Source organism: Enterobacter sp. E1, assembly GCF_016809815.1.
GTDB lineage: Bacteria > Pseudomonadota > Gammaproteobacteria > Enterobacterales > Enterobacteriaceae > Enterobacter > Enterobacter adelaidei.
In genome coordinates, this window is record NZ_JAFBJM010000001.1 from 802739 (window position 1) to 918081 (window position 115343).

103 protein-coding genes, 7 tRNA genes and 1 pseudogene are annotated in these 115343 nt (G+C 53.3%); 70 read left to right on the forward strand and 41 right to left on the reverse strand.

Annotated elements, in window-relative coordinates:
- Nucleotides 1–2 precede the first annotated feature (2 nt).
- The 3 genes from cydA to mngA form a co-directional block, all read right to left on the reverse strand.
- Nucleotides 3–1571, reverse strand: coding sequence for a cytochrome ubiquinol oxidase subunit I (gene cydA / locus JGF26_RS04000; RefSeq protein ID WP_028019427.1), 1569 nt, complete (start codon nt 1569–1571; stop codon nt 3–5).
- A 675-nt stretch (nt 1572–2246) separates the two neighbouring features.
- Complete coding sequence (gene mngB / locus JGF26_RS04005) at nt 2247–4880, reverse strand: mannosylglycerate hydrolase (RefSeq protein WP_134707323.1); 2634 nt, start codon at nt 4878–4880, stop codon at nt 2247–2249.
- Nucleotides 4881–4902: 22 nt separating this feature from the next.
- Nucleotides 4903–6819: a PTS 2-O-a-mannosyl-D-glycerate transporter subunit IIABC gene (gene mngA / locus JGF26_RS04010; RefSeq protein WP_028019429.1), complete on the reverse strand. Its 1917-nt coding sequence runs from the start codon at nt 6817–6819 to the stop codon at nt 4903–4905.
- 170 nt (nt 6820–6989) lie between these two features.
- Here mngA and JGF26_RS04015 point away from each other — a divergent pair, with 170 nt between their 5' ends.
- Nucleotides 6990–7706, forward strand: coding sequence for a GntR family transcriptional regulator (locus tag JGF26_RS04015; RefSeq protein ID WP_028019430.1), 717 nt, complete (start codon nt 6990–6992; stop codon nt 7704–7706).
- A 58-nt stretch (nt 7707–7764) separates the two neighbouring features.
- On the opposite strand, the gene JGF26_RS04020 is transcribed toward JGF26_RS04015, so the two are convergent.
- Nucleotides 7765–8520 (reverse strand): oligogalacturonate-specific porin KdgM family protein, encoded by a 756-nt coding sequence (locus JGF26_RS04020; protein WP_032667020.1) that lies wholly within the window; start codon nt 8518–8520, stop codon nt 7765–7767.
- Nucleotides 8521–8936: 416 nt separating this feature from the next.
- Between JGF26_RS04020 and JGF26_RS04025 the strand changes: the two genes are divergently transcribed.
- From JGF26_RS04025 to JGF26_RS04040, 4 genes are read left to right on the forward strand one after another with little or no spacing between them, the layout of a single operon-like run.
- Complete coding sequence (locus tag JGF26_RS04025) at nt 8937–10193, forward strand: MFS transporter (RefSeq protein ID WP_203250356.1); 1257 nt, start codon at nt 8937–8939, stop codon at nt 10191–10193.
- A 30-nt stretch (nt 10194–10223) separates the two neighbouring features.
- Nucleotides 10224–11456: an alginate lyase family protein gene (locus JGF26_RS04030; protein ID WP_108090581.1), complete on the forward strand. Its 1233-nt coding sequence runs from the start codon at nt 10224–10226 to the stop codon at nt 11454–11456.
- Nucleotides 11457–11484: 28 nt separating this feature from the next.
- Nucleotides 11485–13419 carry a heparinase II/III family protein gene (locus tag JGF26_RS04035; protein WP_134707322.1) on the forward strand — a complete coding sequence of 645 codons (1935 nt, stop codon included), beginning with the start codon at nt 11485–11487 and terminating at the stop codon, nt 13417–13419.
- A 47-nt stretch (nt 13420–13466) separates the two neighbouring features.
- On the forward strand, nt 13467–13790 hold the full coding sequence (locus tag JGF26_RS04040; RefSeq protein WP_028019434.1) for a cupin domain-containing protein: 324 nt from the start codon (nt 13467–13469) through the stop codon (nt 13788–13790).
- An 84-nt stretch (nt 13791–13874) separates the two neighbouring features.
- Here JGF26_RS04040 and sucD read toward each other — a convergent pair whose 3' ends face one another.
- The 8 genes from sucD to sdhC form a co-directional block, all read right to left on the reverse strand.
- Nucleotides 13875–14744: a succinate--CoA ligase subunit alpha gene (sucD, locus tag JGF26_RS04045; protein ID WP_008501094.1), complete on the reverse strand. Its 870-nt coding sequence runs from the start codon at nt 14742–14744 to the stop codon at nt 13875–13877.
- Nucleotides 14744–15910 carry an ADP-forming succinate--CoA ligase subunit beta gene (gene sucC, locus JGF26_RS04050; protein ID WP_006809579.1) on the reverse strand — a complete coding sequence of 389 codons (1167 nt, stop codon included), beginning with the start codon at nt 15908–15910 and terminating at the stop codon, nt 14744–14746. The genes sucD and sucC overlap by 1 nt, the downstream gene beginning before the upstream one ends.
- Before the next feature lie 82 nt (nt 15911–15992).
- A complete protein-coding gene (odhB, locus tag JGF26_RS04055) occupies nt 15993–17213 on the reverse strand; it encodes a 2-oxoglutarate dehydrogenase complex dihydrolipoyllysine-residue succinyltransferase (RefSeq protein WP_028019435.1) in 1221 nt (406 codons plus the stop codon).
- Between the two features lie 14 nt (nt 17214–17227).
- A complete protein-coding gene (gene sucA / locus JGF26_RS04060; protein WP_028019436.1) occupies nt 17228–20035 on the reverse strand; it encodes a 2-oxoglutarate dehydrogenase E1 component in 2808 nt (935 codons plus the stop codon).
- 233 nt (nt 20036–20268) lie between these two features.
- Complete coding sequence (gene sdhB / locus JGF26_RS04065) at nt 20269–20985, reverse strand: succinate dehydrogenase iron-sulfur subunit SdhB (RefSeq protein ID WP_008501090.1); 717 nt, start codon at nt 20983–20985, stop codon at nt 20269–20271.
- Between the two features lie 15 nt (nt 20986–21000).
- Nucleotides 21001–22767 (reverse strand): succinate dehydrogenase flavoprotein subunit, encoded by a 1767-nt coding sequence (gene sdhA, locus JGF26_RS04070; RefSeq protein WP_128347818.1) that lies wholly within the window; start codon nt 22765–22767, stop codon nt 21001–21003.
- Complete coding sequence (sdhD, locus tag JGF26_RS04075) at nt 22767–23114, reverse strand: succinate dehydrogenase membrane anchor subunit (protein ID WP_008501088.1); 348 nt, start codon at nt 23112–23114, stop codon at nt 22767–22769. The genes sdhA and sdhD overlap by 1 nt, the downstream gene beginning before the upstream one ends.
- Nucleotides 23108–23512 (reverse strand): succinate dehydrogenase cytochrome b556 subunit, encoded by a 405-nt coding sequence (sdhC, locus tag JGF26_RS04080; RefSeq protein ID WP_020684965.1) that lies wholly within the window; start codon nt 23510–23512, stop codon nt 23108–23110. The genes sdhD and sdhC overlap by 7 nt, the downstream gene beginning before the upstream one ends.
- 639 nt (nt 23513–24151) lie before the next feature.
- On the opposite strand from sdhC, the gene JGF26_RS04085 reads away from it, so the two are divergent.
- Nucleotides 24152–25435: a citrate synthase gene (locus JGF26_RS04085; RefSeq protein ID WP_028019438.1), complete on the forward strand. Its 1284-nt coding sequence runs from the start codon at nt 24152–24154 to the stop codon at nt 25433–25435.
- A 98-nt stretch (nt 25436–25533) separates the two neighbouring features.
- Here the strand turns inward: JGF26_RS04085 and nei are convergent, their stop codons facing one another.
- From nei to JGF26_RS04120, 7 genes are all read right to left on the reverse strand, one after another.
- Nucleotides 25534–26325: an endonuclease VIII gene (gene nei, locus JGF26_RS04090; RefSeq protein ID WP_134707321.1), complete on the reverse strand. Its 792-nt coding sequence runs from the start codon at nt 26323–26325 to the stop codon at nt 25534–25536.
- 18 nt (nt 26326–26343) lie between these two features.
- Nucleotides 26344–27084, reverse strand: a complete 741-nt coding sequence (gene pxpA, locus JGF26_RS04095) for a 5-oxoprolinase subunit PxpA (RefSeq protein ID WP_134707320.1) — start codon at nt 27082–27084, stop codon at nt 26344–26346.
- Nucleotides 27071–28003: a 5-oxoprolinase subunit PxpC gene (pxpC, locus tag JGF26_RS04100; protein WP_134707319.1), complete on the reverse strand. Its 933-nt coding sequence runs from the start codon at nt 28001–28003 to the stop codon at nt 27071–27073. Before pxpC ends, pxpA begins: the two co-directional genes overlap by 14 nt.
- Complete coding sequence (gene pxpB, locus JGF26_RS04105) at nt 27997–28653, reverse strand: 5-oxoprolinase subunit PxpB (protein ID WP_134707318.1); 657 nt, start codon at nt 28651–28653, stop codon at nt 27997–27999. Before pxpB ends, pxpC begins: the two co-directional genes overlap by 7 nt.
- A gap of 14 nt (nt 28654–28667) precedes the next feature.
- Complete coding sequence (locus tag JGF26_RS04110; protein ID WP_028019443.1) at nt 28668–29411, reverse strand: type 2 GTP cyclohydrolase I; 744 nt, start codon at nt 29409–29411, stop codon at nt 28668–28670.
- Between the two features lie 10 nt (nt 29412–29421).
- Nucleotides 29422–30834 carry a deoxyribodipyrimidine photo-lyase gene (gene phrB / locus JGF26_RS04115; RefSeq protein WP_134707317.1) on the reverse strand — a complete coding sequence of 471 codons (1413 nt, stop codon included), beginning with the start codon at nt 30832–30834 and terminating at the stop codon, nt 29422–29424.
- A gap of 604 nt (nt 30835–31438) precedes the next feature.
- Entirely contained in the window at nt 31439–31645 is a 207-nt protein-coding gene (locus JGF26_RS04120) for a YbfA family protein (protein ID WP_028019445.1), read from the reverse strand.
- Between the two features lie 309 nt (nt 31646–31954).
- Here JGF26_RS04120 and kdpF point away from each other — a divergent pair, with 309 nt between their 5' ends.
- From kdpF to potE, 9 genes are all read left to right on the forward strand, one after another.
- A complete protein-coding gene (gene kdpF / locus JGF26_RS04125) occupies nt 31955–32044 on the forward strand; it encodes a K(+)-transporting ATPase subunit F (RefSeq protein WP_014069365.1) in 90 nt (29 codons plus the stop codon).
- Nucleotides 32044–33723 (forward strand): potassium-transporting ATPase subunit KdpA, encoded by a 1680-nt coding sequence (gene kdpA / locus JGF26_RS04130; RefSeq protein ID WP_134707316.1) that lies wholly within the window; start codon nt 32044–32046, stop codon nt 33721–33723. The genes kdpF and kdpA overlap by 1 nt, the downstream gene beginning before the upstream one ends.
- Before the next feature lie 18 nt (nt 33724–33741).
- Nucleotides 33742–35790, forward strand: coding sequence for a potassium-transporting ATPase subunit KdpB (gene kdpB / locus JGF26_RS04135; RefSeq protein WP_028019447.1), 2049 nt, complete (start codon nt 33742–33744; stop codon nt 35788–35790).
- 12 nt (nt 35791–35802) lie between these two features.
- Nucleotides 35803–36378: a potassium-transporting ATPase subunit KdpC gene (kdpC, locus tag JGF26_RS04140; RefSeq protein WP_028019448.1), complete on the forward strand. Its 576-nt coding sequence runs from the start codon at nt 35803–35805 to the stop codon at nt 36376–36378.
- The gene (gene kdpD, locus JGF26_RS04145; RefSeq protein WP_049005344.1) at nt 36379–39066 is read left to right on the forward strand and encodes a two-component system sensor histidine kinase KdpD; all 2688 of its coding nucleotides are present in this window, start codon (nt 36379–36381) and stop codon (nt 39064–39066) included.
- Complete coding sequence (kdpE, locus tag JGF26_RS04150; RefSeq protein ID WP_134707315.1) at nt 39063–39740, forward strand: two-component system response regulator KdpE; 678 nt, start codon at nt 39063–39065, stop codon at nt 39738–39740. Before kdpD ends, kdpE begins: the two co-directional genes overlap by 4 nt.
- Nucleotides 39741–40019: 279 nt before the next feature.
- Nucleotides 40020–40124, forward strand: a complete 105-nt coding sequence (speFL, locus tag JGF26_RS04155) for a leader peptide SpeFL (RefSeq protein WP_003858645.1) — start codon at nt 40020–40022, stop codon at nt 40122–40124.
- A gap of 254 nt (nt 40125–40378) precedes the next feature.
- On the forward strand, nt 40379–42577 hold the full coding sequence (speF, locus tag JGF26_RS04160; RefSeq protein ID WP_114980067.1) for an ornithine decarboxylase SpeF: 2199 nt from the start codon (nt 40379–40381) through the stop codon (nt 42575–42577).
- Nucleotides 42574–43887, forward strand: coding sequence for a putrescine-ornithine antiporter (gene potE / locus JGF26_RS04165; protein ID WP_014831099.1), 1314 nt, complete (start codon nt 42574–42576; stop codon nt 43885–43887). The genes speF and potE overlap by 4 nt, the downstream gene beginning before the upstream one ends.
- 33 nt (nt 43888–43920) lie before the next feature.
- Here potE and pgm read toward each other — a convergent pair whose 3' ends face one another.
- Complete coding sequence (gene pgm, locus JGF26_RS04170) at nt 43921–45561, reverse strand: phosphoglucomutase (alpha-D-glucose-1,6-bisphosphate-dependent) (protein ID WP_028019452.1); 1641 nt, start codon at nt 45559–45561, stop codon at nt 43921–43923.
- A gap of 24 nt (nt 45562–45585) precedes the next feature.
- Nucleotides 45586–46134 (reverse strand): replication initiation negative regulator SeqA, encoded by a 549-nt coding sequence (gene seqA / locus JGF26_RS04175; RefSeq protein WP_028019453.1) that lies wholly within the window; start codon nt 46132–46134, stop codon nt 45586–45588.
- 183 nt (nt 46135–46317) lie between these two features.
- Between seqA and ybfF the strand changes: the two genes are divergently transcribed.
- From ybfF to fur, 4 genes are all read left to right on the forward strand, one after another.
- Nucleotides 46318–47091, forward strand: a complete 774-nt coding sequence (ybfF, locus tag JGF26_RS04180; RefSeq protein ID WP_049005347.1) for an esterase — start codon at nt 46318–46320, stop codon at nt 47089–47091.
- Nucleotides 47092–47219: 128 nt separating this feature from the next.
- Nucleotides 47220–47507 carry a LexA regulated protein gene (ybfE, locus tag JGF26_RS04185; RefSeq protein WP_028019455.1) on the forward strand — a complete coding sequence of 96 codons (288 nt, stop codon included), beginning with the start codon at nt 47220–47222 and terminating at the stop codon, nt 47505–47507.
- A gap of 155 nt (nt 47508–47662) precedes the next feature.
- On the forward strand, nt 47663–48193 hold the full coding sequence (fldA, locus tag JGF26_RS04190; protein WP_134707314.1) for a flavodoxin FldA: 531 nt from the start codon (nt 47663–47665) through the stop codon (nt 48191–48193).
- 288 nt (nt 48194–48481) lie between these two features.
- Nucleotides 48482–48928 (forward strand): ferric iron uptake transcriptional regulator, encoded by a 447-nt coding sequence (fur, locus tag JGF26_RS04195; protein WP_014169146.1) that lies wholly within the window; start codon nt 48482–48484, stop codon nt 48926–48928.
- Nucleotides 48929–49035: 107 nt separating this feature from the next.
- Here the strand turns inward: fur and chiQ are convergent, their stop codons facing one another.
- Together chiQ and chiP are read right to left on the reverse strand one after the other, a co-directional pair.
- Nucleotides 49036–49365: a ChiQ/YbfN family lipoprotein gene (gene chiQ, locus JGF26_RS04200; RefSeq protein ID WP_134707633.1), complete on the reverse strand. Its 330-nt coding sequence runs from the start codon at nt 49363–49365 to the stop codon at nt 49036–49038.
- A 15-nt stretch (nt 49366–49380) separates the two neighbouring features.
- Nucleotides 49381–50778: a chitoporin gene (gene chiP / locus JGF26_RS04205; RefSeq protein WP_028019457.1), complete on the reverse strand. Its 1398-nt coding sequence runs from the start codon at nt 50776–50778 to the stop codon at nt 49381–49383.
- An 87-nt stretch (nt 50779–50865) separates the two neighbouring features.
- On the opposite strand from chiP, the pseudogene JGF26_RS22315 reads away from it, so the two are divergent.
- A pseudogene (locus JGF26_RS22315) lies at nt 50866–50955 on the forward strand (methionine synthase); the annotation flags it as partial.
- Nucleotides 50956–51226: 271 nt separating this feature from the next.
- On the opposite strand, the gene glnS reads toward JGF26_RS22315, so the two are convergent.
- On the reverse strand, nt 51227–52894 hold the full coding sequence (glnS, locus tag JGF26_RS04210) for a glutamine--tRNA ligase (RefSeq protein ID WP_028019458.1): 1668 nt from the start codon (nt 52892–52894) through the stop codon (nt 51227–51229).
- A 169-nt stretch (nt 52895–53063) separates the two neighbouring features.
- On the reverse strand, nt 53064–55085 hold the full coding sequence (nagE, locus tag JGF26_RS04215) for an N-acetylglucosamine-specific PTS transporter subunit IIBC (protein ID WP_028021393.1): 2022 nt from the start codon (nt 55083–55085) through the stop codon (nt 53064–53066).
- Between the two features lie 326 nt (nt 55086–55411).
- On the opposite strand from nagE, the gene nagB reads away from it, so the two are divergent.
- From nagB to JGF26_RS04275, 12 genes are all read left to right on the forward strand, one after another.
- Nucleotides 55412–56212 (forward strand): glucosamine-6-phosphate deaminase, encoded by an 801-nt coding sequence (nagB, locus tag JGF26_RS04220; protein WP_023310765.1) that lies wholly within the window; start codon nt 55412–55414, stop codon nt 56210–56212.
- Nucleotides 56213–56267: 55 nt separating this feature from the next.
- Entirely contained in the window at nt 56268–57416 is a 1149-nt protein-coding gene (gene nagA, locus JGF26_RS04225) for an N-acetylglucosamine-6-phosphate deacetylase (protein ID WP_134707313.1), read from the forward strand.
- Between the two features lie 8 nt (nt 57417–57424).
- A complete protein-coding gene (locus JGF26_RS04230; protein ID WP_021242995.1) occupies nt 57425–58645 on the forward strand; it encodes an N-acetylglucosamine repressor in 1221 nt (406 codons plus the stop codon).
- A gap of 45 nt (nt 58646–58690) precedes the next feature.
- Nucleotides 58691–59443: a ribonucleotide monophosphatase NagD gene (gene nagD / locus JGF26_RS04235; protein WP_023310763.1), complete on the forward strand. Its 753-nt coding sequence runs from the start codon at nt 58691–58693 to the stop codon at nt 59441–59443.
- Nucleotides 59444–59692: 249 nt separating this feature from the next.
- On the forward strand, nt 59693–61357 hold the full coding sequence (gene asnB / locus JGF26_RS04240) for an asparagine synthase B (RefSeq protein ID WP_134707312.1): 1665 nt from the start codon (nt 59693–59695) through the stop codon (nt 61355–61357).
- Nucleotides 61358–61584: 227 nt separating this feature from the next.
- Nucleotides 61585–61661, forward strand: a tRNA-Met gene (locus tag JGF26_RS04245).
- 8 nt (nt 61662–61669) lie between these two features.
- A tRNA-Leu gene (locus JGF26_RS04250) sits at nt 61670–61754 on the forward strand.
- A gap of 23 nt (nt 61755–61777) precedes the next feature.
- A tRNA-Gln gene (locus tag JGF26_RS04255) sits at nt 61778–61852 on the forward strand.
- Between the two features lie 32 nt (nt 61853–61884).
- A tRNA-Gln gene (locus tag JGF26_RS04260) sits at nt 61885–61959 on the forward strand.
- A 17-nt stretch (nt 61960–61976) separates the two neighbouring features.
- Nucleotides 61977–62053, forward strand: a tRNA-Met gene (locus tag JGF26_RS04265).
- Between the two features lie 40 nt (nt 62054–62093).
- Nucleotides 62094–62168, forward strand: a tRNA-Gln gene (locus JGF26_RS04270).
- Nucleotides 62169–62203: 35 nt separating this feature from the next.
- Nucleotides 62204–62278: transfer RNA gene (locus JGF26_RS04275), tRNA-Gln, on the forward strand.
- Nucleotides 62279–62381: 103 nt separating this feature from the next.
- Here the strand turns inward: JGF26_RS04275 and ubiF are convergent.
- Nucleotides 62382–63557 carry a 3-demethoxyubiquinol 3-hydroxylase gene (ubiF, locus tag JGF26_RS04280; protein WP_028019462.1) on the reverse strand — a complete coding sequence of 392 codons (1176 nt, stop codon included), beginning with the start codon at nt 63555–63557 and terminating at the stop codon, nt 62382–62384.
- Nucleotides 63558–63692: 135 nt separating this feature from the next.
- On the opposite strand from ubiF, the gene miaB reads away from it, so the two are divergent.
- From miaB to rihA, 10 genes are all read left to right on the forward strand, one after another.
- Nucleotides 63693–65117, forward strand: a complete 1425-nt coding sequence (gene miaB / locus JGF26_RS04285; protein ID WP_049007961.1) for a tRNA (N6-isopentenyl adenosine(37)-C2)-methylthiotransferase MiaB — start codon at nt 63693–63695, stop codon at nt 65115–65117.
- 154 nt (nt 65118–65271) lie between these two features.
- A complete protein-coding gene (locus JGF26_RS04290; RefSeq protein WP_028019464.1) occupies nt 65272–66318 on the forward strand; it encodes a PhoH family protein in 1047 nt (348 codons plus the stop codon).
- Nucleotides 66315–66782, forward strand: coding sequence for an rRNA maturation RNase YbeY (ybeY, locus tag JGF26_RS04295; protein ID WP_134707311.1), 468 nt, complete (start codon nt 66315–66317; stop codon nt 66780–66782). The genes JGF26_RS04290 and ybeY overlap by 4 nt, the downstream gene beginning before the upstream one ends.
- Before the next feature lie 89 nt (nt 66783–66871).
- A complete protein-coding gene (gene corC, locus JGF26_RS04300; RefSeq protein WP_028019465.1) occupies nt 66872–67750 on the forward strand; it encodes a CNNM family magnesium/cobalt transport protein CorC in 879 nt (292 codons plus the stop codon).
- Nucleotides 67751–67755: 5 nt separating this feature from the next.
- The gene (lnt, locus tag JGF26_RS04305; RefSeq protein ID WP_049007959.1) at nt 67756–69294 is read left to right on the forward strand and encodes an apolipoprotein N-acyltransferase; all 1539 of its coding nucleotides are present in this window, start codon (nt 67756–67758) and stop codon (nt 69292–69294) included.
- A 384-nt stretch (nt 69295–69678) separates the two neighbouring features.
- Nucleotides 69679–70584, forward strand: coding sequence for an amino acid ABC transporter substrate-binding protein (locus JGF26_RS04310; RefSeq protein WP_014069338.1), 906 nt, complete (start codon nt 69679–69681; stop codon nt 70582–70584).
- A gap of 155 nt (nt 70585–70739) precedes the next feature.
- The gene (gltJ, locus tag JGF26_RS04315; protein ID WP_028019467.1) at nt 70740–71480 is read left to right on the forward strand and encodes a glutamate/aspartate ABC transporter permease GltJ; all 741 of its coding nucleotides are present in this window, start codon (nt 70740–70742) and stop codon (nt 71478–71480) included.
- A complete protein-coding gene (gene gltK, locus JGF26_RS04320) occupies nt 71480–72154 on the forward strand; it encodes a glutamate/aspartate ABC transporter permease GltK (protein ID WP_134707310.1) in 675 nt (224 codons plus the stop codon). The genes gltJ and gltK overlap by 1 nt, the downstream gene beginning before the upstream one ends.
- Nucleotides 72154–72879 (forward strand): amino acid ABC transporter ATP-binding protein, encoded by a 726-nt coding sequence (locus tag JGF26_RS04325; RefSeq protein ID WP_014883001.1) that lies wholly within the window; start codon nt 72154–72156, stop codon nt 72877–72879. Before gltK ends, JGF26_RS04325 begins: the two co-directional genes overlap by 1 nt.
- A gap of 120 nt (nt 72880–72999) precedes the next feature.
- Nucleotides 73000–73941, forward strand: coding sequence for a pyrimidine-specific ribonucleoside hydrolase RihA (rihA, locus tag JGF26_RS04330; protein ID WP_108090593.1), 942 nt, complete (start codon nt 73000–73002; stop codon nt 73939–73941).
- Nucleotides 73942–74020: 79 nt separating this feature from the next.
- On the opposite strand, the gene JGF26_RS04335 is transcribed toward rihA, so the two are convergent.
- Nucleotides 74021–74503 (reverse strand): zinc ribbon-containing protein, encoded by a 483-nt coding sequence (locus JGF26_RS04335; RefSeq protein WP_028019469.1) that lies wholly within the window; start codon nt 74501–74503, stop codon nt 74021–74023.
- Nucleotides 74504–74717: 214 nt separating this feature from the next.
- On the opposite strand from JGF26_RS04335, the gene leuS reads away from it, so the two are divergent.
- From leuS to lipA, 14 genes are all read left to right on the forward strand, one after another.
- Nucleotides 74718–77300 carry a leucine--tRNA ligase gene (gene leuS / locus JGF26_RS04340; protein ID WP_134707309.1) on the forward strand — a complete coding sequence of 861 codons (2583 nt, stop codon included), beginning with the start codon at nt 74718–74720 and terminating at the stop codon, nt 77298–77300.
- Nucleotides 77301–77314: 14 nt separating this feature from the next.
- Nucleotides 77315–77884: an LPS assembly lipoprotein LptE gene (gene lptE / locus JGF26_RS04345; protein ID WP_028019471.1), complete on the forward strand. Its 570-nt coding sequence runs from the start codon at nt 77315–77317 to the stop codon at nt 77882–77884.
- Entirely contained in the window at nt 77884–78915 is a 1032-nt protein-coding gene (gene holA / locus JGF26_RS04350) for a DNA polymerase III subunit delta (RefSeq protein WP_128347895.1), read from the forward strand. Before lptE ends, holA begins: the two co-directional genes overlap by 1 nt.
- Nucleotides 78908–79573 carry a nicotinate-nucleotide adenylyltransferase gene (nadD, locus tag JGF26_RS04355; protein ID WP_028019473.1) on the forward strand — a complete coding sequence of 222 codons (666 nt, stop codon included), beginning with the start codon at nt 78908–78910 and terminating at the stop codon, nt 79571–79573. Before holA ends, nadD begins: the two co-directional genes overlap by 8 nt.
- A gap of 269 nt (nt 79574–79842) precedes the next feature.
- Nucleotides 79843–80160, forward strand: a complete 318-nt coding sequence (gene rsfS, locus JGF26_RS04360) for a ribosome silencing factor (RefSeq protein WP_003858696.1) — start codon at nt 79843–79845, stop codon at nt 80158–80160.
- 3 nt (nt 80161–80163) lie between these two features.
- A complete protein-coding gene (gene rlmH, locus JGF26_RS04365) occupies nt 80164–80631 on the forward strand; it encodes a 23S rRNA (pseudouridine(1915)-N(3))-methyltransferase RlmH (protein WP_003858701.1) in 468 nt (155 codons plus the stop codon).
- Nucleotides 80632–80660: 29 nt separating this feature from the next.
- Complete coding sequence (mrdA, locus tag JGF26_RS04370; protein ID WP_049007948.1) at nt 80661–82562, forward strand: peptidoglycan DD-transpeptidase MrdA; 1902 nt, start codon at nt 80661–80663, stop codon at nt 82560–82562.
- A gap of 2 nt (nt 82563–82564) precedes the next feature.
- Nucleotides 82565–83677, forward strand: coding sequence for a peptidoglycan glycosyltransferase MrdB (gene mrdB, locus JGF26_RS04375; protein ID WP_028019475.1), 1113 nt, complete (start codon nt 82565–82567; stop codon nt 83675–83677).
- Between the two features lie 16 nt (nt 83678–83693).
- A complete protein-coding gene (gene rlpA, locus JGF26_RS04380) occupies nt 83694–84806 on the forward strand; it encodes an endolytic peptidoglycan transglycosylase RlpA (protein ID WP_134707308.1) in 1113 nt (370 codons plus the stop codon).
- Nucleotides 84807–84945: 139 nt separating this feature from the next.
- Entirely contained in the window at nt 84946–86157 is a 1212-nt protein-coding gene (gene dacA, locus JGF26_RS04385; protein ID WP_028019477.1) for a D-alanyl-D-alanine carboxypeptidase DacA, read from the forward strand.
- A 105-nt stretch (nt 86158–86262) separates the two neighbouring features.
- On the forward strand, nt 86263–86526 hold the full coding sequence (gene ybeD / locus JGF26_RS04390) for a DUF493 family protein YbeD (protein ID WP_003858718.1): 264 nt from the start codon (nt 86263–86265) through the stop codon (nt 86524–86526).
- Between the two features lie 94 nt (nt 86527–86620).
- Nucleotides 86621–87262 (forward strand): lipoyl(octanoyl) transferase LipB, encoded by a 642-nt coding sequence (gene lipB / locus JGF26_RS04395; RefSeq protein ID WP_028019478.1) that lies wholly within the window; start codon nt 86621–86623, stop codon nt 87260–87262.
- A 291-nt stretch (nt 87263–87553) separates the two neighbouring features.
- Nucleotides 87554–88507 (forward strand): YbeF family transcriptional regulator, encoded by a 954-nt coding sequence (locus tag JGF26_RS04400; RefSeq protein ID WP_032667026.1) that lies wholly within the window; start codon nt 87554–87556, stop codon nt 88505–88507.
- Nucleotides 88508–88714: 207 nt separating this feature from the next.
- Complete coding sequence (lipA, locus tag JGF26_RS04405) at nt 88715–89680, forward strand: lipoyl synthase (protein ID WP_028019480.1); 966 nt, start codon at nt 88715–88717, stop codon at nt 89678–89680.
- A gap of 81 nt (nt 89681–89761) precedes the next feature.
- Here lipA and tatE read toward each other — a convergent pair whose 3' ends face one another.
- Together tatE and JGF26_RS04415 are read right to left on the reverse strand one after the other, a co-directional pair.
- Nucleotides 89762–89965 carry a twin-arginine translocase subunit TatE gene (gene tatE / locus JGF26_RS04410; protein WP_023310742.1) on the reverse strand — a complete coding sequence of 68 codons (204 nt, stop codon included), beginning with the start codon at nt 89963–89965 and terminating at the stop codon, nt 89762–89764.
- Between the two features lie 125 nt (nt 89966–90090).
- Nucleotides 90091–90879, reverse strand: a complete 789-nt coding sequence (locus tag JGF26_RS04415) for a deaminated glutathione amidase (RefSeq protein ID WP_134707307.1) — start codon at nt 90877–90879, stop codon at nt 90091–90093.
- A 67-nt stretch (nt 90880–90946) separates the two neighbouring features.
- Here JGF26_RS04415 and crcB point away from each other — a divergent pair, with 67 nt between their 5' ends.
- Complete coding sequence (gene crcB / locus JGF26_RS04420) at nt 90947–91330, forward strand: fluoride efflux transporter CrcB (protein WP_134707306.1); 384 nt, start codon at nt 90947–90949, stop codon at nt 91328–91330.
- Nucleotides 91331–91549: 219 nt separating this feature from the next.
- On the opposite strand, the gene cspE is transcribed toward crcB, so the two are convergent.
- Together cspE and pagP are read right to left on the reverse strand one after the other, a co-directional pair.
- Complete coding sequence (gene cspE / locus JGF26_RS04425; protein ID WP_002439184.1) at nt 91550–91759, reverse strand: transcription antiterminator/RNA stability regulator CspE; 210 nt, start codon at nt 91757–91759, stop codon at nt 91550–91552.
- Between the two features lie 190 nt (nt 91760–91949).
- Entirely contained in the window at nt 91950–92567 is a 618-nt protein-coding gene (gene pagP / locus JGF26_RS04430; protein ID WP_167587143.1) for a lipid IV(A) palmitoyltransferase PagP, read from the reverse strand.
- A 391-nt stretch (nt 92568–92958) separates the two neighbouring features.
- Between pagP and dcuC the strand changes: the two genes are divergently transcribed.
- Nucleotides 92959–94326, forward strand: a complete 1368-nt coding sequence (gene dcuC / locus JGF26_RS04435; protein WP_028019484.1) for an anaerobic C4-dicarboxylate transporter DcuC — start codon at nt 92959–92961, stop codon at nt 94324–94326.
- A 94-nt stretch (nt 94327–94420) separates the two neighbouring features.
- The gene (rna, locus tag JGF26_RS04440) at nt 94421–95230 is read left to right on the forward strand and encodes a ribonuclease I (RefSeq protein WP_032667027.1); all 810 of its coding nucleotides are present in this window, start codon (nt 94421–94423) and stop codon (nt 95228–95230) included.
- Here rna and JGF26_RS04445 read toward each other — a convergent pair.
- The gene (locus tag JGF26_RS04445) at nt 95224–95841 is read right to left on the reverse strand and encodes a flavin reductase family protein (RefSeq protein WP_134707304.1); all 618 of its coding nucleotides are present in this window, start codon (nt 95839–95841) and stop codon (nt 95224–95226) included. The genes rna and JGF26_RS04445 overlap by 7 nt on opposite strands.
- A 246-nt stretch (nt 95842–96087) precedes the next feature.
- Between JGF26_RS04445 and rnk the strand changes: the two genes are divergently transcribed.
- From rnk to uspG, 3 genes are all read left to right on the forward strand, one after another.
- Nucleotides 96088–96498 (forward strand): nucleoside diphosphate kinase regulator, encoded by a 411-nt coding sequence (rnk, locus tag JGF26_RS04450; RefSeq protein ID WP_028019487.1) that lies wholly within the window; start codon nt 96088–96090, stop codon nt 96496–96498.
- A gap of 138 nt (nt 96499–96636) precedes the next feature.
- Nucleotides 96637–96726 (forward strand): small membrane protein YldA, encoded by a 90-nt coding sequence (gene yldA, locus JGF26_RS22510; protein ID WP_272910382.1) that lies wholly within the window; start codon nt 96637–96639, stop codon nt 96724–96726.
- A 127-nt stretch (nt 96727–96853) separates the two neighbouring features.
- A complete protein-coding gene (gene uspG, locus JGF26_RS04455; RefSeq protein ID WP_028019488.1) occupies nt 96854–97282 on the forward strand; it encodes a universal stress protein UspG in 429 nt (142 codons plus the stop codon).
- 60 nt (nt 97283–97342) lie between these two features.
- On the opposite strand, the gene ahpF is transcribed toward uspG, so the two are convergent.
- Nucleotides 97343–98908, reverse strand: a complete 1566-nt coding sequence (ahpF, locus tag JGF26_RS04460; protein ID WP_134707303.1) for an alkyl hydroperoxide reductase subunit F — start codon at nt 98906–98908, stop codon at nt 97343–97345.
- A gap of 120 nt (nt 98909–99028) precedes the next feature.
- Nucleotides 99029–99592 (reverse strand): alkyl hydroperoxide reductase subunit C, encoded by a 564-nt coding sequence (gene ahpC, locus JGF26_RS04465; RefSeq protein WP_008501015.1) that lies wholly within the window; start codon nt 99590–99592, stop codon nt 99029–99031.
- A 623-nt stretch (nt 99593–100215) separates the two neighbouring features.
- Here ahpC and JGF26_RS04470 point away from each other — a divergent pair.
- The 3 genes from JGF26_RS04470 to JGF26_RS04480 all read left to right on the forward strand — a co-directional run bounded on the left by JGF26_RS04470 (nt 100216) and on the right by JGF26_RS04480 (nt 103124).
- Nucleotides 100216–101115 carry a LysR family transcriptional regulator gene (locus JGF26_RS04470; RefSeq protein ID WP_134707302.1) on the forward strand — a complete coding sequence of 300 codons (900 nt, stop codon included), beginning with the start codon at nt 100216–100218 and terminating at the stop codon, nt 101113–101115.
- A gap of 174 nt (nt 101116–101289) precedes the next feature.
- Entirely contained in the window at nt 101290–102513 is a 1224-nt protein-coding gene (locus tag JGF26_RS04475; RefSeq protein ID WP_134707301.1) for a phosphoadenosine phosphosulfate reductase, read from the forward strand.
- Nucleotides 102498–103124: a ParB/RepB/Spo0J family partition protein gene (locus JGF26_RS04480; RefSeq protein WP_028019492.1), complete on the forward strand. Its 627-nt coding sequence runs from the start codon at nt 102498–102500 to the stop codon at nt 103122–103124. The genes JGF26_RS04475 and JGF26_RS04480 overlap by 16 nt, the downstream gene beginning before the upstream one ends.
- On the opposite strand, the gene JGF26_RS04485 is transcribed toward JGF26_RS04480, so the two are convergent.
- Nucleotides 103125–104285 carry a pyridoxal phosphate-dependent aminotransferase gene (locus JGF26_RS04485; protein WP_128347795.1) on the reverse strand — a complete coding sequence of 387 codons (1161 nt, stop codon included), beginning with the start codon at nt 104283–104285 and terminating at the stop codon, nt 103125–103127.
- Between the two features lie 123 nt (nt 104286–104408).
- Between JGF26_RS04485 and JGF26_RS04490 the strand changes: the two genes are divergently transcribed.
- Genes JGF26_RS04490 through JGF26_RS04500 form a run of 3 tightly spaced genes read left to right on the forward strand, consistent with a single transcriptional unit; the run spans nt 104409 to nt 106248 of the window.
- Nucleotides 104409–105023, forward strand: coding sequence for a methylthioribulose 1-phosphate dehydratase (locus tag JGF26_RS04490; protein ID WP_128347794.1), 615 nt, complete (start codon nt 104409–104411; stop codon nt 105021–105023).
- A complete protein-coding gene (gene mtnC, locus JGF26_RS04495) occupies nt 105020–105709 on the forward strand; it encodes an acireductone synthase (protein ID WP_028019495.1) in 690 nt (229 codons plus the stop codon). The genes JGF26_RS04490 and mtnC overlap by 4 nt, the downstream gene beginning before the upstream one ends.
- Nucleotides 105706–106248, forward strand: a complete 543-nt coding sequence (locus JGF26_RS04500) for an acireductone dioxygenase (protein ID WP_129323580.1) — start codon at nt 105706–105708, stop codon at nt 106246–106248. Before mtnC ends, JGF26_RS04500 begins: the two co-directional genes overlap by 4 nt.
- A 59-nt stretch (nt 106249–106307) precedes the next feature.
- Here the strand turns inward: JGF26_RS04500 and JGF26_RS04505 are convergent, their stop codons facing one another.
- Nucleotides 106308–106778, reverse strand: a complete 471-nt coding sequence (locus JGF26_RS04505; protein WP_134707300.1) for an SRPBCC family protein — start codon at nt 106776–106778, stop codon at nt 106308–106310.
- A gap of 42 nt (nt 106779–106820) precedes the next feature.
- Nucleotides 106821–107837, reverse strand: a complete 1017-nt coding sequence (gene mtnA / locus JGF26_RS04510) for an S-methyl-5-thioribose-1-phosphate isomerase (protein ID WP_128347791.1) — start codon at nt 107835–107837, stop codon at nt 106821–106823.
- A gap of 103 nt (nt 107838–107940) precedes the next feature.
- Between mtnA and mtnK the strand changes: the two genes are divergently transcribed.
- On the forward strand, nt 107941–109140 hold the full coding sequence (gene mtnK, locus JGF26_RS04515) for an S-methyl-5-thioribose kinase (RefSeq protein ID WP_134707299.1): 1200 nt from the start codon (nt 107941–107943) through the stop codon (nt 109138–109140).
- Nucleotides 109141–109225: 85 nt separating this feature from the next.
- Here mtnK and JGF26_RS04520 read toward each other — a convergent pair whose 3' ends face one another.
- From JGF26_RS04520 to JGF26_RS04535, 4 genes are read right to left on the reverse strand one after another with little or no spacing between them, the layout of a single operon-like run.
- A complete protein-coding gene (locus JGF26_RS04520) occupies nt 109226–110467 on the reverse strand; it encodes an LVIVD repeat-containing protein (RefSeq protein WP_134707298.1) in 1242 nt (413 codons plus the stop codon).
- Nucleotides 110464–111528, reverse strand: coding sequence for a sugar ABC transporter substrate-binding protein (locus JGF26_RS04525; protein ID WP_049008038.1), 1065 nt, complete (start codon nt 111526–111528; stop codon nt 110464–110466). Before JGF26_RS04525 ends, JGF26_RS04520 begins: the two co-directional genes overlap by 4 nt.
- Before the next feature lie 30 nt (nt 111529–111558).
- Complete coding sequence (locus tag JGF26_RS04530; protein WP_028019502.1) at nt 111559–112554, reverse strand: ABC transporter permease; 996 nt, start codon at nt 112552–112554, stop codon at nt 111559–111561.
- Nucleotides 112551–114053 carry a sugar ABC transporter ATP-binding protein gene (locus JGF26_RS04535; protein WP_108090616.1) on the reverse strand — a complete coding sequence of 501 codons (1503 nt, stop codon included), beginning with the start codon at nt 114051–114053 and terminating at the stop codon, nt 112551–112553. The genes JGF26_RS04530 and JGF26_RS04535 overlap by 4 nt, the downstream gene beginning before the upstream one ends.
- A gap of 162 nt (nt 114054–114215) precedes the next feature.
- Here JGF26_RS04535 and JGF26_RS04540 point away from each other — a divergent pair, with 162 nt between their 5' ends.
- The gene (locus JGF26_RS04540) at nt 114216–115304 is read left to right on the forward strand and encodes an oxidoreductase (RefSeq protein ID WP_134707297.1); all 1089 of its coding nucleotides are present in this window, start codon (nt 114216–114218) and stop codon (nt 115302–115304) included.
- Nucleotides 115305–115343: the final 39 nt, after the last annotated feature.

Genomic DNA, 115343 nt, shown 5'->3' on the forward strand with positions numbered 1-115343 from the left:
TCTTAGCGTGCCGGCTGAGTAGTCGCAGTGGACTGCTCGTAGTGATAGCGACCGGTTTTCAGGCTGCTTGGGCCAAGGCGCGCGAACTTGAACATCAGGAACAGTTCAGCCACCAGGAACAGGGTGTACAGACCACAAATCAGCAGCATTGAGAAGATCAGGTCGCCTGCTGTCAGGGAGGAGTTCGCTACCGCCGTTGGCAGCACCTCACCAATCGCCCATGGCTGACGACCATATTCTGCAACAAACCAACCGGACTCAATTGCGATCCACGGCAGTGGAATACCGTACAGCGCGGTACGCAGCAGCCATTTCTTCTCGCCGATGCGGTTGCGGATAACAGACCAGAAGGACGCCGCAATGATCAGCAGCATGATGATGCCGCAGCCCACCATGATACGGAATGCGAAGTACAGCGGTGCAACACGCGGAATGGAGTCTTTGGTTGCCATCTGGATCTGTGCTTCCGTCGCATCAGACACGTTCGGGGTATAGCGCTTCAGCAGCAAACCGTAACCCAGATCTTTCTTCACGTCGTTGAACTGGTCACGGACGGCCTGATCGGTCGAGCCAGCACGCAGCTGTTCCAGCAGCGCGTAAGCTTTCATACCGTTACGGATACGGCCTTCATGCTGCACCATCAGCTCTTTCAGCCCCGTCACCTGTTTGTCAACAGAACGGGTAGCGATGATACCCAGCGCGTAAGGAATTTGAATGGCGAAGTGGTTTTGCTGCGCATCCTGATCCGGGATACCGAACAGGGTAAAGGCAGCAGGGGCCGGTTGCGTTTCCCATTCAGCTTCGATAGCAGCCAGCTTGGTTTTCTGCACGTCACCCATTTCGTAACCGGATTCATCACCCAGGACGATAACAGAGAGGATTGCAGCCATACCGAAACTTGCAGCGATGGCGAAAGAGCGCTTAGCAAATGCAAAGTCACGACCACGCAGCATGTAGTAAGAACTGATACCCAGGATAAACATCGCGCCGCACACATAGCCAGATGCCACGGTGTGAACGAATTTAACCTGCGCAACCGGGTTCAGGACCAGCTCGGCAAAGCTGACCATCTCCATACGCATAGTTTCGAAGTTGAAATCAGACGCGATTGGGTTTTGCATCCAGCCGTTCGCCACCAGGATCCACAGCGCGGACAGGTTCGAACCTAATGCCACCAGCCAGGTCACTGCCATGTGCTGGACTTTACCCAGACGGTCCCAACCGAAGAAGAACAGACCTACAAAGGTGGATTCGAGGAAGAAGGCCATCAAACCTTCAATGGCCAGCGGCGCACCGAAGATATCCCCTACATAGTGGGAATAGTAAGACCAGTTAGTCCCGAACTGGAACTCCATGGTCAGACCGGTTGCCACGCCCAGTGCGAAGTTGATACCAAACAACTTGCCCCAGAACTTGGTCATATCTTTATAAATCTGTTTGCCGGAGAGAACGTATACCGTTTCCATGATGGCCAGCAGGAACGCCATACCAAGCGTCAGTGGCACAAACAGGAAGTGGTACATCGCGGTCAAGGCAAACTGTAAGCGCGACAGTTCGACTATATCTAACATCATGACTCCTTGCTCATCGCATGAAGACTCCGAGAGTGAACCCCGTCAGAGAGAGATCCACACGCATGCCCCAATACAAATTATTCGCATCCCTGTCGTCGTTATTACCCTGAGGAAGGATAAAAACGATGACGTCAGGTTACAAATACGTTAATAAAAAACTCAAATTGATCCCGCAAATATAATACGCTGCAAAACCCTTACAATAAACAGGTTTTTATTGAATCACATTTACGTTTTTCGACGGTGATCAATTTATAGCAAAATTACCACTTTTCGGCCATTTTGATCGGGGACAATTTAGCGCTTTTCAGTACCTTTTTCCAAGGATTAAACTTTGATTTAAATCAAAAACAAACCTCAATGTTAACCATGTTTAATCATGGTAAGAATGGTGAAATTCTTGTTAATGACATGTGCATTCAAAAGTGTAATTGGTTATCGAAGACGGGAAAAAATATGAACAGAAGTGATTTTAATTAACGCAGCGGAACAATGCCATTTCACGAAGAGGCAAACACTAAAGGATAGTCTTCCCTAATTATTTTTCCATTTTTCTTCTGCAATACCGCAAAATTACATTTAATTCACTTTTATTACCCCATAAGTTAACACCGCGTCGTAACTATTTAGTGTAAAAGGCCACATTACCTGTGGCCTTTTCAGGCATCACCGCTATCGGTCGATAAGGAAGCTAAAAGTGCGCGACTCCCCAGGTCTAAACGCCCCCACAATGCCCTGCTCCTTTTCCCTGCCCGTTATCCGTTCATTCATATCTGTCTCGCAGCACCGTTTCACCGTCGGGTTCACGGATAACGTCGTGTCACATGCGCTGAACGCCGAAGGGTTGAACAGGCGAAGAATAAGCTCGTCCCGATCTTCCGCCTTCTTGAGGGCACTGAGCACGCATCCCGTGGGCGAAAGAGCTAACAGACTGTAACTTTCCGGCGTGGTAAACGACGAACAATTCAGTTTCATCGCATCCCAGGGAATTTTGTTGTAGCACTGCACGGGCGTTAACCACGATTTGGCCTGCTGCGCGACACCCGCGTTTTCCGGCGTTCCACTGAAACTGAACAGGCTAAAACGACAGGTTAACTGGCCGCGCACCTGAGAGTCAGGAACGGGCAGTTTGATACCCGACGGCCTGCCTGGCCGCAACAACAGATCCTCCTTGCCGAGTAATCCCACGCCGCGCAGTAGGGTCAAGGCAAAGGCTTTTTTGTTCTCACCCACCACCTCAAATTCGCGCAGACCCTCAGTGAACAGCGCAAGTCCGTTTCGCCTTTCCCGAAGAACGGCGTAGTTCAGTAGATTCCAGACGGGCACCGGCGCTTCTTTCCAGCCCTCTTCCTGCCAGTTTTCCATCGCCGGGTCCTGTACCGGGCGGGTGATCGAACCAAACTGCGTATCAGACAGCACCTCTTGCGTGGTAAATGGCGTAGGGATGAGCACCCGTACACGGTGATCATCTGCCTGATTATCCAGACGCACGTCAACATCAATGCGCCTGCTGTTGTGCGTGAAAGTGACTTCAAACGCTACGTCAAGAGACCCCTTTCGCTGACGCGCCGAACGCTCGGCCAGATTTGCCGGAACGGCGAGCCGATGATGGATTATCGCCCTGCTCCGCCAACCCTCATGCACCACCTCAACTTCGTGCTCGCCCTGTGCTGAAGTGAGTCTCCACTCTTCCCGAGAAGGCGAGTAGTCGTATTCATCGCCATCATCAGAGCTCTCTTCGATTTCCAGTACGCGGTCATAAATAAGCCCGGTTTCTTTGTCGCGCAGGCGCAGCGTACCGTCGTCATTTAAGTCAATCTGCCAGAAGGCGTTTTCAAGTAGGGACTCGGTGTTTTCCAGCGGAGAGAGCACCTTCCCTGCTACGTTAGGTTCGATAAGCAGCGTTCGGTACCCCATCGACGGCAGGATTTGATTCAACTGGATATCAAACTCCATAAACGGTTCGTAATTACCATAATGGACAATCTGCCGGTCAATAAGACCTGGGTCGAGTTCACGTGAACTACTGATGAAATATGGGATCTCGTTGCCTTTCTCATCAAGCAGACGGAACTGGCTCGCGCGCAGACGTATCGTGGTGTTCATCACCTCTTCACGCGGCCAGGGCATCAGGTTGAACATGACCAGCTTATCGGTATCACTTTGCGGCATGTTGTCGACAATCTTGCGCATATAGAAACGCGACAGATTATCGGCCATGTCTTCGGCCAGTTCGAACCGGGAGACAATCTCTCGATGCACCTTGTCGCTGCAGCAGCAGCCGATGCTATCGTGAGCGTGGTTTTTGAGGATCTCTTTCCACATTTTTTCCAGTAAACCGTGGTGATAGTCGAAGCCCAGCGCCCAGGCGAGCGTCGCCAACGGCTCAAGGATGTTGACGATTTTGTTCTCAATGCGCGCATGGGCGATTTTGATGTCCATGCGTGTCGAGCCGATTGTCCGGTGCACGCGCATGTATTTCCCGTCAATAAACTCCCCTTTCAGCGTCGCCAACTCCCCACGGCGTGCCTCAATATGTTCAAAGACGTCCTCAAACCGACTCATTCCAAATTGACGCTGCGGATAGATTTCACGAAGCTTATCCATCACCGCAAAAATATTCTGCTGTAATGGCATCTGGTCGTGACCGTTAGGCAGCAAAATCTCTTTGGTGACGGAGGCGTTTTCCAGCACGTCAAAATAGCTGTCGAGCCGTTTTCGCAGCCCGGCTTCGTCCTCCGGTAAGTACTTACCAATCGCGTAGCCCAACGGCAGCACCTGTGTCGTCACTTCACTGCCGTCTGTACTCTGCCATAAAAACTCGGTTTTATCGGTTCCGTGACGTTCAGAACACCCACGCCAGAACAGGGCACGGGTGATGCCAAACCCGTTGTAGATATGCGGAAGTTGCCCGGACATACCAAACGAGTCCGGCAGATAACCGATTTTCATCGGCTCGCCGAACGCCATACAGTCGCGAATGCCGTACATCAGGTTACGGACAATCGACTCACCGCTGACAATCGTGGTATCGGTCTGGGTATACCATGGACCGATAATCAGCTTTCCACGCTCGACTAGCGTCTTCACCCGTGGCCGGTTTTCAGGCACCACGGCGAAGTAATCCTCCAGTACCGCCGTCTGTCCATCAAGGACATAATATTTATATTCGTCATCCTGCTCGAGGCGGGTCAGGATCTCTTCCATATTATTGACCAGAAGAATACGCGACTCCTCGGTGGTGAAGTACCACTCACGGTCCCAGTGCATATGCGGCGTAATATGAACGCGAGATACAACTTTCATCTTCGTTTCCTGTTAGTGAGTTTTAAGGCGTAACGTCTTCTGTCATGTATTTGCCCTTTCTGACGGCCTGACGTCGCCAGAACAGCAAAACGAGCGTAGAGAGGGTGGTACCTGCCAATGCCGCAGCGAACCAGCCTGCCGCAGCGACCACACCACCCAGCCCTGCGTCATGAAGTAAAAAGAGGGAGAAAATACCCGCCCCTGGCGTAGACAACCCGATCCCCATCGCACCCACTATTGCGCCCGTTGCCATCGATCCAAGCACAAACGAACCAATAACCCGGACAGGATCTTCAATCGCCATTGGGATCGCCCCTTCTGTGATACCCGCCAGCCCGAGAAGCCACGTTGATTTACCGGTTTCGATTTCAAACTGTTTGAAGAGGTGCGGGGCCAGCATCGTTGACGCCGTGACGGTAAAGGCCGATACCATTTTTACAGAGGCAAAAATAGCGTAAGGGCCATATACACCGTTGGCCATTGCCCCCAGACAGAATGCGTACGCTGCTTTATTGACAGGCCCGCCCAGATCGAACGAACACATAAAACCGAGGAGCGTACCGAGCAATAGCGCATTGGCACCGGATAGACCGTTAAGCCAGGCCGTCAGAGAGTTGTTCAGCCATGCCACCGGCTCGCCAATCACAAACAGCATCAGGCTGCCCGCGCCCAGCACACCGAGAACCGGGTAGAGGTAATAGGTTAAGAAACCGTTGTAGCGATTATTGAGACGAATATGGTTCTTCACCCAACGCATCAGATAACCCGCAATCAAACCACCTGCGATCGCCCCCAAAAAACCTGAACCGATCATGTTGGCAGCAAGACCGGCAGCGAAGCCTGGAGCCAGCGCGGGTTTATCCGCAAGCGAGTACGCGGTGTAGGCTGCCAGCACAGGCACCATCAAAATGCCGAGCATGCCGCCGCCAAGTTTGCGGTACATCCACAGCCACGAATTTTCCTGATCGAACAGATGCTGCAGTCCAAAGATCTGCGCCAGTAACACTGCGACGGCCAGCACAGTGCCCCCGGCGACAATAAGCGGCACTGCAAAGGAGATCCCGCTGAGAAGCGCCTGCTTGAGTTCCGTTTTAACGCTCTTTCTCGCCTCGGTTTCTGTTTGCACAGGGCGCGCCACCGGTGAGGGCTGTAATGCGAGCGCGCGCTCAATCAACGCCTCAGCATGTCGCAGCGGTTCCGCGACAGGCACTGATAGCGAGGGAATCCCCTGAAAACGCTCACTTTCCTTGATAGCCACCTCTGTCGCAAAAATACAGGCGCGAGCCTCCTGCAGTTGCTCAGGGGTAAGGCGTCCTTCAATGCCGTTCGCCCCCTGTTTTTCAACCACCACGTTCACGCCGAGTTTGCGCCCGGCTTTTTCAAGGTACTCAGCAGCCATGTAGGTATGCGCAATCCCGGCCGGACACGCCGTCACACAGACAACAGTGGACGCATCTTCTGACGCGATAACGTCTTCATCCTGTGGCGCATCATTTAACGCGGCAAGCAGCGCTTCTGCCGTGGTTGCCTCCATCACCCGCGCCCGGAGGGCATCATCCGCCAGGCGAGACGTCAGCTCCGTTAACACCTGAATATGCGTTGAGCCCGCCTCAGCCGGGGGAATGGCGAGCAGGACAATCAGCTCGACGTTTTCCGGGCCATCAACGCCTTCCCAGGCCAGCGGCTCCCGTAATGTTGCCACCGCAAAAGCGGCGTCTTTCACTGCGCCAGATTTGCCATGCGGTACCGCCAGGCCTTCTCCCAGCGCGGTAGGGCCAAGTGATTCCCGGTGAAAGACGTCGGTCAAAAATGTCTCGCCGTCCGCAATTTTGCCCAGTGCCACCAGCCGCTGAGTGAGCTGGCGTATTGCCTCATCACGGCTGGTATACCGCGCCAGCACGCAGACTGCGCTGGGGTGGGTCAGGGTCGTCAGGTCCATAAAGATCCTCACACTCAATGGTTATTGTTCGGGATCGAGTGTGGCAGACAAAACAATACATTTATGTGATCACTTTCACCTAAAAACATTATTTGTATTTAATTTGTATTGTTTACAAATTTTAGTCTGAGGGCATAATTCCGTTAAAAGGTATTAGGAAGGCAGATGATATGGGCAACAAACCGATGTACCGACAGATAGCCGATGCGCTTCGCGAGCAAATCAACGCCGGTGAGTTAAAACCTGGTGATGCGTTACCAACGGAATCCAGTCTGCAGGACGCCTTTAGCGTGAGTCGGGTAACGGTGAGACAGGCGCTAAAGCTGCTCACCGAAGAGCACATTATCGAGAGCATTCAGGGCAGCGGCTCCTACGTCAAAGAGGAGCGCGTTAATTACGACATTTATCAACTCACCGGCTTTTACGAAAAACTGGCGGATCGCAATGTTGATACCCATAGCGATGTCAAAACATTCGAAGTGATCAAAGCAGATGAGAAACTCGCGGAAAAGCTGAACATTCGCCCTGATGACAACGTCTGGCATATCAAACGCGTGCGTTTTATTAAGCAAAAACCTGTGAATCTGGAAGAGACGTGGATGCCGCTGGCAATGTTCGACGACCTCACCTGGGCCGTGATGGAAAACTCCAAATATCATTACATCGAACAGATTAAAAAGATGGTTATCGACCGCAGTGAGCAGGAGGTCATTCCCGTGATGCCCTCTGCCGAGGTCGTGAATGCACTGGGGATCGATGCGGCAAAACCTGTCCTCGAAAAAATCTCCCGCGGCTATCTCAGTGATGGACGCGTATTTGAATACAGCCGTAATACCTTCAAAAGTGATGACTACAAATTTACGCTAGTAGCGAAACGTAGACACTAAACGTACATGAATGACAAAAACCCGGTGCTAAACCGGGTTTTCAGGGTAATAATCGCGTTTAAAGCGTAAACGTCATACCAATGCGATAGCGCGACTCAGAGACATTATCCTCACCTTCGTAGTAGCCCTGCTGATCTAAATAGTCGTATTCAACATAGGGACTAAACCATTCGTTCCACTTATACCGCAGTGTAAATGCATTCTCAGTTGCCCAAGTTTTATTATTTTTATAGGTGTAATCCTCATTGGCATGCTTATATGCTGTGCCCTGATATAAGAAACTCCATTCGCGATTAAATTTATAACCCACAAAGATGTCGAGACGATTAACGCTGTCGCGATGTGACTCTCCCTCATCGTTAACAGTCTCATAAGTATTATAATCGTATCGGTAACGCAAACCGAGACTCCAGTCAGCTCCGGGTAGATAGTTGACCCTGATATAGGGACGAATCTGAGTGCCTTTACTGCTCCAGTGGTAAATCCCCCCGGGTTGTAGATTCCACTTATCGGCAAACCGCCAGGTATAATTAGTCTCTATCTCGTTATAGTCAGTTGTGCTGTCACCAAAAGAGTGAGCACTGTCGGACTTATCGGAACCATTTGTACCCTTTCCGTTATTTTTATTGTTTTTATTATCCATCTCCGCGCTTGCCCACCAGCCGTTAGCCCAGCTCTCACTGATCTTATACCGCGACTCATAGGAGTGGCTCCCGGTTTTATAGCCGCCCCGGAGATCAAACGTTAGCGCATGGCTCGCCAGCGGCAACCCAGCAGCGAAGAGAATCAGAAAACGTAATGGATTTTTTTGCATAACAGACCTTCATCCTTTTAAGAAAAGAAAACTCATTGCCATAAACAAATAAAATCAACAGCCATCAACCCGCAATTTTCGAGAATCATATTTATCTACAAATTAAAATCACGAACATTGTTTCACAAACAAGATCGTGATCATAAAAATTATCAAAACACAGTTTTAATAACTTAAAGTGTAAAATAAAGACCTCCCATGAATTATTCACCAAATAAATCTAAGTTTTATCGACTTATAAAACAGTTAACAAAAACAAACAGAATCCTCTTCCAACCACCCAAACCAAACAAAATGAAATATTGTTTCAAATCTGAGATCAAGATCATGAACACCTCCATCACCAGTCCATAAAATGAAATGAAACATTGTTTTATTTTAACTAAAGCTAATTATCAACGGACAAGGTGAATGTTGTGAAGATCAAAAAACTGCGCTGGTACATTATCTCACTCGTCATGTTAGGTACGATTATCAACTACTTAGCCAGGAGCACGCTCGGCGTCGCAGCACCAGAAATGATGAAAACGCTGAATCTCTCCAGCGAGCAGTACTCATGGATTGTGTCGGTCTTTCCATTCACCTATGCCATCGGCGGGATCGCCTGCGGTTTTGTGATCGATAAATTCGGCTTGCGAGTCAGTTTTGCTGTACTGGCCGCGCTGTGGTCTTTGTGCAACATGCTGACGGCATTATTTAGCACATGGTTCCCCATTGCCGCATTGCGCGGGGGCCTGGGCCTGACCGAAGCCGCCTTCAACCCTGCGGGTATGAAAGTCACCGCCGAGTGGTTTCCGGCAAAGGAGCGCGGCTTAGCCTGCGGCGTTTACAGCCTCGGTACCTCCGTCGGTGCCATGCTGGCCCCGCCACTGGTTGTCTGGGCGATTGTTAACTACAACTGGGAAATGTCTTTTGTTGTCACCGGCGCCATCGGCGTTGTTTGGGCCATTCTGTGGGCGGTGCTTTATCGCTCCCCGGAGTCGCATCCTGCGCTGCTGAAGGAAGAGCACGAAGAGGTCATGGCCGATCAAATAGAAGTGGTTAAAGAGAAAGCCTCCCTGATGTCCATGATCAAGGATAAAAGCTTGTGGGCCATCTCCTTACCGCGTTTTATGGCCGATCCGGCATGGGGGACGCTGCACTACTGGATGCCGCTCTACCTGGTGACGGTGCGCCACATGAACATGAAAGAAATCGCCATGTTTGCCTGGCTCCCCTTCCTGACCGCTGACCTGGGTTGTCTGGCTGCGGGTTACATTTCGAAGTTTCTGAATAACCGCGGCGTGCATATTGTTAACGCCAAACGCATCACTTTTACGTTTGCCGCCCTGCTGATGCTGTCGATGGCTGGCGTTGGTTTCGTCAGTAATGTCTATGTGGCCATTGCGCTGTTCTGTATTGCCGGGTTCGCCCATCAGTGTCTGTCCGTTACGGTGATCAGCATGTCATCCGACCTGTTCCCAAGACAAAAAGTCGCCACCGCGACCGGTTTCGCCGCCTTCACCGGCAGCATGGGGAACTTCCTGTTCAGTATTTTCCTTGGCGCGATGGTCGCTGTTGTGGGTTACGACATCTTCTTTATCGGTCTGGGCGTTTTCGATTTGATTGGCGCCCTGTTCCTGTGGATGCTGATTAAGCTCCCTTCTGCAAAAGTCACACCGGTAATCGCCTGAATGACGGGTATAAATGTAAGGAATATACCGATGAATTATCGCAACATTGCGTTTATCAGCGCGCTGTTCTCAACCTCCGCGTTAGCAGCGAGTGGGAATACACTGCCTCAGGGCTCGAATGACGACTGCCTGACGTACGATTGCAGGCAGATGCTTGAGATAAAAGAAAGTATTCAGCGCGGAGATCAAACCTACGCTCCCGCCTGGAAAAATCTGCTGCAGAAAGCAGACCAGGCGCTGGAACATAAACCCTGGAGTGTGACCGATAAAAAATTGTTACCGGCGTCCGGGAATAAGCATGACTATTACAGTTTTGGTCCCTACTGGTGGCCAAACCCGGATACCAAAGACCATCTTCCCTGGATTCGTAAAGACGGCCAGATAAACCCGTCATCCAAGACAGACGATACGGACAGCAAACGCCTGGTGCAGTTCTCTGACGACGTCCGAGCGCTCTCACTGGCCGCATTTTATAGCGCAGACGCCCGCTATGCGCAAAAAGCAGAAATCATGCTGGACACCTGGTTTCTGAACAAGCAAACCCGAATGAATCCTGATCTCAGTTACGCCCAGGCAATTCCGGGCATAGTAAATGGCCGGGGGATTGGCATTATTGATACGCGCGTATTGATCGACGTCGCTGACAGCATCATCCTGCTGCAACATGCGGGCTTCCTCTCGGATAAAGAGGTTCAGGGTTACAAAAGCTGGTATTCGGACTATGCCACATGGCTGTTATCCAGCGCTAACGGCCAGGAAGAGGGAAACTGGTATAACAATCACGGCGCCTGGTATGACGCGCAGGTTACCGCCTTTTCGTTGTTCTCCGGTGACGTCAAACAGGCTCGTCGGCAAATCGATATTTTCAAAAATCGCCACCTTGCTGCTCAGGTGAACGTCAAAGGCGAACTACCGGCCGAGCTTGAACGAACTCGCTCCTTCCATTACACCAATTTTGCTCTGGCAGCCTACGCCAGAATGGGGCGCTACGGTGAAATAACCGGTGATGATGTCTGGAATTATGCACTGGATGGGCGAACCATGAAAAAAGCCTTTTCCTTCGTCAGCCAGCAAACCGGCAAAGACGCCAGCGACTGGCCGTATCAGGAAATAAAATACAACCCTGAAGAGGCTACTGGTCCGTTACTCGCCGCAGCGAGAGTCTGGAAAGACAATGACTTCAGCAAAAATGCCGCGCTATTGACGCAGGCAAATGACACCGATATCAACATCCTGACCCCGGGCTCTGTATTGGTGAAGTAAGCGCCACGTCAACGCATACAGGTAGATAATGAAACAGTTTACAGAAGCACAGATTGCCGCTGCAAAAGCCCGGGTAACGCCGGAGATCCTTCGCCGCCTGGAGGAAAACAACCGCGACGTCCTTAACCACGACACGCTGGTTCCGCAAACGGGCTGCGCCACGTGGAACCACTATTTTTACTGCCCGGAACACAGCGTGCGGCTGTTCTGGGACCGGAAATCGCCCAATAAGCACCGTTGCCCGGTTGATGGAGCCGTCTTTACCGGTGAACCTTACTATGGTGCCTGGTGGCGCTGGCTTAACGGGCTCAATGCTAAAGCGTGCTATGAGCTGGGCATCCTCTGGCTGCTAACGGACGATAATAAATACCTCAATAAAATTACCGATATCCTGATGCAGTACGCAAAATACTACCCTGACTACGAAGAACACGGCGGTATTCCTTATAACGGTCCCGGTAAAGCCAACGCGCAGACGCTGTGTGAAGCCAACTGTCATGCCGATTTTGCCCGTGGATTCGATATCGTCAGCGCCGCGCTGACGACAGAACAGTATGAGTATATTTCCCGACGCCTGCTGCGCAGCGGAGCCGATTTTCTGATGCAGCACCGTAGCAATCAAATCCACAACCACGAGGTGAAGATCAGCGCGACCATCGGCATTATCGGCGCGATTCTCGACGACGATCGCTATCTGACGTTTGCCGTTAACAGCCCTTACGGCCTGCGGTATCAGCTGGAACATGCCCTGCTGCCCGGCGGCTTATGGTTCGAAGGTTCGCTGCATTACCACTATTACGCGCTTGAGGCGTTCATGGGCTTTGAGAAATTCGCCCAACATGGTCCGTTCAGCCTGCTGGATAAGCCCTGGTATACGAACATGCTGTCGCTGCCATTGACGCTGCTGATGCCGAATATGACCCTGCCTAAAGTAAACGACTGCGTGAACGGCCAGGAGAGACTCGGCCACGCCGATATCTATGAATTTGCGTTCAACTATTATGGCAACCCGCAATATGGCGAGCTGTTAGCCTGGCTATACACCGCTGGACCGCGCGACAACATTGATGCCCTTTTCTATGGGCAACCGCTGCCGGCGCAGGCGTTAAGCGCCCCGGAGGGTAATGAGCATAATCCTGACGCCGGATTTACGATAATCCGCAACGCGCCAGGCCGCGCCGTATGCATTAAACATGGCCCCTATGGCGGCGAGCACGATCACTACGACAGACTCAACCTTATCGTCTTCAATAACTACAGCGCGCTGTTCCCCGATCTGGGCACAACCGGCTATGGCGCACCGCTGCACTATGGCTACTACAAAAATACGTTTTCGCACAATACGCTGTGCGTCAACGGACTCAACCAGCCCCCTGCACTACCCAGGGTTCTCGATTACCAGCAGCAGGAGGGAGAATCGCGGCTGATCGCCGAAGTGGACTGGTGCAGCGCCGCTGTGTTACCCGACAGCAAAACTCGCGTGGAGTGGGATGATGAGTCCTACCGGGATATCGTTTTTCGCCGTAGCATCGTCGTGACGGAAAACCTGCTGATTGATAAATGGGACGTCGATAATCCTCACTACCAGTGCGTCGATGCGGTTTACCACATCAACGCCTCAGCAACACCGACGGCGCCACAGAATGGCGTCCGGATCTGCTACCCCTACGTTAAGCAGGCAACTGAACAGCCGCTGAAGGGTAAAATGGAGGTTCACTACCAGGCCGACGCCCCGGTATCTGTCACCTGCTTTTCGACCAACAATACGGCGTTAATCAAAGCTCAGGGACCGAATAACCCTTCGACATCAACGATCGACTACCTGCTATTACGCAGCCGAGATAAGCGCATTTCCTTCGTGTTTGTCACAGATTTCACGGGCACCGGGAAAGTCGATATCGTGAAGAGCGACGATACAATAACCGTGATTGACATGACGTTAAACCGCACATACCGCCTCTGACAGCGCGGTCAGAAGTCACTCATTCACTATACAACTGAGGTAATACGATGTTTGTTTTTCACAATCAGACCCAGCTGGAAGAGGCTGGGAATGGCGTAACCCGCCGGATCCTCGCCCATGCCGGTAATATGATGGCGGTTGAAGTACATTTCGCGCAGGGTGCCATCGGCCCCATGCACAGCCATCCCCACGAGCAGTTGACGTATGTTCTCTCCGGTGAGTTTGAATTTACCATTGGCGACGAAACGCATACCGTCAGAGCAGGCGATACGCTGTACAAACAACCCAATGTTATGCACGGCTGCGTCTGTCACAAGGCGGGAACCCTGCTGGATACCTTTACGCCGATACGTGAGGATTTTCTGCAATAAAAAAAGGCCGCTTTACAGCGGCCAACCATGTCGAAACGGACATTTTTTTATTTCAACGCTCTCCTTGCAGAGAGCAGAGAGGATTTACTTAATGATGGATTTCAGTGCTTCGCCGATATCCGCCAGGCTGCGAACGGTTTTCACGCCTGCGGCTTCCAGCGCTGCGAATTTCTCATCAGCCGTACCTTTACCACCCGCGATAATCGCACCTGCGTGACCCATACGCTTGCCTTTCGGCGCAGTCACACCCGCGATGTAACCGACAACTGGCTTGGTCACGTGTTCTTTGATGTAAGCAGCCGCTTCTTCTTCAGCGCTACCACCGATCTCACCGATCATCACGATCGCTTCGGTCTGTGGATCTTCCTGGAACAGCTTCAGGATGTCGATGAAGTTAGAGCCCGGGATCGGGTCACCGCCGATGCCCACACAGGTGGACTGGCCGAAGCCGTAATCGGTGGTCTGTTTGACCGCTTCATAGGTCAGCGTACCGGAGCGGGAAACGATACCCACTTTGCCCGGCTTGTGAATGTGGCCCGGCATGATACCGATTTTGCATTCGCCTGGAGTGATAACGCCTGGGCAGTTCGGGCCGATCATACGCACGCCAGCTTCATCCAGCTTCACCTTCACGGTCAGCATATCCAGCGTCGGGATGCCTTCAGTGATGGTGATGATCAGTTTAATACCTGCATCGATCGCTTCCAGAATGGAGTCTTTGCAGAACGGTGCCGGAACGTAGATCACGGTCGCGGTTGCGCCAGTGGCTTCTACGGCTTCACGCACGGTGTTAAACACCGGCAGACCCAGGTGCGTAGTACCGCCTTTACCTGGCGTTACGCCGCCAACCATTTGCGTACCGTAGGCAATCGCCTGTTCGGAGTGGAAAGTCCCCTGGCTACCGGTGAAGCCCTGGCAGATAACCTTGGTATCTTTATTAATTAAAACGGACATTATTTCCCCTCCACTGCGGCAACAACCTGCTGAGCTGCATCCGTCAGACTTTTCGCTGCAATAATATTCAGGCCGCTGTCAGCCAGTTTTTTCGCGCCGAGTTCAGCGTTGTTACCTTCCAGACGCACAACTACCGGAACGTTAACACCCACTTCTTCCACTGCACCGATGATACCGTCGGCGATCAGGTCACAACGCACGATACCGCCGAAGATGTTAACCAGAACGGCCTTCACGTTGTCGTCAGACAGGATGATTTTGAACGCTTCGGTTACGCGCTCTTTGGTTGCGCCACCGCCTACGTCGAGGAAGTTTGCTGGCTCACCGCCGTGCAGCTTAACGATGTCCATGGTGCCCATAGCCAGGCCCGCACCGTTAACCATGCAGCCGATGTTGCCATCCAGCGCCACGTAGTTCAGTTCCCACTGTGCAGCCTGCGCTTCACGCGGGTCTTCCTGAGACTGGTCACGCATTTCGCGCAGATCCGGCTGGCGGAACAGTGCGTTGCCGTCAGCGCCCAGTTTACCGTCGAGACAGATCAGATCGCCCTGAGTGGTGATCACCAGCGGGTTGATCTCGATCAGCGCCAGGTCGCGCTCCAGGAAGATGGTCGCCAGACCCATGAAGATCTTGGTGAACTGTTGAACCAGTTTACCTTCCAGACCCAGTTTGAACGCCAGCTCACGACCCTGGTAAGGCATTGGACCTGCCAGCGGATCGATAGCCACTTTGTGGATCAGATGAGGGGTTTCTTCTGCCACTTTTTCGATTTCCACGCCGCCTTCGGTAGACGCCATGAACACCACGCGACGGGAACTACGGTCAACAACCGCACCCAGGTACAGTTCTTTCGCGATATCGGTCGCGGCTTCTACCAGGATCTGGTTAACCGGCTGGCCGTTCGCATCTGTCTGGTAGGTCACCAGACGCTTGCCGAGCCAATGTTCAGCAAACGCGCGAATCTCTTCTTTGCTCTTAACAACCTTCACACCGCCCGCTTTACCACGGCCACCAGCGTGAACCTGACACTTAACTACCCAAGGGCCGGAACCGATTTTAGATGCGGCTTCTTCTGCTTCACGCGGGGTAGTACAGGCATAACCCACCGGAGCCGGTAAGCCATACCGGGCAAACAGCTGTTTGGCCTGATATTCATGTAAGTTCATGTGTTCTATCCATCCTTCAGGTAATCGTTAGGTCGTGCTTTTATAGGCCCGGCAGCTATATGCCGCCGGGCAAGACTGCAAACTAGACGTCGAGCAGCAGACGCGTTGGATCTTCCAGCAGCTCTTTAATCGCCACCAGGAAGCCCACGGACTCGCGGCCATCGATCAGACGGTGATCGTAAGACAGTGCCAGGTACATCATCGGCAGGATCTCAACTTTACCGTCTACCGCCATAGGACGATCTTTAATGGCATGCATACCCAGGATCGCGCTCTGCGGCGGGTTAATGATTGGGGTAGACATCAGCGAACCGAATACGCCGCCGTTGGTAATGGTGAAGTTACCGCCGGTCAGGTCATCTACGGTCAGCTTGCCGTCGCGGCCTTTCACAGCCAGCTCTTTAATATTTTTCTCGATATCAGCCATACCCAGGGTATCCACGTCACGCAGTACTGGGGTCACCAGGCCACGCGGAGTAGATACCGCCATGCTGACGTCGAAGTAGTTGTGGTAAACCACGTCATCACCGTCGATGGACGCGTTCACTTCCGGGTAGCGTTTCAGCGCTTCAACCACCGCTTTCACGTAGAAGGACATAAAGCCCAGACGGATACCGTGACGTTTTTCAAACGCGTCACCGTACTGCTTACGCAGGTCCATGATTGGCTTCATGTTCACTTCGTTGAAGGTGGTCAGCATCGCGGTGGAGTTTTTCGCTTCCAGCAGACGCTCAGCCACACGCTTACGCAGGCGAGTCATTGGCACACGTTTTTCGCTGCGGGCACCCAGAGCAGGCTGTGCTGCTGGTGCCGCCGCAGGGGCTTTCGCTTCTGCTTTCGCAGGCGCTTTCGCCAGGTGCTTCTCGATATCTTCACGGGTCAGACGACCACCCACACCGGTGCCTTTAATAGCAGCCGCATCCAGGTTGTGCTCAGCCAGCAGGCGACGGATCGCCGGGCTGAGCGCATCGTTGGTCTGCTCTTCCAGAGAAGCCTGCTGGCGTTGAGCCGGCGTAGAGGCTTTCTCTTCAGATTTCGCACTGGACTCTTTGCCCGCGCTGTTGCCTTCGCGCAGGCGACCCAGGATCTGACGAGAGGTTACGGTTGTGCCTTCATCTTCCAGCACAGCATCCAGAACACCATCCGCCGAAGCCGGTACTTCCAGTACCACTTTGTCAGTTTCGATTTCTACCAGCACTTCATCGCGCTTAACGGCATCGCCTGGTTTTTTGTGCCAGGTAGCGACGGTCGCATCTGCTACAGATTCAGGCAGGTCGGGAACAAGAATATCTACGCTACTCATTATGTATCCTTTAATTAATCGACGTTCAGCGCGTCATTGACCAGATCTTGTTGCTGCTTCTGGTGAACGGACATATACCCTACCGCCGGTGAGGCGGAGGCCGGGCGACCTGCATAACGCAGGGCTGACCCAAATGGAATCACTTCACGGAAATGATGCTGGCTGCAGTACCATGCGCCCTGGTTGAGCGGCTCTTCCTGGCACCAGACAAAATCATGTACGTGAGCGTAAGGTTTCAGCGCTTCCTGCACCGCCTGGTGCGGGAACGGATAAAGCTGTTCGATACGCACGATGGCGACATCTTTCTGATCGTTCTTACGGCGCTGTTCCAGCAGGTCGTAATAAACCTTACCAGAACACATCACCACACGCTTCACAGCCTGCGGATCCAGTTCATCAATCTCACCGATGGCTGGCAGGAAGGTGCCATTCGCCAGTTCATCCAGGCTGGACACGGCCAGCGGATGACGCAGCAGGGATTTCGGCGACATCACCACCAGCGGACGGCGCATACCGCGCAGCGCCTGACGACGCAGCATGTGGTACACCTGAGCCGGGGTGGACGGCACGCAGACCTGCATATTCTGCTCAGCGCAGAGCTGCAGATAACGTTCCAGACGCGCGGAGGAGTGCTCCGGACCCTGGCCTTCATAGCCGTGCGGCAGCAGCATCACCAGGCCACACATACGGCCCCATTTCTGCTCGCCGGAGGAGATGAACTGGTCGATCACAACCTGCGCACCGTTGGCGAAGTCACCGAACTGCGCTTCCCAGATAGTCAGGGTGCGAGGTTCTGCGGTGGCGTAACCGTATTCGAATGCCAGCACCGCTTCTTCAGACAGCACGGAGTCCCAGACCTTGAACTGGCCCTGACCGTTGTGCACGTGCTGCAGCGGAGTGTAGGTTGAACCGTTGGACTGGTTGTGAACAACCGCGTGACGGTGGAAGAAGGTGCCACGGCCCGCATCTTCACCGGACAGACGAACAGGAATACCCTCGTCAACCAGCGTTGCGTAAGCCAGGGTTTCCGCGCCGCCCCAGTCAAACAGCTTCTCGCCTGCCGCCATGGACTGACGGTCAGCGTAGATTTTCTGCACGCGAGACTGCATCTCAATGGCGTCAGGCACAGTGCTGATGCGTTTAGCCAGCTCCTGCAGGCGCTTCATTTCGACCTTGTTCGGGTAGCTCTCATCCCACTCGTGGTTGAGGTACGGCGACCAGGTAAAGGAGTGCATGTTCATTGGGCGCAGCTCTTTCACCACGCATTCACCCGCATCCAGCGCGTCGCGGTAGAGGTTGACCATTTCGGTCGCATCTTCCAGCGTCGCCACTTTGTCGCTCTCCAGCTTGTCAGCATAGATTTTGCGCGGGGTCGGGTGTTTTTTGATTTTCTGGTACATCAGCGGCTGGGTTGCACTTGGCTCATCCGCTTCGTTGTGGCCGTGACGACGGTAGCAGAAGAGGTCAATGAACACATCGCGCTTGAAGGTGTTACGGAAGTCCAGCGCCAGACGGGTAACAAAAGCAACGGCTTCCGGGTCATCCGCGTTAACGTGGAAGATCGGTGCCTGTACCATTTTACCGATGTCGGTGCAGTACGGGGTAGAACGTGCATCCAGCGGGTTAGAGGTGGTGAAGCCCACCTGGTTGTTAATCACGATGCGAACGGTACCGCCCACTTCGTAACCACGCGCTTTCGACATGTTCAGGGTTTCCTGAACCACGCCCTGCCCTGTTACCGCCGCATCACCGTGGATGGTGATTGGCAGTACTTTATTGCTGCTCGGCTCGTCCAGACGATCCAGACGCGCACGCACGGAACCGATAACCACCGGGCTAACGATTTCAAGGTGTGACGGGTTAAACGCCAGCGCCAGGTGAACCAGACCGCCCTCGGTTTCGATATCAGACGAGAAGCCCATGTGGTACTTCACGTCGCCGGTGCCGAGGTGTTCTTTATGTTTGCCCGCAAATTCGTCGAACAGGTCCTGCGGTTTTTTACCCAGCACGTTGACCAGTACGTTCAGACGACCACGGTGCGCCATACCCAGCACCACTTCACGGGTACCGCTCTTGCCGGCGTGACGAATCAGCTCTTTCAGCATCGGCACCAGCGCATCACCGCCTTCCAGCGAGAAGCGTTTTGCGCCCGGGAATTTCGCGCCCAGATAGCGCTCAAGACCCTCGGCAGCGGTCAGTTCGTTCAGGAAGCGTTTTTTCTCGTCAGCCGAGAAGGTCGCATGGCCCGCTACGGATTCGATGCGCTGCTGGATCCAGCGTTTCTCTTCGGTAGAGGTAATGTGCATGTATTCCGCGCCGATGGAGCCGCAGTAGGTTTGCTTGAGCGCGTCAATCAGATCGCCCAGCTTCATCGTGTCTTTGCCGATGGCAAAGGAACCTACGTTAAAGCTTTCCTGGAAATCGGCCTCGGTCAGATCGTGATACGCCGGATCGAGATCCGCCACACGGTCTTGCTGCCACAGTCCCAGCGGATCGAGATTCGCATGCTGGTGACCACGGAAGCGATAAGCGTTGATAAGCTGCAGGACTTTAACCTGCTTCGCATTGGTGTCAGGGTCGGAAATCGCAGAAGAGTAACGTGAGGCATCCTTCGCCAGACGACGGAAATAATCACGTGTTTTGGAATGGAATTGATCCGGTTTGACTCCCGTGCCAGGCAACTGCTGGAACATGGAACGCCAGTTTGCGTCCACTGAGTCAGGATCGGTTAAGAAGTCTTCATAGAGCTGTTCTATCCAGCTCTGGTTGGCACCAGAGAGGTAAGAAGAGTCCAGCCAGGCTTTCATTGCGCCGTTCTGCATCGTGATCCCTTAAGCATTTTTATGCTTACTTTCGCCGTAGAAACTACCACGCACACCACGTGTACGTGCCGGGGTTCACCTGCGAGCTCTTTTCATTTGGCCCGCGAAGGAACCTTTAGAAACTGTCTGGACTTCAGGGTAGTACAGGGCAGTTTTTAAAGGTTTCTGCAATCTGTTCCCTCTCCCTGCGGGAGAGGGTCAGGGTGAGGGGAACAGCGCTCCCCTCTCACTACTTACGCACTGCGCTGCAACAACATCGACTTAATATGGCCGATGGCGCGCGTCGGGTTCAGCCCCTTCGGACACACACTGACGCAGTTCATGATGCTATGGCAGCGGAATACGCTGAAAGCGTCACTCAGTCCTTCCAGACGGCTATCGGTTTCGGTGTCGCGGCTATCGATCAGGAAGCGATAGGCAGCCAGCAGACCCGCCGGGCCGATAAACTTGTCCGGGTTCCACCAGAACGATGGGCAGGACGTCGAACAACATGCACAGAGAATACACTCGTACAGCCCATCGAGTTTTTCACGCTGCTCAGGAGACTGTAAGTGCTCGCGAGCGGGCGGATTTTGCCCATTATTCAACAAGTAAGGCTTAATCTTCTCATATTGTGCATAGAATTGCCCCATGTCCACCACCAAATCACGCACGACCGGCAGGCCAGGCAGAGGACGGATAACAATTTTCTGACCTGGACGCTGCAACGCGGAAATTGGCGTGATGCAGGCCAGGCCATTTTTGCCGTTCATGTTCACGCCGTCAGAGCCACACACCCCTTCACGGCAGGAACGACGAAACGACAGCGTCGGATCTTTTTCTTTCAGCTGGATTAAGGCATCCAGCAGCATCATGTCACGACCTTCTTCCGCTTCCAGGGTGTAATCCTGCATACGCGGAGCATCATCAACATCCGGGTTATAACGATAAACTGAGAATTCGAGTTTCATTATCCTGTCTCCGCATTAGTAAGTACGAATCTTCGGCGGGAACGCCGGACGCAGTTTCGGTTCCATGTTCACCTGACGGCGCGTCATGGTTTCCGATTCTGGCAGATACAGGGAATGGCACAGCCAGTTTTCATCGTCACGCTCCGGGAAGTCGAAGCGGCTATGCGCGCCACGGCTTTCGGTACGGAAGTTTGCCGACATCGCGGTGGCAAATGCAGTTTCCATCAGGTTATCCAGCTCCAGGCACTCAACGCGCTGGGTGTTGAACTCGCTGGAAGTGTCGTCCAGACGGGCATTTTTCAGACGCTCGCGGATCGCTTTCAGCTGCTCAAGACCTTTGGCCATCGCGTCACCTTCACGGAATACCGAGAAGTTGTGCTGCATACATTCCTGAAGCGCTTTACGGATTTCCACCGGATCTTCGCCGTTACGGTTGCCGTTCCAGCGGTTGAGGCGCTCAAGAGAGGCACCAATTTCGTCGTCGGTCGCGTCACGCAGGTCGCCCTGCTCGGCAATGGATTCCTGCAGATGCAGACCCACCGCACGACCAAACACCACCAGGTCCAGCAGGGAGTTGCCGCCCAGACGGTTGGCACCGTGTACGGATACGCAGGCGATTTCACCTACTGCGAACAGGCCAGGGATGACCACGTCTTCGCCCTGCTCGTTCACGGTCAGCGCCTGACCGGTCACTTTGGTCGGAATACCGCCCATCATATAGTGGCAGGTTGGGATTACCGGAATTGGCTCTTTTACAGGGTCAACGTGAGCGAAGGTACGGGACAGTTCCAGGATGCCTGGCAGACGGGACTCCAGTACTTCTTTACCCAGATGGTCGAGTTTCAGCTTGGCGTGCGGACCCCATGGGCCGTCGCAGCCGCGGCCTTCACGGATTTCGATCATGATGGAGCGCGCCACCACGTCACGACCCGCCAGGTCTTTCGCATTCGGGGCGTAACGCTCCATGAAGCGCTCGCCGTGTTTATTCAGCAGATAACCACCTTCACCGCGGCAGCCTTCTGTTACCAGAACGCCCGCACCAGCGATACCGGTTGGGTGGAACTGCCACATCTCCATATCCTGCACCGGCACGCCCGCGCGGATAGCCATACCGACGCCGTCACCGGTGTTGATGTGGGCGTTAGTGGTGGACTGATAGATACGGCCTGCACCGCCGGTTGCCAGCACGGTTGCACGTGCTTTGAAGTAGACCACTTCACCGGTTTCGATGCACAGCGCGGTACAACCCACAATTGCGCCATCGGCGTTTTTCACCAGATCCAGCGCGTACCACTCGGAGAAGATGGTGGTATGGTTTTTCAGGTTCTGCTGGTACAGGGTGTGCAGCAGCGCGTGGCCGGTACGGTCAGCCGCCGCCGCAGTACGTGCCGCCTGCTCGCCGCCGAAGTTTTTCGACTGGCCGCCAAACGGACGCTGATAGATGGTGCCATTTTCCAGACGGGAGAACGGCAGACCCATATGGTCCAGCTCCAGAATCGCTTCCGGGCCAGTCTTACACATATATTCGATGGCATCCTGGTCGCCGATGTAGTCGGAACCTTTTACCGTGTCGTACATGTGCCATTCCCAGTTATCTTCATGGGAGTTACCCAGCGCAACGGTGATACCGCCCTGCGCAGACACAGTGTGGGAACGGGTTGGGAATACTTTTGAGAGCAGCGCACAGGTCTGGCCGCTCTGGGAAATTTGCAGTGCGGCACGCATACCTGCGCCACCCGCACCAATCACGACAGCATCAAATTCTCTGACTGGCAGTTTCATTACACACCCCACACCACAACGAATCCATAAATAACGTAAACCACCAGAGCAACGACGATAGCCAGCTGCAGAGGAAGGCGAATAGCCAGTGGTTTAACGTAATCGGTCAACACCTGCCACATGCCGATCCAGGCATGAATAAGGATGGAGAACAGCGCCAGCAGGGTGAACACTTTGGTGAAGGCAGATCCGAAGAACCCACTCCAGATTTCCCACGTCAGCGTGCCGCTGGTCGCGAAGAAACCGATCATATAGATAATGTAAAGGGTGAGAACGATAGCGGTAGCACGGACCAGAATGAAGTCATGTACGCCGTTGCGTCCTAATGCGGAGGCGTTGCTTACCATACGAGAACTCCTGCGAGAAGTGAAAGCACGACTGTAATCACAAATGAAATGTTAGCGGAGCGTTTCCCGGCTTCGAAGGTTTCTTCCAGGTAGCCAAAGTCCATCAGCATATGGCGAACACCCACCACAACGTGGTACGCCAGCGCGGTCAGAATGCCCCACATGATAAATTTCACGAAGAAGCTGTTCATGATGGCAGAGGCCTGGAGGAATCCTTCAGGAGAAGAGAGGCTGGTGCCCAGTAACCACAGCAGAATACCGACCGCCACAAACGTAATCACACCAGAAACGCGGTGCAAAATGGACGCTATTGCTGTTACAGGGAACCGGATCGTTTTGAGGTCCAGATTGACAGGTCTTTGTTTTTTCACATTTCTTATCATGAATAACGCCCACATGCTGTTCTTATTGTTTCCTTCCTCCGGACTGCGATGCGGGTCAAGCAGCGTTCCTTTTCTATAACTGCGCGTCATGCAAAACATTGCTTCCAGATGCTTAAACGACACGTTACAACGCTGGGTGGCTCGGGATTGCAGGGTGTTCCGGAGACCTGGCGGCAGTATAGGCCGTTCACAAAATCATTACAATTAACCTACATACAGTTTGTCGGGTTTTCTCTGGAACAGTGATCAGGGTCACGATAACAACATCTTTTTAAATTTTAATCATCTGATTTGACAAATGTTAAACAATATTGTTACAAACGTCAGCAGAAAAGGCATATAATGCGCAAAAGTTATGAGGTCTCTCTTTCACCTGACAAATAGTTATGTAACAGTGTGATGGTATTGACCGAAGTTATCAGGACAGTTATTAGTGATATACAGGTTTGAATAATTCGGACTGCAAAAACGCTGATTTGCTGTTGTTTCACTGATATTTCATTCGTTTACCTGCAAGGCGCCATAGCTCTGTACCCTGGTTTGTCCTCGTGAGCTGAGCGGTAAGCCAAATAACAATCTGGTAACGGTGATTAACAGCTGAAAGCAAATCCGGTAAAGCGCAGTCTTAAGCATAAGGCGCTAAGGAGACCGTAAATGGCTGATACGAAGGCAACGCTCACCCTAAATGGTGACACTGCTATTGAACTGGATGTGCTAAAAGGCACGCTCGGTCAGGATGTTATTGATATCCGTACGCTGGGTTCTAAAGGAGTTTTCACCTTTGACCCTGGATTCACCTCTACCGCATCTTGCGAATCCAAAATCACCTACATTGACGGTGATGAAGGTATCCTGCTCCATCGCGGCTTCCCCATCGATCAATTAGCCACTGAATCCAACTACCTGGAAGTGTGCTACATCCTGCTGAACGGCGAAAAACCGACGCAGGCACAATACGATGAATTCAAAACCACCGTGACCCGTCACACCATGATCCATGAGCAGATTACTCGTCTGTTCCATGCTTTCCGTCGTGACTCTCACCCGATGGCGGTGATGTGCGGGATTACCGGTGCGCTGGCGGCGTTCTACCACGATTCTCTGGACGTGAATAACCCACGCCACCGTGATATCGCGGCGTTCCGTCTGCTGTCCAAAATGCCAACCATGGCAGCGATGTGCTACAAATACTCCATCGGTCAGCCGTTTGTGTATCCACGTAACGACCTCTCCTATGCCGGCAACTTCCTGCGCATGATGTTCTCCACGCCGTGCGAAGAGTACGAAGTGAACCCGGTTCTGGAACGCGCAATGGACCGTATTCTGATCCTGCACGCTGACCACGAACAGAACGCCTCTACCTCCACCGTACGTACCGCAGGCTCTTCAGGCGCGAACCCGTTCGCCTGTATCGCTGCGGGCATTGCCTCCCTGTGGGGACCGGCGCACGGCGGCGCGAACGAAGCAGCACTGAAGATGCTGGAAGAAATCAGCTCTGTTGAACACATTCCTGAGTTCGTGCGTCGCGCGAAAGACAAGAATGATTCCTTCCGCCTGATGGGCTTTGGTCACCGTGTTTACAAAAACTACGACCCACGCGCCACCGTGATGCGTGAGACCTGCCACGAAGTGCTGAAAGAGCTGGGCACCAAAGATGATCTGCTGGAAGTGGCGATGGAGCTGGAACACATCGCGCTGAACGACCCGTACTTCATCGAGAAGAAACTCTACCCGAACGTCGATTTCTACTCTGGCATTATTTTGAAAGCGATGGGCATTCCGTCTTCCATGTTCACCGTAATCTTCGCTATGGCACGTACCGTAGGCTGGATTGCGCACTGGAACGAAATGCACAGCGAAGGCATGAAAATCGCCCGTCCTCGTCAGCTGTATACCGGCTACGAGCAGCGTGATTTTAAGTCTGATCTGAAGCGCTAAAAGACGCTGGGTGTGGCCTGATGCCCTCACCTCGGCCCTCTCCCTGTGGAGAGGGTGAAAACCTTAAAAACGGTAACCCCTGGGTTACCGTTTTACTTTTATTTCTGGCAGTGCGGGCACCAGTAAAAAGGTCTTGAAGAAAGCATCATCCTGTCGATAATCCCGCCGCACCGCTCGCACTTTTTCCCCGCCCGGTGAAACACCTTGAACCGGAACAACGCCCCGTGATGCTTATTGTCATCCACCACGCCGCGCGTGTTGTACGACAGCCGCGGGATGTCCAGCAGCGCGTGGGACAGCGCCTCCAGCCGTTCATCGCTCAGCTGAGAGGCTTTATGCTGCGGCGCCAGCCCGACTTCCCAGAGGATTTCCACCCGCAGGTAGTTGCCAAGCCCGGCCAGAAACGCCTGGTCAAGGAACAGGCCAGAAAACTGCCGGTTACGGAATTTGGGCGATAACAGTCGGGCCTTCACATCGCTCGCCGTCAGACGCATATCCAGTACGTCCGGTCCCACTCGCTGTAGAAACGGGTGTGCGAGCAGTTGCTCCGGCGTTAACATTTCGATATCAGAGGCGCTATAGAGCAGGATCGCCTTATCGGCAGTTTGCAACCTGACGCGCAGCACGCGGGTAGTCTGCGGCTGTTCACCCGCCTCCACCACTCGCCAGACGCCGTAAAGCTGGTTATGGCTATATAACGTCAGGTTATGGGAAAAATGCGTGAGCAACGCTTTGCCGCGCGTTTCAATATGGGTTACCGTCTGCCCCACCAGCTGTGATTCAAACGGTTTCAGTTGAGGAAAAGCAAACCAGACCTCCGTCAGGGGTTTGCCCTTTATCGCCGCCTCGAGGCTATCCGCCGCGCGGCGGATCTCCGGGCCTTCTGGCATTTTTCTGTCCTTTCATGATTAGTCTGCGCTGACAAGGATGCCCTCCTCAGAGAACGCTACCCGCAAGCGGCGCGCGAACTGGAGCGCATGCTCGCCATCACCATGTAAACATACCGTATCAGCCTGAACGTGCGCCGATGTGCCATCCACGGCGGTGACCCGCCCGGCGCGCACCATCTCCAGCGTCTGGGCCAATGCTTTACCTTCGTCCGTTATCAGCGCACCGGCTTGCGTACGCGGTACAAGACTGCCGTCGGGTTGATAACCCCGGTCGGCAAAGACCTCCTGCCGCGTGGTTAACCCCAGACACTTGCCGGCGCGAATAAGCTCGCTACCCGCCAGTCCCACCAGAATAAGCTGTGAATTGCAGTCTCTTACCGCACGGGCAATTGCATCTGCCAGCGCCGGATCTTGTGCCGCCTGGTTATAGAGCATGCCGTGCGGCTTCACGTGGCGCAGCGCGCCCTTCTCGGCGCGAACCATCGCCTCCAGCGCGCCAATCTGGTAGAGCACCTGAGCGTAGACCGTCTCAGGTGGCAGGCTCATCGCGGTGCGACCAAAGTTCTCCCGGTCAGGGAAGCTCGGGTGAGCGCCAATCGCCACGCCATTTTTGATGGCTCGACGCACGCTTGCGAGCATGGTTTGCGCATCGCCCGCATGAAAGCCGCAGGCGATATTGACCGAAGAGACCAGTGTCATCAGCTCCGCGTCGGCACTCCCGCCCTCGCCCAGATCGGCGTTTAAATCAATCTTTGCCATCAAGCCCCCACGCCAGTTGTTCCAGATAACGCTGCTGATCCTGACGCGCTTTTAGCGCTTCCTCCAGCGAACATTGCACAAAATGAATCGGCTGCCCGAGAGGGATTTGTGCCAGATGGTAGCGATCGGCTTCAATAATGCAGGCAATTCGCGGGTATCCCCCCGTCGTCTGCGCATCGTTCATCAGTACTATGGGTTGACCGTTACCCGGTACCTGAATGACACCGGGCAATAAACCGTGGGAAAGCAATTCCCGGTCGGTGGTACGGGTCAGTGGTTGCCCCTGAAGACGATAGCCCATGCGGTTACTTTGCGGACTTATTTTCCACGGTGAACGCCAGAAAGACTCCTGAGAAACCTCATCAAACTCCTGATATTCCGGTCCGGGCAACGCGCGGATTTGATTTCCCCACAACAGCTGTTTTACGCCCAGCGTCGTAGAGAAATGGCGGGCTGAAGGTTTAATCGCAAGACGATCTCCGTCGCGCAACAAACGTCCTTCGTGACCACCGATACCCGCTTTTTGATCGGTACTGGAAGACCCCATGACCTCCGGTACATCAATGCCGCCCGCGACCGCAAGATAGCTCCGGACGCCGTGCAGAGGTCGTTTAAGCGTCAAACGCTGCCCGGCTTTCGCCCGCAGTCTCCAGCCCGTCCAGACGGCTTTGCCATCCAGCGTGGCGTCACACCCCGCTCCGGTTAAGGCAAACCATGTCTCCTGAGCAAACTCAATGACACATTGACCGAGCGTAATTTCAAGCGCAGCCGTATTGCCGGGGTTGCCCACCAGCACGTTAGCAATCTCCAGTGCAGGCCTGTCCAGCGCACCACAATAGCTGACGCCAGACTGGCGCAAACCAAAGCGGCCTGCATCCTGAACGGAGGTGTAAAGCCCGGCGCGAATAAGCGTTAACATACCCCCTCCTTCTGCGGGATAAAGCGAAGGGTATCGCCTGGACGCAAGAGAACCGGCGATTCCTGCCCGGGTTCAAATAACGGCGTGGACGTGTGTCCAATAAGCTGCCAGCCACCCGGTGATGCCAGTGGATAAATGCCGGTCTGCTCACCGCCAATCGCCACAGTACCTGCTGGCACACTCAGGCGAGGCTCGGCGCGACGCGGCGTATACAGCCTTGAAGAGAGTCCTCCCAGATACGGAAAGCCCGGTTGAAATCCTAAAAACCAGACAACGTAATCAACGGAGGCGTGCAGCTCAACGACCTGCTTTTCCGTTAAGCCGCAGTGTTCAGCCACCACAGAGAGATCGGGCCCCTTCGCACCACCATAAACGACCGGGATCTCAATCGTTCTGGAGTCAGGCTCCAGCGCCTCACTCTCTTCCCACCAGCGCTGCAAACGTTCGATGGCATCAAGGGCCAGCGTGTGCGGATTACGCAGTACCACGGTGATGTTATTCATACCTGGAATGGTTTCCACCACTTCAGGGATCTCGGCCAGACGCTGCGTCAGCCGCCAGATACGCTTTTGTGTGGCTAGCGTGATCGGGGGTTCAAGCTCCAGTACGACTGCGGTTTCCCCCAGAAGATAACAACGCGCTCGCTGCACTTAATCACCTCTCATCAGGCCGGGTTGGGGATATCAATAAAGGTCACATCCAGCTCGGTATTTTCCGTCAGCCATTCACTGAGGGCACGAATGCCACCGCGCTCAGTGGCATGGTGGCCTGCCGCGTAAAAGTGCAGACCCTGCTCACGAGCAGAGTGAACCGTCTGCTCTGAGACTTCGCCGGTGATGAACGCATCGACGCCGAAGCGGGCAGCGCTGTCGATAAAGCCCTGTCCGCCACCGGTACACCAGGCAACACGTTTAACCAGGTCCGGTCCGGTATCACCGCACCACAATGGGCGACGCCCCAGACGCGCTTCAATCCAGGAGGCCAGCTCCAGACCCGGAACCGGCATCGCCAGTTCGCCCCACGGCACCAGAGGTTCAATCTCACCCATCACGGTAATTCCCAGAAGCTGTGCGAGCTGGACGTTGTTTCCCAGTTCCGGGTGCGCATCCAGTGGCAGGTGATAGCCGTACAGGTTGATGTCATTTGCCAGCAGCGTTTTCAGGCGATTGCGCTTCATTCCGCGAATAATCGGCGATTCGTTTTTCCAGAAATAACCGTGATGGACAATCACCGCGTCTGCGTCCTGACGGACAGCCTCGTCCAGCAGCGCCTGGCTTGCCGTCACACCAGTGATAATTTTCTGTACCGTTTCACGTCCTTCAACCTGAAGCCCATTCGGGCCATAATCGCTGAAGGAGGCACTGTTCAGTTTTTCGTTAATCAGGCTTTCCAGTTCGCTATTTTTCATCATGACTCTCTTAAGCTTTACGGGCGGCTTCGTACGCCGCCAGCGTGGCGACGCGCGCCTGTTTATGGTCAACAATCGGACGAGGATAATCCAGCGTGACGCGCTGTTTATCCGCCCAGACCCACGGTTCGTGAATCGCTTTGGCGGGAACATCCTTCAGTTCAGGTACCCAGGCGCGAATAAACGCACCTTCAGCGTCAAATTTTTGCCCCTGGGTGGTTGGATTAAAAATCCGGAAATAGGGAGCCGCATCGGTGCCGGTAGAGGCCGCCCACTGCCAGCCACCGTTGTTCGCCGCCAGATCGCCATCGATCAACTGAGAGATAAAATAGCGCTCCCCGATACGCCAGTCGATAAGCAGATCTTTCACCAGGAAGCTGGCGGCGATCATCCGCAGACGGTTGTGCATCCACCCGGTTTCATTCAGTTGGCGCATCGCGGCATCAACAATTGGGTAGCCCGTTTCTCCCTTCTGCCAGGCCTGTAAAAGCGTCTCGCTATGCTGCCATTTTACGTTATCGGTCCAGGGAATGAATGGCCGATGCTTACATAAATCAGGGTGATACGTCATCAAATGGCGATAGAATTCGCGCCAGATAAGTTCGTTAAGCCAGACTGAGCCCGCTCCTCCGTCCAGCGCCTGAGGTTGTTCGGCCAGAAGGCGGTGCAAACACTGGCGCGGAGAAAGGACACCCAGCGCTAAACAGGCCGATAAACGGCTGGTTCCTTCAATAGCGGGAAAATCCCTGCGCGTGTCATATTCGCCCGCGCCCTGTTTGCAAAACTGGCGCAGTTTCGCGATAGCAGATTTCTCGTTTTCGGGGAACAGAAGTGCATTGAATGCCTGCTGGGGATAGTTAAATGTCAGCTCAGGCAGATCCGCTATCACGTCGCCCCGGACTGCAGGAGCGACCACGCACTCCGGCAGTGCCTCTTTAAGACGTTTAATAAAGGCATTTTTAAAGGGCGTAAACACTTTATACATTTCATGACCACCGGTCATGACGCTGCCCGGTGCCAGCATCACGCTGTCATCAAATCCCTGGCACTGAACATCCTTCAGGATTGACTCCAGCTGGCGATCTCGCTGACGTTCGTTCAGTTCGTACTGATAGTTATAAAAAAGATGTGTGACTTCGTTCTGCTGACAGATCTCCTGTACCGTCTGAAGCTGCGCGGCAAAGTCACTCACCTCTCTATAAATCAGGGGAATGCCTTTTTCGGCCAGCGAGTGCTGCAGATCGTTCAGCCAGGCACGGAGCAAGGCCGCCTGGCGGGGAGCCATATCATGCTGCCGCCACTGCTCGGGCGTGGCAATAAACAGAGCCAGTACGTTAGCGTCTTTGGCGCGACAGGCCGCCGCGAGTGCGATGTTGTCATGTACGCGCAGGTCCGCGCGAAACCAAACCAGATGGGTGGGCATAAAACTCCAGGCAAATATCCATTATGTCCGTAAGGCCATGCCACCAAAGAGAAAATGGTGCAGGCTTTTATGTACTTTGCCATGAAGTGTAGACGCGATGAAATAAAAAAGGCCGCCCGGGGCGGCCTTAACGCTACTTGTCCTGCGCTATCGTGGTTAAAGCAACAAACGCATCCGGTTCATCACTTTTTACAACGAGTACGCTGGCGACAATGAACGCGATGCATATACAGTGTTTCATTATGCGGTCCCTGCAGCTAACCGCTCCACCGTTCACCACCGGTGATAAGTCGGTGGACACAAGCTCTGTGTGGAGCCTGACTCACGGTTGTGGAAATACCTCTCCCGTGACCGGTGCCCATTTGCGAGATGGCGGAAAGGGACGCTGCATAGTAATCTCCACACGAACGAAGCGTAATCCAATAAAATGGTTTTTAAGAATATATTTATGATCTAAGCATTTGAATATTAGACTTGCAGAAGTATGCTTGGAAACCTCTGTGTGAGAGCTTGAAAACCACCCAACGGACCGCGAATCCCGAGGGACAAAAAAACCGCCACATTGCTGTTGGCGGTTTTTTTATTGCTGTGTGTAATCTTTGTATCAGTAGAAATCGCAGGTCGCTTTCTCTGCCTGGTCCATCCACACCGGCTTCTCGCTGGTTTTCGCCCAGACGCGGTGCAGATAGCTGTAAAAACGTGCACGATCTTTCCAGAACAGCATCACCGGCAGCGCCAGCACACCAGCCACTACGGCGAAAGTGCGACGCATGAAAACGATATGAGCCGGAAACTCTTTATAAAGATCCATATTTTTCTCCCCTATAGTTGGCCGGAAACGTCATCCGGAAAATTCAAAATCTGTGACCTGGCTAAAATAATATCGCTTTGTTTGTAATTTTACTACTCATCCGACCACTTATTTTTGTCCGTTTAGTGAAAATTTACACTCGCGCCGTAATTAAGTTACAAAAAAGTTAACAGTTTACTTATCAATAGTTAAATTGTGGGCTTTGTCATTTTTATACTTTTTTTACACCCGCCCTCCCCATTTTTGCGAAATCTTTGCGCCAGAAATCCTACCGTTAACACAACAACAAAAGTCACCCGGAGGTGGATTGTGAGTGCAGGTCTTATTGCCGGCATCGTGCTGGTGTTCCTGTTATTGGGTTATCTGGTCTATGCCCTGATTAATGCGGAGGCATTCTGATGGCTGCTCAGGCGTTTTTGCTTATTGCCAGCTTCTTAGTGGTATTGTTCGTTCTGGCAAGGCCACTGGGAACAGGACTGGCACGGCTGATCAACAACGTACCTTTGCCGGGCACGGGAAGCGTTGAAAAAGGGATCTGGCGTGTACTGGGAGTACGTGATCAGGAAATGAACTGGCGTCAATATCTGACAGCCATTCTGCTGCTGAATATCGTTGGCCTTATTACGCTTTTTGCCATGCTGATGTTGCAGGGTATTCTGCCGCTCAATCCGCAGCAGTTACCGGGTCTGTCCTGGCACCTTGCGTTGAACACGGCAGTCAGCTTTGTCACCAACACCAACTGGCAATCCTATGCCGGTGAAACCACGCTCAGCTACTTCAGCCAGATGGTCGGTTTAACCGTGCAGAACTTCCTCTCGGCCGCCACTGGTATAGCCGTTATCTTCGCGCTGACGCGCGCTTTTGCACGTCAAAAAATCAGTACGCTGGGAAATGCCTGGGTGGATCTGACGCGCATCACGCTGTGGATCCTGCTGCCCATTGCGCTGCTGATCGCGCTGTTCTTTATTCAGCAAGGCACCCTGCAAAACCTGCTGCCTTATGCATCTTATACCTCACTGGAAGGTGCAAAACAGCTCCTGCCGATGGGTCCGGTGGCATCACAGGAAGCCATCAAGATGCTCGGAACGAACGGCGGCGGCTTCTTTAACGCCAACTCGTCTCATCCGTTTGAAAACCCAACCGCCTTGACCAATTACGTGCAGATGCTGGCGATCTTCCTGATCCCTGCCGCACTCTGCTTTGCCTTTGGCGACGTGGTCAACGATCGCCGTCAGGGACGCACACTGCTGTGGACTATGTCGCTGATCTTCGTGGTCTGCGTTGCGCTGGTCATGTGGGCAGAATGGCAGGGTAATCCGCATTTCCTCTCACTGGGTGCTGATAGCGCGATCAACATGGAAGGTAAAGAGAGCCGCTTTGGCATTCTCGCCAGTAGCTTGTATGCCGTCGTCACCACGGCGGCATCCTGCGGGGCGGTAAATGCTATGCATGACTCCTTTACGGCACTGGGTGGCATGATCCCAATGTGGCTGATGCAGATTGGCGAAGTGGTGTTTGGTGGCGTGGGCTCAGGTCTTTACGGCATGCTGCTGTTTGTGCTGCTGGCGGTGTTTATTGCTGGTCTGATGATTGGCCGCACCCCGGAATACCTCGGTAAAAAAATCGACGTTCGCGAGATGAAATTAACCGCGCTGGCTATTCTGGTCACCCCTGCCCTCGTGCTGCTCGGCACCGCGCTGGCGCTGATGACCGAAGCCGGACGCAGCGGCATCTTTAACCCGGGTATCCATGGCTTCAGTGAAGTGCTGTATGCCGTCTCGTCTGCGGCTAACAACAACGGTAGCGCCTTTGCCGGCTTAAGCGCCAACTCGCCTTTCTGGAACTGCCTGCTGGCGTTCTGCATGTTCTTTGGTCGCTTTGGCGTCATTGTGCCGGTCATGGCCATTGCCGGATCGCTGGTGAGTAAAAAAATTCAACCGACCACCACTGGCACATTACCGACCCACGGCGCGCTGTTTATCGGCCTGTTGACAGGCACCGTGTTGCTGGTCGGCGCCCTGACCTTTATCCCCGCCCTCGCGTTAGGCCCGGTCGCGGAATTCCTCTCTTTACGCTGATTTTGCGGAGAAATTGTCATGAGTCGTAAACAACTGGCCCTGCTCGAACCGTCATTAGTTCGCCAGGCGCTTATGGATGCGGTGAAAAAGTTGAGTCCGCGCGTCCAGTGGCACAACCCGGTGATGTTTATTGTCTGGGCGGGCAGTGTTCTGACCACCGCCCTGGCGATTGCCATGGGAACGGGCCACATGCCGGGAAATACGATGTTTACCGGCGCCATCAGCCTGTGGCTGTGGTTTACCGTGCTGTTTGCCAACTTTGCAGAAGCACTGGCAGAAGGCCGGAGTAAAGCCCAGGCCAACAGCCTGAAAGGGGTAAAAAAGACTGCCTTCGCGCGCAAGTTGCGTGAACCGAAATACGGTGCGCAGATGGATCACGTTCCGGCGGATGAACTGCGTAAGGGCGATGTGGTACTGGTGGAAGCCGGCGACATTATTCCTTGTGATGGTGAAGTGATTGAAGGCGGCGCATCGGTGGATGAAAGCGCCATCACCGGTGAATCCGCGCCGGTTATCCGTGAGTCCGGCGGCGATTTCGCCTCCGTGACGGGCGGGACGCGCATTCTCTCCGACTGGCTGGTGATCCAGTGTAGCGTTAACCCGGGGGAAACGTTCCTCGACCGGATGATCGCCATGGTGGAAGGCGCGCAGCGTCGCAAAACACCTAACGAAATCGCACTGACCATTCTGCTCGTGGCTTTGACGATCGTCTTCCTGCTGGCAACCGCGACGCTGTGGCCATTCTCCGCCTACGGTGGCACTGCGGTGACCATTACCGTTCTGGTGGCGTTGCTGGTCTGCTTGATCCCAACCACGATTGGCGGCCTGTTGTCGGCTATCGGCGTGGCCGGGATGAGCCGTATGCTCGGTGCCAACGTCATCGCTACCAGTGGACGTGCCGTTGAAGCCGCCGGCGACGTGGATGTGTTGCTGCTGGATAAAACCGGGACCATCACCCTCGGCAACCGCCAGGCGTCAGATTTCTTACCCGCTCCAGGCGTGGATGAAAAAACGCTGGCAGATGCCGCGCAACTCTCTTCTCTTGCCGATGAAACGCCGGAAGGCCGCAGTATTGTGATTCTTGCTAAGCAGCGCTTTAACCTGCGCCAGCGCGACGTTCAGAGCCTGCATGCCACTTTCGTGCCCTTTACGGCGCAAACCCGCATGAGTGGGATTAACATTCAGGATCGCATGATCCGTAAAGGTTCCGTTGATGCGATTCGTCGCCACATTGAAGCCAACAACGGTCATTTCCCACCGGAAGTAGACAACCTGGTTGAGAGCGTTGCCCGTCAGGGTGCCACACCGCTGGTGGTGGCTGAGGGGGCTCATGTTCTGGGGGTGATTGCCCTGAAGGACATCGTCAAAGGCGGCATCAAAGAACGTTTTGCCCAGTTGCGTAAAATGGGGATCAAAACGGTGATGATCACCGGGGACAACCGTCTTACTGCCGCGGCGATTGCCGCCGAAGCGGGCGTCGATGATTTTCTTTCCGAAGCCACACCGGAAGCCAAACTGGCGTTGATCCGCCAGTATCAGGCGGAAGGTCGTCTGGTGGCGATGACCGGGGACGGTACCAACGATGCCCCTGCCCTGGCGCAGGCCGACGTGGCAGTGGCGATGAACTCCGGTACCCAGGCAGCCAAAGAGGCGGGCAACATGGTTGATCTCGACTCTAACCCGACCAAGCTGATTGAAGTGGTGCACATCGGCAAACAGATGCTAATGACGCGCGGTTCGCTAACCACGTTCAGTATCGCCAATGACGTGGCAAAGTATTTCGCCATTATTCCGGCCGCGTTTGCCGCGACCTATCCACAACTGAATGCACTTAATGTGATGCACCTGCACTCTCCGGCCTCGGCCATTCTGAGCGCAGTGATCTTTAACGCCCTGATTATTGTCTTCCTGATCCCGCTGGCGCTGAAAGGCGTGAGCTATAAACCACTCACTGCGGCCGCCATGCTGCGCCGCAACCTGTGGATTTACGGCCTGGGTGGACTTGTGGTGCCCTTCATCGGCATCAAGGTTATCGACTTGCTGTTGACGCTGTTCGGCCTGGTTTAAAAGGTGAATCAAATGACGATGTTACGCCCCGCTATACTTCTGTTTATTCTGCTGTCTCTGATTACTGGCGGGCTGTATCCGCTGGTGACCACCGCGCTGGGCCAGTGGTGGTTTAAGGATCAGGCCAATGGCTCGCTGATTATGCAAAACGGTGAAAACCGCGGTTCGCGCCTGATTGGACAGAACTTTACGGATGCCCGTTACTTCCAGGGACGCCCTTCCGCCACTGCTGAAAGCCCGTATAATCCAATGGCTTCCGGCGGCAGCAACCTGGCAGGCAGCAATCCGGAGCTGGACAAAGCCGTCGCTGAACGCGTGGCAGCCCTGCGCAGCGCCAATCCTCAGGCCAGCCGCGAGGTTCCCGTGGAACTGGTGACGGCCTCTGCCAGCGGGCTGGACTACAGCCTGACGCCAGCAGCAGTGGCATGGCAGATCCCGCGCGTCGCCGCCGCCCGTCAGTTGACCGTCGAGCAGGTCAGCCAGGTGGTTGCAGAGCACACGCAAAAGCCGTTGGTCAGCTTCATCGGCATGCCTGTGGTAAATATTGTTGAGCTGAATCTGGCGCTGGACGCGCTAAGGAAAAACTAAATGACCGACGAGCCCATGCGCCCGGATCCGGACAGGCTGCTAGAACAGACGGCTGAAGCCCATCGTGGCAAATTGAAAATCTTCTTCGGCGCCTGCGCGGGCGTCGGGAAAACCTTCGCCATGCTGACAGAAGCCCAGCGGCTTCGGGCGCAGGGGCTCGATATACTGATCGGCGTGGTAGAAACCCACGGACGTAAAGAGACGGCATCACTGCTGAAGGGGCTGGCCACGCAGCCGCCCCGACGCATCAGCCATCGTGGTCGGTTAGTCACCGAATTCGATCTCGATGCCGCCCTCGCCCGTCGTCCCGCGCTTATCCTGATGGACGAACTGGCGCACAGCAATGCGCCAGGCTCACGCCATCCAAAACGCTGGCAGGACGTTGAAGAGTTACTTGAAGCCGGTATTGACGTATTCACGACGGTTAACGTTCAGCATCTCGAAAGCCTGAACGACGTGGTGAGCGGCGTGACCGGCATTCAGGTGCGCGAGACGGTGCCTGACCCCTTCTTCGATTCCGCGGACGAGGTGGTGCTGGTCGACCTTCCGCCTGATGATTTGCGCCAGCGCCTGCACGAAGGCAAAGTCTATATCGCTGGCCAGGCCGAGCGCGCCATCGAACATTTCTTTCGCAAAGGCAACCTGATTGCCCTGCGCGAACTGGCTTTACGCCGAACCGCTGACCGTGTTGACGATCAGATGCGTGCCTGGCGTGATCTGCAAGGCCAGGAACGCGTCTGGCATACGCGGGATGCCATCCTCCTGTGTATTGGTCACGGCAGCGGCAATGAAAAACTTGTCCGCACCGCCGCTCGCCTTGCGGCCAAATTTGGCAGCGTCTGGCATGCGGTGTATGTCGAAACGCCGCAGCTACACGCGCTACCAGAAAACCAACGCCGGGCAATTCTGAGTTCGCTGCGTCTGGCTCAGGAGCTGGGCGCGGAAACGGCGACCCTTTCCGATCCTCAGGAAGATAAAGCTATTCTGCGCTACGCGCGCGAACATAACCTGGGGAAGATTGTGATTGGTCGTCGCCAGCACCGTCGCTGGTTTAGCCGCGAATCTTTTGCCGACAAACTGGCTCGCCGCGCGCCTGATTTGGATCTGGTGATCGTTGCACTGGATGACAAACCCACCCCCTTACCGACTCGCGCGCCAGACAGCCGCACCTTTAGCGATAAATGGCGCATTCAGCTTCGCGGTTGCTTTGTCGCCGTCGTGCTTTGCGCCCTGATTACCGTGATTGCCAGCCAGTGGCTGATTGCGTTTGATGCCGCCAACCTGGTGATGGTCTACCTCCTTGGCGTGGTGGTTGTGGCACTCTTTTACGGACGCTGGCCGTCGGTACTGGCGACGGTTATCAACGTTATCAGCTTCGATCTGTTCTTTATTGCCCCCCGCGGAACGCTTGCCGTTTCGGACGTACAGTACATACTCACCTTCGCCGTGATGCTCACCGTCGGGCTGGTGATCGGTAATCTGACGGCGGGCGTGCGCTATCAGGCGCGTATTGCCCGTTATCGCGAACAACGCACGCGTCATCTCTATGAGATGTCGAAATCGCTGGCGGTGGGTCGCACGCCGCTGGATATCGTGCAGACCAGCGAGCAGTTTATCCGCTCGACGTTTCATGCCAGCAACCTGATTTTACTCCCGGACGAACACGGCAAGCTGCGCCCACTGACGTCGGCCACAGGCATGACGCCCTGGGACGAAGCCATCGCGCGCTGGAGCTTTGACAAGGGGTTACCGGCGGGCGCGGGGACAGACACCCTGCCCGGCGTGCCTTATCAAATTTTGCCGCTGCGCAGTGCAGATAAAAACCAGGGGCTGGTTATCGTTGAGCCGTCAAATCTGCGTCAACTGATGATCCCTGAGCAGCAACGACTGCTGGAAACCTTTACGCTGCTGGTTGCCAGCGCACTGGAACGGCTGGCGCTGACTGCCAGCGAAGAACAGGCTCGTCTGGCAAGCGAGCGTGAGAGTATTCGTAACTCATTGCTTGCGGCGCTCTCTCACGATCTGCGGACCCCACTCACCGTCCTGTTTGGTCAGTCAGAAATCCTGACCCTGGATTTGGCGGCAGAAGGTTCTAAACATGCTCTTCAGGCCAGCGAGATCCGCCAGCATGTACTGAATACCACGCGTCTGGTGAATAATCTGCTTGATATGGCGCGTATTCAGTCAGGCGGATTTAACCTCAAAAAAGAGTGGCTCACGCTCGAAGAGGTAGTTGGCAGCGCGCTGAAAATGCTGGAGCCAGGCCTTGGCGGGCGTCATATTGCATTGAACATGCCCGAACCGCTTACCTTAATTCACGTTGATGGTCCGCTGTTTGAACGGGTGCTGATCAACCTGCTGGAAAATGCCGGTAAGTATGCAGGATCCAGCGCCCAGATTGGGGTCGATGCAACGGTGGAAGATCAGACGCTTCGCCTTGAAGTCTGGGATACCGGGCCAGGTATTCCTGCCGGACAAGAGCTGGCCATTTTCGAAAAATTCGCGCGTGGCAATAAGGAGTCGGCCATTCCGGGGGTTGGGCTGGGTCTGGCCATTTGCCAGGCGATTATTGATGTCCATGGCGGGACCATTTCCGCAGAGAACCGTCCGGATGGAGGCGCGCGTTTTTGTGTTACACTTCCTCTGGAAACCCCGCCGGAACTTAATGAATTACCAGAGGATTTGTGATCAAAGTTCTGATTGTTGAAGATGAGATCGCCATTAGTCGATTTCTGCGCGCTGCGCTGGAAGGAGATGGCCTGCGCGTTCATGATGCGGGTACGCTCCAACGGGGTTTAATTGAAGCCGCCACCCGCAAGCCGGACCTGGTGATCCTCGACCTTGGTCTGCCGGATGGTGACGGTATTGATTTTATCCGTGAAGTCCGCCAGTGGAGCCAGATGCCGATTCTCGTGCTTTCAGCACGTACTGAAGAGACGGATAAAATCGCGGCGCTGGACGCCGGAGCGGATGACTATCTGATTAAACCTTTCGGCATTGGCGAGCTACAGGCTCGCCTTCGCGTGGCGCTGCGTCGTCACAGCGCCACCACGCCCGCCGATCCCACATACACGTTTGGTGATATCCAGGTTGACCTTGCCGCCCGGCGCATTGTGCGTGGTGAGGAGGAGATCCATCTCACCCCAATAGAATTTCGACTGCTTGCCGTGTTGCTCAATAACCACGGGAAGGTGCTCACCCAACGCCAGCTACTGAGCCAGGTGTGGGGGCCAAATGCCGTGGAGCATAGTCACTATTTACGCATATATATGGGACACCTTCGTCAGAAACTCGAAGTCGACCCCGCTCGCCCTCGTCATTTATTAACTGAAACCGGTATCGGTTATCGGTTTATGCTTTGAATAACTATTCATTTTATTTATAAATAAAACTAAGCTCACTTATTAAATATTCGAAAAATAACCCGATGGTTATTTTTCCGTCTTATTTTTGCCCATTCAAAACATTAATAACACAACCCATTAACGCATAACCAACAAATCAGCATTTTGATCTGCGATATTCATCAAAAACGAATATTTATTTCTGATTTGATCGGTTAATGGTGATCTTCTTCACAGTTCATAGCCCTTTCCTGGATAAAATGACCATGCTTTCAATTACTGAAAGGAAAATGAAACATGGAAAACAACAATCGTTTAATGCCCCATATAAGGCGGACAACACATATCATGATGTTTGCCCACCGAAACTGCTTTGACTTTCATCTCTTTAATGCCCGGTAGTCCTTCGACTTCTGGCGCACCCGCTTACAGGTCATCCTGAAACTCATTTATTTACAGGCAATTGCCTGTGAACCCGTGCGCTTATTCATCTTAATTCAGACGCATCTGCAACCGGGCAGACTGAATTTCAATCATCAAAAAGCAACTCACTGATTTTAATCAGCGGTCACCCTTTGCTTTTTTTCCGGGAAATTATCGATTTCTTTTTTACAAGGAATCGAGGGACTTCTATTACCTAAAATAAAGAGATAAAGATGAAAAATTTAAAAATCGCAGCCAGCCGTGCATGCCCTGATTGCTTTACCACTCAGCGTGAACTCGTGGATGTCAGAGCCTCTGATTATATTGATGTTGCCGCTATTGTTCTGGCGGTCAGCGATATTTCCAGCGGCATTCTGGAAGAAATAGAAGCCACCGGGTTTGGCATTCCTGTTTTTGTCGCAACGCACAAAGAAGAGATCATCCCGGCAGACTATTTATCGCGCATTCACGGCGTTTTCGAACACTCAGACACCAGCAACGACTATTATGGACGTCAACTGGAAGCGGCGGCCCAGAAGTATGAAACCCAGTTGCGACCGCCGTTTTTCCGCGCCCTGGTCGACTACGTGAAACAGGGTAACAGCGCCTTTGACTGCCCGGGGCATCAGGGCGGCCAGTTCTTCCGCCGCCATCCTGCCGGTAATCAGTTTGTCGATTTCTTTGGTGAAACGCTCTTCCGTTCCGACCTGTGCAACGCCGACGTGGCGATGGGCGATCTGCTGATCCATGAAGGTGCGCCGTGCATTGCGCAGCAACATGCGGCGAAAGTCTTTAATGCCGATAAGACCTACTTCGTGCTGAATGGAACGTCATCATCCAACAAAGTAGTGCTTAACGCCCTGCTCACTCCTGGCGACCTGGTCCTGTTTGACCGTAACAACCATAAATCGAACCATCACGGTGCCCTCCTCCAGGCAGGTGCAACACCGGTCTATCTGGAAACAGCCCGTAACCCGTACGGCTTTATCGGGGGTATTGACGCCCACTGCTTTGAAGAGAGTTATCTGCGCGAACTGGTATCAGAAGTCGCACCAGGCAGAGCGCGTGATGCACGTCCGTTCCGCCTGGCGGTAATCCAGCTAGGTACTTACGATGGCACCATTTATAACGCTCGTCAGGTGGTAGATAAGATTGGCCCTCTGTGTGACTACATCCTGTTTGACTCGGCCTGGGTAGGTTACGAGCAGTTTATTCCGATGATGGCCGACTGCTCTCCACTGCTGCTGGAACTGAACGAAAACGACCCGGGCATTCTGGTGACCCAGTCCGTGCATAAACAACAGGCTGGCTTCTCGCAAACCTCGCAGATCCACAAGAAAGACAGCCACATTAAAGGCCAACAGCGCTATGTGCCCCACAAGCGTCTGAATAATGCCTTTATGATGCACGCCTCCACCAGCCCGTTCTATCCGCTGTTTGCCGCACTGGATATCAACGCCCGCATGCATGAAGGCCAGAGTGGCCGCAACATGTGGATGGACTGCGTGGTCACCGGTATCGAAGCGCGCAAGCTGATCCTGCAGAATTGCCAGTATCTGCGTCCATTCGTGCCAGATATGGTGGATGGTCGTCCGTGGGAAAGCTGGGAGACGGCGGAAATCGCTACCGATCTGCGCTTCTTCCATTTTGTTCCCGGTGAGAACTGGCATGCTTTTGAGGGCTACGCCGAACATCAATATTTTATCGACCCGTGCAAACTGCTGCTGACCACGCCAGGCATTAACGCGCGTACCGGCGAGTATGAGGATTTCGGGGTACCAGCCACAATCCTTGCCAACTTCCTGCGTGAAAACGGCATTGTGCCGGAGAAATGCGACCTCAACTCGATCCTGTTCCTGCTCACCCCAGCAGAGGATATGGGCAAGCTGCAACAACTGGTGGCACAGCTGGTGCGCTTCGAAAAACTGCTCGAGAGCGATGTTCCGCTGAAAGACGTCCTGCCTTCTCTTTACAAACAACATCCTGAGCGTTACGCAGATTACACCCTGCGCCAGATCTGCCAGGAGATGCATGACCTGTATGCCCGTCACAACGTGAAACAGCTGCAAAAAGAGATGTTCCGCAAATCCCACTTCCCACGCGTGATGATGAATCCACAAGATGCGAACTACGCCTATCTGCGCGGTGAAGTTGAACTGGTGTCCCTGCGCGACGCGGAAGGTCGCATCGCTGCCGAAGGCGCACTCCCTTATCCACCAGGAGTGTTGTGTGTTGTCCCAGGGGAAGTCTGGGGCGGTTCCGTACTGCGCTACTTTGCCGCACTGGAAGAAGGCATCAACCTTCTGCCTGGCTTCGCACCGGAACTGCAGGGCGTGTATGTCGAGGAGTGTGAAGGGCGCAAAGAGGTTCGCTGCAACGTCATCAAACAACCCACCGCTCAGCCTGCACTGCTGAAAGGAGAGAAATTATGAGTAAATCCAACAAAATGGGCGTGGTGCAGCTGACCATCCTCACCATGGTTAACATGATGGGGTCAGGGATCATCATGCTGCCGACCAAGCTTGCAGAAGTGGGAACCATTTCGATTATCTCCTGGCTGGTGACCGCCGTAGGGTCAATGGCCCTGGCATGGGCCTTTGCCAAATGCGGGATGTTCAGCCGCAAGTCAGGCGGGATGGGGGGGTATGCAGAATACGCCTTTGGTAAGTCAGGCAACTTTATGGCCAACTATACCTATGGTGTGTCATTGCTGATCGCCAACGTGGCGATTGCCATTTCCGCCGTGGGTTACGGTACGGAGCTGTTTGGTGCCACGCTGAGCCCGGTACAAATTGGGCTGGCGACCATCGGTGTGCTGTGGATCTGCACCGTGGCTAACTTTGGCGGCGCGCGTATCACCGGACAGCTCAGCAGCATCACCGTCTGGGGCGTGATTATCCCGGTTGTTGGCCTGTGCATCATCGGCTGGTTCTGGTTCAGCCCGACCTTGTACGCGAACTCCTGGAACCCTCACCATGTACCGTTCTTTACCGCAGTGGGTTCTTCCATTGCCATGACGCTTTGGGCCTTCCTCGGTCTGGAATCTGCCTGCGCGAATGCGGAAGTGGTTGAGAACCCTGAGAAGAACGTGCCGATTGCAGTCCTCGGCGGAACGCTGGGCGCGGCGGTGATCTATATCGTCTCGACTAACGTGATTGCCGGGATTGTGCCAAACATGGATCTGGCTAACTCTACGGCGCCGTTTGGTCTGGCCTTTGCGCAGATGTTCACGCCAGAAGTCGGGAAAGTGATCATGGGCCTGATGGTGATGTCCTGCTGCGGTTCACTCCTCGGCTGGCAGTTCACCATCGCTCAGGTCTTTAAATCCTCGGCTGACGAAGGGTACTTCCCGAAAATCTTCTCCCGCGTCACCAAAGCGGATGCACCGGTGCAGGGCATGCTGGCGATTGTCATCTTCCAGAGTGGATTATCGCTGATGACCATTAGCCCGTCGCTGAACAGCCAGTTCAACGTGCTGGTTAACCTGGCGGTCGTGACGAACATCATTCCGTATATTCTGTCGATGGCGGCGCTGGTGATTATTCAGAAGGTGGCGAAGGTGGATCCACGCAAAGCGCGGGCGGCCAATATCGTGGCGCTGATTGGGGCAATCTACAGCTTCTATGCGCTCTACTCATCCGGCCAGGAAGCGATGCTTTACGGCGCAATGGTCACCTTTATGGGCTGGACGCTGTACGGTCTGGTGTCACCACGGTTCGAGTTAAAGAATAAGCACAGCTAAAAAAAGGGAGCCATTCGGCTCCCTTTTTCATTCTTACGCGTTTTTCAACACTTCACTGACAATCTCTACCGCTTCTTTCTCAATCTGCTGACGATGTTCAGCGCCGAGGAAGCTTTCGCAATAGATCTTGTACGCATCTTCGGTACCGGATGGACGCGCGGCGAACCAGCCGTTTTCAGTCATCACTTTCAGGCCACCAATAGAGGCTCCATTACCCGGTGCAGCCGTCAGGCGTGCAGTTATCGGGTCGCCAGCCAGCGTGCTCGCACTGACCATCTCCGGAGAGAGTTTGGACAGGGCGGCTTTCTGAGCTGAAGTCGCCGATGCCTGAATACGGTTATAGCTTGGTGCACCAAAGCGTGCAGCCAGCTCATTGTAGTGTTCCTGCGGGTTTTTACCGGTGACAGCGGTAATTTCCGCCGCCAGCAGGCACATAATGATGCCGTCTTTATCGGTTGACCATGGCGTACCGTCGAAACGCAGGAAAGATGCCCCGGCGCTCTCTTCACCGCCAAAACCGAAGCTGCCGTCGTGCAGACCGTCAACGAACCATTTGAAGCCCACCGGCACTTCCACCAGCTTGCGGCCCAGCGCGTCGACCACACGGTCGATCATCGCCGATGAGACCAGCGTTTTGCCCACAGCAACCTCTTTGCCCCACTGCGGACGGTGCTGGAACAGGTAGTTAATCGCTACCGCCAGGTAATGGTTCGGGTTCATCAGCCCTGCCGGGGTGACGATACCATGACGGTCGTAATCCGGGTCGTTGGCAAATGCCAGATCGAATTTGTCGCGCAGCGCCAGCAGGCCCGCCATCGCACATTCAGAGGAGCAGTCCATACGGATTGCGCCGTCTTTATCCAGGTGCATGAAGCGGAAGGTCTGATCGACGTGATCGTTCACGATGGTCAGATCCAGCTTGTAATGCTCAGCAATGCGTTTCCAGTATTCAATACCGGAGCCACCGAGCGGATCCACACCCAGCTTCAGACCGGCTTTCTGAATCGCCGCCATGTCGACGATATCCGCCAGCCCTTCAATAAACGGCTGCACCAGATCCAGCTCTTTCACATGACCAGATGCCATCGCAGCATCCAGAGAAATACGCTTCACACCTTTCAGGCCATCGGCTAACAGGGCGTTAGCACGATCTTCCACCACTTTGGTGACGTTAGTATCAGCCGGGCCGCCATTAGGTGGGTTGTATTTGATACCACCATCTTCCGGCGGGTTGTGGGATGGCGTGATAACGATCCCGTCAGCCAGCGCGCCCCCTTTCTTGTTGTGCACAAGAATGGCGTTAGACACCGCAGGCGTTGGCGTGAATCCGTTATTCTCCTGAATAATCACATCAACGCCGTTTGCGGCCAGCACTTCCAGGACAGAAATGAATGCCGGCTCAGACAAAGCATGGGTATCTTTTCCCACATAGCATGGACCGGTAACGCCATTTTTGGCGCGCTCTTCCGCAATGGCCTGAGCAATGGCCAGAATGTGCGGTTCGTTAAAGCTATGGCGCGCCGCGCTACCGCGGTGACCAGATGTACCAAACTTCACGGCGTGTTCTGCATTGCCCACAACCGGCTTCAGAACGTAATACTGCGCGGTCAGCTGAGCGACATTAATCAAATCGCTTTGTTGTGCAGGTTGGCCTGCACGGCTGTGATTTGCCATTACCGGGTCCTTCTGATGCAAGGGTTAAATTGTACCGCAAACCTTTTCAATCAATTCCGCCGGGAACTGCATAGACTGCATGATGTGTTCAATCATGCTGCACTTGCGGCCCGTATTGGTATTGGTGATCACCCAGTACGGAGTGCCAGGGACATGTTTGGGTTTGGTTTGATTGCCATTTTGCAGCAGCGTTTGCTCGTCACCCGCGAAATAGACGCGAGTACGACCGTGCAGCGACTCGGTCGCTTCAGCAAACGCTTTGTTATCCAGTGAGTAGAGTGTAGACAGCACCAGCATAAAGCGGTTAACCGCCTTTTTTTGCTCCGCATATTCATCGGACAGCAGCAGCTCGCGCATCGCCCGCACTTTATCTTTTGCCGGTGTCACGGCAGGTTTTGCTTGTGCAACAACGCTCGGCTGAGACACGACATCTTTGGTAACTGGGGTGACAGGCTGTGAAGCGGCGGAAATTTTAAGCATGCGCCGTAAAATGTCGGACGCACTCTCCCCGATATGCCGCGTCTGGCTGGCAATATACTGATAGAGTTCGTCATCAACTTCGATTGTTTTCATCTTAATCCAGTGCGATATCTTATCTGAATACAAGTCATTGGGATTATAAGGTCAAATCCCAACAGCGGATAGCGTCAAACCAGGTTGGCGGCAAAAGTCAGATTAAACTGGAACCTTGCAGCCGGGCGGCAGAATGGTCAACATGATACCCTAACCTGACATACGTAAAAAAAGAACTTTGCCATGAAATTGAATACCCGAGCGCAAACTGCACAATCGCCGAACAATAATTCTCCCATCGTACTGGTTCACGGACTTTTTGGCAGCCTGGATAACCTGGGCGTGCTGGCGCGCGATCTGGTTAGCGATCACGACATTTTGCAAGTCGACATGCGCAATCACGGTCTTTCAGGGCGCTCAGAAGAGATGACCTACGCGGCAATGGCGCAGGATCTGCTGGATACGCTGGATGCCAACAACCTGCAAAAGGTCACCCTCATCGGGCATTCAATGGGCGGCAAAGCGGTGATGGCCCTGACGGCGCTCGCACCTGAGAGAATTCAGGGTCTGGTGGTAATCGATGTTGCTCCGGTGGATTACGACGTTCGACGCCATGACGAAATTTTCGCGGCGATCAACGCGGTAACAGAGGCTGGTGCCACAACGCGTCAACAAGCGGCTGCCGTCATGCGTGAGCATCTTGATGAAGAAGGTGTCGTGCAGTTCCTGCTGAAGTCATTTGTTGACGGACAATGGCGTTTTAACGTGCCGGTGCTCTGGGAGCAGTACAACAATATCGTAGGCTGGGAAACGGTACCTGCCTGGCCACACCCTACCCTCTTTATTCGTGGCGGTAACTCGCCTTACGTCACCGACGCGTACCGCGACGCATTGCTGGCGCAATTCCCGCAGGCTCGCGCCCATGTTATCGCCGGGGCCGGACACTGGGTTCACGCGGAAAAACCTGACGCCGTATTGCGCGCCATTCGCCGCTATCTTGCTGATACTGCAAATTGATTAAAAAGAGAGCGACTGGAAGGCTGCAGGCTTCCAGTCGTTGGCGTGCCGTTTTTGGTGATGTATGATGGCGCGCTTATCGCCCGGGCATTAGCAGGGCGGCGTGTTTCCCCCGAAGTCTCAGAATCATGGCCAAAGAACAAACGGACCGTACGACACTAGATCTGTTCGCGAATGAGCGTCGCCCGGGACGACCGAAAACGAATCCGCTTTCGCGCGATGAACAGCTGCGTATCAATAAACGCAATCAGCTTAAACGCGATAAAAATCGTGGGCTTAAGCGTGTCGAACTGAAGCTCAACGCCGACGCCGTCGATGCGCTTAACGAGCTGGCTGACGCGCGAAATATCAGCCGCAGCGAACTCATTGAAGAGATGTTGCTCGTCCAGCTTGAGACGTTACGCAGCCAGGCATAAGTCTGAAAATCCCCTTTATCGCCCTTTTCATGTAGCACAGAGTGCAGTCCTGCGCGATAGCTGTTTCCGCAGGGTTGCCAGTTCTGCTATTATTGCCCTTATCCGTGGCCTAATTGCGCCACCATACTATTAAGTTTCAAGAGGTTATTTTACTCATGGCAATCATCGGCATTTTCTTCGGCAGTGATACCGGCAATACCGAAAATATCGCAAAAAACATTCAAAAACAGCTCGGTAAAGACGTTGCTGATGTGCATGACATCGCCAAGAGCAGCAAAGAAGATCTCGAAGGCTATGACATTCTGCTGCTGGGTATTCCAACCTGGTACTACGGTGAAGCCCAGTGTGACTGGGATGACTTCTTCCCGACGCTGGAAGAAGTTGATTTCAACGGCAAGCTGGTTGCCCTTTTTGGCTGTGGCGATCAGGAAGACTACGCAGAATATTTCTGTGATGCGCTGGGTACCATCCGCGACATCATTGAGCCAAATGGCGCGGTTATCGTAGGCCACTGGCCAACGGCGGGTTACCACTTCGAAGCCTCTAAAGGCCTGGCTGATGACGATCATTTCGTGGGTCTGGCCATCGACGAAGACCGCCAGCCTGAACTGACCGCAGAGCGTGTTGAGAAGTGGGTTAAGCAGATCCGTGAAGAACTGCACCTGGATGATATTCTGAAAGCCTGATTTTTATCGTGGCGCAACTGCGGTTGCGCCACGCCCCAGGTCAAACCGATTAAATTAATTGCTACAATCTTTTAACTTTTTCGCCCAGACCTGTACAATGTCTCCCTGAAAAATGTGGTTTCCATTGAGCAAGTTTGTTGGTGATACCCCATTTTTATAAGCATATTTTGCCTGAGACTTGCTGTTTTCATTTAGACATGGCAGTTCTATAATGAGACGCATTATCCAAGGTGCATTTTCTGTCACTTCCTACAGAAGTGAATCGTTTAGCAACAGGACAGATTCCGCATGACTGACAACAATACCGCATTAAAGAAGGCTGGCCTGAAAGTTACGCTTCCTCGGTTAAAAATCCTTGAAGTGCTTCAGGGTCCAGACAATCACCATGTCAGTGCGGAAGACCTTTATAAACGTCTTATTGACATGGGCGAAGAAATTGGGCTCGCTACCGTCTATCGCGTGCTGAACCAGTTTGATGACGCGGGCATTGTTACCCGTCATAATTTCGAAGGCGGTAAATCTGTATTCGAACTGACCCAGCAACAGCACCACGATCACCTGATCTGCCTCGACTGTGGCAAGGTCATTGAATTTAGCGATGACTCCATCGAAGCGCGCCAGCGTGAAATCGCGGCTCGTCATGGCATCCGCCTGACCAACCACAGCCTGTACCTGTATGGTCACTGTGCTGAAGGTGATTGCCGCGAAGACGATCACGCGCACGACGCTAAATAACTCAAGCTTTCATACTCTGAGCCAGCCGCGAGGTTGGCTTTTTTTTGCCTGTTATTTGACGCAAAAAAGCCCGGAAGCGCTGTGCTACCGGGCATGATGACAGAGAATTATTTGCTGTTGTTACTGCGAATCTCTTTCCAGATCTGGTCGCAACGCTTCACCACTTCCTGATCGTTTCCGGTTTTACGTGCCTGAATACAGGCCTGGTAATCCATCACGCGAACGTTTTCCTGTGTGGCGAACTGCTCATGTGCCTTCTCTTTCTTCAGCACATTCAGCACGCTCTGACAGGCTTCGATCTTCTCCGGTGAACCTTCCGCTGTGTTAATGCAGGCGCTATACGCCTCTTTAAGACGCGAGTCCTCTTTCGGTGCCTGCTCCTGCGCACACCCCGCCAGCCCCGCAGCCAGCAACGCGACGATTACGATGTTTTTCATCATGTTCTGTCTCCATTAGAAGATAGTGAATGGAGCGATAACCATGAATTTCACGTCACGCTCATCCTGGAAGATGTTGCCGTAACCGCCTGCGTAGCTCGGAATGTCTGAGTGGTTGTCATACTGGGTAAAGTGCAGTTTGAACATCGTGCCTTTCGCACGGCCGTCCTGCAGGGTGTAGATAGCATCCAGGCTGTAAGAAGACTCTTTCAGGCGATAGTTTGGATCGTAGTAAGCGTCCGGTGTAGCCATATCTGCAGGTTTTGCATCCCAGGCATAAGCGTAAGATGCACCCACCGCCCAGCCTGGCAGGTTCCAGTTTTTCAGATCATACATCGCGCCGAAGAACACCGCTTTTTCGCCGTCGGCGTTGAAGTCAGAGCGGTTATCCCACCAGATATCAAGACGACCGTTAGACGATGCATAGGTTGGGGTCATACGCTGCAGGAAGTACCCCTGCTGCCCTTCCGCTTTCACCCATGTGCCTTCCAGACGCAAATCAACCTGTCCGACTTTGTAGCCGAAGGTGAGAGCCTGCAACCACGCGGTGCCGTCATAGATATCATTGACGCCACCATTACTGACTTTGTCGCGCGTACCGTAGAACTGGTAACTGGTGCTCAGCGGGCTACCCGCGATATCAAATTTATAGCTGGCCTTGGCAAAGTACTGATCGATGTAACCTTGAGCCTGGCCAAATGCCGCCTCAAGTACCAGGTCGTTTTTAAAGTCGTATTTAGCACCCAGTGAATGGAGATAATCTACTTTGGTTTTCTTATCGTTCTGGTAGAACTTGTCCATTTCAATGTGCCATGGTGCTTTGTACTCGTTGGTCCACATATAGGAGAAGCTCAACGCACCTGCATCACCGTAATCAAAGTTGGCACCCGCTTCCGCACCCTGGTAAGTACCCGGCATAAAGCTCCAGTGTGGTGCTAACAATGTCTGACCGGTTGGCTGAATATAACCACCGCGCGCCCATACCGGGCCGTATTTGAATTTCGCTGCTGCCTTATACAGGCTGATACCGCTTTTATCTCCGGACCAGTCTTCTTTATAGGCTTTATTACTGGAGGAGAATGCGATTTCGTTCGGGTGGGCGCTGTCGCCGTTTTCCGCCATTTCAATTGCCGTGAATGCAGCAATATCCAGACCGAACATATCGGCAGCATAACCAGACTGGAAATCCAGATTGGCGTTCCAGGTGGAGTGAGAAAGGTTGGTTTTGTATTTGTCTTCAGTGACGTCTTTACGGTCACGTTCACGCTGCCAGTAGTAAATCCCCCCCGTGAGGGTTGAATCATCAATAAAACCTGCTGCCTTCGCCTCTGGTGCAATCACCAGGCCCGACATTGCTGTCACACCGGCAATAGCCAGCGCCAGCGCACTACGTTTGCCACTGAACGTACGCATAGATTATTCCTCTTTGACGAATTAAAACGCCTTAAACGGCGAAAAATATAAAAGACCTAATGGTCAGGGGTAGTTAGAAATACCCTCGAATTAACTACCGCCTTTAGGTTATTTTTCGCGACGCGAATTATCAATGCTTTTCAGCGAGCAAAAGTCAGGATTATGACGAAGTGCACATAATTGGTAGTGATTTGTAACATCTGCGCCAATGCGAGGATTTACAGGGAATAACGCGTATTTTGAGGGAGTGCCGACCGTTTATTCTGCGTATTTTTTGTCCTTAAGGCTATTCGTAAATATTGAAACTTTTTTTGAGTAAAATAAGTAGCACCTCATTGACCTCAATTTCACGAACATCTTATTTGCGCTGTGCCTTAATAGTCTGATCGTTAAATAAAAAAACGCCGCTTATCGCGGCGTTTGTCTCTCATTGACCAGAATGGCAATATTATTCGCCGATCTTAGCCCAGGTGTCACGCAGACCAACGGTACGGTTAAACACCGGTTTTTCCGCCGTGCTGTAACGGCTATCCAGGCAGAAGTAACCTTCGCGTTCGAACTGGAACGCTTTACCCGCTTCGGCCGCTTTTAAAGACGGCTCGGCATAACCCTGTTTAATTACCAGAGATTCCGGGTTGATCGTCGCCAGGAAGTCTTCGGCAGCACCAGGGTTAGGGACACTGAACAGACGATCGTACAGGCGAATTTCAACAGGCAGCGCGTGTGCAGCGCTTACCCAATGGATAACGCCTTTCACTTTACGGCCATCAGCCGGATCTTTGCTCAGGGTTTCAGCATCATAAGAACAGAAGATGGTGGTGATATTGCCTTCAGCATCTTTCTCTACGCGCTCAGCCTTGATGACGTAAGCATTACGCAGGCGCACCTCTTTACCCAATACCAGACGCTTGTACTGCTTGTTCGCTTCTTCGCGGAAGTCAGCACGATCGATCCAGATTTCAGCGCTGAACGGTACGTCGCGGCTACCCATTTCCGGTTTATTCGGATGGTTAGGCATGGACACCAGCTCGCTTTCACCCTGCGGGTAGTTTTCGATAACCAGTTTCACTGGATCGATGACTGCCATTGCGCGCGGCGCGTTTTCGTTGAGATCTTCACGAATGCAGGATTCCAGAGACGCCATTTCAATGGTGTTATCCTGCTTAGTCACACCGATGCGTTTGCAGAACTCACGAATAGAAGCGGCGGTGTAACCACGACGACGCAGACCAGAGATGGTCGGCATACGCGGATCGTCCCAGCCTTCAACGTGCTTGTCGGTAACCAGCAGGTTCAGCTTACGCTTGGACATCACGGTGTATTCCAGATTCAGACGAGAGAACTCGTACTGACGTGGATGCACAGGGATAGTGATGTTATCCAGTACCCAGTCGTACAGACGACGGTTGTCCTGGAACTCCAGCGTACACAGAGAGTGAGTAATGCCTTCCAGCGCATCGCTGATGCAGTGGGTGAAGTCGTACATCGGGTAGATGCACCACTTGTTACCCGTCTGGTGGTGTTCCGCAAACTTAATGCGGTACAGCACCGGGTCACGCATCACGATGAACGGAGATGCCATGTCAATTTTGGCACGCAGACAGGCTTTGCCTTCTTCGAAACCACCTGCACGCATTTTTTCAAACAGCGCCAGGTTCTCTTCCACGCTGCGATCGCGGTACGGGCTGTTTTTGCCCGGCGCGGTCAGCGAGCCGCGGTATTCACGGATCTCATCGGCAGACAGCTCGTCGACGTACGCCAGACCTTTGTTAATCAGCTCTACCGCATAGGCATACAGCTGATCAAAATAGTCAGAGGAGTAGCAGATGTCGCCAGACCAGTTAAAGCCCAGCCATTGCACGTCGTTCTTGATGGACTCAACGTATTCGATGTCTTCTTTTACTGGGTTGGTGTCATCGAAACGCAGGTTGCACTGCCCCTGGTAGTCCTGGGCAATGCCAAAGTTCAGGCAGATAGATTTCGCGTGACCAATATGCAGGTAACCATTCGGCTCCGGCGGGAAACGCGTATGAATTGTGGTGTGCTTACCACTGGCCAGATCTTCATCGATGATCTGACGAATAAAGTTACTCGGGCGGGCTTCTGCCTCACTCATCGTGGATTCCTCAAAGCGTAAACAACGTATAACGGCATATGATCTTATAAGCCGGACGTAGTGACAACCCTTAAAACGGCTCTGAAGAAAATAATGGGGGCTTTTGCTGCAAAAAAAAGCGGCGAGGGATATCCCCCGCCGCTTAAGGCATGACTCTACTCAGGAGCGATTACTTGCCTTTAATCTCATACAGTGGCGTTTGACCCGCAACCACTTGACCTTTCGCCTGAATGACCAGGCCACTAAAGTCATCAATGTTGCTGCAAACGACCGGACTAATCATTGAGCGCGCGTTGGCGTTCAGGAAGTCCAGATCCATTTCCAGGATTGGCTGCCCTGCGACCACTTCAGCACCCTCTTCCACCAGGCGAGTAAAGCCCTGGCCGTTCAGCGCAACGGTATCAATACCCATGTGGACAACGATCTCAGCACCATTCTCGGTTTCGAGGCAGAACGCATGGTTGGTATTGAAGATTTTTACGATGGTACCGGCTGCTGGTGACACCACGGTTTTTTCCGTTGGTTTTACCGCGACACCGTCACCGACCGCTTTGCTGGCGAAGGCTTCGTCAGGCACCTGCTCAATGGCAACGACTTCACCCGTCACTGGGGAAACCAGTGCGGCAATCGTTTTAGCATTTGGTACTGCCTGCGGTTTTGCGGCAGCTGGCGCAGCGGCTGGAGCTGCAGACGTTTCCGCTGCGGCTACCGGACCTGTCGTTTTCATGGCATTGGCAATTTTTTCCGCCACGAACCCAACGATAATCTGCACGCTGGTTTTGTTCAGACGGATAACACCGGATGCACCCAGGCGTTTAGCCAGCGCTTCGTTCACCAGAGAAGAGTCTTTTACGTTCAGACGCAGACGGGTGATACATGCGTCGATACCGGTCAGGTTGTCAGAACCGCCGACAGCGGCGATGTACTGACGCGCCAGACCTGCAACATCCTGGTCTTTGTCCGCGCTCACATTCACGTCCTGACCATCCGCTTCGCTACCGGCAACAGCCAGTTCACGACCTGGGGTCATCAGGTTGAATTTGGTGATAGTGAAACGGAACACCACGTAGTAGATAGCAAAGAACACCAGACCCTGTGGGATCAGCATCCACCAGTGGGTTGCCAGCGGGTTACGGGAAGACAGCACCATATCCACCAGACCCGCACTGAAGCCGAAACCGGCAATCCACTGCATACTTGCGGCGATGAACACAGAGATACCGGTCAGCACAGCGTGGATCACATACAGCACAGGGGCCACGAACATGAAGGAGAATTCCAGCGGTTCAGTGATACCGGTGAAGAAGGCTGCAAATGCACCCGCCATCATGATACCCAGGACTTTCGCTTTGTTCTCTGGACGTGCGCAGTGGTAGATAGCCAGCGCTGCACCTGGCAGGCCGAACATCATGATTGGGAAAAAGCCCGCCTGGTAACGACCGGTGATACCGACAACCGCTTTACCTGCTTCGATGGACTGTGCGCCACCCAGGAAGTTAGGAATATCGTTAATACCGGCAACATCGAACCAGAATACGGAGTTCAGCGCGTGGTGCAGACCGACCGGGATCAGCAGACGGTTGAAGAACGCGTATACGCCCGCACCGACGGAACCCAGCTTCTGAATGTGCTCACCAAAGTTCACCAGACCGTCAAAGATAACCGGCCAGATGTACATCATGATGAATGCAACAACGATCATCAGGAAGGAAGTCAGAATAGGCACCAGACGACGACCGCTGAAGAAGGACAGCGCTTTTGGCAGCTCTACGCCGCTGAAGCGGTTGTACAGTTCAGCAGAGATGATACCGACGAGGATACCAACGAACTGGTTTTCAATTTTCCCGAATGCGGCAGGAACTTGATCCGCTGGGATTTTTTGAATCATAGACACCGCTGCTGGGGAGCAGAGGGTAGTTAATACCAGGAAACCGACAAAGCCGGTCAGCGCCGCTGCGCCGTCTTTATCTTTGGACATACCATAAGCCACACCAATCGCGAACAGGACTGACATGTGATCGATAATGGCGGAGCCCGATTTAATAAACAGTGCCGCCAGAGCGTTATCTCCGCCCCAACTTACCGGGTCAATCCAGTAACCGACACCCATTAATATCGCTGCGGCTGGCAGCGTGGCGACCGGCACCATAAGTGCGCGACCAACCTTTTGTAAATAACCTAGAATACTCACTTTCTTCCCCCTATGAGACCCCGTTTAAGGCATGTTCTCAGCTCTGTTTTTTATTGTGTCACGAACTATAAATACAGTTGATGATTCACTGGCATTGTGAGTGTGTGAAAAATTAATTCGTATCGCAAATTAAACACGTATTTTTTGTGATTTTTGTCACCAAATATCGTTATTAACCCTCCCTTATGCTGGCTAACTGCGAAAACTTATTTTATCATTCAAAAAATCAAGACGGATTGATCCGGCCTGAAAGATTCCAGGTTACGCTTAATTCAGGTTCCGATAGCCATCCGCCCAATCTTCTACTTTAACTCTTGAGGTGAACAATGAGACTGATTCCCCTGGCAACTGCTGAACAAGTTGGTAAATGGGCCGCTCGCCATATCGTTAACCGTATTAACGCATTTAAACCTACTGCCGATCGTCCTTTCGTTCTTGGTCTTCCAACAGGCGGCACACCCCTAACCGCGTATAAGGCACTGGTTGAGATGCATAAAGCAGGCCAGGTTAGCTTTAAACATGTTGTGACCTTCAATATGGACGAATATGTTGGCTTACCGAAGGATCACCCGGAAAGCTACCATAGCTTTATGCACCGCAACTTCTTTGATCACGTTGATATTCCATCTGAAAATATTAACCTGCTGAATGGAAACGCGCCTGATATTGACGCAGAATGTCGTCAGTATGAAGAAAAAATCCGTTCCTACGGTAAAATCCACCTGTTTATGGGTGGTGTAGGTAATGATGGTCATATCGCGTTTAACGAACCGGCGTCTTCTCTGGCTTCCCGTACCCGTATTAAAACGCTGACCCATGACACACGCGTGGCAAACTCCCGCTTCTTTGACGGTGACGTTAACCAGGTTCCAAAATACGCCCTGACCGTAGGTGTAGGTACCCTGTTGGATGCCGAAGAAGTGATGATTCTGGTCCTGGGCGGCGTGAAAGCGCAGGCGCTCCAGGCTGCCGTTGAAGGCAACGTTAACCACATGTGGACCATCAGCTGCCTGCAGCTGCATCCGAAATCAGTCATCGTTTGTGACGAACCGTCCACGATGGAGCTGAAAGTGAAAACGCTGAAATACTTCAACGAATTAGAAGCAGAGAACATCAAAGGTCTGTAATTGAATAACCGCCTCTTCATCAAGAGGCGGCCGCTTTTTTTAACCGGGGGTCGTTATGTACGCTTTAACCCACGGTCGGATTTATACCGGCCATGATATTCTGGATGACCATGCGATTGTTATCGCTAATGGCCTGATTGAACGTGTTTGCCCGCTGGCAGAACTGCCGCCGGAGATTGAACAGCGCTCACTCAATGGAGCAGTAATCTCCCCCGGTTTCATTGACGTACAGCTCAACGGCTGTGGCGGTGTGCAATTCAATGACACCGCGGATGCGGTGACGGTAGAAACGCTGGAGATCATGCAAAAAGCCAACGAGAAATCGGGCTGCACCAGCTATCTGCCAACGCTCATCACCAGCAGTGATGACCTTATGAAACAGGGCATCCGCGTGATGCGTGAATACCTGGCAAAACACCCGAATCAGGCGCTGGGTCTGCACCTTGAAGGGCCATGGCTGAATATGGTCAAAAAAGGGACGCATAACCCGAATTACGTGCGCAAACCTGATGCGGAGCTGGTTGACTACATGTGTGCTAACGCCGATGTGATCACAAAAGTGACGCTGGCGCCTGAAATGACAGGTACGGAAGTCATCAGCAAACTGGCTGCCGCCGGGATTATCGTTTCAGCGGGTCACTCAAACGCGACGCTGAAAGAAGCCAAAGCGGGTTTCCGCGCGGGCATTACCTTCGCCACGCACCTCTACAACGCAATGCCGTATATAACCGGTCGTGAACCGGGTCTGGTCGGAGCGATTCTGGATGAGCCAGACGTCTACTGCGGTATTATTGCTGACGGCTTACATGTCGATTACACCAACATTCGTAATGCCAAGCGGCTGAAAGGTAACAAGCTTTGTCTGGTCACCGATGCCACCGCGCCAGCAGGTGCAAATATTGAGCAGTTCATTTTTGCCGGTAAAACAATATACTACCGCAATGGACTGTGTGTGGATGAGAACGGCACGCTGAGTGGTTCTGCCCTGACCATGATTGAAGGGGTACGCAACCTAGTTGAGCATTGCGGTATTGCCCTCGATGAAGTGCTGCGTATGGCGACGCTTTATCCGGCGCGTGCAATGGGCGTCGATAAACAGCTTGGCGGAATTGCACCAGGTATGGTTGCAAACCTGACGGCATTCACACACGATTATAAAATTATTAAGACCATCGTTAATGGTAACGAGGTCGTCACTGAGTAAGTAAAAGTATGACACCAGGCGGACAAGCTCAAATAGGTAATGTCGATCTCGTTAAACAACTTAACAGTGCGGCGGTTTATCGTCTGATTGACCAGCACGGGCCTATCTCGCGAATTCAGATAGCCGAACAAAGCCAGCTTGCTCCCGCCAGCGTGACAAAAATTACCCGCCAGCTCATCGAGCGCGGTTTGATCAAAGAAGTCGATCAACAGGCCTCCACCGGAGGCCGCCGCGCTATCTCTATTATTACCGAAACCCGTAATTTTCAGGCCATTGGCGTCCGCCTTGGCCGTCATGACACCACGCTTACGCTCTACGATCTGAGCAGCAAAGCCATTGCGGAAGAGCACTACCCCCTTCCTGAACGCACTCAGGAGACCCTGGAACACGCGCTGCTGAATACCATCGCGCAGTTTATTGAAAGCTGTCAGCGTAAAATCCGTGAGCTCATCGCCATCTCCGTGATTCTGCCTGGTCTGGTCGACCCGGAAAGCGGCGTGATCCGCTATATGCCGCACATCCAGGTTGAAAACTGGGGGCTGGTCGATGCGCTGGAAAAGCGCTTTAAAGTGACCTGTTTTGTAGGCCATGACATTCGCTCTCTGGCGCTGGCGGAGCACTATTTTGGTGCCAGTCAGGACTGCGAAGACTCTATTCTGGTGCGCGTTCACCGCGGTACAGGTGCAGGCATTATCTCTAACGGGCGTATTTTTATTGGTCGCAACGGTAATGTCGGCGAGATCGGCCATATTCAGGTCGAGCCGCTTGGCGAACGTTGCCACTGCGGAAACTTTGGTTGTCTTGAGACCATTGCCGCCAATACGGCCATTGAGCAGCGTGTTCGCCATTTGCTTGAACAGGGTTATCAAAGCCGCGTCACGCTGGACGATTGCAAGATAGGAACCATCTGTAAAGCCGCCAATAAAGGCGACGCGCTGGCCTGTGAGGTGATCGAGCAGGTTGGACGCCACCTGGGTAAAACCATTGCTATCGCGATTAACCTGTTTAACCCGCAAAAAGTGGTGATCGCCGGTGAAATTGTTGAAGCGGAAAAGGTACTGCTGCCCGCCATTGAAGGCTGTATTAATACCCAGGCGCTGAAAGCATTCCGCCAGAATCTCCCGGTTGTTCGTTCAAAGCTTGACCATCGTTCAGCGATTGGCGCATTCGCGCTGGTAAAACGCGCGATGCTCAACGGTATTCTGTTGCAGCATTTGCTGGAAAGTTGATCGAACCTTATAGTAACGCCTTCTTTTTTTGATGTCGGACTGTCCATGACCATTAAGAATGTAATTTGTGATATCGACGGCGTGCTGATGCACGACAACGTTGCTGTGCCGGGTGCTGCGGAGTTTCTTCACCGCATCATCGACAAAGGAATGCCTCTGGTTCTTCTCACGAACTACCCTTCTCAGACCGGTCAGGATCTGGCGAACCGCTTTGCCACAGCCGGTGTCGACGTGCCGGACAGCGTGTTTTATACCTCGGCGATGGCAACGGCTGATTTTCTGAAACGTCAGGAAGGAAAAAAAGCCTACGTGGTCGGTGAAGGCGCGCTGATCCACGAACTGTACAAAGCCGGTTTTACCATCACCGATGTGAACCCGGACTTTGTGATTGTGGGTGAAACGCGCTCCTTTAACTGGGAGATGATGCATAAAGCGGCATACTTTGTCGCCAGCGGCGCGCGTTTTATCGCCACCAACCCGGATACGCACGGCCGTGGCTTTTATCCGGCATGTGGTGCGCTCTGCGCCGGTATCGAGAAAATCTCTGGTCGTCAGCCGTTTGTGGTCGGGAAACCTAGCCCGTGGATCATCCGTGCCGCACTGAACAAAATGCAGGCTCACTCTGAAGAAACCGTCATTGTCGGCGACAACCTCCGCACCGATATTCTGGCCGGTTTCCAGGCGGGTCTTGAAACTATTCTGGTGCTCTCTGGCGTCTCTCAGCTTGATGACATTGATTCGATGCCGTTCCGGCCGAGCTGGATTTACCCCTCCGTTGATGAAATTGACATTATCTGATACCAAACCACGCCTCAGGGCGTGGTTTTTCATTTTCAGCCCAGCCAAATAAAAACCCATCTAACAAAAACCACGTTTTATTGAATAATCATCAATAAAAGCATGCATGACATACTCGTTTTTCACTATTCAGCAATTACCATTGCACTATTTCCGTTTTAGCCCGTAAAACGCTTGCGCACCCTGTCCCTTTGCGGCATTTTCATAAGCAAGCAACATCACAATGCAACAGGGTTAACGGAGAAGGTTATGTGTTCTATTTTTGGCGTACTGGATATTAAAACTGACGCGGGCGAACTGCGTAAAAAAGCACTCGAATTGTCCCGCCTGATGCGCCATCGCGGCCCGGACTGGTCCGGCGTTTACGCCAGCGATAAAGCTATTCTGGCTCACGAACGTCTGTCGATCGTAGACGTCAACGCTGGTGCTCAGCCGCTGTATAACGAGAAAAAAACGCACGCGCTGGCTGTCAACGGTGAAATCTACAACCATCAGGCACTGCGTGCCGAGTACGGCGACCGCTACGCGTTCCAGACCGGTTCTGACTGTGAAGTGATCCTCGCGCTGTATCAGGAGAAAGGCCCGGAGTTCCTGGACGACCTGCAGGGCATGTTTGCCTTCGCACTGTACGACAGCGAAAAAGACGCCTACCTGATCGGCCGTGACCACATCGGCATTATCCCGCTGTATATGGGTCACGATGAACACGGCAACTTCTATGTTGCCTCTGAAATGAAAGCCCTGGTACCGGTTTGCCGCACCATTAAAGAGTTCCCTGCAGGTAGCTACCTGTGGAGCAAAGACGGCGAGATCCGTCAGTATTATCAGCGCGACTGGTTCGAGTACGACGCGGTGAAAGACAACGTCACGGACAAAGCCGAGCTGCGTCAGGCGCTGGAAGACTCCGTTAAAAGCCACCTGATGTCAGACGTGCCGTACGGCGTGCTGCTCTCCGGCGGCCTGGATTCTTCCGTGATCTCCGCGATCACCAAGAAATTTGCCGCCCGTCGCGTGGAAGATCAGGAACGCTCTGAAGCCTGGTGGCCACAGCTGCACTCCTTTGCCGTGGGCCTGGAAGGCGCGCCGGATCTGAAAGCCGCACAGGAAGTGGCAAACCATCTTGGTACCGTGCACCACGAAATTCATTTCACCGTGCAGGAAGGTCTGGATGCGATCCGCGATGTTATCTATCACATCGAAACTTATGATGTGACGACCATCCGCGCCTCTACGCCTATGTATCTGATGTCCCGTAAGATCAAAGCGATGGGCATTAAGATGGTGCTGTCTGGCGAAGGTTCTGACGAAGTATTCGGTGGCTACCTGTATTTCCACAAAGCGCCGAATGCCAAAGAGTTGCATGAAGAGACAGTGCGCAAACTTCAGGCGCTGCATATGTTTGACTGTGCGCGTGCCAACAAAGCGATGTCGGCCTGGGGTGTGGAAGCGCGCGTTCCGTTCCTGGATAAGAAATTCCTCGATGTCGCGATGCGTATCAACCCGCAGGACAAGATGTGCGGCAACGGCAAAATGGAAAAACATATCCTGCGCGAATGTTTTGAATCCTACCTGCCGGCAAGCGTGGCGTGGCGTCAGAAAGAGCAGTTCTCTGACGGTGTAGGTTACAGCTGGATCGACACCCTGAAAGAGGTGGCGGCAAAACAGGTTTCCGACCAACAACTGGAAACAGCGAGCTTCCGCTTCCCGTACAACACGCCGGGTTCCAAAGAAGCCTATCTGTACCGTGAAATTTTTGAAGAACTGTTCCCGGTTCCAAGTGCTGCGGAATGTGTGCCGGGTGGCCCGTCCGTCGCCTGCTCTTCAGCAAAAGCGATTGAATGGGATGAATCTTTCAAATCCATGAACGATCCATCAGGACGCGCGGTAGGCGTTCACCAGTCAGCCTACAAATAATCGCTCAGTTCGCAATCAGGCCCCTCAGGGGCCTGATTTTTTTGCCTCACATTTCACCACCTAAATCTGATTAATAACCAATAATTGCCGAATATTCGGTCACGCTGTTCGCAACCTAACCAAACAGTCACATTCCGGCCATTTTCGTTGAAAAAGGTGTTGACGCTGCAAGGGTCTATACGCATAATGCGCCCCGCAACGCCGATAAGGTAACGCGAAAAAAAGATGGCTACGTAGCTCAGTTGGTTAGAGCACATCACTCATAATGATGGGGTCACAGGTTCGAATCCCGTCGTAGCCACCATCTTTTTTGCGGGAGTGGCGAAATTGGTAGACGCACCAGATTTAGGTTCTGGCGCCGCAAGGTGTGCGAGTTCAAGTCTCGCCTCCCGCACCATTCCCAGGTAAGCGTTGCACGGATGGGGTATCGCCAAGCGGTAAGGCACCGGTTTTTGATACCGGCATTCCCTGGTTCGAATCCAGGTACCCCAGCCATATTTCTTCGATTTTGCGGTTCTCCGCGGTATTGGGGTATCGCCAAGCGGTAAGGCACCGGTTTTTGATACCGGCATTCCCTGGTTCGAATCCAGGTACCCCAGCCATCGAAGATTGCAGTACTGGCTACGTAGCTCAGTTGGTTAGAGCACATCACTCATAATGATGGGGTCACAGGTTCGAATCCCGTCGTAGCCACCATATTTAGATTGTCGATTTTTCGGTAATCAAGACAAATTGTTGGGGTATCGCCAAGCGGTAAGGCACCGGATTCTGATTCCGGCATTCCGAGGTTCGAATCCTCGTACCCCAGCCAATTTAAAAAAGTCGTTAAACACTGTTTAACGCAATTGGGGTGTCGCCAAGCGGTAAGGCTCTGGTTTCTGATACCAGCATTCCGGGGTTCGAATCCCTGCACCCCAGCCACTTAGTAACAAAAAAGCCCGCTCTGCGGGCTTTTTTGTTTTTGTTGTCAGTGCGGCCAGGCTCCCTCACCCTACCCCTCTCCCACAGGGAGAGGGAAAGAAGATTAAAGGCCCAGGGCGTATTTCAACGCCTGACGCTTCAGACCACCGGCACGCTCAGCCGCCATCAATCCAATATTACGCAGAATACGCACCGGCCCTACGTCATTGCTGAACCCGGCATAGAACAGATCCATCCCTGACTGCATGATGAAGTTATCCGCCATACGCCGCGTCTGGTAACGCTTCAGTACCTGATGGCTTGACCAGTCCTCCGCATGCCCGCGTGCACTACCCAGCACATCCAGTAATGCATCAACATCACGATACCCCAGGTTTACCCCCTGCCCTGCCAGCGGGTGAATGGTGTGTGCCGCATCTCCTACCAGAGCCAGCCCTTCGCGGGCGTATTGCAACGCGTGTCGACGAGTCAGCGGGAATGCTCCTGCCGCAACCGGCGTCACATACCCCAGCCGGCTCGGGAAGTGGCGCATAATTTCGTCTTGCAGTTGCGCCATCGAAAGCCCCTGTAACTGACGAATACGCGCCGGTTTGTCGTACCACACCAGCGATGCCCAGTTATCGAACAACGGTAAAAACGCGTGCGGACCATTCGGCGTAAAGTGCTGCCAGGTGCTCTCTCCTGGCGCATTCTCACACTGGACAGTAATCAACATACAAGACTGTTGATACTGCCAGGCATGAACCCCAATCCCCGCCATCTCTCTGACCTGAGAGTTGGCGCCATCAGCGCCCACCACCAGCTTCACGGCTAATTCATCATCATTGTCCAGCGTCAGGCGATATCCGTTGTCATGACGATGCAAGGCTTTGAGTGACGATGGGACACGCAGCGTCACCTTCGGGTGTGCCTCCAGCGCCTGCCAGAGCGCCTGCTGGAGGACGTTGTTTTCCACCATATAGCCCAGACGGGGCAGCTTGAGTTCAGCAGCATCAAACGCGACGTGGGCATTTTCCCACTCCCACGTTTCGAGGCGGCTGTAAGGGTGAGCACGCATCGTCAGCACCGCGTCCCAAACGCCCAGCCCGCGCAGTAGATCAACTGAGGCGGCACTGATCGCGGAAATACGCACATCCGGCTTTGCCGTCGGGTCAAACGTAGCAGGAGCAGCCTGCTCGATAACCGTTACCTCAAATCCCTGCTGCGCCAGCCCCAGCGCCAGTGCGCCGCCGACCATACCGCCGCCGACAACGGCGATTTCGGTTTGTTGGAGTGTCATGGTCAATTTTCCTTATTGCAGAATCCCTTAAGTTTACCGGATTTTTGGGGTCAGGAGGTTGACAACCTTCATACTGGTCACAACCGCACCAAAGCATTACAATACGCGGCTTGCAATCCTGAGCTGAGCAAGTCGATGACTAAAAAACTCCATATAAAAACCTGGGGCTGTCAGATGAACGAATACGATTCATCCAAGATGGCCGATCTGCTGGATACAACCCACGGATACCAGCTGACTGAAAATGCGAAAGAAGCCGATGTGCTGCTGCTAAACACCTGTTCTATTCGTGAAAAAGCGCAGGAAAAAGTCTTTCATGTGTTAGGTCGCTGGAAACTTCTCAAACGAAAAAATCCGGACTTGATCATTGGTGTTGGCGGTTGCGTTGCGTCGCAGGAAGGGAAACTGATCCGCCAGAGAGCCCCGTATGTGGATATTGTCTTTGGCCCTCAGACCCTGCACCGCCTGCCTGAGATGATCAATCAGGTTCGCGGTAATCGTAGCCCGGTTGTTGACGTCAGCTTCCCGGAGATTGAAAAATTTGACCGTCTGCCAGAGCCGCGCGCGGATGGCCCGACCGCTTTTGTCTCAATCATGGAAGGCTGCAACAAATACTGCACTTACTGCGTGGTGCCTTACACGCGCGGTGAAGAGGTCAGCCGTCCGGCGGATGACATTCTGTTTGAAATCGCGCAGCTTGCCGCGCAGGGCGTACGCGAAGTGAACCTGCTGGGCCAGAACGTTAACGCCTGGCGCGGCGAGAACTACGACGGCAGCACCGGCAGCTTTGCTGAACTGCTGCGTCTGGTCGCAGCCATTGACGGTATCGACCGCATTCGCTTCACCACCAGCCATCCGATGGAATTTACCGATGACATCATCGATGTTTATCGCGACACGCCGGAACTGGTGAGCTTTCTGCACCTGCCGATTCAGTGTGGTTCTGACCGTGTGCTGAACCTGATGGGGCGCCCGCATACGGTGCTGGAGTACAAATCCACCATTCGTAAACTGCGTGAAGCCCGTCCTGATATCCAGATTAGCTCGGACTTTATCGTCGGCTTCCCAGGCGAAACTGCCGACGACTTTGAGCGCACCATGAAGCTCATCGGCGACGTGAATTTTGACGTTAGCTACAGTTTCATCTTCTCTGCACGTCCTGGAACCCCTGCGGCAGATATGGTTGACGATGTGCCGGAAGAAGAGAAAAAGCAGCGTCTGTATATTCTGCAGGAGCGTATCAACCAGCAGGCCAATGCCTGGAGCCGTCGTATGCTTGGTACTGTACAGCGTATTCTGGTTGAAGGCACTTCCCGCAAGAGCATTATGGAACTCTCCGGTCGTACCGAAAATAACCGCGTGGTGAACTTCGAAGGCACCCCGGATATGATCGGTAAATTCGTGGACGTCGAGATTGTGGAAGTGCTGACCAACTCGCTGCGTGCGAAGGTGGTACGTACCGAGGATGAAATGGGTCTGCGCATTGCAGAATCTCCGGAATCCGTCATTTCCCGCACCCGAAAAGAAAACGATTCTGGCGTGGGTATCTATCAGCCGTAATGCGTCCAGGCCTGCCTTTCTGGCAGGCCTTGTAATTCCCCTCTTCGCCCCCAATATCCATCGCAATGCTTGCGCCTTTATTCTGTGGCGTGAATAATTTCGGTAATGACAGTTTTATGATGCCAGCCCTACTAAACACTCAAAGAGGAACGGTTTGAATATAGACACGCGTGAAATTAGCCTTGAGCCAGCAGACAACGCTCGCCTGCTGAGCCTGTGCGGGCCGTTTGATGACAACATCAAGCAACTGGAGCGACGTCTGGGTATCGAAATCAATCGTCGCGATAATCATTTCAAACTGACCGGACGCCCTATCTGCGTCAACGCCGCCGCAGATATTCTGCGTAGCCTGTATGTGGATACCTCCCCAATGCGTGGCGAAATTCAGGATATCGAGCCAGAACAGATCCACCTCGCCATTAAAGAAGCGCGAGTGCTCGAGCAGAGCGCGGAAAGTGTGCCTGACTACGGCAAGGCAATTAACATCAAAACCAAACGTGGCGTGATTAAACCGCGTACGCCAAACCAGGCACAGTACATCGCGAATATCCTCGACCATGACATCACCTTCGGCGTTGGACCGGCCGGTACCGGTAAAACCTATCTGGCGGTAGCAGCAGCAGTGGATGCGCTGGAGCGTCAGGAGATCCGCCGTATTCTGCTGACTCGCCCTGCGGTTGAAGCGGGCGAGAAACTGGGCTTCCTGCCAGGCGACCTGAGCCAGAAAGTCGACCCATATCTGCGTCCTTTATACGACGCGCTGTTTGAAATGCTCGGTTTTGAAAAAGTTGAGAAACTTATTGAGCGTAACGTTATCGAAGTTGCTCCGCTCGCTTATATGCGCGGCCGTACGCTGAACGATGCGTTTATCATTCTCGATGAAAGTCAGAACACCACCATAGAACAGATGAAGATGTTCCTGACGCGTATCGGCTTTAACTCGAAAGCGGTCATTACCGGTGACGTCACCCAGATCGACCTGCCGCGCAGCACCAAATCTGGCCTGCGTCACGCCATTGAGGTGCTGGCCGAGGTCGAAGAAATCAGTTTTAACTTCTTCCACAGTGAAGACGTGGTACGCCACCCGGTCGTCGCGCGTATTGTTAACGCCTACGAGGCCTGGGAAGAAGCCGATCAGAAGCGTAAGGCCGAACTGGCAGCAGAACGTAAGCGCGAAGCGCAGGAGCAAGAACAGAAATGAGTCAGGTGATCCTCGATTTACAGCTGGCCTGTGAAGATAATTCCGGTATGCCAGAAGAGGCGCAGTTTCAGAAATGGCTGGATGCCGTTATCCCCCAATTTCAGGAAGAATCAGAAGTCACGATTCGCCTGGTGGATGAAGCCGAAAGCCATGAGCTTAACCTGACCTATCGCGGGAAAGATAAGCCTACCAACGTGCTCTCTTTCCCGTTCGAAGCCCCACCGGGCATCGAGATGCCGCTGCTGGGCGATCTGATCATCTGTCGCCAGGTGGTTGAGCAGGAAGCCAAAGAGCAGCAAAAAACCCTTGAAGCCCACTGGGCGCATATGGTGGTACATGGCAGCCTGCATCTGCTCGGCTACGATCATATAGAAGATGACGAAGCAGAAGAGATGGAGTCCCTCGAGACAGAGATAATGCTTGCTCTGGGCTATGAGGATCCGTACATTGCCGAGAAAGAATAGTCAGTCTCCCCACTGACTAACATGCCGCCACGAAAGGAAATCGCGTGGCGGTAAACGTTGAACTAACAAGAGAACCCTTAACAAACGCCATGAGCGACGACAATTCACACAGTAGCGACACGACAAACGGTAAAAAGGGATTTTTCTCCCTCATTCTAAACCAGCTTTTCCACGGCGAACCGAAAAACCGTGATGAACTGCTGGAGCTGATTCGTGATTCCGGGCAAAACGACCTTATCGATGAAGATACGCGCGAAATGCTCGAAGGGGTCATGGACATCGCCGACCAGCGTGTTCGCGATATCATGATCCCCCGTTCGCAAATGATCACCCTGAAACGTAACCAGACACTGGACGAGTGCCTCGATGTGATTATCGAATCCGCTCACTCACGTTTCCCGGTCATCAGCGAAGACAAAGATCACATTGAAGGGATTTTGATGGCGAAAGATCTGCTGCCGTTTATGCGCAGCGATTCTGACGCTTTCAGCATGGAAAAAGTGTTACGCCAGGCCGTGGTTGTGCCGGAAAGTAAACGTGTGGATCGGATGCTGAAAGAGTTTCGCTCTCAGCGTTACCACATGGCGATTGTTATTGATGAATTTGGCGGTGTGTCGGGTCTTGTCACGATCGAAGATATCCTTGAGCTGATCGTGGGAGAAATCGAAGATGAGTATGACGAAGAAGAAGATATCGACTTCCGTCAACTGAGCCGCCACACCTGGACTGTGCGTGCGCTGGCCTCGATTGAAGACTTTAACGACGCTTTCGGCACCCACTTCAGCGATGAAGAGGTTGATACCATTGGCGGTCTGGTGATGCAGGCCTTTGGCCACCTCCCGGCGCGCGGTGAAACCGTTGACATCGACGGTTACCAGTTCAAGGTAGCGATGGCCGACAGCCGACGTATTATACAGGTTCATGTCAGAACGCCGGATGACTCACCGGTGCCAAAACTGGAAGATTAATGTAAATGGCATTTGCCCCACTGCTTGAACGCCAGCGCGTCCGTTTGCTGCTGGCGCTGTTACTCGGAGCCAGCGGTACGCTGGCTTTTTCTCCTTACGATATCTGGCCCGCCGCCATTCTCTCCCTGATGGGGCTTCAGGGCCTGACCCTGAATCGTCGTCCGGTACAGGCTGCGGCTATCGGTTACTTCTGGGGACTGGGGCTGTTTGGCTCAGGCATCAACTGGGTCTATGTTAGCATCGCCCAGTTTGGCGGAATGCCTGGCCCGGTTAACGTCTTCCTGGTGGTATTGCTCGCCGCGTATCTCTCGCTCTATACCGGTCTGTTCGCCGGCATCCTTTCTCGCCTGTGGCCAAAAACCACCTGGCTGCGCGTCGCCATTGCGGCGCCGGTTGTCTGGCAAATTACCGAGTTCCTGCGTGGCTGGGTATTGACCGGTTTTCCATGGTTGCAGTTCGGCTACAGCCAGATTGACGGGCCGCTGAAAGGCCTGGCACCGGTGATGGGCGTTGAGGCGATTAACTTCCTGCTGATGGTTGTCAGCGGCCTGCTGGTACTGGCGTTGGCCAAGCGCTGCTGGAAGCCGCTGGTTGCGGCACTGGTATTGTTCGCACTGCCCTTCCCGCTGCGCTATATCCAGTGGTATACCCTGGAGCCAGAACGCGCTACGCAGGTTTCCATGGTGCAGGGTGATATCCCGCAGGCCATGAAGTGGGATGAAAAGCAGCTTCTGAATACGCTGAAGATCTACGCCAACGCGACCGAAGAGGTCATGGGCAAATCACAGCTGATTATCTGGCCGGAATCTGCGATCCCGGACCTGGAAATAAACCAGCAGCCGTTCCTGAACATGATGAACGATCTGCTGCTCGCGCGCGGCAGCACGCTGATTACCGGTATTGTTGATGCGCGTCTGAATCAGCAGAACCGTTATGACACCTATAACACCATCATTACCCTCGGCAAAGATAGCGAATACAGCTACAACTCCACTGACAGGTACAACAAAAATCACCTGGTTCCGTTTGGTGAATTTGTCCCGCTGGAGTCCATTCTGCGCCCGCTGGCACCGTTCTTTGACCTGCCGATGTCCTCTTTCAGCCGTGGTCCATACGTTCAGCCGCAGCTGCATGCGCACGGTTTTGCCCTGACCGCAGCCATTTGCTACGAAATTATCCTCGGCGAGCAGGTACGCGATAACTTCCGCCCGGACACGGACTTCCTTCTGACCATCTCCAATGACGCGTGGTTTGGTAAGTCGATTGGCCCATGGCAACACTTCCAGATGGCGCGGATGCGTTCCCTGGAGCTGGCGCGTCCACTGCTGCGTAGCACCAACAACGGCATCACCGCCGTAATTGGCCCACAGGGTGAAATTCAGGCCATGATCCCGCAGTTTACCCGTGAGGTGCTGACCACCAACGTCACGCCAACCACGGGACTGACGCCGTACGCCCGCACCGGCAACTGGCCGCTGTGGATCCTGACCGCGCTGTTTGGTTTTGGTGCGGTGTTGATGAGTCTTCGTCAGCGTCGTAAATAACCTTACCTTATGTTGCCGGGTGGCGTTGACGCTTACCCGGTCAACTTTTCCATACTGTTGCTACCATCCTACCATTCCCTCCAGACTCCAATTCTGGCACGCCTATTGCTTTGTTTATTCAGGTAAACGCAGTTTGGCTTAACGCGCAACCTGGTCGCACCAGCGTAGATCATCGGTAGCACCGAAACGGTGCAACGAGAGATTTTTGCCTCTGAATGGTGCGGCGCGCTTCGCAAAAATAAACAATAACGCAGCAAAATCTTTACATTAAGCCAGACTAAATGTTAACAAGCTTGCATAACACTGCACTCGCATAGCGCGAGATATAACAACATCACAATGGGTATCAATGCGTCTCTGGCGCTGATAAAAAAGGAGTTGGGTATGCAATTACGTAAACTGGCCACAGCAATGCTGGTTATGGGGATGTCTGCAGGCGTGGTTCACGCTGAAGACGCTCCGGCTGCCGGAAGCACTCTCGACAAGATTGCCAAAAACGGCGTGATCGTGGTCGGCCACCGTGAATCTTCTGTTCCGTTCTCTTACTATGACAACACGCAAAAAGTCGTGGGTTATTCACAGGATTACTCCAACGCCATCGTTGAAGCCGTGAAGAAAAAGCTGAACAAACCTGACCTGCAGGTGAAGCTGATCCCAATCACTTCACAAAACCGTATTCCACTGCTGCAAAACGGCACCTTTGATTTTGAGTGTGGCTCCACCACCAACAACCTTGAGCGTCAGAAACAGGCTGCTTTCTCTGACACCATCTTCGTGGTAGGTACCCGCCTGCTGACCAAAAAAGGCGGCGAGATTAAAGATTTTGCTGACCTGAAAGGCAAAGCGGTCGTTGTCACCTCCGGTACCACCTCAGAAGTGCTGCTGCACAAACTGAATGATGAGAAGAAAATGGATATGCGCATCATCAGCGCGAAAGACCATGGCGACTCCTTCCGTACCCTGGAAAGTGGCCGTGCCGTCGCGTTTATGATGGATGACGCCCTGCTGGCGGGCGAACGCGCGAAAGCGAAGAAACCGGACAACTGGGAAATCGTCGGAACTGCACAGTCAAAAGAAGCTTATGGCTGCATGCTGCGTAAAGACGACGCTGAGTTCAAAAAACTGATCGATGACACCATCGCCCAGGCACAAACTTCCGGCGAAGCGGAAAAATGGTTCGACAAGTGGTTCAAGAACCCAATTCCACCAAAAAACCTGAACATGAACTTTGAACTGTCTGACGACATGAAAGCGCTGTTCAAATCACCAAATGACAAGGCTCTTAACTAATTAGAACAACAGGGGCGGGATCTCCTGCCCTCTCGATTGTCGGGAAGCATGGACAGACTATACGTTGAGTGGTCGTTCCCCACTCAGCGCGAAAAATGAGCTTCTCACCAATCTTCGAGGGTAGCGCTGCTACCCTTTTTTTTCTGGAGTTTATTATGTCAATAGACTGGAACTGGGGCATCTTTCTGCAACAAGCCCCGTTCGGCAACACCACCTATCTTGGCTGGTTATGGAGCGGCTTTCAGGTCACTGTCGCTTTATCCATAACGGCATGGATCATCGCATTTCTTGTCGGCTCGCTGTTCGGTATTTTGCGTACCGTCCCTAACCGCTTTCTTTCAACCCTCGGCACCTTGTACGTTGAACTGTTTCGTAACGTTCCGCTGATCGTGCAGTTCTTTACCTGGTATCTGGTGATTCCTGAACTGCTGCCGGAAAATATTGGCATGTGGTTCAAGTCGGAACTGGATCCTAACGTTCAGTTCTTTGTCTCCTCGATGCTCTGTCTGGGGCTGTTTACCGCTGCGCGCGTGTGCGAGCAGGTGCGAGCCGCCATTCAGTCATTGCCACGTGGACAAAAAAATGCAGGTCTGGCGATGGGATTAACGCTGCCACAAACCTACCGTTATGTTCTGCTGCCTAACGCCTACCGCGTTATCGTTCCACCGATGACCTCTGAGATGATGAACCTGGTGAAAAACTCGGCCATCGCCTCGACCATCGGCCTGGTGGATATGGCTGCGCAGGCGGGCAAGCTGCTGGATTACTCCGCTCATGCGTGGGAATCCTTCACCGCAATCACGCTCGCCTATGTTCTGATTAACGCTTTCATCATGCTGGTGATGAACCTGGTTGAACGCAAAATTCGCCTGCCGGGCAATCTGGGAGGTAAATAATGTACGATTTTGACTGGAGTTCTATCGTTCCATCCATGCCTTACCTGCTTGATGGCCTGGTGATTACCTTAAAAATCACCGTTATCGCCATCATCATCGGTATTGTCTGGGGTACCCTGCTGGCGGTCATGCGCCTGTCGAGCTTTAAGCCGTTCGCCTGGTTCGCAACGGCCTACGTTAACGTTTTCCGTTCCATTCCGCTGGTGATGGTGCTGCTGTGGTTTTACCTGATTGTTCCCGGTTTCCTGCAGAACGTGCTGGGACTGTCACCGAAAACCGATATCCGCCTGATCTCGGCGATGGTGGCGTTCTCCATGTTCGAGGCTGCTTATTACTCTGAGATTATCCGTGCGGGTATCCAGAGTATCTCGCGTGGGCAGTCCAGTGCAGCACTGGCGCTGGGGATGACACACTGGCAGTCCATGCAGCTCATCATTCTGCCGCAGGCGTTTCGCGCCATGGTTCCACTCCTGCTGACTCAGGGTATCGTGCTGTTCCAGGATACCTCTCTGGTATATGTACTCAGCCTGGCAGACTTCTTCCGTACCGCCTCCACCATCGGTGAGCGTGATGGTACGCAGGTCGAGATGGTGCTCTTTGCGGGTGCGGTCTATTTTGTGATTAGTTTAAGCGCGTCGCTGTTGGTCAGTTGGCTGAAGAAAAGGACGGTATAATGATTTCCCTGAAAAATGTTTCTAAATGGTATGGGCACTTTCAGGTGCTGACCGACTGCTCCACCGAAGTGAAAAAAGGCGATGTGGTGGTAGTGTGCGGACCGTCAGGTTCCGGTAAATCCACGCTGATCAAAACCGTCAACGGACTGGAGCCGGTGCAGCAGGGTGAGATCGTCGTCAACGGCACTAAAGTCAATGACAAAAAAACCAATCTCGCCCAGCTTCGCTCTCACGTTGGCATGGTGTTCCAGCATTTTGAGCTGTTCCCTCACCTCTCCATTATTGAGAACCTGACGCTGGCGCAGGTAAAAGTGCTTAAGCGCGATAAAAAAGCGTCGCGCGAGAAAGGGCTGAAACTCCTGGAACGCGTTGGGCTCTCTGCGCATGCAGATAAATTCCCGGCACAACTTTCGGGTGGCCAACAGCAGCGTGTGGCGATCGCCCGCGCGCTGTGCATGGATCCGGTGGCAATGCTGTTTGATGAGCCAACGTCGGCGCTCGATCCAGAGATGATCAACGAAGTGCTGGACGTCATGGTCGAACTGGCACACGAAGGGATGACCATGATGGTGGTGACCCACGAAATGGGCTTCGCCCGCAAAGTAGCAAACCGCGTGATCTTTATGGACGAAGGGAAGATCGTGGAAGACTCGCCGAAAGAAGAGTTCTTCGCTAACCCGAAATCGGAACGTGCAAAAGACTTCCTTGCCAAAATTCTGCATTAATCTTCTCAGTGCGCAATCTGCGGATTGCGCACTGCTTCACGCTTTCACTCACTTCCTCTCGTCGGCGTCACATTGCAGCGTTAACCTTGTCACAAAATAACGCTACGTATGGAGAACGCTATGGCACAGCCTATTATTCTCGATTGCGATCCGGGTCATGATGACGCGATCGCGCTCGTCCTCGCTCTTGCCTCCCCTGAACTTGACGTCAAAGCCGTTACCTCGTCCGCCGGAAACCAGACGCCTGAAAAAACCTTGCGTAACGTCCTGCGCATGCTAACACTGCTCAAACGCACCGATATTCCTGTCGCTGGCGGTGCCGTGAAGCCGCTGATGCGCGAGCTGATCATTGCCGACAACGTTCACGGTGAGAGCGGGCTGGACGGCCCGGCACTGCCGGAGCCGGGTTTCGCACCGCAACACTGCACTGCCGTGGAGTTGATGGCGAAGGTGCTGCGTGAAAGTGCCGAGCCGGTAACGCTGGTGGCAACCGGTCCGCAAACCAACGTTGCGTTGCTGCTTAACAGTCATCCGGAGCTGCACAGTAAAATTTCCCGTATCGTGATAATGGGTGGCGCAATGGGGCTGGGTAACTGGACGCCTGCGGCGGAGTTCAACATCTTTGTCGACCCGGAAGCCGCTGAGATTGTCTTCCAGTCCGGCTTGCCGGTTGTGATGGCGGGACTGGACGTTACCCATCGCGCGCAGATTATGGCGGACGATATTGAGCGTTTCCGCTCGGTGGGCAACCCGGTTGCGACAACTGTGGCCGAACTGCTCGACTTCTTTATGGAATATCACAAAGCCGAGAAGTGGGGCTTCCACGGCGCGCCCCTGCATGATCCATGCACCATTGCCTGGCTACTGAAGCCGGAGATGTTTACCACAGTGGAACGCTGGGTCGGTGTGGAGACGCAGGGGAAATATACCCAGGGGATGACAGTAGTGGATTACTACTCACTGACGGGAAATGCGCCGAATACCACGGTGATGGTGGATATCGATCGGCAGGCGTTTGTGGATTTGCTGGCGGAGAGGCTCAAGTACTACGCTGCGGCCTGATGCCCTCACCCTACCCCTCTCCCAAGGTGGGAGGGGGCAGACACTAAAAACGGCAACATAGTTGCCGTTTTACTTTTATTTATGGCTCAAACGGTCGACGCTGAAACTGATCGTGCCCACATTTCGGACATAACGGCAGCACTTCCGGCGTATACACTGCAATATGGTGATGGCATTTCTCGCAGACCAGATTCCCCAGGCCAACCACTTCACCGCTGTGATACACACCATGATGGTTCAGATCCTGAAACACCTCGCGCCACTCCAGCTGCGTTTTATCGGTGATATCCACCAGTTCCTGCCACAGGCTCTCTTTAATCACCCGCATAAATACGCTGTCAGTGACCTCATCCTGGCTCTCCTGGTAGCTGCGTGCGAATTCTTCCAGGTCACGGCGTACCGCGCGGGTGACCTCTTCAACTTCGGTGCGCGTTAACTCACCCGTTTGCGTCACGCGGGCACGAGCCTGCTCCACCAGCGCGTCAATATCGCGCTCGCCGTTACGCAGCCGTTCCGTCAGTGTCGCCACCAGTTCGCGGTAAAATTGAGCAACCTTGTTCATCATTTTGCCTCCCGGGTAAGTAACTATTTCTAATAATAGACCTTATTTCGTCGCCGCTTTGTCAGGTGAAGCACAGACCCGGTAAATTCCTGCAATGCGCATTTGTGCGAAAGGCTGTTTTGACGCGGACGTTTGGGCTATGCTATGCGGATCTGAAATACCACATCCATTGGCTACATTTGTAGCTGTATTGAAAACAGGACCACTGGCTGCCATGCAAGAGCAATACCGCCCGGAAGAGATAGAATCAAAAGTCCAGCAACACTGGGACGAGAAGCGCACCTTTGAAGTAACCGAAGACGAGAGCAAAGAGAAGTATTACTGCCTGTCGATGCTTCCCTATCCTTCTGGTCGACTACACATGGGCCACGTGCGTAACTACACCATTGGTGATGTGATCGCCCGCTACCAGCGTATGCTGGGCAAAAACGTTCTGCAGCCAATCGGCTGGGACGCGTTCGGTCTGCCTGCTGAAGGCGCTGCGGTAAAAAACAACACCGCACCTGCCCCATGGACGTATGACAACATCGCGTACATGAAAAACCAGCTTAAAATGCTGGGCTTTGGCTATGACTGGAGCCGCGAGCTGGCAACCTGCACCCCGGAATACTATCGCTGGGAACAGAAATTCTTCACCGAGCTGTACAAAAAAGGCCTGGTGTATAAGAAGACCTCTGCTGTTAACTGGTGTCCAAATGACCAGACTGTTCTCGCGAACGAACAGGTTATTGATGGCTGCTGCTGGCGTTGTGATACCAAAGTTGAGCGTAAAGAGATCCCACAGTGGTTTATCAAAATCACAGCCTATGCTGACGAACTGCTGAACGATCTGGATACGCTGGATCACTGGCCAGATACCGTTAAAACCATGCAGCGCAACTGGATCGGCCGTTCTGAAGGCGTGGAGATCACCTTCAACGTTGAGAACTACGACCAGACCCTGACCGTCTACACCACCCGTCCAGACACCTTCATGGGCGCGACCTACCTGGCCGTGGCTGCGGGTCACCCTCTGGCGCAGAAAGCGGCGGAGAACAATCCGGAACTGGCCACCTTCATCGACGAATGCCGCAACACCAAAGTGGCCGAAGCCGACATGGCGACGATGGAGAAAAAAGGTGTAGCGACAGGCTTCTATGCTAAGCACCCACTGACAGGCGAAGCGATCCCTGTCTGGGCCGCGAACTTCGTTCTGATGGAATACGGTACAGGTGCAGTCATGGCTGTTCCAGGCCACGATCAGCGCGACTACGAGTTTGCGACCAAATACAGCCTTCCGATTAAAGCCGTTATCCTGGCCGCCGATGGTTCTGAACCAGACCTGTCCGCGCAAGCGCTGACTGAAAAAGGCACCCTGTTTAACTCGGGTGAATTCAGCGGCCTGAGCTTCGAAGACGGTTTTAATGCCATTGCAGACAAACTGGCCTCTCTGGGCGTGGGCGAGCGTAAAGTTAACTTCCGTCTGCGCGATTGGGGCGTTTCCCGTCAGCGTTACTGGGGTGCACCAATCCCAATGGTGACGCTGGAAGACGGCACCGTGATGCCAACGCCGGAAGATCAACTGCCGGTGATCCTGCCAGAAGACGTGGTCATGGACGGCATCACCAGCCCGATCAAAGCCGATCCTGAGTGGGCAAAAACCACCGTCAACGGCCAGCCTGCGCTGCGTGAAACCGACACCTTCGACACCTTTATGGAGTCCTCCTGGTACTATGCGCGTTACACCTGCCCGCAGTATAAAGAGGGTATGCTGGACTCTGATGCAGCGAACTACTGGCTGCCGGTAGACATTTACATCGGTGGTATCGAACATGCCATCATGCACCTGCTCTACTTCCGCTTCTTCCACAAACTGATGCGTGATGCCGGCATGGTGAACTCTGACGAACCGGCAAAACAGCTGCTGTGTCAGGGGATGGTACTGGCTGATGCCTTCTACTACGTGGGTGCTAACGGCGAGCGTAACTGGGTGTCTCCGGTTGATGCTATCGTTGAGCGTGACGAGAAAGGCCGCATTGTGAAGGCGAAAGACGCCGAAGGTCATGAACTGGTCTATACCGGCATGAGCAAGATGTCTAAATCCAAAAACAACGGCATCGACCCACAGGTGATGGTTGAACGTTACGGCGCGGATACCGTGCGTCTGTTCATGATGTTTGCTTCTCCGGCGGACATGACCCTGGAGTGGCAGGAATCGGGTGTGGAAGGTGCAAACCGCTTCCTGAAACGCGTCTGGAAACTGGTTTACGAACACACTGCACAGGGTGATGCTCCGGCACTGAACGCCGCGGCACTGACTGAAGATCAGCAGGCGCTGCGTCGTGATGTTCATAAAACGATTGCGAAAGTGACCGATGATATTGGTCGTCGTCAGACCTTTAACACTGCAATTGCAGCTATTATGGAACTGATGAATAAGCTGGCGAAAGCCCCGCTGGACGGCGAGCAGGATCGTGCCTTAATGCGTGAAGCGTTGCTGGCCGTCGTTCGCATGCTGAACCCGTTCACTCCGCACGTTAGCTTCACCCTGTGGCAGGAGCTGAAAGGCGAAGGCGATATCGACAATGCTCCATGGCCACAGGCCGACGAAGCCGCGATGGTGGAAAACACTACGCTGGTTGTCGTTCAGGTAAACGGCAAAGTACGCGGTAAAATTACCGTGGCGGTCGATGCAACCGAAGAACAGGTTCGCGAACGCGCGGGCCAGGAACCTCTGGTCGCAAAATATCTTGAGGGCGTTACCGTACGTAAAGTGATCTACGTACCGGGTAAATTGCTGAATCTGGTCGTTGGCTAAGCGCGGGAGGAAACGTGCGACAACTGGCAACAATACTCTTATCTCTGGCGGTGCTTGTCACCGCTGGTTGTGGCTGGCACCTGCGCAATACCACGGCGGTGCCTGCTCAGATGAAAACGATGATCTTTGATTCCGGGGATCCGAATGGCCCACTCAGCCGGGCAATTCGTAACCAGCTGCGTCTGAACGGTGTTGAAATTGTTGAGAAACAAACGCTTCGCCAGGATGTACCGTCTCTGCGTGTGATAGGAGGCGGTCTGTCGAGAGATACAGCCTCTATCTTCCAGGATGGCCGCACCGCAGAGTATCAGATGGTGTTAACGGTCGATGCGGCAGTTCTGATCCCGGGTAAAGATATTTATCCGATCAGCACGAAAGTGTACCGTTCGTTCTTCGATAACCCGCAGACGGCGCTGGCAAAAGATGCCGAACAGCAGATTATTATCAACGAAATGTACGACAAGGCAGCGGAACAGCTGATCCGTAAACTGCCAAGTGTTGCAGCGTCAACCAAGCAAGGTTCTGACATTGTTGAAAAACCGGTTGCTGGCACGCTTCCCGCTGCTAACTCTCTGGGTAAATGATGATCAGGCTGTATCCTGAACAACTTCGCGCGCAGCTCAATGAAGGGCTGCGCGCGGCGTATTTGCTTCTTGGAAACGATCCGCTATTACTTCAGGAAAGCCTGGATGCCGTGCGCCATGCGGCGGCGGCACAGGGATTTGATGAACATCACACCGTTCAACTGGATAACAACACCGACTGGAACGCCCTCTTCTCGCTTTGCCAGGCGATGAGTCTTTTCGCGTCGCGCCAGACTATCCAGATCCTGCTGCCGGAAAATGGTCCTAACGCGGCCATGAATGAACAACTCGCTACGCTGGTGAGCCTGTTGCACAGCGATCTGCTCTTCATCGTGCGCGGCAACAAGCTCACTAAAGCACAGGAAAATGCAGCCTGGTTTACCCAGCTCGCGACTCACGCAGTGCTGGTCACCTGTCAGACGCCTGAGCAAACGCATCTACCCAAATGGGTGGCGGCGAGAGCGAAGCAAAACAACCTTCAACTGGATGACGCCGCGAATCAACTGCTTTGCTACTGCTATGAAGGAAATCTGCTGGCCCTGGCTCAGGCGCTGGACAGACTCTCCCTGCTCTGGCCGGATGGTAAACTCACCCTACCGCGTGTCGAACAGGCCGTTAACGATGCCGCGCACTTCACGCCATTCCACTGGGTGGATGCGTTGTTGGCGGCGAAAAGCAAACGCGCCCTGCATATTCTGCAACAACTGCGCCTCGAAGGGAGCGAACCCGTTATTCTGCTACGTACTCTGCAGCGCGAATTACTGCTGCTGATTACGCTAAAGCGTCAGTCTGCCCATACGCCGTTGCGTTCGCTGTTTGATAAACACCGCGTATGGCAAAATCGCCGGGCTATGACGACAGAGGCCATTAACCGCCTGAGTCATGAACAGCTGCGACAGGCTGTTCAGCTGCTGATGCGCGCTGAGCTCACGTTAAAACAAGATTACGGCCAGTCGGTCTGGGCAGAGCTGGAAAGCCTTTCTCTGCTGCTCTGCCACAAGGCGCTCGCAGACGTATTTATTGATGGATAGCATGCATTCTTTACAGGCCCTGTATGGTGGCACCTTCGACCCGGTACATTACGGGCATCTGAAGCCAGTCGAAATTCTGGCGAATCTGATCGGGCTTCAGTGCGTCACCATTATGCCCAATAATGTTCCGCCACACCGTCCCCAGCCTGAGGCGACCAGCGAGCAACGCAAAGAGATGCTGGCCCTGGCCATTGCGGATAAACCGCTTTTCAAACTTGATGAACGGGAGCTACGTCGCGATACTCCCTCCTGGACGTCACAGACGCTGCAGGAGTGGCGGACTGAACAAGGCCCTGACAAGCCGCTGGCCTTCATTATTGGCCAGGATTCACTGCTAAATCTCCCCACATGGCATCAGTATGAAACCATTCTGGAGAACAGCCACCTGCTTGTCTGCCGCCGTCCGGGTTATCCGCTGACGATGCGCGAAGAGCAGTATCAGCAATGGCTGGAAGACCATCTCACCGATAATGTTGAAGATCTCCACAATCAGCCTGCCGGGAAAATTTATCTGGCAGAAACACCGTGGTTCGATATCTCTGCGACCCTCATTCGTGAGCGCCTGCAACAGGGCTTAGCGTGTGACGATCTGCTGCCCGCATCGGTACTGGCGTATATTCACGCACACGGGTTGTATCAGAAAAGTGCAGATGCCTGACCCGGGACCATAAAAAGTGGCTTATTGATTATCCTGCCTTGACAGAGTAAGCCATACTGTTATCCTCCGCTGCCAGACTTTCCCGCCGATCATTGCTTTACAGAAATTGTTTTACAAAAATGGCGATGCAATCTCAGGCGGAGGGTGGGATGATACCCGCCTTCAAAAGCCCGGCCGGAGACATTTGTCCCGACACAGGCGCTAGTTCAGGTATACTGTCTGGCCACGAATTCATAGTTATACAATCTCGTTCACCCCAGGGGGAAAACTTGCAGGGTAAAGCACTCCAGGATTTTGTTATTGACAAAATTGATGACCTGAAAGGTCAGGACATCATCGCTATCGACGTTAAGGGTAAATCCAGTATTACCGACTGCATGATTATCTGCACCGGTACTTCTACGCGTCATGTTGTTTCGATTGCCGATCACGTGGTTCAGGAATCACGTGCAGCAGGGCTGTTGCCGCTTGGTGTTGAAGGTGAAGCGACGGCTGACTGGGTGGTTGTCGACCTCGGCGATGTGATTGTCCATGTCATGCAGGAAGAGAGCCGTCGCCTGTATGAGCTGGAAAAACTCTGGGGTTAATGCGTGAAGTTGCAACTGGTCGCCGTCGGCACCAAAATGCCGGACTGGGTACAAACCGGTTTTACTGAGTATCTGCGTCGTTTCCCAAAAGACATGCCGTTCGAACTGGTGGAGATCCCCGCCGGAAAGCGCGGCAAGAACGCCGATATCAAACGTATTCTTGATAAAGAGGGCGAACTGATGCTGGCTGCCGCAGGCAAAAACCGCATCGTCACCCTCGATATTCCAGGAAAACCCTGGGATACGCCGCAGCTGGCGCACGAACTGGAGCGCTGGAAGCAGGATGGCCGTGACGTCAGTCTGTTGATTGGCGGGCCAGAAGGGTTATCCCCTGCCTGCAAAGCGGCAGCAGAACAAAGTTGGTCTCTCTCCGCGCTGACGCTTCCCCATCCGCTCGTTCGGGTACTGGTGGCAGAAAGCCTGTATCGCGCGTGGAGCATTACGACCAACCACCCCTATCACCGCGAATAGTGACTTGACCAGGGTAGATTAAGCAGCGGATGAAACTACAGAATTCTTTTCGCGACTATACGGCTGAGTCCGCGCTGTTTGTGCGCCGGGCGCTGGTCGCCTTTACGGGGATTTTGCTGCTTACCGGCGTGCTGATCGCCAACCTTTATAATCTGCAAATTGTCCGCTTTACCGATTACCAGACGCGTTCAAACGAAAACCGTATTAAGCTGGTGCCAATCGCCCCCAGCCGCGGCATCATTTACGACCGTAACGGCACACCGCTGGCGTTAAACCGCACCATCTATCAAATAGAGATGATGCCGGAAAAGGTCGATAATGTTCAGGATACGCTGGAAGCGCTGAGAAGCGTTGTCGATCTTAACGATGACGATATCGCCGCTTTCAAAAAAGAACGGGCCCGCTCTCACCGTTTCACCTCCATTCCGGTAAAAACCAATCTGACGGAAGTCCAGGTTGCCCGCTTTGCGGTAAACCAGTACCGTTTCCCCGGCGTGGAAGTGAAGGGTTACAAACGTCGCTACTACCCTTATGGCTCTGCGCTGACGCATGTGATTGGCTACGTTTCCAAAATTAACGATAAAGACGTCGATCGTCTCGATAAAGACGGCAAACTGGCGAACTACGCCGCGACGCACGATATCGGTAAGCTGGGGATTGAACGTTATTACGAAGATGTTCTGCACGGACAGACTGGCTATGAAGAGGTTGAGGTTAACAACCGTGGCCGCGTTATTCGCCAGCTTAAAGAAGTGCCGCCTCAGGCGGGACATGATGTCTATCTGACGCTCGATCTTAAGCTTCAGCAGTATATTGAAACCCTGCTGGCAGGCAGCCGTGCAGCCGTTGTGGTCACCGATCCGCGTACCGGTGGCATTCTGGCAATGGTTTCAATGCCAAGTTATGACCCGAACCTGTTTGTCGACGGCATCTCCAGTAAGGACTATTCCGGTCTGCTGAATGACCCTAATACGCCGCTGGTGAACCGCGCGACACAGGGTGTTTACCCGCCAGCGTCAACGGTTAAACCGTACGTAGCGGTTTCTGCATTGAGTGCCGGTGTTATCAACCGTAATACCAGCCTGTTTGACCCGGGCTGGTGGCAGTTGCCTGGTTCTGAAAAACGCTACCGTGACTGGAAAAAATGGGGCCACGGTCATCTGAACGTCACCAAATCGCTGGAGGAGTCTGCGGATACCTTCTTCTATCAGGTGGCGTATGACATGGGGATTGACCGCCTCTCAGAGTGGATGAGCAAATTCGGTTATGGGCACTACACCGGCGTTGACCTTGCAGAAGAACGTTCCGGTAATATGCCAACGCGTGAATGGAAGCTGAAACGCTTTAAAAAACCATGGTATCAGGGCGATACCATTCCGGTGGGTATCGGACAGGGTTACTGGACAGCAACACCGCTTCAGATGAACAAAGCCATGATGATCCTCATCAATGACGGTGTCGTGAAAGTTCCACACCTGCTACTAAGTACGGTTGAAGACGGTAAAAAAGTGCCCTGGAACCAGCCGCATGAAGCGCCTGTGGGGGATATTCACTCCGGCTTCTGGGAAATCGCTAAAGACGGTATGTACGGCGTAGCAAACCGCCCTAACGGTACCGCGCATAAGTATTTCGCTGGTACGCCGTATAAAGTGGCCGCGAAATCAGGTACTGCGCAGGTGTTTGGTCTGAAAGCCAATGAAACCTATAACGCGCACCGCATTGCCGAAAGACTGCGTGACCATAAACTGATGACGGCATTTGCCCCTTATGATAACCCGCAGGTGGCGGTGGCAATGATTCTGGAGAACGGCGGTGCCGGACCAGCAGTCGGGACCATCATGCGCCAGATCCTTGACCACATTATGCTGGGTGATAACAACACCGAACTGCCGGCTGAAAACCCGGCCGCCGCTGCGGCGGAGGACCAATAATCATGACGGATAATCCAAATAAGAAATCGCTGTGGGATAAAATCCACATCGACCCAGCCATGCTGCTGATCCTGCTGGCTCTGCTGGTTTACAGCGCCCTGGTTATCTGGAGCGCCAGTGGCCAGGACATCGGCATGATGGAGCGCAAAATCGGCCAGATCGCGATGGGTCTGGTCATTATGGTGGTCATGGCGCAGATCCCGCCGCGCGTCTATGAAGGCTGGGCGCCGTATCTGTATATATTCTGTATTGTGTTGCTGGTTGCGGTTGACGCCTTCGGCGCTATCTCTAAAGGCGCACAGCGCTGGCTGGATCTGGGTGTGGTTCGCTTCCAGCCTTCTGAAATTGCCAAAATTGCCGTTCCATTGATGGTCGCGCGCTTTATCAACCGTGACGTCTGCCCGCCGTCGCTAAAAAATACCGCCATCGCGCTGGTGCTGATTTTCCTGCCGACACTGCTGGTTGCCGCGCAGCCTGACCTTGGCACCTCAATCTTAATCGCTCTCTCCGGCCTGTTTGTTCTCTTCCTGTCTGGCTTAAGCTGGCGTCTGATTGGTATCGCGGTGGTGCTGATTGCGGCTTTCATCCCCATTCTCTGGTTCTTCCTGATGCATGATTACCAGCGCCAGCGCGTAATGATGTTGCTCGATCCAGAAACCGATCCGCTTGGTGCGGGCTATCATATTATTCAGTCCAAGATTGCGATTGGCTCTGGTGGGCTACGCGGTAAAGGCTGGCTACACGGCACCCAGTCTCAGCTGGAATTTTTACCGGAACGCCACACTGACTTTATCTTTGCCGTACTGGCGGAAGAGCTGGGACTGGTTGGCATCTTAATATTGCTGGCGCTCTACGTGCTGCTAATCATGCGCGGATTGTGGATTGCCGCTCGTGCGCAAACCACCTTTGGTCGCGTCATGGCTGGCGGGTTAATGTTGATTTTATTCGTTTATGTCTTCGTAAATATTGGTATGGTGAGTGGTATTCTGCCTGTAGTAGGCGTACCGCTGCCGCTGGTGAGTTACGGAGGCTCGGCACTGATCGTGTTGATGGCCGGGTTTGGTATCGTAATGTCGATCCATACCCACAGAAAAATGTTGTCAAAAAGCGTATAAAAATAAGGGGATCGGAATGCGTAAGCAGTGGCTGGGGATCTGCATCGCGGCAAGTTTACTTGCGGCCTGCACAAGTGATGATGGTCAGCAACAGGCAACCGTCGCGCCACCGCAGCCTGCGGTTTGTAATGGCCCGATCGTTGAAATCAGCGGTGCCGATCCCGTTTATGAACCGCTAAATGCCAGCGCGAATCAGGATTACGAGCGCGACGGCAAAAGCTACAAAATTGTTCAGGATCCTTCTCGTTTCAGTCAGGCAGGCTTTGCCGCCATTTATGATGCTGAACCCGGTAGTAACCTGACTGCATCAGGCGAAGCCTTTGACCCAATGCAGCTTACCGCAGCGCACCCAACGCTGCCGATCCCAAGCTATGCTCGTATAACGAACCTGGCGAATGGGCGAATGATCGTCGTGAAAATTAACGATCGCGGCCCGTACGGTAATGACCGGGTGATATCTCTGTCCCGCGCATCCGCTGACCGCCTGAACACCTCAAACAATACCAAAGTCCGTATTGATCCGATTATTGTAGCGCAGGATGGTTCGCTGTCCGGCCCAGGCACAGCATGTACCACGGTGGCTAAACAGACTTATGCCCTTCCTGACCGCCCAAATCTTGACGGTGGAATGGGGAGCGCCTCTTCACCGGTAGAGCCTGCTCAGCCAGGTGGGGAGATCCGCGCCATCAGCAATGATACCCTGCAAAGCGATGACTCGACCGGCGCACCGGTAAAGAGTAGCGGCTTCCTTGGCGCACCAACGACCTTAGCCGCAGGCGTGCTGGAAGGCAGTGAACCTACACCAGCACCCGCTCCTGTTACCGCTCCGGCTACCCAGCCAGCTCCTGTAACAGCCCCAGCCGTGACGCAAAGTGCGCCAGTTGCTGCTCCAGCAGCGGCCAGTGGCAGCTATGTGGTTCAGGTAGGCGCAGTGAGCGATCAGGCCCGGGCCAAACAGTATCAGCAGCGTCTGAGCCAGCAGTTTGGCGTACCAGGACGCGTTGAGCAGAATGGCGCGGTCTGGCGTATTCAAATGGGGCCGTTTGCCAGCAAATCGCAGGCAGCGTCCTTGCAGCAGCGTCTGCAGAATGAAGCTCAACTTCAGTCATTTATCGCTGTTGCGAAATAATGAACCGGCGGTATCCGAATTGTCAGTTTGTGTAAAACACATTCACAAACTCATGCTTAAAGTCGGATGCCTGCCTGAATAGCATTTGCTATAGTAGGGCACTTTTTTTAATTCCATCACGGATGTCGTAGTTCTGACCATGAAGACCACTTTTTCCGCTCGTTTTGTGCAGCGCATGGCGCTGACCACGGCCCTTTGCGCTACTGCACTCTCTGCAGCTCACGCCGATGACCTGAATATCAAGACCATGATCCCTGGCGTTCCGCAAATTGATGCTGAATCCTACATCCTGATCGACTACAACTCTGGCAAAGTGCTGGCGGAACAGAACGCCGATGCTCGCCGTGACCCGGCTAGCCTGACCAAAATGATGACCAGCTACGTTATCGGCCAGGCGATGAAAGCGGGTAAATTCAAAGAATCAGATCTGGTCACCATCGGTAATGATGCGTGGGCAACCGGGAACCCTGTTTTCAAAGGTTCCTCGCTGATGTTCCTGAAACCAGGTATGCAGGTTCCTGTTTCTCAGTTGATCCGTGGTATCAACCTGCAGTCTGGTAACGATGCCTGCGTAGCCATGGCCGATTTCGCCGCCGGTAGTCAGGATGCCTTCGTAGGTCTGATGAACAGCTATGTTACCGCGCTGGGTCTGAAAAACAGCCATTTCCAGACCGTGCATGGCCTGGACGCCGATGGCCAGTACAGCTCCGCACGTGATATGGCGCTGATTGGTCAGGCACTGATCCGCGACGTACCTAATGAGTACTCTATCTATAAAGAGAAAGAGTTCACCTTCAACGGTATTCGTCAGACCAACCGTAACGGCTTGCTGTGGGATAACAGCCTGAACGTTGACGGCATCAAAACCGGTCACACCGACAAAGCCGGTTACAACCTGGTGGCCTCTGCGACAGAAGGCCAGATGCGCCTGATCTCCGCCGTGATGGGCGGTCGCACCTTTAAAGGCCGTGAAACAGAAAGCAAAAAACTGCTGACCTGGGGCTTCCGTTTCTTCGAAACCGTAAACCCACTGAAAGCAGGTAAAGAGTTTGCTTCTGAACCTGTCTGGTTCGGCGATAACGACCGTGCCTCCCTCGGCGTTGATAAAGACCTGTACCTGACCATTCCACGCGGTCGAATGAAAGATCTGAAAGCCAGCTATGTACTGAACAGCACCGAACTGCATGCGCCACTGCAGAAAAACCAGGTGGTGGGCACGATCAACTTCCAGCTGGATGGCAAGACTATCGATCAGCGTCCACTGGTTGTCCTGCAAGAAATTCCTGAAGGCAATTTCTTCGGCAAAATCATTGATTACATTAAATTGATGTTCCATCACTGGTTTGGTTAAAAATCGAACACTTGAAAGTGTGATTTTGATCCCCATATACTAAGTATCCTGATAACTCCCACCTGACGTGGGAGTTATTCTTTTTGACGTTACGCCGGAGCTGACATGAAAACCAAACTTAACGAACTGCTTGAATTCCCTACCCCGTTTACCTACAAAGTAATGGGTCTGGCGAAACCTGAGCTGGTTGATCAGGTGGTTGAAGTGGTACAGCGCCATGCGCCGGGTGACTACTCTCCGTCAGTAAAACCAAGCAGCAAGGGCAACTACCACTCGGTTTCTATTACCATCACTGCGACTCACATTGAGCAGGTTGAGACGCTGTACGAAGAACTCGGCAATATCGAAATTGTTCGTATGGTGCTGTAGTCCCTTAGAGGTTACCCGCTTTGCCGGGTAACCCCTCTTCCCGCTGTGATATACTCCCTCTCATCTTATGTCCTTCGTCTTCGGAGACGCAGTTTTGTATCAGGATAAAATTCTGGTCCGTCACCTCGGGCTGCAACCTTATGAGCCTGTCTCCCAGGCTATGCATGACTTTACCGATTCACGCGATGACAGCACCCCTGATGAAATCTGGCTGGTCGAACACCTGCCGGTATTTACACAGGGCCAGGCGGGAAAAGCGGAACACTTATTAATGACGGGTGATATCCCGGTTATTCAGAGCGACCGCGGCGGACAGGTAACGTATCACGGGCCGGGGCAGCAGGTGATGTACGTCCTGCTTAATCTGAAGCGCAGAAAACTGGGTGTGCGTGAACTGGTTACCTTACTGGAACACACTGTCGTCAATACGCTGGCGGAATACGGCATTGACGCTCACCCGCGTGCCGATGCACCTGGTGTCTACGTCGGCGAAATGAAGATCTGCTCTCTGGGACTGCGTATTCGAAAAGGTTGTTCATTTCACGGTCTGGCGTTGAATATTAATATGGATCTTACGCCTTTCCAGCGCATAAACCCCTGTGGCTACGCCGGCATGGAAATGACACAAATGTGCCAGTGGGTCGACACGGCTGCGCCAGAAAATATTCGTCCTGTCCTTTTGAAGCACATGTTAGCGCTACTTAACAATCCCCCACACGAATATATCCCTGCTTAATATATTATACAACATGGCTCGATAATTTGACGGGCCAGTGTTTATTTACCGCTTTTACGCTTTACAATAAACCACAGATTCTATATTTTCGAAGCGCCCGAATATTACCGTTACATATTATTTAGCCTCCAGCAAGCGCGATACGCAGGATCTAAGTAACTTGAGTGATAATCACACAACTGTTTGTTTTTGATAGACAAGTAAAACAAAACCAACACTTTACGAATCTCTACAGGCATAATAAATAAATTCAACTATCATTCATAATGTGAATGTATACGGAGTAAAAGCGTGGAGTCTACTAATTTACCAGCTAAACGCCTGAATGAACCTGGTGGCGAAGACAAGCCGCAAATTTTTCGGACTTTACGTAATATTGATCTCAATTTACTGACTATTTTTGAGGCAGTATATGTCCATAAGGGTATCGTTAATGCTGCGAAAATTCTTAATCTCACGCCATCAGCAATAAGTCAGTCAATCCAAAAGCTACGCGCTATATTTCCCGACCCGTTATTTATCCGTAAGGGTCAGGGGGTGACGCCAACGGCTTACGCCACACATCTCCACGAGTACATCAGCCAGGGGCTGGAGTCGATCCTGGGCGCACTGGATTTAACCGGGAGCTACGATAAGCAGAGAACCATCACCATCGGCTGCTCCCCTTCTGTGGGTGTACTGGTGATGCCTGCGATCTTCCAGGCCGTGAAAGAGCAAGTGCCGCAGCTCCTGCTTCGCAATGTGCCTCTCAATGAACCTGATATTCAGCTTGCTCAGTTTCAGACAGACCTGATTATTGATAGCGGCAGCTTTAGCGCCAGAGCACTCGGGCAAAATGTGCTTTATGCAGATAACCTGGTTCTGGTTTGCCGCCAACATCATCCTGCTCTTAGCGAGCCATTGGCCATCGAAAACTTGCGCAACTATGATCATTCATCATTCATGACCGATGGGCAGTCTAATCATGCCCTGCGCCAGCGGATTGATGAAATCTTCCCGGAACGTCAGATCAGTTTCAGCAGTTACAATATGTTTACCACCGCATCCCTGATTGGCAGCAGTGACATGCTCTGTATCATGCCTTCACGCCTGTACAGCCTGCTGCGAAAATGCTGGCCGCTGGAGAGTATTCCTCTCAGCCAACTTAATGCGGAATCTATCGAGATTTCACTGCATTACAACAAACTGAGTTTGCGCGATCCGGTACTGGAAAACGTCATCCGCATTATCCGTCAGGCCTTCTGACAGATTTAGCCAGCACAAGCCCCTGCCAGAGGCAGGGCAAAAGGCACAAAACAACAACTATTTTACAAATTGGCGACCTGGCAGGCTGCTTTAACGACCGTTTCAATGATATACTGCCTGTCGTTCGTTCAAAAATAGTTGATAAATACAACATTCCCTTGAATTGAAACGCTTTCCTTCGATATTCGCAACTGGAACACGCACGCTATGAGTAAACCCATTGTGATGGAACGCGGTGTTAAATACCGCGATGCCGATAAAATGGCCCTTATCCCGGTTAAAAACGTGGCTACAGAGCGCGAGGCGCTGTTAAGAAAACCGGAATGGATGAAAATCAAACTTCCAGCCGACTCTTCGCGTATCCAGGGGATCAAAGCGGCGATGCGCAAGAATGGCCTTCACTCCGTCTGTGAAGAAGCCTCTTGTCCGAACCTTGCTGAATGTTTCAATCACGGCACCGCGACGTTTATGATTCTGGGTGCCATCTGTACCCGCCGCTGCCCGTTCTGCGATGTTGCTCATGGCCGTCCGGTAGCGCCCGACGCTAACGAGCCTCAAAAACTGGCACAGACCATCGCCGACATGGCGCTGCGTTATGTCGTCATCACATCTGTTGACCGTGACGACCTGCGTGATGGGGGTGCTCAGCACTTTGCTGACTGTATTACTGCCATTCGTGAGAAAAGCCCGAACATCAAAATCGAGACGCTGGTTCCTGACTTCCGCGGCCGTATGGACCGTGCGCTGGACATCCTGACCGCGACGCCGCCAGATGTGTTTAACCACAATCTGGAGAACGTACCACGTATCTACCGCCAGGTACGTCCAGGTGCAGATTATAACTGGTCCCTGAAGCTGCTTGAGCGCTTCAAAGAGGCGCATCCGCATATTCCAACCAAGTCTGGCCTGATGGTTGGCCTGGGTGAAACCAATGATGAAATCATTGAGGTAATGCGCGATCTGCGTCGCCACGGCGTCACTATGCTGACGTTGGGACAATATCTGCAGCCAAGCCGCCACCACCTTCCGGTACAGCGCTACGTAAGCCCGGACGAGTTTGATGAGATGAAAGCCGAAGCGATGGCGATGGGCTTTACCCACGCAGCATGCGGCCCATTTGTTCGCTCCTCATACCATGCCGATATGCAGGCGAAAGGCGAAGAAGTTAAATAATTCTGTAATATTCATTTACAGTAATACGAAAAAACCGGCCTCATGAGCCGGTTTTTTTTCGCAAGCCCTCAGGCATTGCTATCACTCTTTGTGAGAAAGCTTGTCTGCCGGGACGTCATCCTCAGCGCTTTTCTTAGCTGCCGCATCATCGTCGTTCATTGCTTTCTTAAAGCCTTTGATGGCAGCCCCCAGGTCACCACCCAGCGTGCGTAACTTCTTGGTACCAAACAGCAGGACGACCAGTGCGGCAACCACCAGCAGTTTGGTAATACTAATCTCACCCATAGATACCTTCTTTACTTAAAACAGGCTGCATTCAGCGCCAAAACCTGATTGTATTAACGGTCATTTGACGCGTGCACACAATAGCAATCTGTAACAAGGTGAATCAAGCATTGTTGAAAAAAACATCACAATAATTGCGGTGGCGCAAACCGACGGTTATGAAGAACAGGTAATTGCTGACGTGCAAGCGCAATCCGTTCTAAATTAATCTCCGCGACCAGCAACACAGGGGTTTCCGCTGCAGCAGCAATCGTCACCCCCAGCGGATCGACCACCCTGCTTTGCCCGATGTTTTTATTACCGCACTCCCCTGCGGCAACGACATAACAAGTGGTATCAAGTGCACGCGCCGCAAGCAATGTTCCCCAATGATGCTCTTTTAACGGCCCTTTCACCCAAGCCGCAGGCAATACCAGAATGTCCGCCCCTTGTAGCGCCAAATTGAGCGCCAGCTCCGGAAAACGTAAATCGTAGCACGTCATCAACCCAACCTTAACGCCGTCAATATCCAGTAGCGGCGGAACACAGTCACCGGGATCAACAAGCCGTGACTCCTGAATGCTGAACGCATCATAGAGATGAAGTTTGGCGTAACGTGCGACAATGGCCCCGCCACGGATAGCCACAAGCGTATTGACTGCTCGACCCGGCGTTGAGGGAACATGGATCGTTAATATCGTCGTCATCGTATTACCCGCGCTCTGAGCGAGCAATTGCTGTAAAAATTCGCCGTCCAGCAACTGCGCGGACTTCACGGATAAATCCGGGTCATTATCATCCCTGGCCAGCAGCGCCTCAGGGAGAACCAGCAACAACGCGCCTTTCTGCCAGGCCTGCTTCATCAGGTTGACGCACGTGAGCGCATTTTTGTGCCAGTCTGGCGTGACCGCAAACTGTCCAACTGCAACATACATATTTGTCCCCTCATCATAAACAGCGTTAAACTCGCTACTCTTACACATCAAATAGCAGGTATTTAGCGTGTTACAACTACTTTTAGCCGTTTTTATTGGTGGGGGAACGGGTAGCGTTGCGCGATGGTTTCTGAGTATGCGGTTTAACCCCCTTCATCAGGCTATACCCATGGGAACACTTGCCGCAAACCTGATTGGTGCTTTCATTATTGGTATGGGGCTGGCCTGGTTTAACCGAATGACACACATCGACCCGATGTGGAAAGTCCTGATTACGACAGGTTTCTGCGGCGGGTTAACCACCTTCTCGACGTTCTCTGCAGAAGTGGTGTTTCTCGTTCAGGAAGGCCGTATCGGCTGGGCGCTGACGAATATCGCGATTAACATGCTCGGCTCCTTTGCGATGACGGGGATCGCATTCTGGCTATTTTCCTCCGCAAGTACGCATTAACTGTCGAACCGTTAATGTTGCCTTAATTTTTCTCTGTCACTCTGGCTCCAGTGCTGAACGAGGGTGACAGAATGAAACAGAGTCTGATGAGCGCAGGAATGGTGTTGTTAAGCGTGCTGATCGTTGCCAGCTTCCTGAAAATGTATCTGCTTGGCTGATTCAAAACGAAAAAAACCCGCTCTGTGAGCGGGTTTTGAAATTCTTGCTGACGCGTCTGAATTACAGAGCGATTACGTTAGCAGCAGAAGGGCCTTTGGCACCGTTAGTGATTTCGAACTCTACACGCTGACCTTCAGCCAGAGTTTTGAAACCATTAGACTGGATTGCAGAGAAGTGTACGAACACGTCTTTGCTGCCATCTTCAGGAGTAATGAAACCGAATCCTTTGGACTCATTAAACCACTTAACGTTACCTTTAATCTTAGACATCAAAATTACCTTTACATTAAAAAACGACACAAATGCTGTGTCGGTTACCAGTACATCAATTGTGAGACCTTTTGTCCAGCGGATCTTTGATAAAAAGTGACTAAAGTCGCGTTAATTTTCACTGACAGATTTTTATCGTTTATGAATCAACGTCTGCGCGTTTTTTCACCATCATGTAACGTTTTGTCAGTTAAAACTGAAAACGCATCCAGGCGAAGTAAACGTTTCCGTTGTTGTAAGTCCCCGGGATGTAGGTCATCTGGAACGTTGCGGGGCCATAGCCAATAGAGGCAAGTGGAAGCAGCACCGGGATCGGGATGTAGTTCCAGTTGTCACGTGCAGTGACGCCGGCGGTATAACCTAAACCGACGTGGAAGTTCTCGTCCGCTAACGGACGCCAGGTTTTCTCCCAGCCATAACCCCCAATCGGTTCCCATTTATTAAACGAATCTTTAAAGGCCATCAGATAGATGCCATGCCAGTTGCCCTTTTCATCCCAGCGCGACTGACCAAAACCAGCCCCCCACGGGCGCTCGTTGTATTTATCTGTCTTCTCTTTGTCATAAGCAAAACGTGCATGCCACGTTATTGCCGGAACATAGAGATCATAATGTTCAGGCGTGGTCCAGGTCTGAGAAACATTATCCGTGAAGGTAGAGAACCAGCCTTTATCCTTTGCGTTGTCCTCTGCCTGTGCAACGGAGGAGAACGTTAACTGCCCAAAAATAAACAACAAAATAGAGAAAAATGTATTACGTACGATCACAATGCAATTACCATTCTTAGTATTCGAGGCAAAGTTTACCATAAATTAGTTTAATCAACGCTTAACAGCATCAGTATTATTCCTAATTATTCGCACTCCTGAGGGAATATTCTTAAAATAGTCCACCTGCAAGCGCGAATAATCACACTAAGGGTGTGCCATTAGCGAATTTATTCCCTGGCAATACAAACACTCAGCAACTTACAAAAAATTAACACTTCATTATCATTGTAAAGACAATTTGCGGTGTTACTACTGGTCAAGCCCCTCATGATATAAATGTATAAGCCGTGGCAAAAACACTGTCTGACTGCTCTTTAGTCATCTATTTATTGATTTTAATCAGCAAGAACAGGCCATTAATTCGGCACATTTTCATCCTTCTTTTTTTTGATTATTTGTGCTCAAGGGCAGCAGAGATACAGGGGAAATCATGCTTACGTTAATCGAACTCCTTATTGGGGTCGTCGTCATTGTCGGTGTAGCTCGCTACATCATTAAGGGATACTCGGCAACAGGCGTATTATTTGTCGGTGGTTTAACACTGCTGATTATCAGCGCCATAATGGGTCATCAGGTGTTACCGGCCAGCGCAAGCAGCACGGGTTACACTGCTACCGATATTGTTGAATACATTAAAATATTACTCATGAGCCGCGGCGGCGACCTGGGTATGATGATCATGATGCTGTGCGGGTTTGCGGCCTACATGACCCATATCGGCGCCAACGACATGGTCGTTAAGCTTGCCTCTAAACCCCTGCAATATATTAACTCTCCGTATCTGCTGATGGTCGCAGCCTATTTCCTCGCCTGCCTGATGTCACTGGCCGTTTCGTCAGCAACCGGACTTGGCGTGCTGTTAATGGCCACGCTGTTCCCGGTGATGGTGAATGTCGGTATTAGCCGTGGTGCGGCGGCGGCAATTTGCGCGTCTCCGGCAGCTATTATTCTCTCCCCTACCTCTGGCGACGTAGTGCTGGCGGCAAAAGCAGCGGAAATGTCGCTTATCGACTTCGCCTTTAAAACCACGCTACCGATCTCGATAGTTTCAATTGTGGGAATGGGTATCGCGCATTTCTTCTGGCAACGCTATCTCGATAAGAAAGAAAACATCAGCCATGAAATGATGGATGTAAGTGAAATCACCACGACAGCGCCAGCGTTTTACGCCATTCTGCCGTTCACGCCGATTATAGGTGTGCTGATTTTTGACGGTAAATGGGGCCCTCAGCTACATATCATTACCATTCTGGTCATCTGTATGCTGCTGGCCGCAGTGCTGGAATTTGTACGCGGCTTTAATACACAAAAAGTCTTCTCTGGCCTGGAAGTTGCGTATCGCGGTATGGCAGATGCGTTTGCTGGCGTTGTTATGCTGTTGGTTGCCGCGGGTGTCTTTGCCCAGGGGCTGAGCACTATCGGTTTTATTCAGAGCCTGATCTCCATCGCGACCTCATTCGGCTCCGCCAGTATTATCCTGATGCTGGTGCTGGTCGTGCTCACCATGCTGGCGGCCATGACCACGGGTTCCGGTAATGCGCCTTTCTACGCCTTCGTTGAGATGATCCCGAAACTGGCTCACTCTTCCGGGATTAATCCAGCGTATCTTTCCATTCCGATGCTGCAGGCGTCGAACCTGGGTCGTACCATTTCCCCTGTATCCGGCGTCGTCGTCGCCGTTGCCGGGATGGCAAAAATTTCGCCATTCGAAGTGGTAAAACGTACCTCCGTACCGGTTATTGTTGGCCTGATTATCGTGATTATTGCCACGGAGGTGCTGGTTCCCGGTGCCGCTTAAGTTAAATTACTGATATCCAGAAAGCGCCTGCGGGCGCTTTTTGTGCTTTAATAATTTCCAGAAATTAATCATGTTTATTCGATCAGGAAATCACATGTTCAGGAAGGATATCGTAATCCCGTCTGGCGCAATGGCGCTGGCACTTTGTGTCTTCTCCACACAGGCCGATCCGCTCAAGGCAACGCAGTATGGCGATTTCGATCGCTATGTGCTGGCGCTCTCCTGGCAAACCGGGTTTTGTCAGAGTATGGTCGAACGTAACCGCAATGAGCCTGACGAATGCCGACTGCAAAAAGAGCGTGAAAATAAAGCTGATTTTCTGACTGTCCACGGGTTATGGCCTGGTTTGCCGAAATCTATTGCCGCACGTGGCGTGGATGAACGTCGCTGGATGCGCTTCGGCTGCGCCACGCGCCCCATTCCAAATATGCCAGAAGCGAAAGCCAGCCGAAAATGCGCTGCCGCCGAAACCGGACTGTCGCTTTCCGGTGCCGCGAAGCTGAATAGCGTGATGCCCGGCGCAGGTGGTAACTCCTGTCTGGAACGTTACGAATATGCCAAACATGGCGTCTGCTTTGGTTTTGATCCCGATGCCTATTTCGGCACGATGGTGCGAATGAATCAGGAAATAAAAAACAGCGAGGTCGGTAAATTCCTGGCGGATAACTACGGTAAAACCGTTACTCGCAGCGATTTTGACAATGCCGTTGCCAAAAGCTGGAGCAAGGAGAATATCAAAGCGTTCAAGCTGACCTGCAATGGTAATCCGGCTTATCTGACCGAAATGCAGGTTTCGCTGAAGGCTGACACCATTAATAATCCACTTTCTGCGACATCATTTGCACCGCAGCCACATCCTGGTAACTGCGGAACACAATTCGTCATTGATAAGGCGGGTTACTGACTTACTACCGGTCGTACCATATCAAACCGGTTTTCATCACTGATGCCATAGTAAGCCGTCGGCCCACCCGCACGCAGGATGGGCTGCGCTTTCGCCGTCTGGTATATCCCCTCTTCCAGCAGCGTTTCGGCAATATGAATACCGACCACCTCTCCTAATACCAGCCAGGTGTCTACCGGCGTACCATCGGCCCCGGTCAACTGAATGCACTGCGACAGGCGACACTCAAAGTTCACCGGGCTTTCTGCCACACGTGGCGCGCGCACCAACTGGCCGGTCGCAGGCGTCAACCCGGCAAAGGTAAATTCATCTTCCCCGTGAGGAAGTGTGGCGGAGGTTTCATTCATTGCTTCGGCTAAATCGCGCGTCGCCAGGTTCCAGACGAACTCTTTTGTTTCGGTAATATTACGCACGCTGTCCTTCCAGCCATTGCTGGAAAAACCGATGATCGGCGGGCGATAGTTAAAGCAGTTAAAGAAGCTATACGGTGCGAGGTTCAGTTGACCTGCATGGTCGCAGGATGAGATCCAGCCAATCGGACGTGGGCCAATAATGGCGTTCAGCGGGTCATGCGGCAGGCCGTGTCCCTGAGACGGTTGGTAGAAGTACATAGTTTTCTCTCCCTGGAGGGCAACGCCCGGATTCAGAACTCTCAGCGTAACGTATTCTGCCAGGAATGAAGACTGAATAAATTTCAGCGAAAATTCATATGGACCATGAATGTGACTTTCATCACTTCAAACTTGCACGCTCAGCCAGTATTATCGGGAGAGTTAAACCCTCGCTGCCAGACGGCGAGGGTTTTCTTTTGGATTGGTTTCTGCGTTACACGCAGTATTAACGACATGGAGTAAAAAATGTCCAGACCTACAATTATCATCAATGAACTCGACGCAGAACGTATCGACAGACTGCTGGAAAAAGCAGAATTCGCCTCACTTCCGGTGGCTGACGCCCTGAACGAGGAGCTGGACCGGGCGCAAATGTGCACGCCAGAGTCGATGCCGCATGACGTCGTCACCATGAACAGCCAGGTAAAATTCCGCAATCTGACTACCGGTGAAGAGTTGACCCGCACGCTGGTTTACCCGGCGCAGATGACAGACAGCAGCACACAGCTTTCCGTTCTGGCACCGGTGGGGGCCGCACTGTTGGGGCTGCGCACAGGGGATACCATCCACTGGGAGTTACCGGGAGGTACCTCTACCCACCTGGAAGTGCTGGCACTGATCTACCAGCCAGAAGCCGCAGGCGATTACCTGCGTTAACCCCTTCTGAACAAGCGCCCACCGCTTTGCACAGAGGATGCAGCCGCATCCTCTTTCCGCAAATTCACCCGAAATGCTTATATCGCGCGAAAAGGCCTTAATCCACGCTTAATCTGTTTTGGTGCCGTGGGGACGGTCATGAGTGAGATACTGGCTATCACACTTATTTTTCTGATTTTTGTGGCGATCATCGTCACGGCAGTGCTCTATCTTGAGCGCTACTGGTAACGCGTTTTTCTCCTGCTTCTCAAACGTAAAATATTCCATGGCTTGAAAAAGTGCCAGACAGCTATCAGAAACCTGAATCATTTTATGCTTGAATGTTTTTAGCGTTTATAAACAAGGAGAAACGGGTATGTATCAGAGAATCATTATGCCGGTTGATGTTTTTGAGATGGAGCTGAGCGACAAAGCGGTTCGCCATGCGGAGTTTCTGGCGCAGAAGGACGGTGTTATCCATCTTTTGCACGTATTGCCCGGTTCCGCCAGCCTGAGCCTGCACCGCTTTGCTGCTGATGTGCGTCGCTTCGAAGAGCATCTTCAGCACGAAGCTGAAAATCGCCTGCAAACCATGGCCAGCCACTTCAGTATCGATCCTTCACGCATCAAAACCCATGTCAGGTTCGGCAGCGTGCGCGATGCCGTTAACGAACTGGCAAGCGAACTGAAAGCAGACGTGGTGGTCATTGGTTCGCGTAACCCTTCCATCACCACACATCTGCTGGGATCAAACGCCTCCAGCGTGATCCGTCACACGCATATTCCGGTGATGGTGGTGAGATAAAAAAAGAGGCCACCTTTGGGTGGCCTCTTGATTTTGCAGGTGTAGTCTTACTTTCTTTTGTTATGCGGTTTTGGTGCGGATCAGATAGTCAAACGCGCTCAGCGACGCCTTAGCCCCTTCGCCAGTGGCGATGATGATCTGTTTGTACGGCACAGTCGTACAGTCACCCGCCGCAAACACGCCTTTTACGCTGGTTTCACACTTCGCATCAATGATGATTTCACCCATGCGGTTGCGCTCAATTGCACCTTCCAGCCAGGTGGTGTTCGGCAGCAGACCAATCTGGACGAAGATCCCGGAAAGCTGAACGTTATGCACATCGCCACTCACGCGGTCACGGTATTCCAGTCCGGTCACTTTGCTGCCGTCACCCTTCACTTCCGTGGTCTGCGCATTCAGTACGATGTCGACGTTTTTCAGGCTGCGCACTTTGTCCTGCAGCACCTGATCCGCTTTCATTTCTGGCGCGAACTCAAGCAGAGTCACATGTTCAACAATACCGGCCAGGTCAATAGCCGCTTCCACACCCGAGTTCCCGCCGCCGATCACCGCCACGCGTTTACCTTTGAACAGTGGGCCGTCGCAGTGAGGACAATAGGTCACGCCTTTGGTGCGATACTGATCTTCTCCCGGGACGTTCATATTGCGCCATTTTGCACCGGTGGCAATGATGATGCTGCGTGCCTTCAATACCGCGCCGGAGGCCGTTTCAATCTGGTGTAAACCGCCTTCTATTGCAGACGGCACCAGTTTGCTGGCGCTCTGGCTGTCGATAACGTCAACCTCATAATCGCTAACGTGCGCCTTCAGAGCACCGGCCAGCTTCTGGCCTTCGGTTTTCGGTACGGAGATGTAGTTTTCGATGTCCACAGTATCCAGTACCTGACCGCCAAAGCGCTCGCCCATCAGACCGGTACGAATCCCTTTACGGGCAGAGTAAACCGCCGCTGCCGCGCCCGCCGGACCGGAACCGACGATCAGCACGTCGTAAGCATCGCGTTTGTTCAGCTCTTCCGCCGCACGTTTTTCAGCGCCAGTGTCCACTTTGGCAACGATTTCGGTGAGCGTCATGCGGCCCTGGCCAAATTCTTTACCGTTCATGTATACAGCCGGAACCCCCATCACGTTGCGATCGGTGATTTCGTTCTGGAACGTACCACCGTCAATCGCCGTGTGTTTGATGCGCGGGTTCAAAACCGACATCAGGTTCAGCGCCTGCACCACATCCGGGCAGTTGTGGCAGGAGAGTGAATAATAAGTTTCAAACTCAAAATCACCGTCGATATCACGGATCTGTTCCAGCAGCGCCTGCGCTTCTTTTGACGGATGACCGCCAGTCCACAGCAGTGCCAGCACCAGTGACGTAAATTCATGCCCCAGTGGAGAACCGGCAAAGCGCGGCCCCTGCTCAGAACCCGGGTTGGTAATCAGGAAAGACGGCTTGCGGACGGCACGCGCATTATCTTCTTTGAAGGTCACTTTCGGTGACAGTTCAGCGATCTCTGTCAGCAGTTCCTTGATCTCTGCCGATTTCGCGCTGTCATCCAGCGTGGCAATCAGCTCAACAGGTTTGGTCAGTTTCTCAAGATAGGCCTTGAGCTGGGTTTTCATATTAGTGTCGAGCATTGTTCTTCCCTCTCTTAAAACGTCATCATGCAAGCTGCCTTATACAGGCGGCCTGAACGCAACTTGCATCATGGTGCTGGAATGAAATGGGCGCGGATGCGCCCATTGGGTGGACAAGACTTAGATTTTACCGACCAGGTCCAGGGATGGAGCCAGAGTCGCTTCGCCTTCTTTCCATTTTGCCGGGCACACTTCGCCTGGGTGAGACGCTACGTACTGAGCAGCTTTCACTTTACGCAGCAGGTCAGAAGCATCACGGCCGATACCTTCAGCGGTAACTTCGATAGCCTGAATAATGCCCTGTGGGTCAACGACAAAGGTCGCACGATCAGCCAGGCCTTCATCTTCACGCATGTTGTCGAAGTTACGGGTCAGGGCGCCAGTCGGGTCGCCGATCATCGCGTATTTGATTTTCGCGATGGTTTCAGAGCTGCTGTGCCATGCTTTATGAGTGAAGTGAGTGTCGGTGGACACAGAGTAAACGTCTACGCCCAGCTTCTGCAGTTCGTCGTAATGGTCTGCAACGTCACCCAGTTCGGTCGGGCAAACAAAAGTAAAGTCAGCCGGATAGAAGAAGAACACGCTCCAGCGACCTTCGGTATCTTTCTCAGTGACTTCAATGAATTCACCGTTTTTGAACGCCTGGTTTTTGAAAGGTTTAATTTTGGTATTAATCAAAGACATCTGTACTTCCTCCGTGTTTTCGTTGAGAAGTAAGGTAACCAACTTTGCTCATCGGGGCTAATGCGTTTGCGTTATCAAATCAATCAGCGATACCTAACAACACCAACAAGACAATAAGGTGAACCTTTTAAAGGAAACGCCAAAAGTAAAAAGGCCGCCTCAACGGGCGGCCCTGATACCTGAATTCCCCGCGGGTACATTCAGTGCCAGCCGAAACTGGCGTTGCGTTGCGCTCTACAACCCTTTATATCAAGGCAGTAACAGCGGTTTGATTACACCACCCGTGCAGGTATTGGGCAATCCATAAGAGCGACATTCCTGTCTATGGCTGCAATAGGTTACGCCTAACATCATTCCGGCGCGTCATACATTTATTTTCGTGATAAAAATATCGTCATTTATAAATGACAGTTGTTATTTAAAACGACCGCCTGAACTTCCAAGATAAAATTACCTTAATCACCTTTGAAGCACTATTTCAATAATCTGATACCGTGATATATTAAGATGCGTTTAAATTAAAATTAAGAGTGTTAGCCACAAGGATTGTAAATGGTTAACTTCAAACTATAGTTATCAGTGATGTGCTAACCCTAGCAAACACAGCATTCTCAGGACGAAACATGGCAAACCTCTACGACCTTAAAAAATTCGATCTTAATCTGTTAGTCATTTTCGAGTGCATTTACCAACATCTTAGTATCAGTAAAGCCGCCGAGACGCTGTATATCACCCCCTCTGCCGTGAGTCAGTCACTGCAACGCCTGCGAGGACAACTCAACGATCCTCTGTTTATCCGTTCCGGTAAAGGGATCACGCCCACGACCGTCGGCGTCAATTTGCATCATCATCTGGAACAGAACCTGAACCAGCTTGAGCAGACCATCAATATCATGCACAGCAGCGGGTTGAAGAAGAACTTTGTCGTTTACTGCCCGCAGTTTATGAGCACCAAAACCATGCTTGAGCCAATGAAACTGCTCATGAACAAGTACAACTATTCTGTTGAATTACATGATGTTTTTCTTGCGCCTGATTCCGCAGAAGATCTCCTCGCTTACCGAAGAGCCGACCTGATATTTTCTTTTGCCTCCTCCAGCAGTCGCTCTATTGCCTCCAGCCTTTTCCATAAGCTGCCTTTTGTGCTCGTTTGTCGGGAGGATCATCCCCGCTTGAGCGGAAATCCCACGCGTGAAGAGATTCTGAATGAAAATTTCACCGCCTACCTGAGCGATGAGAGCAGCGTCAAAGACTACCAGGAAAAGGCCGAAAACATTTTAACCGAAAGAAATGTTGTCTACCGCAGCGACTCTTTTATATCGCTTCTGTCGATGATCAGTTCATCCGACCTCATAGGGTTAGCGCCCACACCGGCCTTCGAACAATATGGTTCCGCACTGAAATTACGTAAAATCGAAACTGACATCCAATTCCCAGGTGTTGATATTTACATGATGTATAATCGCTCTGCGTTAAACAGCTCAGCATTCGCAAGTTTCATTGAGGAAATAACCTTACCATGAGTTTTTTCGTGGCCTCGGCACAAAATTCGGAGCCACAAGCTTTCAAAAACATACACCGTCGTTATATAAATAAACGCATTATTTTTTACATTCATTTATTTTTTTGACTGATACAATCCTTTCTCCAGTCTTGATACTAACGTCTGGTAATTATTACTCAGGATGAGAATAACCATGTCAATTTATAAGTCCCCTCTGAATCAGGATGTTCTCACTGCCGCACGGGAGCGAATAAAATGGACTCTCGAGCATTTACCCAGGACCTGCGTCTCTTTTTCGGGGGGTAAAGACTCCACCGTCATGCTTCATCTAGTTGCCCGGCAGGCACGTCTGATGAAAACCAAAATAGATGTGCTCTTTATCGACTGGGAAGCACAATTTTCCCATACCATCACCCATGTTGAACATATGCGCGAACTGTACAGCGATGTTATTGACCATTTCTGGTGGGTGGCGCTTCCCCTGACAACGCAAAATTCGCTGTCACAATTCCAGCCGGAATGGCAATGCTGGGAACCCGGTACCCGTTGGGTTCGCCAGCCACCAGAAGATGCGATAACCGATCCCAACTATTTTCCTTTCTACCAGCCAGGAATGACGTTTGAGACCTTTGTCCGCTGTTTCTCCGACTGGTACTCATGCAATCGCCCGGCCGCCGTGCTGATTGGTATTCGCGCCGATGAGTCTTACAACCGTTTTCTGGCTATCGCTTCGGCACGTAAGCAGCGGTTTGCAGATGATAAACCCTGGACGAGCGTCGCACCGGGTGGACACGCCTGGTATATCTACCCTCTCTACGACTGGAAAACCGCCGATATCTGGACCTGGTTCGCCGAATCGGGATGTTGTTATAACCCGCTCTATGACCTGATGTTCCAGGCTGGGGTGCCGCTTCGCTATATGCGCATCTGTGAACCCTTTGGCCCGGAGCAACGCCAGGGGTTGTGGCTCTACCATGTTGTTGAGCCTGAACGCTGGGCGGCCATGTGTGAACGGGTGAGCGGCGTGCGCAGCGGAGGGATCTATGCCGGTCACGATAACCATTTTTATGGTCACAGGAAAATCCTCAAACCCGAACACCTTTGCTGGCGCGAATATGCCATGCTGCTCCTCGACAGCATGCCGCAAAATACAGCAGAACATTACCGCAATAAAATCGCCATTTACCTGCACTGGTATCAGAAGAGGGGTATGGCCGATATTCCCGATACGCAGGACGGTGATATCGGCTCCAGAGATATCCCTTCATGGCGACGTATCTGCAAGGTTTTACTCAATAACGATTACTGGTGCAGGGCGTTGTCATTCAGCCCTAATAAGCCCAAATATTATCAACGCTACAGCGACAGAATGAAGGCTAAACGCAAGGAGTGGGGCATTTTATGCGACAAAGAATAATTACCGAGATGGAAACGTATCTTCAGTCACTTCCCGAAGAGGAGCGAATTAATGCCATAAATGCATTTCGTGAAGCAATACATCGAAACAGCCCTTTTCGCGAGCAACCTATAGACTGTGTCCTCTGGATCAGGCAGGACGCGATTACCGCCAACGATTACAACCCCAATAATGTTGCACCTCCTGAAAAGCGGCTGCTCAGTCAATCGCTGGAACTTGATGGATTCACCCAACCTATCGTGGTAACAGAAAGTGAGCCGCAGCACTACGAAATCGTGGATGGTTTTCATCGCCATGAAATCGGCACCCATCGGGCGGCACTAAAGCATCAGCTCAAGGGATACCTACCCGTCACCTGCCTGCGCCAGGACCGACAGGATAAAAATAACCGCATGGCCGCAACCATTCGTCACAACCGGGCGCGTGGTCGACACCAGATCAATGCCATGTCAGACATCGTCCGTGAACTGGCACAGCTTGGCTGGAATGATGAGAAAATTAGCAAAGAGCTCGGTATGGACAGCGACGAGGTCCTGCGTCTCAAGCAAATCAACGGTCTGCTGGAACTGTTTGCAGACCGTCGTTACTCAGAAGCCTGGACGGTAAAATAATCAGAGTGTGTTCAGGCGCTCTGCAGCCGCCAGTAGCGTCGATTCCTGCTTTGCGAAGCAAAGGCGGATAAGTTTATGCGGGAAGGGATCGGCGCAGAAAACCGACAGAGGAATGGCTGCCACACCCACTTCTTTTGTCAACCACTGGCAGAAACTCACATCATCCAGATTCGAAATAGCACTGTAATCTGCCAGCAGGAAGTACGTACCTTCAGACGGTAAAATTTCCAGACGGCTTTTACTCAGCGCATTCACAAACAGATCCCGACGTTCACGATAGAAATCGGGCAGATCCCGATAATGCTTTGGTTCTGCTCGCAGCATATCCGCCAGTGCCAGTTGAGCTGGCGTGTTCACCGCAAACGTCAGGTACTGGTGCACTTTACGTAACTCAGCACTGATGGCTGCCGGTGCCACGCAGTAGCCCACTTTCCAGCCTGTCATATGGTAAGTTTTACCGAACGACGAGACAGCGATCGCCCGCTCGCGAAGCTGCGGATGGGCCAGCACGCTGGCGTGTCCTTCTTCGGCAAAGCAGATGTGCTCGTAGACTTCATCGCTCAGCACGTAAATTTCACGGTCGCCGATGGCCTGCCACAGCGCCGCGAAGTCGGCTTTCTGCCACACCGTCGCAGACGGGTTATGCGGTGTATTCAGAATCACCAGGCGAGTTTTTTCGCTCAGCAGCCCCTCAAATGCCTGCCAGTCTGGGCGGAAATGCGGTGGCTGGAGCGCAACACGTTTCACCACACCGCCGGAAAGTTCAACCGCAGGCGCATAGCTGTCGTAGCTCGGGTCAAAGCAGATAACCTCATCGCCCGCACGCACCAGCGCAGTAATAGCCGCATACAGCGCTTCGGTCGCCCCGGCGGTTACCGTAATGTCGCTGGCCGCATCGGGCTTATAGCCATATAACTCGGCCGTCTTGTCCGCAATGGCGTCCCGCAGCGCCTGTACGCCCGTCATCGGCGCATACTGATTCGCCCCCTGTGCAACATGGTACGCCAGACGTTCCTGCAGAAAAGCCGGGCCGTCAAAATCCGGGAACCCTTGCGAAAGATTAATGGCGTTATGTTGCTGCGCCAGCGCACTCATCTGCGTGAAGATGGTGGTGCCAAGATTGGGAAGTTTACTCTGCGGAATCAATGCGTTGTTGCTCATTGTAGTGTGCCTGCTTGTAATACTTATGTTGCTGCCACTATAACACGATGTTAGTCTTTGGCAATCAAGACGCTTAGACGTCTAAACCATATCCATATTCCTGTCCGGGAGGGCAAAAGGAAAATGACACACAACCTGCAACTCACACACCTGGTCGATGCCTGCCGCTGGATTGGTGCCAAAGGCTGGGCGCCTGCTACCGGCGGTAATATGTCGGTGCGTCAGGATGCGCAGCTTTGCTGGCTCAGTGAGTCCGGCAAAGATAAAGGCGGCCTCACCACAGACGATTTTTTGCAGGTGGAAATTGCCACCAATCGCGCACCGTCGGGCCGTAAGCCGTCAGCAGAAACCGGCCTCCATACGCTGATTTACCGCCTGTTCCCGGAGGCCAACGCGGTGCTGCATGTCCACACCGTCAACGCCACGGTGTTATCCCGCCTGGTCAAAGAAGCCGAGCTGAAAATCAGCGGTTTCGAGATGCAAAAATCCCTTACCGGACAGACCTCGCATCTGGATACCGTCGCTATCCCGGTATTTGACAATGACCAGGATATTGACGCCCTCGCCTCACGAATCGCCCATTACGCTCAGGAACGCCCGCTTAATTATGGTTTTCTTCTGCGCGGCCATGGCTTAACCTGCTGGGGACGTGACGTGGCAGAAGCCCGCCGTCATCTGGAAGGGCTAGAATTCTTATTTGAATGCGAAATGCGTTTACGACAACTGGAGAGAGTATGATTCGCGCAATTGTGACGGATATTGAAGGCACCACCAGCGATATCCGTTTTGTCCACGATGTTTTGTTCCCCTACGCGCGTGAACGGCTAGCGGCCTTCGTGACTGCCCAGCAGTACGCCGAGCCGGTCAACTCCATTCTGGACAATCTGCGTGATGAAATCAGCAACCCGCATGCCAGTACCAGCGAGCTTATCGAGGCCCTGTTTGCCTTTATGGATGAAGATCGCAAATCCACTGCGCTGAAGGCCCTGCAGGGCATCATCTGGCACGACGGCTATGTGAACGGTGACTTTACCGGCCATCTCTACCCGGACGTGCTGCCTGCGCTGGAAAAATGGAAAGCACAAGGCATTGATCTCTATGTTTATTCCTCTGGCTCCGTTGCTGCGCAGAAACTGTTATTTGGCTACAGCGACGAAGGTGATATTACTCATCTGTTCAGCGGATATTTTGATACCCACATTGGTGCCAAGCGCGACGTGCAGTCTTATCAGAACATTGCGACGCAAACGGGTATTGCCCCGTCGCAGATCCTGTTCCTGTCGGATATTCATCAGGAGCTGGACGCCGCTGAACAGGCAGGCTTTCGCACCCTGCAACTGATTCGTGGTGATGATGACGGCGCAAGCCATCACCATCAGGTACACCAGTTCGACGAGATTAATCCGGAGCAGATCCCTTCATGAGCGCATTAACCATTTATTCCGATAAAGACGCCAGTCAACACCAGTGGCACAGCACCAACGCAGACGAGATCGCCCAACAGCTCAACGCCAAAGGCGTGCGGTTTGAACGCTGGGCTGCGGATCGTGATTTAGGCCGCGACCCTGCACCTGAAGCCGTGATCGAGGCGTATCAGCATGCCATCGACAAGCTGGTGGCGGAGAAAGGCTATCAGAGCTGGGACGTGATCAGCCTGCGCGCCGACAACCCGCAGAAAGAGGCGCTGCGCGCGAAGTTCCTGAATGAACACACCCACGGCGAAGATGAAGTGCGTTTCTTCGTGGAAGGTGCTGGGCTGTTCTGCCTGCACATTGGCGATGAGGTGTATCAGGTGCTGTGCGAGAAAAACGACCTGATTTCCGTACCCGCTGGCACGCCCCACTGGTTTGATATGGGTTCAGAGCCGAACTTTACTGCGATCCGTATTTTCGATAACCCGGAGGGATGGATTGCACAGTTTACCGGGGATGCCATTGCGGATGCGTATCCGAAACTCGCATGACGCAGCAGTTTACTCCCTCTCCCTGTGGGAGAGGGCCGGGGTGAGGGCATCAGCGCGCACTATGTGTTGAGCCCCTTCACATACGCCACCAGCTGATCCAGCACAATCCCCCACCCTTGGTGGAAGCCCATCTGCTCGTGCTGTTCACGGATTTCCGCCGTGGGATGGCGGGCAATCGCGGTGTAACGGGTTTTGCCCTCTCCCGCATCTTCCAGAAGCAGGATTGCTGTCATAAAGGGTTTTTCAGCCGGTTTCCAGTCCTCGGTGTAACCATCGGTGAAGACCAGTTTCCTGCCCGGGTCGATCTCCAGAAAGACGCCCTTGTTATCCATCCGTTGTCCATCCACCTCAAAGACCGTGTTGAACCGTCCGCCCACGCGCAGGTCGAGGTCGCATTCGGTCACTTTATGAGGGACAGGGATAAAGAAATTTTTGATGTGTTCCGGTGTGGTCCAGCAGAGCCACAGCAGGTCGCGTGGTGCATCCACCACGCGTTCCAGTTTTAGGTCAGTGTTAGGATCAAGCTTCACGATTCTGTCCTCTAAAGGGAAACCCTTAAAGGATAGCCAGGCTCAGGCAAATTGCCCCTTTGCCACGTCCTCTGGCATCACTACGCCGGTATCCAGCACCCATCCACTAATAAGCGATGCAGGCGTAACGTCAAACGCCGGGTTATAAACCCGTGCGTTTTCCGGTGCCCACTGCACCGCGCCAAAACTTCCCGCGACACCCGTCACTTCGCTGGCGGCTCGCTGTTCTATTGGGATAGCTTCGCCGTTTGGGCAATCCGGGTCGAGCGTGGTTTGCGGAGCGGCCACGTAGAACGGAATGCCGTGGAATTTCGCCAGCACCGCCAGCGAGTAAGTGCCGATTTTGTTCGCCACGTCACCGTTAGCGGCAATGCGGTCTGCACCTACCCATACGGCGTCTACCAGACCTTTTGCCATCAGACTCGCGGCCATGGAATCGGTAATCAGCTGATACGGTACCCCCAGCTCACCCAGCTCCCATGCGGTCAACCTTCCGCCTTGCAACAGAGGACGCGTTTCATCCACCCAGACGTTGCTGATCTTACCTTCCTGATGAGCACGAGCAATCACCCCAAGCGCCGTACCAACGCCTGCCGTTGCCAGCCCGCCGGTGTTGCAGTGGGTCAGCAGGCGGCTGCCGGGTTTTACCAACGCACTACCGGCTTTCGCAATGGCCTCGCAAAGCTGTTTATCTTCGTCGATCAGACGCAGCGCTTCCGCCACCAGCGCCGAAACAAAATCTTCCTGCCATAGCGCCAGCTTCATGCGGTCGAGGTTGTTCATCAAGTTGACTGCAGTCGGGCGGGAGGCGCGCAGTGTCTCCAGTGCCAGTGCCAGTTCGTCTCGACTTTTGCCGTTTTCAGCCAGCAGCGCCAGCAGCAGGCTTGCAGAGAGACCAATCAGCGGCGCGCCGCGCACCCGCAGGGCGTGAATATGCCCCACCAGCAACTCTACCGTAGAGGCGTCCAGCCAGCGTTTCTCCTGCGGAAGCGCCTGCTGATCGAGAATAAATAGCTGATTTTCCGCCACCCGCAGGCTGGTCGTCTGTAATGTCTGCATGTCGTTAATTCTCTGTTGCGTTGATGTAGCACATTGTGTCAGGATGAAATCCAGAAGTATAGACGTCTACATGTCTTTATTAGCAAACCCGTGAGGAGCAGCAATGTCGCAATACCGTACCTTTACCGCCCAGGACGCCGTGGAGTATGCAAAGCAGTTTGGCGGCCTTGACGATCCCTCCTCACTGGTGGAAGCGCAGGAAGTCGGCGACGGTAACCTCAATCTGGTGTTCAAAATTTTTGATACCGCAGGCGTAAGCCGCATTATCGTCAAGCAGGCACTACCTTACGTGCGCTGCGTCGGCGAATCCTGGCCACTGACGCTGGATCGCGCCCGTCTTGAAGCGCAAACGCTCGTCGAGCATTACCAGCATAGCCCACAGCACACCGTGAAAATCCACCACTTCGACCCGGCACTGGCGGTGATGGTGATGGAAGATCTCTCCAGCCATAACATCTGGCGCGGCGAGTTGATTAATAACCGTTACTACCCGCAGGCCGCGCGCCAGCTGGGGGAATATCTCGCGCACACGCTGTTCCACACCAGCGATTTCTATCTGCACCCGCACGATAAAAAAGCACAGGTGGCAAAGTTCATTAACCCGGAGATGTGCGAAATCACTGAAGATCTGTTCTTCAACGATCCGTACCAGATCCACGAGCGCAACAACTACCCTGCCGAGCTGGAAAACGACGTTGCTGCTCTGCGTGACGATGCTCAGCTAAAAATCGCGGTGGCCTCACTCAAGCACCGTTTCTTCTCCCACGCTGAAGCGCTGCTTCACGGGGATATTCACAGCGGCTCGATTTTCGTGGCGGACGGTAGCCTGAAGGCCATCGACGCCGAGTTCGGTTACTTCGGTCCGATTGGCTTTGATGTCGGCACCGCCATCGGCAACCTGCTGCTGAACTTCTGCGGCCTGCCTGGGCATCTGGGTATTCGCGATGCCGCTGCCGCCCGGGAGCAGCGTCTGACGGATATTCAGGAGCTGTGGACGACCTTCGCTGAACGCTTCCAGGCGCTGGCAAACGAGAAAACGCGCGATGCCGCGCTGAGCGCACCGGGCTACGCCTCTGAATTCCTGAAAAAAGTGTGGAAAGATGCCATCGGCTTCTGCGGCACTGAACTGATTCGCCGCAGCGTCGGGCTTTCGCACGTGGCAGATATCGACACCATTCAGGACGACGCTATGCGCCACGAATGTCTGCGCCACGCCATTACGCTTGGCAGAGCGCTGATTGTGATTGCCGAGCGCATCGACACTGTGGAAGAGCTGGTGGCGCGAGTACGTCAGTACAGTTGATTGCTTTTGCCGGGTGGCGGCTTCGCCTGACCCGGCCTACGATCCGCGTGTAGGCCCGGTAAGCGAAGCGCCACCGGGCGAATACTCATCCCAGATACTCAATCACCGACAACCCGCCGTTATAATCCGTGCTGTAGATAATTCCCTGCGCGTCCACAAACACATCGCAGGACTGGATCACCTGCGGGCGATTCGGCCGCGTATCCATCATCCTCTCCGGTGCCGCTGGCACCAGAGCCCCGGTTTCCACCGGACGGTACGGATTGGAAATATCATACGCGCGCACACCCGCATTCTGATACGTGGCAAAAATCAGCGTTGAGCTGACAAAGCTCCCCGGCCGGTTCTCATGCAGATTATGCGGGCCGAAGTGCGCCCCTTTCGCCACGTAATCAATCTCATCCGGCTGCGGGAAGGTCGAAATACTCACCGGGTTCGCTGGCTCGCGAATATCAAACAACCAGATCAGCTTCTCACCGTCTTCCTGGTTATCCAACACCGCTTCGTCGAGCACCACCAGCAGATCGCGGTCCGGCAACGGCAGCGCAGTGTGGGTGCCGCCACCAAACGGCGGGCTCCAGTTACGGTGGCTAATCAGCTTCGGCTGGGTGCGGTCTTTCACGTCCAACAACGTCAGCCCGCCATCACGCCAGCTACCGTAGGCCGTGTCCCCGGCGATGATCGCGTGGTGCAACGCGTAGCGTTTGCCTTCCGGCCACTCCGGCTGCTCGCCTTCGGCCTGGTTCATCCCCGGCAGCCACCAGCGCCCCGCCACCTCAGGCTTGCGCGGATCGGCCAGATCGATGGTCAGGAAAATATAATCGGTAAAACCATCGATCAGCGCCGAGACGTAAGCCCAGCGCCCGCCGACGTACCAGATGCGGTGAATACCGATACCGTTCAGTGACAGAAAACCGATTTCGCGCGGCGTGTCCGGCGTGGAGATATCAAATATCCGCAGCCCGGCGCTCCAGCCTTTATCCCGAACATCGCTGACGGTTTCCCCCACCTGACGGGTGTAGTAGATCTTCTCGTCGGCGAAACGGGCATCGGCAAACAGATCGCGGGCGTTAATCACCAGCAGCAGGTCGTCATGTGCCTGCAAATGAACGTTCCAGGTGCCCGGCGGCGCAGGCACGTAGCCTGCGGCTTTTGGATTTTTCGGGTCACGCACGTCCACAATCGAAAATCCTTGCGACACCATATGGCCAATATAGGCAAAACCGCGATGCACCATCAGCTGCACGCCGTCCGGGCGACCGCCCTGGTCGCTATGGCCAATCAGCCGCATATTGCGGCTGTATTCAGGCGCGGGCAGCACACTCATTTATGTTTCGCTTCCAGCGTCGCAAACCACGGCGCGATAAAATCTTCGGTCTGGCCCCAGCCCGGAATAATTTTCCCCAGAGACGCCACGTTCACCGCGCCCGGCTGGGCGGTCAGCAGCGCCTGCGGGATCGCCGCAGCTTTGAAGTCGTAGGTTGCTGGCGTCGCTTCACCGGCAATCTTGTTCGCCACCAGACGCACGTTGGTGGCGCCAATCAGCTTCGGATCCACCGCCACGCTCACTTTCCACGGGCTACCCGGCTCACGCATCAGTTGGAGATCCTGGTTAGAAATGTCGATGCTGTAGAGTTTGATTTCGGTGCGGCCATTCTCTTTCAGGGCCTTATATGCGCCCTGGCTGAACGCATCCCAGGTTCCCCAGATGGCGTCGATTTTGCCTTTCGGGTATTTCGCCAGAATCGCACCCACTTTGTTGGCCGTGTCGCCCTGCACGTCAGAAGACACTGCGCCGATGGACTCCAGCTCTTTGATATCCGGGTACTGCTTTTGCAGTTCTTTATAAGCGGCCTGACGGCGCTCCATCGGCGGGAAGCCGGCAACCCACAGCTTGACGATGTTGGCCTTGCCGTTGAAATCTTTCGCCAGTTGGCCGAAGGAGAGATTGGTCAGGGAGGCATCATCCTGCTGGGTGACGGTCACGCCCGGGATCTCGCCATTAACGGCGGTATCAAACACCGAAACCTTAATCCCGGCATCCACCGCTTTCTTCACTAACGCCGTCGCGTACGGATCGCGGCCCTGAGAAAGAATGATCCCGTCATATTTCTGGCTAATCGCCTGGTTCACAAAATCCTGGAATTTGGCGTCATCACCGTTACTTAAAAAGGTGCTGACCTTAAAGCCAAGCTTTTTCCCTTCCTGAATGGCACCGGCGACAAACTGGGTAGTGTTGTCGTCTGAGCCGAGGTTGCGGATCACGGCAATGCGGATCGGGCCTTCGTGGTTCGCAATGGCTGCCGGAACCGGCGTCGGCGTCGCCGCATAGCCAGGCAGTGCAGTCAATAAACCCAATGCCACCAAAGAGAGTGCGATTTTTTTCATTCTGTTATCCCGTTGTGTTGTTATAAATCGTTAGCGTTTTTGTATGTAGGTAATCGCCAGCGCCACGGCGAGCACCAGCCCTTTTATAATGTCCATGGCGTAATACGGTACCGACAGCATCACCAGGCCGTTCGACAGCACGCCGAGGATCACCGCCCCAACCAGCGTCCCGAGCGCGTTCGGTTTGCCGGAGCCTGCCAGCGAGAACCCAATCCACGCGGCCGCCACCGCATCCATCAGATAGCCGCCGCCCGCATTTACCTGCGACGAGCCAATGCGTGACGCCAGCAAAATGCCGCCGAGTCCAGCCAGCAAAGAGGCAATCACGTAGGCTGCCACCTTGTAGCGCGTAGTGCGAATTCCAGAGAGACGCGCCGCTTCCGGGTTGCCACCGATGGCATACATACGGCGACCGTGGGTGGTCAGCGAAAGGCCAAGCTGGGCCACAATGGTCACCACCAGCATAATGATCACGATGGTTGGCACCTGCCCCAGCAGGCTGAACGACGCCGGAATGGTTCCTTCCGCCATGTCGCCGCTCGGCAGCACCATATTTTCAGTGATCGACCCGCCATAGCTGTAGGTCATCGCCACACCCTGAATCACGAACAGGCTGGCAAGCGTAGCCAGCATGTCCGGAATTCGCAGGATGACGATCAGAAAGGCATTGAACAGCCCGACCAGCGTACAGAGCGCAAGGGTGATCAGAATCGACTCGGTGGTGCCGAAGCCGTGCCAGACGAAAAGCGAAATCACCAGTGCGTTCGCCAGCGACGCAGTTGACCCAACGGAGAGATCAAACCCGCCGATGGTCAGCGAAATCGACACGCCAATGGCAATCACCGTCACGATGGCAATCGAGCGCAGAATGTTGATGATGTTGTTCGGGTCAAGGAAGCTGTCCGACGCCAGGCCAAAGACGGCCACCAGCGCGACAACGGTCAACAGCATGCCCCACTTGTAGAGAAAATCGAAAATCTGCTGACGGCCAGACGCCGCCGCGTTAACTGAAAGGGCCTTGCTCACGACGCCGTTCCTCCGGTTGAATAATAAAGTAGTGTCTCTTCGCGGGCCTCGGCCCCGGCGATTTCCGCCACGATGCGTCCGTCCCACAGCACGCAGATGCGGTCACACAAGCCCACCAGCTCGGCAAATTCACCGGAGGCATAAATGACGCCTTTGCCCTCGCGAGCCAGCCCGTCAATGAGCTGGAACAGATCGGTTTTGGCTTTCACATCCACGCCTTTGGTCGGCTCGTCGAATATCAGCACGCTGGCGTCATTGCGTAGCCACTTGCCGATGGCGACCTTCTGCTGGTTCCCACCGGACAAGCGGCGCAACATCTGCCCCGGCCCGCGCGCTCGTACACCTACGCGGGCAATTACCTCTTCCGCCCAGCGCCACGCCTGGCGATGGCCAAACAGGCTCCAGCGCGAAAAAGAGTTATCCGCCGTTACCGACAGATTCATGCTTACCGGCTCATCAATAAAGATGCCCTCTTTGCGTCGTTCTTCCGGCACCAGCGCCAGACCGCGCAGTACCGAATCTGCCGGGTCTCGCGGCTGCCAGGATTCATGATTCAGCTCACCGCTCGCCACGCGGCTTTTGCTGGCGCCAAACAGCGCCTTGCAGAGTTCGGTCTTACCTGCGCCCGCCAGCCCGGCAATGCCGAGAATTTCGCCTTTACGCAGGTGCAGGGAGATATCTTTCAGCAGCGCTTCATCGTGCAACCCCTCAACCCGCAGCAGCGTTTCTTCACTGTGTGGAGGCCGCGCAGGCGGGTAGATATCGCTCAGCTCGTGACCAAGCATTTTCTCGACGATCGCTTCGCCGCTGAGCTCCGCCATCGGACCTGACTCAATCAGCTTGCCGTCCCGCAGCACCGTTAAGGTGTCGCAGATAGCTTTCAGTTCATGAATGCGATGGGAGATAAACACCACGCCGATGCCCTGCTGCTGCAGGCGTTTCACCACCGTGAACAGACGCTCGCTTTCATGGGTATCCAGCGGGGCGGTTGGCTCGTCGAGGATCAAAAAACGGCAGTGGTGCGACAGCGCGCGCGCCAGCAAAATTTGTTGTTTTTCAGCAAGGGTGCAGCTATCGATTGAGCGGCGTACATCCAGCACCACATCCAACTGCGCCAGCGCCTGTTTTGCCTGCTGGCGGATATCCCGCCAGTTGTAGCGGTGTCCCGGCTGTGCAAGCTGGTCGAGCATGATGTTCTCGGCAATGCTTAAGCCCGGGATCAGCGCCACGTCCACTTCCTGCTGCACCAGGTGAATGCCCAACCGTTTGGCGTCAAGCGGCTCGCGGATTGTCACCGGCTGGTTGTTTATGCAGATCTCGCCTTCATAATGATCGTGCGTCCCACACAACACCGCCATCAGCGTCGATTTTCCTGCACCATTAGCACCGGTCAGCGCGTGTACGGTTCCGCCGATCAGCGTGAAATCCACGCGCGACAGCGCCTGAAAGCCAGAAAAGGCCAGGCTGATACCGCGCATCTCAAGGCGACTGGAAACCATCCGCGTTAAATCCTTCATTAATATTCTGATTTATTGAATTTTTCACAGCTCCGGTTGACTGACAACGACGGAAAAGGCATAAGATAAAGCAAAATATTATTAGCCATCTGGATGTCCAGACATAACATCAGGTTAGCGCTTCCTAAAATTAAGGACAACACCATGAGCAATACCGATATCCGCGTCGTTCCAGGCCCGGCGAACTACTTCTCACACCCCGGCAGCCTTGCGCATCTGAATGATTTCTTTACCCCAGAGCAGCTTTCCCGCGCGGTGTGGATTTACGGCGAACGCGCCATTGAGGGAGCCCGTCCTTTCCTGCCAGAGAGTTTTAACGCCGCGGGCGCAAAACATCTGTTGTTTAAGGGCCACTGTAGCGAGCGGGATGTTAACCATCTGGTGAATGAATCAGGCGATGACCGCAGCGTAGTGATTGGCGTTGGCGGCGGGGCGTTGCTCGATACCGCCAAAGCCGTGGCGCGCCGTCTGGGTGTGCCGGTTGTAGCCATTCCAACCATCGCGGCCACCTGTGCCGCATGGACGCCGCTTTCCGTCTGGTATAACGATGCGGGTCAGGCACTGCATTTCGAAATCTTCGATGATGCCAATTTCCTGGTGCTGGTGGAGCCGAAAATCATCCTGAATGCTCCGGCGGAATACCTGCTGGCGGGCATCGGCGATACGCTGGCGAAATGGTATGAAGCGGTCGTGCTGGCACCACAGCCTGAAAACCTGCCGCTGACCGTGCGTCTTGGGATCAACGGCGCACTGGCTATTCGTGACGTACTGCTGGAACGCAGCGAAGAGGCGCTGGCTGACCAGCAGCACGGTAAACAGACGCAGGCGTTCAGGGACGTGGTGGACGCGATTATCGCCGGTGGTGGGATGGTCGGCGGTCTGGGCGAGCGCTATACCCGTGTAGCGGCTGCGCATGCCGTACATAACGGGTTAACCGTGTTACCGCAAACCGAAAAATATCTGCATGGCACCAAAGTGGCGTACGGCATTCTGGTGCAAAGTGCCCTTCTCGGCCAGGACGATGTGCTGGCGCAACTGGTGGCGGCGTATCAGCGCTTTAATCTGCCAACCACGCTGCGTGAGCTGGAAGTGGATATCCACAACCGTGAAGAGCTGGACAAGGTGATTGCTCATACCCTGCGTCCGGTGGAGTCGATTCACTATTTGCCGGTTACGCTCACGCCTGAAGTTCTGCGCACTGCGTTTGAGAAGGTGGAATCCTTCAGCCGTTAATCTCCCGAACCGTCTATACATAATGATGATTCTCACCAC

What these genes read in the sequence shown, in the direction of transcription:
- JGF26_RS04535 (WP_108090616.1), bottom strand. Translation starts at nt 114,053, where the DNA reads ATGGTTTCCAGTCGCCTTGAGATGCGCGGTATCAGCCTGGCCTTTTCT.
- rihA (WP_108090593.1), top strand. Translation starts at nt 73,000, where the DNA reads ATGGCACAGCCTATTATTCTCGATTGCGATCCGGGTCATGATGACGCG.
- nadD (WP_028019473.1), top strand. Translation starts at nt 78,908, where the DNA reads ATGGATAGCATGCATTCTTTACAGGCCCTGTATGGTGGCACCTTCGAC.
- JGF26_RS04415 (WP_134707307.1), bottom strand. Translation starts at nt 90,879, where the DNA reads ATGTATGTTGCAGTTGGACAGTTTGCGGTCACGCCAGACTGGCACAAA.
- pgm (WP_028019452.1), bottom strand. Translation starts at nt 45,561, where the DNA reads ATGGCAAATCACAGCCGTGCAGGCCAACCTGCACAACAAAGCGATTTG.
- odhB (WP_028019435.1), bottom strand. Translation starts at nt 17,213, where the DNA reads ATGAGTAGCGTAGATATTCTTGTTCCCGACCTGCCTGAATCTGTAGCA.
- rnk (WP_028019487.1), top strand. Translation starts at nt 96,088, where the DNA reads ATGTCCAGACCTACAATTATCATCAATGAACTCGACGCAGAACGTATC.
- JGF26_RS04500 (WP_129323580.1), top strand. Translation starts at nt 105,706, where the DNA reads ATGAGCGCATTAACCATTTATTCCGATAAAGACGCCAGTCAACACCAG.
- cydA (WP_028019427.1), bottom strand. Translation starts at nt 1,571, where the DNA reads ATGTTAGATATAGTCGAACTGTCGCGCTTACAGTTTGCCTTGACCGCG.
- holA (WP_128347895.1), top strand. Translation starts at nt 77,884, where the DNA reads ATGATCAGGCTGTATCCTGAACAACTTCGCGCGCAGCTCAATGAAGGG.
- kdpD (WP_049005344.1), top strand. Translation starts at nt 36,379, where the DNA reads ATGACCGACGAGCCCATGCGCCCGGATCCGGACAGGCTGCTAGAACAG.
- nagD (WP_023310763.1), top strand. Translation starts at nt 58,691, where the DNA reads ATGACCATTAAGAATGTAATTTGTGATATCGACGGCGTGCTGATGCAC.
- rlpA (WP_134707308.1), top strand. Translation starts at nt 83,694, where the DNA reads ATGCGTAAGCAGTGGCTGGGGATCTGCATCGCGGCAAGTTTACTTGCG.
- phrB (WP_134707317.1), bottom strand. Translation starts at nt 30,834, where the DNA reads ATGCCCACCCATCTGGTTTGGTTTCGCGCGGACCTGCGCGTACATGAC.
- JGF26_RS04335 (WP_028019469.1), bottom strand. Translation starts at nt 74,503, where the DNA reads ATGAACAAGGTTGCTCAATTTTACCGCGAACTGGTGGCGACACTGACG.
- ybeD (WP_003858718.1), top strand. Translation starts at nt 86,263, where the DNA reads ATGAAAACCAAACTTAACGAACTGCTTGAATTCCCTACCCCGTTTACC.
- lipA (WP_028019480.1), top strand. Translation starts at nt 88,715, where the DNA reads ATGAGTAAACCCATTGTGATGGAACGCGGTGTTAAATACCGCGATGCC.
- ubiF (WP_028019462.1), bottom strand. Translation starts at nt 63,557, where the DNA reads ATGACACTCCAACAAACCGAAATCGCCGTTGTCGGCGGCGGTATGGTC.
- mngA (WP_028019429.1), bottom strand. Translation starts at nt 6,819, where the DNA reads ATGGACCTGACGACCCTGACCCACCCCAGCGCAGTCTGCGTGCTGGCG.
- JGF26_RS04490 (WP_128347794.1), top strand. Translation starts at nt 104,409, where the DNA reads ATGACACACAACCTGCAACTCACACACCTGGTCGATGCCTGCCGCTGG.
- sdhC (WP_020684965.1), bottom strand. Translation starts at nt 23,512, where the DNA reads ATGTGGGCGTTATTCATGATAAGAAATGTGAAAAAACAAAGACCTGTC.
- gltK (WP_134707310.1), top strand. Translation starts at nt 71,480, where the DNA reads ATGTACGATTTTGACTGGAGTTCTATCGTTCCATCCATGCCTTACCTG.
- ahpF (WP_134707303.1), bottom strand. Translation starts at nt 98,908, where the DNA reads ATGCTCGACACTAATATGAAAACCCAGCTCAAGGCCTATCTTGAGAAA.
- JGF26_RS04480 (WP_028019492.1), top strand. Translation starts at nt 102,498, where the DNA reads ATGCGACAAAGAATAATTACCGAGATGGAAACGTATCTTCAGTCACTT.
- kdpC (WP_028019448.1), top strand. Translation starts at nt 35,803, where the DNA reads ATGACGATGTTACGCCCCGCTATACTTCTGTTTATTCTGCTGTCTCTG.
- potE (WP_014831099.1), top strand. Translation starts at nt 42,574, where the DNA reads ATGAGTAAATCCAACAAAATGGGCGTGGTGCAGCTGACCATCCTCACC.
- speFL (WP_003858645.1), top strand. Translation starts at nt 40,020, where the DNA reads ATGGAAAACAACAATCGTTTAATGCCCCATATAAGGCGGACAACACAT.
- JGF26_RS04520 (WP_134707298.1), bottom strand. Translation starts at nt 110,467, where the DNA reads ATGAGTGTGCTGCCCGCGCCTGAATACAGCCGCAATATGCGGCTGATT.
- JGF26_RS04525 (WP_049008038.1), bottom strand. Translation starts at nt 111,528, where the DNA reads ATGAAAAAAATCGCACTCTCTTTGGTGGCATTGGGTTTATTGACTGCA.
- sucC (WP_006809579.1), bottom strand. Translation starts at nt 15,910, where the DNA reads ATGAACTTACATGAATATCAGGCCAAACAGCTGTTTGCCCGGTATGGC.
- JGF26_RS04030 (WP_108090581.1), top strand. Translation starts at nt 10,224, where the DNA reads ATGAATTATCGCAACATTGCGTTTATCAGCGCGCTGTTCTCAACCTCC.
- JGF26_RS04475 (WP_134707301.1), top strand. Translation starts at nt 101,290, where the DNA reads ATGTCAATTTATAAGTCCCCTCTGAATCAGGATGTTCTCACTGCCGCA.
- JGF26_RS04040 (WP_028019434.1), top strand. Translation starts at nt 13,467, where the DNA reads ATGTTTGTTTTTCACAATCAGACCCAGCTGGAAGAGGCTGGGAATGGC.
- fldA (WP_134707314.1), top strand. Translation starts at nt 47,663, where the DNA reads ATGGCAATCATCGGCATTTTCTTCGGCAGTGATACCGGCAATACCGAA.
- mngB (WP_134707323.1), bottom strand. Translation starts at nt 4,880, where the DNA reads ATGAAAGTTGTATCTCGCGTTCATATTACGCCGCATATGCACTGGGAC.
- yldA (WP_272910382.1), top strand. Translation starts at nt 96,637, where the DNA reads ATGAGTGAGATACTGGCTATCACACTTATTTTTCTGATTTTTGTGGCG.
- glnS (WP_028019458.1), bottom strand. Translation starts at nt 52,894, where the DNA reads ATGAGTGAGGCAGAAGCCCGCCCGAGTAACTTTATTCGTCAGATCATC.
- leuS (WP_134707309.1), top strand. Translation starts at nt 74,718, where the DNA reads ATGCAAGAGCAATACCGCCCGGAAGAGATAGAATCAAAAGTCCAGCAA.
- JGF26_RS04540 (WP_134707297.1), top strand. Translation starts at nt 114,216, where the DNA reads ATGAGCAATACCGATATCCGCGTCGTTCCAGGCCCGGCGAACTACTTC.
- mrdB (WP_028019475.1), top strand. Translation starts at nt 82,565, where the DNA reads ATGACGGATAATCCAAATAAGAAATCGCTGTGGGATAAAATCCACATC.
- cspE (WP_002439184.1), bottom strand. Translation starts at nt 91,759, where the DNA reads ATGTCTAAGATTAAAGGTAACGTTAAGTGGTTTAATGAGTCCAAAGGA.
- JGF26_RS04015 (WP_028019430.1), top strand. Translation starts at nt 6,990, where the DNA reads ATGGGCAACAAACCGATGTACCGACAGATAGCCGATGCGCTTCGCGAG.
- JGF26_RS04110 (WP_028019443.1), bottom strand. Translation starts at nt 29,411, where the DNA reads ATGAAAAATAGCGAACTGGAAAGCCTGATTAACGAAAAACTGAACAGT.
- kdpA (WP_134707316.1), top strand. Translation starts at nt 32,044, where the DNA reads ATGGCTGCTCAGGCGTTTTTGCTTATTGCCAGCTTCTTAGTGGTATTG.
- JGF26_RS04445 (WP_134707304.1), bottom strand. Translation starts at nt 95,841, where the DNA reads ATGTACTTCTACCAACCGTCTCAGGGACACGGCCTGCCGCATGACCCG.
- dacA (WP_028019477.1), top strand. Translation starts at nt 84,946, where the DNA reads ATGAAGACCACTTTTTCCGCTCGTTTTGTGCAGCGCATGGCGCTGACC.
- seqA (WP_028019453.1), bottom strand. Translation starts at nt 46,134, where the DNA reads ATGAAAACAATCGAAGTTGATGACGAACTCTATCAGTATATTGCCAGC.
- asnB (WP_134707312.1), top strand. Translation starts at nt 59,693, where the DNA reads ATGTGTTCTATTTTTGGCGTACTGGATATTAAAACTGACGCGGGCGAA.
- mtnC (WP_028019495.1), top strand. Translation starts at nt 105,020, where the DNA reads ATGATTCGCGCAATTGTGACGGATATTGAAGGCACCACCAGCGATATC.
- miaB (WP_049007961.1), top strand. Translation starts at nt 63,693, where the DNA reads ATGACTAAAAAACTCCATATAAAAACCTGGGGCTGTCAGATGAACGAA.
- JGF26_RS04020 (WP_032667020.1), bottom strand. Translation starts at nt 8,520, where the DNA reads ATGCAAAAAAATCCATTACGTTTTCTGATTCTCTTCGCTGCTGGGTTG.
- mrdA (WP_049007948.1), top strand. Translation starts at nt 80,661, where the DNA reads ATGAAACTACAGAATTCTTTTCGCGACTATACGGCTGAGTCCGCGCTG.
- fur (WP_014169146.1), top strand. Translation starts at nt 48,482, where the DNA reads ATGACTGACAACAATACCGCATTAAAGAAGGCTGGCCTGAAAGTTACG.
- ahpC (WP_008501015.1), bottom strand. Translation starts at nt 99,592, where the DNA reads ATGTCTTTGATTAATACCAAAATTAAACCTTTCAAAAACCAGGCGTTC.
- nei (WP_134707321.1), bottom strand. Translation starts at nt 26,325, where the DNA reads ATGCCAGAAGGCCCGGAGATCCGCCGCGCGGCGGATAGCCTCGAGGCG.
- sdhA (WP_128347818.1), bottom strand. Translation starts at nt 22,767, where the DNA reads ATGAAACTGCCAGTCAGAGAATTTGATGCTGTCGTGATTGGTGCGGGT.
- JGF26_RS04310 (WP_014069338.1), top strand. Translation starts at nt 69,679, where the DNA reads ATGCAATTACGTAAACTGGCCACAGCAATGCTGGTTATGGGGATGTCT.
- JGF26_RS04325 (WP_014883001.1), top strand. Translation starts at nt 72,154, where the DNA reads ATGATTTCCCTGAAAAATGTTTCTAAATGGTATGGGCACTTTCAGGTG.
- ybfF (WP_049005347.1), top strand. Translation starts at nt 46,318, where the DNA reads ATGAAATTGAATACCCGAGCGCAAACTGCACAATCGCCGAACAATAAT.
- rna (WP_032667027.1), top strand. Translation starts at nt 94,421, where the DNA reads ATGTTCAGGAAGGATATCGTAATCCCGTCTGGCGCAATGGCGCTGGCA.
- nagB (WP_023310765.1), top strand. Translation starts at nt 55,412, where the DNA reads ATGAGACTGATTCCCCTGGCAACTGCTGAACAAGTTGGTAAATGGGCC.
- pagP (WP_167587143.1), bottom strand. Translation starts at nt 92,567, where the DNA reads ATGGTAAACTTTGCCTCGAATACTAAGAATGGTAATTGCATTGTGATC.
- mtnA (WP_128347791.1), bottom strand. Translation starts at nt 107,837, where the DNA reads ATGCAGACATTACAGACGACCAGCCTGCGGGTGGCGGAAAATCAGCTA.
- dcuC (WP_028019484.1), top strand. Translation starts at nt 92,959, where the DNA reads ATGCTTACGTTAATCGAACTCCTTATTGGGGTCGTCGTCATTGTCGGT.
- lnt (WP_049007959.1), top strand. Translation starts at nt 67,756, where the DNA reads ATGGCATTTGCCCCACTGCTTGAACGCCAGCGCGTCCGTTTGCTGCTG.
- chiP (WP_028019457.1), bottom strand. Translation starts at nt 50,778, where the DNA reads ATGCGTACGTTCAGTGGCAAACGTAGTGCGCTGGCGCTGGCTATTGCC.
- JGF26_RS04470 (WP_134707302.1), top strand. Translation starts at nt 100,216, where the DNA reads ATGGCAAACCTCTACGACCTTAAAAAATTCGATCTTAATCTGTTAGTC.
- JGF26_RS04120 (WP_028019445.1), bottom strand. Translation starts at nt 31,645, where the DNA reads ATGGATCTTTATAAAGAGTTTCCGGCTCATATCGTTTTCATGCGTCGC.
- corC (WP_028019465.1), top strand. Translation starts at nt 66,872, where the DNA reads ATGAGCGACGACAATTCACACAGTAGCGACACGACAAACGGTAAAAAG.
- pxpA (WP_134707320.1), bottom strand. Translation starts at nt 27,084, where the DNA reads ATGGCAAAGATTGATTTAAACGCCGATCTGGGCGAGGGCGGGAGTGCC.
- sucA (WP_028019436.1), bottom strand. Translation starts at nt 20,035, where the DNA reads ATGCAGAACGGCGCAATGAAAGCCTGGCTGGACTCTTCTTACCTCTCT.
- ybeY (WP_134707311.1), top strand. Translation starts at nt 66,315, where the DNA reads ATGAGTCAGGTGATCCTCGATTTACAGCTGGCCTGTGAAGATAATTCC.
- JGF26_RS04230 (WP_021242995.1), top strand. Translation starts at nt 57,425, where the DNA reads ATGACACCAGGCGGACAAGCTCAAATAGGTAATGTCGATCTCGTTAAA.
- JGF26_RS04085 (WP_028019438.1), top strand. Translation starts at nt 24,152, where the DNA reads ATGGCTGATACGAAGGCAACGCTCACCCTAAATGGTGACACTGCTATT.
- nagA (WP_134707313.1), top strand. Translation starts at nt 56,268, where the DNA reads ATGTACGCTTTAACCCACGGTCGGATTTATACCGGCCATGATATTCTG.
- sucD (WP_008501094.1), bottom strand. Translation starts at nt 14,744, where the DNA reads ATGTCCGTTTTAATTAATAAAGATACCAAGGTTATCTGCCAGGGCTTC.
- speF (WP_114980067.1), top strand. Translation starts at nt 40,379, where the DNA reads ATGAAAAATTTAAAAATCGCAGCCAGCCGTGCATGCCCTGATTGCTTT.
- JGF26_RS04485 (WP_128347795.1), bottom strand. Translation starts at nt 104,285, where the DNA reads ATGAGCAACAACGCATTGATTCCGCAGAGTAAACTTCCCAATCTTGGC.
- gltJ (WP_028019467.1), top strand. Translation starts at nt 70,740, where the DNA reads ATGTCAATAGACTGGAACTGGGGCATCTTTCTGCAACAAGCCCCGTTC.
- ybfE (WP_028019455.1), top strand. Translation starts at nt 47,220, where the DNA reads ATGGCCAAAGAACAAACGGACCGTACGACACTAGATCTGTTCGCGAAT.
- JGF26_RS04035 (WP_134707322.1), top strand. Translation starts at nt 11,485, where the DNA reads ATGAAACAGTTTACAGAAGCACAGATTGCCGCTGCAAAAGCCCGGGTA.
- chiQ (WP_134707633.1), bottom strand. Translation starts at nt 49,365, where the DNA reads ATGAAAAACATCGTAATCGTCGCGTTGCTGGCTGCGGGGCTGGCGGGG.
- sdhB (WP_008501090.1), bottom strand. Translation starts at nt 20,985, where the DNA reads ATGAAACTCGAATTCTCAGTTTATCGTTATAACCCGGATGTTGATGAT.
- sdhD (WP_008501088.1), bottom strand. Translation starts at nt 23,114, where the DNA reads ATGGTAAGCAACGCCTCCGCATTAGGACGCAACGGCGTACATGACTTC.
- kdpB (WP_028019447.1), top strand. Translation starts at nt 33,742, where the DNA reads ATGAGTCGTAAACAACTGGCCCTGCTCGAACCGTCATTAGTTCGCCAG.
- pxpC (WP_134707319.1), bottom strand. Translation starts at nt 28,003, where the DNA reads ATGTTAACGCTTATTCGCGCCGGGCTTTACACCTCCGTTCAGGATGCA.
- uspG (WP_028019488.1), top strand. Translation starts at nt 96,854, where the DNA reads ATGTATCAGAGAATCATTATGCCGGTTGATGTTTTTGAGATGGAGCTG.
- tatE (WP_023310742.1), bottom strand. Translation starts at nt 89,965, where the DNA reads ATGGGTGAGATTAGTATTACCAAACTGCTGGTGGTTGCCGCACTGGTC.
- mtnK (WP_134707299.1), top strand. Translation starts at nt 107,941, where the DNA reads ATGTCGCAATACCGTACCTTTACCGCCCAGGACGCCGTGGAGTATGCA.